The organism is Bradyrhizobium sp. LB8.2, from assembly GCF_040548035.1.
GTDB lineage: Bacteria > Pseudomonadota > Alphaproteobacteria > Rhizobiales > Xanthobacteraceae > Bradyrhizobium.
The window spans coordinates 57,544-172,886 of sequence record NZ_JBEPQV010000006.1; the positions used below are offsets into that span (position 1 = coordinate 57,544).

Annotated in this window: 98 protein-coding genes and 13 pseudogenes (1 of these 111 running past the window's edge); 45 read left to right on the forward strand and 66 right to left on the reverse strand. The window is 59.8% G+C overall.

The features are described 5' to 3' along the window. The 6 genes and pseudogenes from ABIB06_RS09910 to ABIB06_RS09935 form a co-directional block, all read right to left on the reverse strand. Positions 1–1,084, reverse strand: a pseudogene (locus ABIB06_RS09910) (IS30 family transposase) (it extends 72 nt beyond the left edge of the window). A gap of 356 nt (positions 1,085–1,440) precedes the next feature. Further along, positions 1,441–1,563: pseudogene (locus ABIB06_RS09915) on the reverse strand (IS110 family transposase); the annotation flags it as partial. Further along, positions 1,539–1,847 carry an ATP-binding cassette domain-containing protein gene (locus tag ABIB06_RS09920; RefSeq protein WP_502917762.1) on the reverse strand — a complete coding sequence of 103 codons (309 nt, stop codon included), beginning with the start codon at positions 1,845–1,847 and terminating at the stop codon, positions 1,539–1,541. The gene ABIB06_RS09920 and the pseudogene ABIB06_RS09915, both read right to left, overlap by 25 nt. Before the next feature lie 55 nt (positions 1,848–1,902). Further along, entirely contained in the window at positions 1,903–2,892 is a 990-nt protein-coding gene (locus ABIB06_RS09925; protein ID WP_354049435.1) for a glutathione S-transferase family protein, read from the reverse strand. A gap of 352 nt (positions 2,893–3,244) precedes the next feature. Then, positions 3,245–3,736, reverse strand: coding sequence for an Ohr family peroxiredoxin (locus ABIB06_RS09930; RefSeq protein WP_354049436.1), 492 nt, complete (start codon positions 3,734–3,736; stop codon positions 3,245–3,247). A 72-nt stretch (positions 3,737–3,808) separates the two neighbouring features. Beyond that, entirely contained in the window at positions 3,809–4,624 is an 816-nt protein-coding gene (locus tag ABIB06_RS09935) for a glutathione S-transferase family protein (protein ID WP_354069943.1), read from the reverse strand. A 505-nt stretch (positions 4,625–5,129) separates the two neighbouring features. Between ABIB06_RS09935 and ABIB06_RS09940 the strand changes: the two genes are divergently transcribed. Then, positions 5,130–5,744: an FMN-dependent NADH-azoreductase gene (locus ABIB06_RS09940; protein WP_354049437.1), complete on the forward strand. Its 615-nt coding sequence runs from the start codon at positions 5,130–5,132 to the stop codon at positions 5,742–5,744. Between the two features lie 232 nt (positions 5,745–5,976). Then, entirely contained in the window at positions 5,977–6,840 is an 864-nt protein-coding gene (locus ABIB06_RS09945) for a tryptophan 2,3-dioxygenase (protein WP_247309651.1), read from the forward strand. A 411-nt stretch (positions 6,841–7,251) separates the two neighbouring features. Here ABIB06_RS09945 and ABIB06_RS09950 read toward each other — a convergent pair whose 3' ends face one another. The 4 genes from ABIB06_RS09950 to ABIB06_RS09965 form a co-directional block, all read right to left on the reverse strand. Beyond that, a complete protein-coding gene (locus tag ABIB06_RS09950; RefSeq protein ID WP_354049438.1) occupies positions 7,252–8,610 on the reverse strand; it encodes an amidase in 1,359 nt (452 codons plus the stop codon). A gap of 6 nt (positions 8,611–8,616) precedes the next feature. Next, complete coding sequence (locus ABIB06_RS09955) at positions 8,617–9,774, reverse strand: iron-containing alcohol dehydrogenase (protein ID WP_354049439.1); 1,158 nt, start codon at positions 9,772–9,774, stop codon at positions 8,617–8,619. Positions 9,775–9,787: 13 nt separating this feature from the next. Beyond that, positions 9,788–10,954, reverse strand: coding sequence for a VOC family protein (locus ABIB06_RS09960; protein ID WP_247309647.1), 1,167 nt, complete (start codon positions 10,952–10,954; stop codon positions 9,788–9,790). A 132-nt stretch (positions 10,955–11,086) separates the two neighbouring features. Next, positions 11,087–12,043, reverse strand: a complete 957-nt coding sequence (locus tag ABIB06_RS09965; protein ID WP_354069059.1) for a LysR substrate-binding domain-containing protein — start codon at positions 12,041–12,043, stop codon at positions 11,087–11,089. Positions 12,044–12,223: 180 nt separating this feature from the next. On the opposite strand from ABIB06_RS09965, the gene ABIB06_RS09970 reads away from it, so the two are divergent. Continuing rightward, positions 12,224–12,841: a glutathione S-transferase family protein gene (locus ABIB06_RS09970; RefSeq protein WP_354049441.1), complete on the forward strand. Its 618-nt coding sequence runs from the start codon at positions 12,224–12,226 to the stop codon at positions 12,839–12,841. Between the two features lie 27 nt (positions 12,842–12,868). Here the strand turns inward: ABIB06_RS09970 and ABIB06_RS09975 are convergent, their stop codons facing one another. From ABIB06_RS09975 to ABIB06_RS10020, 10 genes and pseudogenes are all read right to left on the reverse strand, one after another. Continuing rightward, the gene (locus ABIB06_RS09975) at positions 12,869–13,588 is read right to left on the reverse strand and encodes a nitroreductase (RefSeq protein WP_247309641.1); all 720 of its coding nucleotides are present in this window, start codon (positions 13,586–13,588) and stop codon (positions 12,869–12,871) included. Between the two features lie 206 nt (positions 13,589–13,794). Beyond that, positions 13,795–13,986: pseudogene (locus ABIB06_RS09980) on the reverse strand (transposase); the annotation flags it as partial. 224 nt (positions 13,987–14,210) lie between these two features. Next, complete coding sequence (locus ABIB06_RS09985) at positions 14,211–14,957, reverse strand: SDR family NAD(P)-dependent oxidoreductase (protein ID WP_247309640.1); 747 nt, start codon at positions 14,955–14,957, stop codon at positions 14,211–14,213. Between the two features lie 145 nt (positions 14,958–15,102). Next, entirely contained in the window at positions 15,103–16,020 is a 918-nt protein-coding gene (locus ABIB06_RS09990; RefSeq protein WP_354049442.1) for an MBL fold metallo-hydrolase, read from the reverse strand. A gap of 109 nt (positions 16,021–16,129) precedes the next feature. After that, positions 16,130–17,335: an NAD(P)/FAD-dependent oxidoreductase gene (locus tag ABIB06_RS09995; protein ID WP_247309638.1), complete on the reverse strand. Its 1,206-nt coding sequence runs from the start codon at positions 17,333–17,335 to the stop codon at positions 16,130–16,132. A gap of 114 nt (positions 17,336–17,449) precedes the next feature. After that, the gene (locus tag ABIB06_RS10000) at positions 17,450–17,740 is read right to left on the reverse strand and encodes a hypothetical protein (protein ID WP_354049443.1); all 291 of its coding nucleotides are present in this window, start codon (positions 17,738–17,740) and stop codon (positions 17,450–17,452) included. A 113-nt stretch (positions 17,741–17,853) separates the two neighbouring features. Then, entirely contained in the window at positions 17,854–18,684 is an 831-nt protein-coding gene (locus ABIB06_RS10005) for an alpha/beta fold hydrolase (RefSeq protein WP_247309637.1), read from the reverse strand. A 261-nt stretch (positions 18,685–18,945) separates the two neighbouring features. Further along, positions 18,946–19,896, reverse strand: a complete 951-nt coding sequence (locus ABIB06_RS10010; protein ID WP_354049444.1) for a helix-turn-helix domain-containing protein — start codon at positions 19,894–19,896, stop codon at positions 18,946–18,948. 210 nt (positions 19,897–20,106) lie between these two features. Next, positions 20,107–20,361, reverse strand: a complete 255-nt coding sequence (locus tag ABIB06_RS10015; RefSeq protein WP_354049445.1) for a hypothetical protein — start codon at positions 20,359–20,361, stop codon at positions 20,107–20,109. Positions 20,362–20,464: 103 nt separating this feature from the next. After that, the gene (locus ABIB06_RS10020; protein ID WP_247309634.1) at positions 20,465–22,021 is read right to left on the reverse strand and encodes a winged helix-turn-helix domain-containing protein; all 1,557 of its coding nucleotides are present in this window, start codon (positions 22,019–22,021) and stop codon (positions 20,465–20,467) included. A 112-nt stretch (positions 22,022–22,133) separates the two neighbouring features. On the opposite strand from ABIB06_RS10020, the gene ABIB06_RS10025 reads away from it, so the two are divergent. Beyond that, entirely contained in the window at positions 22,134–22,625 is a 492-nt protein-coding gene (locus tag ABIB06_RS10025) for a GNAT family N-acetyltransferase (RefSeq protein WP_354049446.1), read from the forward strand. A gap of 138 nt (positions 22,626–22,763) precedes the next feature. On the opposite strand, the pseudogene ABIB06_RS10030 reads toward ABIB06_RS10025, so the two are convergent. From ABIB06_RS10030 to ABIB06_RS10060, 7 genes and pseudogenes are all read right to left on the reverse strand, one after another. Then, a pseudogene (locus tag ABIB06_RS10030) lies at positions 22,764–23,593 on the reverse strand (adenylate/guanylate cyclase domain-containing protein); the annotation flags it as partial. 517 nt (positions 23,594–24,110) lie between these two features. Continuing rightward, positions 24,111–24,254, reverse strand: a pseudogene (locus tag ABIB06_RS10035) (nitrilase-related carbon-nitrogen hydrolase); the annotation flags it as partial. Between the two features lie 138 nt (positions 24,255–24,392). Next, the gene (locus ABIB06_RS10040; RefSeq protein WP_354049447.1) at positions 24,393–24,536 is read right to left on the reverse strand and encodes a hypothetical protein; all 144 of its coding nucleotides are present in this window, start codon (positions 24,534–24,536) and stop codon (positions 24,393–24,395) included. A 26-nt stretch (positions 24,537–24,562) separates the two neighbouring features. Next, positions 24,563–24,769: a hypothetical protein gene (locus tag ABIB06_RS10045; protein ID WP_354049448.1), complete on the reverse strand. Its 207-nt coding sequence runs from the start codon at positions 24,767–24,769 to the stop codon at positions 24,563–24,565. Positions 24,770–24,927: 158 nt separating this feature from the next. Then, a complete protein-coding gene (locus ABIB06_RS10050; RefSeq protein WP_027533783.1) occupies positions 24,928–25,302 on the reverse strand; it encodes a hypothetical protein in 375 nt (124 codons plus the stop codon). A 43-nt stretch (positions 25,303–25,345) separates the two neighbouring features. Further along, positions 25,346–25,798 (reverse strand): hypothetical protein, encoded by a 453-nt coding sequence (locus tag ABIB06_RS10055; RefSeq protein ID WP_354049449.1) that lies wholly within the window; start codon positions 25,796–25,798, stop codon positions 25,346–25,348. Further along, positions 25,795–26,667, reverse strand: a complete 873-nt coding sequence (locus ABIB06_RS10060; protein ID WP_354049450.1) for an alpha/beta fold hydrolase — start codon at positions 26,665–26,667, stop codon at positions 25,795–25,797. Before ABIB06_RS10060 ends, ABIB06_RS10055 begins: the two co-directional genes overlap by 4 nt. Positions 26,668–26,811: 144 nt before the next feature. On the opposite strand from ABIB06_RS10060, the gene ABIB06_RS10065 reads away from it, so the two are divergent. Further along, entirely contained in the window at positions 26,812–27,768 is a 957-nt protein-coding gene (locus ABIB06_RS10065) for a GlxA family transcriptional regulator (RefSeq protein ID WP_354049451.1), read from the forward strand. A gap of 461 nt (positions 27,769–28,229) precedes the next feature. Here the strand turns inward: ABIB06_RS10065 and ABIB06_RS10070 are convergent. After that, positions 28,230–29,842, reverse strand: a pseudogene (locus tag ABIB06_RS10070) (acyl-CoA synthetase). Between the two features lie 160 nt (positions 29,843–30,002). Here ABIB06_RS10070 and ABIB06_RS10075 point away from each other — a divergent pair. Beyond that, positions 30,003–30,332 (forward strand): hypothetical protein, encoded by a 330-nt coding sequence (locus ABIB06_RS10075; RefSeq protein WP_354049452.1) that lies wholly within the window; start codon positions 30,003–30,005, stop codon positions 30,330–30,332. 1,302 nt (positions 30,333–31,634) lie between these two features. Then, complete coding sequence (locus tag ABIB06_RS10080; RefSeq protein WP_502916549.1) at positions 31,635–32,261, forward strand: LysE family translocator; 627 nt, start codon at positions 31,635–31,637, stop codon at positions 32,259–32,261. Between the two features lie 304 nt (positions 32,262–32,565). Here the strand turns inward: ABIB06_RS10080 and ABIB06_RS10085 are convergent. From ABIB06_RS10085 to ABIB06_RS10095, 3 genes and pseudogenes are all read right to left on the reverse strand, one after another. After that, positions 32,566–32,804 (reverse strand): annotated as a pseudogene (locus tag ABIB06_RS10085) (NAD(P)/FAD-dependent oxidoreductase); the annotation flags it as partial. Continuing rightward, positions 32,803–33,237, reverse strand: a pseudogene (locus tag ABIB06_RS10090) (bile acid:sodium symporter); the annotation flags it as partial. The pseudogenes ABIB06_RS10085 and ABIB06_RS10090, both read right to left, overlap by 2 nt. 149 nt (positions 33,238–33,386) lie before the next feature. Next, positions 33,387–33,728: a CidA/LrgA family protein gene (locus tag ABIB06_RS10095; protein ID WP_354049453.1), complete on the reverse strand. Its 342-nt coding sequence runs from the start codon at positions 33,726–33,728 to the stop codon at positions 33,387–33,389. A gap of 702 nt (positions 33,729–34,430) precedes the next feature. On the opposite strand from ABIB06_RS10095, the gene ABIB06_RS10100 reads away from it, so the two are divergent. After that, a complete protein-coding gene (locus tag ABIB06_RS10100) occupies positions 34,431–34,673 on the forward strand; it encodes a hypothetical protein (RefSeq protein WP_247446029.1) in 243 nt (80 codons plus the stop codon). A gap of 1,715 nt (positions 34,674–36,388) precedes the next feature. Here the strand turns inward: ABIB06_RS10100 and ABIB06_RS10105 are convergent. From ABIB06_RS10105 to ABIB06_RS10115, 3 genes are all read right to left on the reverse strand, one after another. After that, on the reverse strand, positions 36,389–36,643 hold the full coding sequence (locus ABIB06_RS10105) for a hypothetical protein (RefSeq protein ID WP_354049454.1): 255 nt from the start codon (positions 36,641–36,643) through the stop codon (positions 36,389–36,391). A 344-nt stretch (positions 36,644–36,987) separates the two neighbouring features. After that, complete coding sequence (locus ABIB06_RS10110; RefSeq protein ID WP_354049522.1) at positions 36,988–37,296, reverse strand: efflux RND transporter periplasmic adaptor subunit; 309 nt, start codon at positions 37,294–37,296, stop codon at positions 36,988–36,990. Beyond that, positions 37,194–37,589, reverse strand: a complete 396-nt coding sequence (locus ABIB06_RS10115; RefSeq protein ID WP_354049455.1) for an efflux RND transporter periplasmic adaptor subunit — start codon at positions 37,587–37,589, stop codon at positions 37,194–37,196. The genes ABIB06_RS10110 and ABIB06_RS10115 overlap by 103 nt, the downstream gene beginning before the upstream one ends. 294 nt (positions 37,590–37,883) lie before the next feature. Between ABIB06_RS10115 and ABIB06_RS10120 the strand changes: the two genes are divergently transcribed. Further along, entirely contained in the window at positions 37,884–38,072 is a 189-nt protein-coding gene (locus tag ABIB06_RS10120; protein ID WP_247446032.1) for a hypothetical protein, read from the forward strand. Between the two features lie 96 nt (positions 38,073–38,168). Next, positions 38,169–38,546, forward strand: a complete 378-nt coding sequence (locus tag ABIB06_RS10125) for a hypothetical protein (protein WP_354049456.1) — start codon at positions 38,169–38,171, stop codon at positions 38,544–38,546. A 155-nt stretch (positions 38,547–38,701) separates the two neighbouring features. Here ABIB06_RS10125 and ABIB06_RS10130 read toward each other — a convergent pair whose 3' ends face one another. The 5 genes from ABIB06_RS10130 to ABIB06_RS10150 all read right to left on the reverse strand — a co-directional run bounded on the left by ABIB06_RS10130 (position 38,702) and on the right by ABIB06_RS10150 (position 45,046). Then, entirely contained in the window at positions 38,702–39,973 is a 1,272-nt protein-coding gene (locus tag ABIB06_RS10130; RefSeq protein WP_502916548.1) for an efflux RND transporter periplasmic adaptor subunit, read from the reverse strand. A 5-nt stretch (positions 39,974–39,978) separates the two neighbouring features. Beyond that, the gene (locus tag ABIB06_RS10135; RefSeq protein WP_354049458.1) at positions 39,979–43,167 is read right to left on the reverse strand and encodes an efflux RND transporter permease subunit; all 3,189 of its coding nucleotides are present in this window, start codon (positions 43,165–43,167) and stop codon (positions 39,979–39,981) included. Positions 43,168–43,839: 672 nt separating this feature from the next. After that, on the reverse strand, positions 43,840–44,034 hold the full coding sequence (locus ABIB06_RS10140) for a hypothetical protein (protein ID WP_247446036.1): 195 nt from the start codon (positions 44,032–44,034) through the stop codon (positions 43,840–43,842). Positions 44,035–44,419: 385 nt separating this feature from the next. Continuing rightward, the gene (locus ABIB06_RS10145; RefSeq protein WP_354049459.1) at positions 44,420–44,587 is read right to left on the reverse strand and encodes a BA14K family protein; all 168 of its coding nucleotides are present in this window, start codon (positions 44,585–44,587) and stop codon (positions 44,420–44,422) included. A 213-nt stretch (positions 44,588–44,800) separates the two neighbouring features. Continuing rightward, the gene (locus ABIB06_RS10150) at positions 44,801–45,046 is read right to left on the reverse strand and encodes a hypothetical protein (protein WP_354049460.1); all 246 of its coding nucleotides are present in this window, start codon (positions 45,044–45,046) and stop codon (positions 44,801–44,803) included. 889 nt (positions 45,047–45,935) lie between these two features. Here ABIB06_RS10150 and ABIB06_RS10155 point away from each other — a divergent pair. Next, on the forward strand, positions 45,936–46,190 hold the full coding sequence (locus tag ABIB06_RS10155; RefSeq protein ID WP_247446038.1) for a DUF3551 domain-containing protein: 255 nt from the start codon (positions 45,936–45,938) through the stop codon (positions 46,188–46,190). Between the two features lie 758 nt (positions 46,191–46,948). Here the strand turns inward: ABIB06_RS10155 and ABIB06_RS10160 are convergent. The 10 genes from ABIB06_RS10160 to ABIB06_RS10205 all read right to left on the reverse strand — a co-directional run bounded on the left by ABIB06_RS10160 (position 46,949) and on the right by ABIB06_RS10205 (position 56,772). Continuing rightward, on the reverse strand, positions 46,949–47,779 hold the full coding sequence (locus ABIB06_RS10160) for an N-acyl homoserine lactonase family protein (RefSeq protein ID WP_354049461.1): 831 nt from the start codon (positions 47,777–47,779) through the stop codon (positions 46,949–46,951). Between the two features lie 73 nt (positions 47,780–47,852). Next, positions 47,853–48,779, reverse strand: coding sequence for a triphosphoribosyl-dephospho-CoA synthase CitG (citG, locus tag ABIB06_RS10165; RefSeq protein ID WP_354049462.1), 927 nt, complete (start codon positions 48,777–48,779; stop codon positions 47,853–47,855). Next, positions 48,751–49,302 carry a citrate lyase holo-[acyl-carrier protein] synthase gene (gene citX / locus ABIB06_RS10170; RefSeq protein ID WP_354049463.1) on the reverse strand — a complete coding sequence of 184 codons (552 nt, stop codon included), beginning with the start codon at positions 49,300–49,302 and terminating at the stop codon, positions 48,751–48,753. The genes citG and citX overlap by 29 nt, the downstream gene beginning before the upstream one ends. 2 nt (positions 49,303–49,304) lie before the next feature. Then, a complete protein-coding gene (gene citF / locus ABIB06_RS10175; protein WP_354125588.1) occupies positions 49,305–50,774 on the reverse strand; it encodes a citrate lyase subunit alpha in 1,470 nt (489 codons plus the stop codon). A gap of 82 nt (positions 50,775–50,856) precedes the next feature. Further along, positions 50,857–51,738: an aldolase/citrate lyase family protein gene (locus tag ABIB06_RS10180; RefSeq protein ID WP_354049465.1), complete on the reverse strand. Its 882-nt coding sequence runs from the start codon at positions 51,736–51,738 to the stop codon at positions 50,857–50,859. Next, complete coding sequence (gene citD / locus ABIB06_RS10185) at positions 51,720–52,016, reverse strand: citrate lyase acyl carrier protein (protein ID WP_247446044.1); 297 nt, start codon at positions 52,014–52,016, stop codon at positions 51,720–51,722. Before citD ends, ABIB06_RS10180 begins: the two co-directional genes overlap by 19 nt. Then, positions 52,013–53,068 (reverse strand): [citrate (pro-3S)-lyase] ligase, encoded by a 1,056-nt coding sequence (gene citC / locus ABIB06_RS10190; RefSeq protein ID WP_354049466.1) that lies wholly within the window; start codon positions 53,066–53,068, stop codon positions 52,013–52,015. Before citC ends, citD begins: the two co-directional genes overlap by 4 nt. A 14-nt stretch (positions 53,069–53,082) precedes the next feature. Beyond that, positions 53,083–54,030 (reverse strand): AEC family transporter, encoded by a 948-nt coding sequence (locus ABIB06_RS10195; protein ID WP_354069056.1) that lies wholly within the window; start codon positions 54,028–54,030, stop codon positions 53,083–53,085. A gap of 34 nt (positions 54,031–54,064) precedes the next feature. Beyond that, a complete protein-coding gene (locus tag ABIB06_RS10200) occupies positions 54,065–55,012 on the reverse strand; it encodes an HpcH/HpaI aldolase/citrate lyase family protein (RefSeq protein WP_354049468.1) in 948 nt (315 codons plus the stop codon). 1,271 nt (positions 55,013–56,283) lie between these two features. Further along, positions 56,284–56,772, reverse strand: a complete 489-nt coding sequence (locus ABIB06_RS10205; RefSeq protein ID WP_354049469.1) for a DUF305 domain-containing protein — start codon at positions 56,770–56,772, stop codon at positions 56,284–56,286. Positions 56,773–57,105: 333 nt separating this feature from the next. Between ABIB06_RS10205 and poxB the strand changes: the two genes are divergently transcribed. The 5 genes from poxB (at position 57,106) to ABIB06_RS10230 (ending at position 63,382) form a co-directional block, all read left to right on the forward strand. Further along, positions 57,106–58,839 (forward strand): ubiquinone-dependent pyruvate dehydrogenase, encoded by a 1,734-nt coding sequence (gene poxB / locus ABIB06_RS10210; RefSeq protein ID WP_354049470.1) that lies wholly within the window; start codon positions 57,106–57,108, stop codon positions 58,837–58,839. A 25-nt stretch (positions 58,840–58,864) separates the two neighbouring features. After that, complete coding sequence (locus ABIB06_RS10215; RefSeq protein ID WP_354049471.1) at positions 58,865–59,473, forward strand: FUSC family protein; 609 nt, start codon at positions 58,865–58,867, stop codon at positions 59,471–59,473. A 65-nt stretch (positions 59,474–59,538) separates the two neighbouring features. Beyond that, positions 59,539–61,167, forward strand: a complete 1,629-nt coding sequence (locus ABIB06_RS10220; RefSeq protein ID WP_354049472.1) for an NAD-dependent malic enzyme — start codon at positions 59,539–59,541, stop codon at positions 61,165–61,167. 177 nt (positions 61,168–61,344) lie between these two features. Then, the gene (locus ABIB06_RS10225) at positions 61,345–62,022 is read left to right on the forward strand and encodes a response regulator transcription factor (protein ID WP_354049473.1); all 678 of its coding nucleotides are present in this window, start codon (positions 61,345–61,347) and stop codon (positions 62,020–62,022) included. Next, complete coding sequence (locus tag ABIB06_RS10230) at positions 62,009–63,382, forward strand: sensor histidine kinase (RefSeq protein WP_247446054.1); 1,374 nt, start codon at positions 62,009–62,011, stop codon at positions 63,380–63,382. The genes ABIB06_RS10225 and ABIB06_RS10230 overlap by 14 nt, the downstream gene beginning before the upstream one ends. Before the next feature lie 370 nt (positions 63,383–63,752). Here the strand turns inward: ABIB06_RS10230 and ABIB06_RS10235 are convergent, their stop codons facing one another. Next, a complete protein-coding gene (locus ABIB06_RS10235; protein WP_247446055.1) occupies positions 63,753–64,262 on the reverse strand; it encodes a hypothetical protein in 510 nt (169 codons plus the stop codon). 45 nt (positions 64,263–64,307) lie between these two features. On the opposite strand from ABIB06_RS10235, the gene ABIB06_RS10240 reads away from it, so the two are divergent. From ABIB06_RS10240 to ABIB06_RS10265, 6 genes are all read left to right on the forward strand, one after another. Next, entirely contained in the window at positions 64,308–65,477 is a 1,170-nt protein-coding gene (locus ABIB06_RS10240; RefSeq protein WP_354049474.1) for an efflux RND transporter periplasmic adaptor subunit, read from the forward strand. Further along, positions 65,474–68,575: an efflux RND transporter permease subunit gene (locus ABIB06_RS10245; RefSeq protein WP_354049475.1), complete on the forward strand. Its 3,102-nt coding sequence runs from the start codon at positions 65,474–65,476 to the stop codon at positions 68,573–68,575. The genes ABIB06_RS10240 and ABIB06_RS10245 overlap by 4 nt, the downstream gene beginning before the upstream one ends. 213 nt (positions 68,576–68,788) lie before the next feature. Then, complete coding sequence (rpoH, locus tag ABIB06_RS10250; RefSeq protein ID WP_354049523.1) at positions 68,789–69,745, forward strand: RNA polymerase sigma factor RpoH; 957 nt, start codon at positions 68,789–68,791, stop codon at positions 69,743–69,745. Further along, positions 69,733–71,163, forward strand: coding sequence for a cytochrome ubiquinol oxidase subunit I (locus ABIB06_RS10255; RefSeq protein WP_354049524.1), 1,431 nt, complete (start codon positions 69,733–69,735; stop codon positions 71,161–71,163). The genes rpoH and ABIB06_RS10255 overlap by 13 nt, the downstream gene beginning before the upstream one ends. 10 nt (positions 71,164–71,173) lie before the next feature. Continuing rightward, complete coding sequence (cydB, locus tag ABIB06_RS10260) at positions 71,174–72,181, forward strand: cytochrome d ubiquinol oxidase subunit II (protein WP_354049476.1); 1,008 nt, start codon at positions 71,174–71,176, stop codon at positions 72,179–72,181. Further along, a complete protein-coding gene (locus tag ABIB06_RS10265; protein WP_354049477.1) occupies positions 72,181–72,321 on the forward strand; it encodes a DUF2474 domain-containing protein in 141 nt (46 codons plus the stop codon). Before cydB ends, ABIB06_RS10265 begins: the two co-directional genes overlap by 1 nt. 86 nt (positions 72,322–72,407) lie before the next feature. Here ABIB06_RS10265 and ABIB06_RS10270 read toward each other — a convergent pair whose 3' ends face one another. Then, entirely contained in the window at positions 72,408–72,815 is a 408-nt protein-coding gene (locus ABIB06_RS10270; RefSeq protein WP_354049478.1) for a ferritin-like domain-containing protein, read from the reverse strand. Between the two features lie 99 nt (positions 72,816–72,914). On the opposite strand from ABIB06_RS10270, the gene ABIB06_RS10275 reads away from it, so the two are divergent. The 5 genes from ABIB06_RS10275 to ABIB06_RS10295 all read left to right on the forward strand — a co-directional run bounded on the left by ABIB06_RS10275 (position 72,915) and on the right by ABIB06_RS10295 (position 78,914). Then, positions 72,915–73,307, forward strand: coding sequence for a hypothetical protein (locus ABIB06_RS10275; protein WP_354049479.1), 393 nt, complete (start codon positions 72,915–72,917; stop codon positions 73,305–73,307). Next, positions 73,304–73,789: a hypothetical protein gene (locus tag ABIB06_RS10280; RefSeq protein ID WP_354069052.1), complete on the forward strand. Its 486-nt coding sequence runs from the start codon at positions 73,304–73,306 to the stop codon at positions 73,787–73,789. The genes ABIB06_RS10275 and ABIB06_RS10280 overlap by 4 nt, the downstream gene beginning before the upstream one ends. A 37-nt stretch (positions 73,790–73,826) precedes the next feature. After that, positions 73,827–74,360 (forward strand): cytochrome b, encoded by a 534-nt coding sequence (locus tag ABIB06_RS10285; RefSeq protein WP_354069050.1) that lies wholly within the window; start codon positions 73,827–73,829, stop codon positions 74,358–74,360. A gap of 250 nt (positions 74,361–74,610) precedes the next feature. Beyond that, positions 74,611–77,868 (forward strand): AAA family ATPase, encoded by a 3,258-nt coding sequence (locus ABIB06_RS10290; RefSeq protein WP_354049482.1) that lies wholly within the window; start codon positions 74,611–74,613, stop codon positions 77,866–77,868. Positions 77,869–78,356: 488 nt separating this feature from the next. Further along, positions 78,357–78,914 carry a hypothetical protein gene (locus tag ABIB06_RS10295; protein WP_354125589.1) on the forward strand — a complete coding sequence of 186 codons (558 nt, stop codon included), beginning with the start codon at positions 78,357–78,359 and terminating at the stop codon, positions 78,912–78,914. Positions 78,915–79,362: 448 nt separating this feature from the next. Here the strand turns inward: ABIB06_RS10295 and ABIB06_RS10300 are convergent, their stop codons facing one another. Continuing rightward, a complete protein-coding gene (locus ABIB06_RS10300) occupies positions 79,363–80,544 on the reverse strand; it encodes an IS91 family transposase (RefSeq protein ID WP_502916545.1) in 1,182 nt (393 codons plus the stop codon). Positions 80,545–80,640: 96 nt separating this feature from the next. Between ABIB06_RS10300 and ABIB06_RS38890 the strand changes: the two genes are divergently transcribed. The 4 genes from ABIB06_RS38890 to ABIB06_RS10320 are packed head-to-tail and all read left to right on the forward strand — an operon-like array spanning position 80,641 to position 82,443. Further along, positions 80,641–81,021, forward strand: coding sequence for a PAS domain-containing protein (locus ABIB06_RS38890; RefSeq protein WP_502916544.1), 381 nt, complete (start codon positions 80,641–80,643; stop codon positions 81,019–81,021). Positions 81,022–81,042: 21 nt separating this feature from the next. Continuing rightward, positions 81,043–81,210 carry a histidine kinase gene (locus ABIB06_RS10310; RefSeq protein ID WP_354049525.1) on the forward strand — a complete coding sequence of 56 codons (168 nt, stop codon included), beginning with the start codon at positions 81,043–81,045 and terminating at the stop codon, positions 81,208–81,210. 47 nt (positions 81,211–81,257) lie between these two features. Further along, entirely contained in the window at positions 81,258–81,797 is a 540-nt protein-coding gene (locus ABIB06_RS10315) for a sensor histidine kinase (RefSeq protein WP_354069047.1), read from the forward strand. Beyond that, positions 81,769–82,443 carry a response regulator gene (locus ABIB06_RS10320; protein WP_354049486.1) on the forward strand — a complete coding sequence of 225 codons (675 nt, stop codon included), beginning with the start codon at positions 81,769–81,771 and terminating at the stop codon, positions 82,441–82,443. The genes ABIB06_RS10315 and ABIB06_RS10320 overlap by 29 nt, the downstream gene beginning before the upstream one ends. 763 nt (positions 82,444–83,206) lie before the next feature. Here the strand turns inward: ABIB06_RS10320 and ABIB06_RS10325 are convergent. Further along, positions 83,207–84,481: pseudogene (locus ABIB06_RS10325) on the reverse strand (IS256 family transposase). Between the two features lie 99 nt (positions 84,482–84,580). Here ABIB06_RS10325 and ABIB06_RS10330 point away from each other — a divergent pair. Continuing rightward, positions 84,581–84,736, forward strand: a complete 156-nt coding sequence (locus ABIB06_RS10330; protein WP_354049526.1) for a biotin/lipoyl-containing protein — start codon at positions 84,581–84,583, stop codon at positions 84,734–84,736. Between the two features lie 255 nt (positions 84,737–84,991). Here ABIB06_RS10330 and ABIB06_RS10335 read toward each other — a convergent pair whose 3' ends face one another. Continuing rightward, positions 84,992–85,918, reverse strand: a complete 927-nt coding sequence (locus tag ABIB06_RS10335) for a cytochrome c oxidase assembly protein (protein WP_354049487.1) — start codon at positions 85,916–85,918, stop codon at positions 84,992–84,994. Positions 85,919–86,218: 300 nt separating this feature from the next. On the opposite strand from ABIB06_RS10335, the gene ABIB06_RS10340 reads away from it, so the two are divergent. Next, entirely contained in the window at positions 86,219–88,141 is a 1,923-nt protein-coding gene (locus ABIB06_RS10340; protein ID WP_354069045.1) for a chloride channel protein, read from the forward strand. 297 nt (positions 88,142–88,438) lie between these two features. Next, the gene (locus ABIB06_RS10345; protein ID WP_354049489.1) at positions 88,439–89,689 is read left to right on the forward strand and encodes an FAD-binding domain; all 1,251 of its coding nucleotides are present in this window, start codon (positions 88,439–88,441) and stop codon (positions 89,687–89,689) included. A 460-nt stretch (positions 89,690–90,149) separates the two neighbouring features. Here ABIB06_RS10345 and ABIB06_RS10350 read toward each other — a convergent pair whose 3' ends face one another. Further along, a complete protein-coding gene (locus ABIB06_RS10350) occupies positions 90,150–91,484 on the reverse strand; it encodes a hypothetical protein (RefSeq protein WP_354069043.1) in 1,335 nt (444 codons plus the stop codon). A gap of 387 nt (positions 91,485–91,871) precedes the next feature. Here ABIB06_RS10350 and ABIB06_RS10355 point away from each other — a divergent pair. The 3 genes and pseudogenes from ABIB06_RS10355 to ABIB06_RS10365 all read left to right on the forward strand — a co-directional run bounded on the left by ABIB06_RS10355 (position 91,872) and on the right by ABIB06_RS10365 (position 94,555). Continuing rightward, positions 91,872–92,707: pseudogene (locus tag ABIB06_RS10355) on the forward strand (formate/nitrite transporter family protein). Between the two features lie 159 nt (positions 92,708–92,866). Beyond that, on the forward strand, positions 92,867–93,334 hold the full coding sequence (locus ABIB06_RS10360; protein ID WP_354049491.1) for a PDZ domain-containing protein: 468 nt from the start codon (positions 92,867–92,869) through the stop codon (positions 93,332–93,334). Between the two features lie 642 nt (positions 93,335–93,976). After that, entirely contained in the window at positions 93,977–94,555 is a 579-nt protein-coding gene (locus ABIB06_RS10365; RefSeq protein ID WP_354049492.1) for an MFS transporter, read from the forward strand. Positions 94,556–95,163: 608 nt separating this feature from the next. Here the strand turns inward: ABIB06_RS10365 and ABIB06_RS10370 are convergent. Then, positions 95,164–96,267, reverse strand: coding sequence for a S1C family serine protease (locus ABIB06_RS10370; protein WP_247443011.1), 1,104 nt, complete (start codon positions 96,265–96,267; stop codon positions 95,164–95,166). A 240-nt stretch (positions 96,268–96,507) separates the two neighbouring features. Between ABIB06_RS10370 and ABIB06_RS10375 the strand changes: the two genes are divergently transcribed. The 4 genes from ABIB06_RS10375 to ABIB06_RS10390 all read left to right on the forward strand — a co-directional run bounded on the left by ABIB06_RS10375 (position 96,508) and on the right by ABIB06_RS10390 (position 99,108). After that, complete coding sequence (locus tag ABIB06_RS10375; RefSeq protein WP_247443012.1) at positions 96,508–96,723, forward strand: hypothetical protein; 216 nt, start codon at positions 96,508–96,510, stop codon at positions 96,721–96,723. A 160-nt stretch (positions 96,724–96,883) separates the two neighbouring features. Next, positions 96,884–97,081 carry a DUF3311 domain-containing protein gene (locus tag ABIB06_RS10380; RefSeq protein WP_247443023.1) on the forward strand — a complete coding sequence of 66 codons (198 nt, stop codon included), beginning with the start codon at positions 96,884–96,886 and terminating at the stop codon, positions 97,079–97,081. Further along, a complete protein-coding gene (locus ABIB06_RS10385; RefSeq protein ID WP_354049493.1) occupies positions 97,078–98,544 on the forward strand; it encodes a sodium:solute symporter family protein in 1,467 nt (488 codons plus the stop codon). The genes ABIB06_RS10380 and ABIB06_RS10385 overlap by 4 nt, the downstream gene beginning before the upstream one ends. A gap of 93 nt (positions 98,545–98,637) precedes the next feature. Then, positions 98,638–99,108, forward strand: a complete 471-nt coding sequence (locus tag ABIB06_RS10390; RefSeq protein WP_247443026.1) for a low affinity iron permease family protein — start codon at positions 98,638–98,640, stop codon at positions 99,106–99,108. 34 nt (positions 99,109–99,142) lie between these two features. On the opposite strand, the gene ABIB06_RS10395 is transcribed toward ABIB06_RS10390, so the two are convergent. The 9 genes and pseudogenes from ABIB06_RS10395 to ABIB06_RS10435 all read right to left on the reverse strand — a co-directional run bounded on the left by ABIB06_RS10395 (position 99,143) and on the right by ABIB06_RS10435 (position 108,546). Beyond that, positions 99,143–100,300 carry a glycoside hydrolase family 15 protein gene (locus tag ABIB06_RS10395; RefSeq protein WP_354049494.1) on the reverse strand — a complete coding sequence of 386 codons (1,158 nt, stop codon included), beginning with the start codon at positions 100,298–100,300 and terminating at the stop codon, positions 99,143–99,145. 124 nt (positions 100,301–100,424) lie between these two features. Further along, positions 100,425–100,772: pseudogene (locus ABIB06_RS10400) on the reverse strand (trehalase-like domain-containing protein); the annotation flags it as partial. Positions 100,773–100,778: 6 nt separating this feature from the next. After that, positions 100,779–101,814 (reverse strand): annotated as a pseudogene (locus ABIB06_RS10405) (SDR family oxidoreductase). Positions 101,815–101,899: 85 nt separating this feature from the next. After that, complete coding sequence (locus tag ABIB06_RS10410; RefSeq protein ID WP_247443030.1) at positions 101,900–102,337, reverse strand: PPC domain-containing DNA-binding protein; 438 nt, start codon at positions 102,335–102,337, stop codon at positions 101,900–101,902. Continuing rightward, on the reverse strand, positions 102,334–104,046 hold the full coding sequence (locus ABIB06_RS10415; RefSeq protein ID WP_247443031.1) for a GMC family oxidoreductase: 1,713 nt from the start codon (positions 104,044–104,046) through the stop codon (positions 102,334–102,336). Before ABIB06_RS10415 ends, ABIB06_RS10410 begins: the two co-directional genes overlap by 4 nt. Beyond that, complete coding sequence (locus ABIB06_RS10420) at positions 104,036–104,647, reverse strand: gluconate 2-dehydrogenase subunit 3 family protein (RefSeq protein WP_354049495.1); 612 nt, start codon at positions 104,645–104,647, stop codon at positions 104,036–104,038. Before ABIB06_RS10420 ends, ABIB06_RS10415 begins: the two co-directional genes overlap by 11 nt. A gap of 43 nt (positions 104,648–104,690) precedes the next feature. Then, complete coding sequence (locus tag ABIB06_RS10425; protein ID WP_502916543.1) at positions 104,691–105,662, reverse strand: hypothetical protein; 972 nt, start codon at positions 105,660–105,662, stop codon at positions 104,691–104,693. Then, positions 105,659–106,768: an enolase C-terminal domain-like protein gene (locus ABIB06_RS10430; RefSeq protein ID WP_354049497.1), complete on the reverse strand. Its 1,110-nt coding sequence runs from the start codon at positions 106,766–106,768 to the stop codon at positions 105,659–105,661. Before ABIB06_RS10430 ends, ABIB06_RS10425 begins: the two co-directional genes overlap by 4 nt. Positions 106,769–106,770: 2 nt before the next feature. Then, the gene (locus ABIB06_RS10435) at positions 106,771–108,546 is read right to left on the reverse strand and encodes a thiamine pyrophosphate-requiring protein (protein ID WP_354049498.1); all 1,776 of its coding nucleotides are present in this window, start codon (positions 108,544–108,546) and stop codon (positions 106,771–106,773) included. Here ABIB06_RS10435 and ABIB06_RS10440 point away from each other — a divergent pair. The 4 genes from ABIB06_RS10440 (at position 108,520) to ABIB06_RS10455 (ending at position 113,309) form a co-directional block, all read left to right on the forward strand. Beyond that, entirely contained in the window at positions 108,520–108,798 is a 279-nt protein-coding gene (locus tag ABIB06_RS10440; protein WP_247443036.1) for a hypothetical protein, read from the forward strand. The two genes, ABIB06_RS10435 and ABIB06_RS10440, sit on opposite strands and share 27 nt — an antisense overlap. A 394-nt stretch (positions 108,799–109,192) precedes the next feature. After that, positions 109,193–111,490 carry an FdhF/YdeP family oxidoreductase gene (locus tag ABIB06_RS10445; protein WP_354049499.1) on the forward strand — a complete coding sequence of 766 codons (2,298 nt, stop codon included), beginning with the start codon at positions 109,193–109,195 and terminating at the stop codon, positions 111,488–111,490. A gap of 37 nt (positions 111,491–111,527) precedes the next feature. Further along, positions 111,528–112,181, forward strand: a complete 654-nt coding sequence (locus ABIB06_RS10450) for a cytochrome c3 family protein (protein ID WP_354049500.1) — start codon at positions 111,528–111,530, stop codon at positions 112,179–112,181. Between the two features lie 222 nt (positions 112,182–112,403). Next, positions 112,404–113,309, forward strand: coding sequence for a formate dehydrogenase accessory sulfurtransferase FdhD (locus ABIB06_RS10455; RefSeq protein WP_354049501.1), 906 nt, complete (start codon positions 112,404–112,406; stop codon positions 113,307–113,309). Between the two features lie 39 nt (positions 113,310–113,348). Here the strand turns inward: ABIB06_RS10455 and ABIB06_RS10460 are convergent. Further along, positions 113,349–113,979: pseudogene (locus tag ABIB06_RS10460) on the reverse strand (DUF4396 domain-containing protein). Positions 113,980–115,343 lie beyond the last annotated feature (1,364 nt).

Here is a 115,343-nt window from a genome sequence, read left to right on the forward strand (position 1 = left end):
TTCATTGAGCTGCCTCGCGATGGCACTGAGCTTGGCTTGGCTGTGCAAAGACAGATCGGTGCCGCGCGGAAGATACTGGCGCAGTAATCTGTTGGTGTTTTCGTTTGAGCCGCGCTGCCAGGGAGACCGAGGGTCACAAAAATAGATCTCGACCTCGGTGGCCAATGTCAGGCGCTGATGGTCGGCAAGCTCTTTGCCTCTGTCCCAGGTCAACGACCGATAAAGCTCGCCAGGCAATCGCTGCGATTGCTTGATCAGCGCCGAGACGACGCTTTCGGTGTCCTTGTTAGCAACCTTGACCAGCATCACGTAGCGAGAATGGCGTTCGACAAGCGTTGCAATATAGCTATTTCTCGACCCACCGATCAGATCGCCTTCCCAATGGCCGGGGACCGCGCGATCCTCGATCGACGGCGGTCGTTCACTGATGGATACGGCGTTCTTGATCTGGCCGAGCCCGTTCCGCTTCATGCTGGCGTGCCGGGATCGACGGACCGTGCGCCTCGCCCTCAGGTGCTCAAGAAGCTCCTTTTTCAGCACGCCGCGCGCCTGAATGAAAAGGCTGCGATAGATCGTCTCGTGTGACACCTGCTTTTGAGGCTCCACCGGATATGTGCGTTTTAGCCAGCCGGCAATCTGCTCCGGTGACCACTGCCGCCGCAGCAAGGTCGATACTGTCCGCCTCAGGAACGGACGGCAAGCCAGCTTGCAAAGCTTTGGACGCCGCGCCCGATCCCAAGCGGCCTGACCCGGCCGCGCGATAGCGATCCGCCCCGCCATTGCGCTGGACCTCACGGCTGATGGTGGACGGAGATCGCCCCAAGTGGCGCGCGATCGACCGCAACGAGCAGCGCATGCTGAGCCATCGAGAGATCTCTTCTCGTTCAGAAAGGCTGAGCGCCTGTTTGGCTCGGCACCTATCCGGAGGGCGGATGCCACCCGTTGGCGAGATCACGGAGAAGACAGAAGAGGACTCCCGGTCAAACCGGCGCCCGATCGAACTCATTGGCTCGCCGGCTTGCCAGCGATCCCAGATTTCGGACCGCTGAGCGGCCGAGTAATAAATGCGACGCCGCTGTTTCATGTCCACACTCCATCTTTGCTAGAAGATTAGAGTGTTGCGCCGACCAATTGAGCCCGCCGCCAGAAGTGGTCACTCGGTCTTGAAATGGTCCGCAAGCCTGATCTTGAAAGATTTCTCCGCTGTTGAGCGGCGGTGGGGACAGGATGTTTGCGCCGCTGTTGCCGGTGCCGGTCAGGTGCGCCTTTCTGCGTCTTAAACGTCCGCGCCGATTCCGTGGCGGGCTTGAGAGTGCCTACCCGCTGAGAACGACGGCGGTTCCGTTCGCGAGTATCGCCCGGCGGTCGTGAATCAAGTTTTCCAATCGGTGCGCCGCGACATTCAAGGTGGTGGCATCTACCGCATTCTCGCCTCCTTTAGGGGCGCACGTATTTCGCTGGCATCAGGCGGGCGTCGTGGCCAAGCATTTGGAGCCTGCGACTGAGGTGATGTGCGGCGACGCCGGCTTCCATACCGATCAAGCACGGCGGCAGGTTGGCGAGCCGCGTCCCTTGGCTGCTTTTTCACCAAGGTCAGCGCCAACGTGATATTCCGCTCCACTGTGAGATGCGGGAATAGGTTGTAGCCTTGAAAAAACCATGCCGACATCGTGGCGCAAGTGCGCCTGTGCGGCCTTGCCGGGTCGGCCGACTTCGTGTCCGCAAATTTCGATCTTGCCGGCCTGGATCGTCTCGAGTCCTGCGATGCAACGCAGCAGCGTGCTCTTGCCGGATCCGCTCCGGCCGATGATGGCCACGGTCAGGCCACGCGACAGGTCGAGTGTCACGCCGTCCAGAACGCGCGCAGGCCGCGCCAGCCACTAGCGCCACCGTCGTGCAGGGCTATTTATCGGCCGACAACCGTTCGCGCCCGTGCGCCGCGCGAAAATCACGCAGAGGGCCAGCCGGAACGATACCCGTGGGATTTATGGTGCGGTGGCTCTGATAGTAGTGACGCTTGATATGCTCACAATTCACAGTCGGTGCGATGCCTGGCCATTGATAAATATCGCGGAGGTACCCGGAGAGATTGAGATAGTCTGCTACAGACCGAATGTTGCACTTGAAATGACCAAGATAGACGGCGTCAAACCTGATCAGCGTTACGAAGAGTCGGATGTCCGCCTCGGTCAAACGAGCGCCGAAAAGGAAGCGGCTATCCGCTAAACGCTCTTCGAGCCAATCCAATGTCTCGAACAGCGGAACAACGGCTTCGTCATAGGCAGCTTGCGTGGTCGCCAATCCGGCCTTGTAGACACCATTGTTGAGGGTGTCATAAACTCTGGCGTTCACTGCATCGATCTCTTTCCGAAGCTGACTTGGATAGAAGTCGCCCGGTCTCGCACCGAGGCGATCGAACGCTGAGTTCATCATGCGAATGATTTCGGACGATTCGTTGCTGACGACAGTGCCTCGTTGCTTGTCCCAGAGCACTGGCACAGTCGCTGTACCGGTATAGTACCTGTTGGCCATCGTGTAGATCTGATGCAGAAATTTTGCCCCGTTCACATAGTCCGGTATCACTCCCGGACCCTCTACGAAGCTCCAGCCGCGCTCGGCCATCAGCCAATGCACGACAGATACGGAGATCTTGCCTTCAAGGCCTTTGAGCACTCGCATGATCAGTGTCCGATGGGCCCAAGGACAAGCAAGGCTGACGTAGAGGTGATATCGACCGGCCTCGGCCGTGAATCCGCCGACACCGCTCGGGCCGGGACTTCCGTCGGCGGTAATCCAGTTGCGGAAGGCCGCGTCTTTCCGAATAAAGAAGCCGCCGGTCGCGTCGGTGTCATACCAAGCGTCGCGCCATTCACCCTCGACCAACAACCCCATACCGTCCTCCTAGTGTGATCAGCTCGCGGGTTCATCTCTTGTAAGAACGAGAGACAGGAGCTTTATTGCTGGCGCGGCCAGAAGGACCAGTGGTGACATCGCAGCCCGCGATGCCAACCAAATCCAAAGGAAATGACCCGTCGACAGAGATGAAATGCTCGCAGCGCAGCAGCGATGAGGGACGTCATTCCCGACTGGACGACCCCAAACACATAATGGCTATGACGCTGCGAGATGGGAAACATCACGTCCTCGATCCTTCCAGATCGAAATGCCAAGGGTATCGCTAGACGGTACTCTGGCTCAAGTCACCGGTTGGACCGGGAAAGCCAAGAGCAGCCGTCCAACGACTCTACGTCAGCCAGACTGTGTTCTCGCAACCCTTCCGAAGCATCTTTGAGTAGGGACATACCCGCTCGGTCTCCTTGATCGACTCGTGAGCAATCGAGTGATCAGCGCCAGGAAGGCTAACCTCCGTATCGACCCTGAGCAGAAACAACCCATCTGCGGGATCCCTGCCGAACGTTACGCTCACTTGGATGGAAGACTCTCGTATGGAGATCTTGCTCTTTGAAGCAATCAAATTGAGCGCTCCATGAAAGCAGGCGGCAAAGCCCGCGGCAAGGAGTTGCTCGGGATTGGTTCCGCCACCGGTCCCGCCTAGTTCTTTGGGAAGGCGAAGATCAACACACAGCGCGCCATCATCGGACTTGGCTATACCCGAAGCACGTCCGTGGCGCGCGTCACCACCTGTCAAGGCAACTCTGGCCGTATACAGCGGGAAAACGCTGTCACCGGTGTATTTATCAAGAAGACTGATCGGCGGCGCTTGAATCGGGCTCATGTCACTTATTCCCATCGCTAAATACGGTTTTGGTCGCGAGAGCGGCCTCTTGGCGCAAGACAGGTCCAAATCCTACCGCTTCCTGAAGCGTTCGATGCGCACGCCGGGCGGATGACCAGGCCAATTGATTACGCCATTTTGAATCGCCGGCGACGCAAAAAGTCTTTCCGCGTATTCGGACACTCTTGAGCGTTCCTTCCACATCCAATCGTAACCAAGATAGAGAAGCCGAAACAGACTTACGCCCCAGAAAATATCAGCCAGGGAAAAGCAATCCGGAATCAACCACTCGTCCTTGCTCTCGGCCAATCGTTGGTCCAATTGCGCGATAGTGCTGCCAGTTGACTCGATGATGCCGCGCATATTCGACGGTTGCGATATAAATGCACGCCCTGCTTCCTCCTTTACGATCTTGTGCCTGTACGCCTCGCGAAGAACGGATTCAACAGGCAAGTGCTCCAAACGTTTGCGGACCAGTTCAATCTTCTTGTTATGCGCATCCAGCATTCCCGCGCGGATCTCTGCAGGTCGGTCGTCGCCGTCCGGATTTGCGCCGTAGAACAGGCCAGCATGTGGTATTGCGTCGACAATTGCTATTTCATTCCAAACCCTGTTCTGCCACTGCAGCGGGACCAGCGCCCCTCCGCTCAAGATGTCGAGATACGCGGCGATCAAGCGTGAGTCCGCAACGACCTTTCCCTTTTTATGATCAACGAGCGTGGGCACCGCCAGCGGGTCAAAGCCCTCGTTCTCGACGCTCGAACTCCCAGAATAGCCCTTCACGAATGATCGGCTACGCGCAATCGCGGACGTCATCCGAAGCTTCACATATTCCGCCGAATAGTTCTCGCTGAACGGTGGCATGATGATCAGTTTCGCTGCTGGCAAATGGGGCGCCAATCTGGAATAGGGCCCCGCGGATCTTCTGAGAGCAGATCGACATGGTGAAGTGAAACAGCTCGAGGCGTGGGCTCGGTGACTGCCAGTCTCTCGGCTTTGGATATGCGCTACCGCTCGAGACGATGGCCCTCCGCTCAGAATCCCCGATTGCAGTGTTCCTCGCTTGCTCGGCCAAGGTACTGGCCGACGTTCCGACATCAGTGGTCATCGCGCTTCCTGAATGTTCGAGCCTTGCCCATGCATTTGTGTAGCCAAATTAGCCACGGACTGCCCGACCTGAAGCCGTCTTTTTTCGAACTATGCGTTCAAAGTGTCGGACGATGCTTTCGCTGAACAAGAAGGGGATCATCGCGGTGATCGTTCCAGTTTGTGGAACGATGCGTTCGACAACGCGCAGCTTCTCGCCCTGCCCGCGCTGCATTTACGTCTGGGGGTTCATCAGCTGCGAAGTCAATTTCGGCGGCCGATTTCTTAACAACTCTGGAGCAAAGACATGACCTGTCTCTTGGTAATTGAAGCCAGCCCACGCTTTGAACATTCGACTTCCCGCGCGTTGACCGCCCAGTTTGTCGAGAAATGGACCCGCCTACATCCGGATGCTTCCATTCGCACTCGCGACCTTGCGCGATCGAATCTACAGTTCGTCGACCTTCCGTGGATTGGCGCTGCATTTACCCCACCCGACACGCATTCGCCCGACGTCGCTGCGGTCTTGACGACCTCCGACACCCTCATCGAAGAACTAAAGGCTGCTGATCACATCGTGATCGGCACACCAATGTACAATTTCTCGATTCCGGCACTCCTCAAAGCTTACATCGATCAGATCGTGCGTGTCGGCGTTACAGTCTCAACCACCTATGAAGGCATGCTGAAGGGCAAACAAGCGACCGTGATCCTTACCACCGGCGGCGACTTCTCTCCTGGAGCTCCGTTCGCTTCAGCCAACGTGGCAAGCTCCTATCTGAAGCAGATACTTGGGTTTGTCGGCATTACCGACGTCAACATTGTTCTGGCAGTCAAGACTCTCACTGTCGATCAAGGCGAAACAACGCTCGCGGATTTTGCCAAGCGGCTCGAGACCGAAATATCCGCGGCCGCAGCATAGCTGAGGGGAGTGCGGATCATTTGGAATCTCCGAACGCTCTTGGATCGCACTTTTCCGAGATGGACCCGATGTCTTGGGATGCTGACTTTCCGCCAGCATCGGTGCAAACCAGGACGCTCTCTCCGCCTTCGCACCTCGAGCTACGCGCATCAAGCGCGTCAAGCCAGTAACGCCCAGTAGCTTCAGAGTTCTAACCAGTAACGACACTTTTGCAAGATGGAGGACCAACACAATGAGCGTCCAGATCACCGAGAAAGACAGATTTGAACAAACACCGTATAGCATGTGGCTGCAGACAGAATCTCTGCATGCACTCCAACGGACGGTGAGCGATCATCCGGGAGAGTACTCATTCATCGTCAACTGTCAGGTAATGGAGCTCTACTGGGCGCTCATTGTCCGTGAACTTCAGGCTGCTCAAAACAGCCTGAGACAGAATGATCTTGCAAAGGCCCAGCAAGCATTGCGGAGGGTAGTCGACGCGCATGAACCACTAAACGCCACGTGGCGTTCCCTGTCATGGATTACTCCGTCCGACCTGCTTCCGATGCTTGGCGCGGCCGGAGCCACATTTGGCCGCGACACCGCGCTGCAAGGCTGGACTTACAGGCACATGGTCTATCTGTTTGGGATCAAGCAACGGGAGCATTTGGAACACTTTAAGCCGCAGCCGCGCAGATGGCAGCAGCTGAACGAGGCCCTTAGCGCGCCGAGCGTCTACGACGACGTGCTGGCCTTCCTGCATCGTGAACGGCTCCCCGTTCCCCAGGCTCAGTTCGAGCGTGACTTCGCTCAACCTTACAAACCTAGTCACGAGGTCGAAAGCGCTTGGAAGATCGGGTACGACGAGCGACCTGAGATTAAGAACCTGGGCGAGACGCTTGCCGATATTGCCGAGGAGTTCACAACCTGGAAATATCGCCACCTGATGCTGACCCGACGCACCCTGGGATCTCGCAATGCCTATTTCGGCACGTCTGGAATTGAGTGGTTGACGCCAACTCTCGAGGAGATCCCATTCCCAGAACTCTTTTCTGCCAGGACGTTTATGGGCGATCCTCCGACGGGCTGCCCCGTGGGCAAAGCCAAGGAGTGACCTTTCGCGATCGCATGAGTTGGGGGCGGCTACGGTGGCGCTTCCCTTCAAGCCCCCTCCCCCCGGGCGCGGCGTTCCTGCATTTGCTTTTCGCTTTCGTGCACAGGATCAATAACAGGTACGGAGTGAGAGAATGCTTAGTTGGGCGCGCCAAATCAAGGCTGGGCGTTGACCGATTGGATGGCAGCAGCTTCAGCTGGCTGTTGCAGCCGGCGTCGGCGTCCCAACCATCCGCCGGATTGAGAGAATGACAGGCGCCATCAATGCTCACGACGCGCGCTGGAGGAGGCTGGAGTTGAATTCATTGGAGAGCCCAAGCCCGGTGTGTGTTTTCGACCCAAGTAGATGAACATCGCTCCGCTGGTCGCGCCGAAACATCGATCGCCCGCCACCTTACGCGGTCAATCGATTTTAACTGGCTGTACGGCCGTATTCGAGCTGGATGGCGAGTTCCTGAAGCTGTACGGCAGCATTGACGACATCGTGATCCCTTCCGCTGCGGCCCACGATCTGCAGGCCGGCGGGTAGAGCATCAGCCCTTCTTGGCAATGGCAAAGTCGCTGCGGGATACCCAACAAGATTGAAAGGCGCCGTATAGGTCATTAGCGCCTTACGGACGTCACCGCTCCACGCCCCAATCCGAACATCGTCCGCTCCAATCAGGGGCGCAGGACATGGGCACGTAGGCAACAGGAGAAGCTCGATTTGTTCAAAAAGGGAAGCAATCCTCGATGAAAATCTGTGCCTTGCCTCTTGGGCCCTTGCGAAATCATCGATGCTGAGCCCGCGCGCGCGCTCAAGTCTGGCAGCTGTCTCCCTACCGTAGCTTTCGCCGATTAGCTTCGAGGGGCTGCGTGAAAAATGGATCATACCTCCCTCTGCCAGCACCAGGTTGGCAAAAATGGAATAGGCCTCGTCGAGGCGTGTCTTGACCTCTACAATGTTGTGATCACGCCGCAACATCTCAATGAGCGCTGAAAAGTCATTCGCAATGCACGGGTCCACCGGAACATCGCTTGGCACCTCAAGGATGCCAATCGTTCGCTTCACCTTGGCGTTGCGCCAGGAATCATCCTGCGACACGTTCATGCCTAAAGCGCGGGCCAGAATGATGAGATCTTCGGCCTTTTGGCAAATGAGACCTACATGATCAAGCGTGGGAGCGAGTGGGAACACTCCCTCGGTCGGCAGAACGCCGTACGTTGGCTTTAACCCCACCACGCCGCAAAGTGCGGCCGGAATTCGAACGGAGCCTCCGGTATCCGTGCCGATACTCGCCGGAACCACGCCGTAAGCAACCGCAACGGCCGATCCTCCGCTTGATCCCCCTGGAACTCGCGTCAGATCGGCCGGATTGAGCGTATTGCCAAACGCGTCGCTCGATGTGGTGACGCCCCAGGCAAATTCGTGTGTGGTTGTCTTGCCAAGAATGATCGCGCCGGCGTGCCGCAAACGACGGACCACCGTTGCGTCTGCTCTCGGCACGTTACCGATGTAGGCGGCCGATCCATAGCGCGTCTCGATACCAGCGGTATCGATGACGTCCTTTACGACGATCGGGACACCCTCGAGATCTCTTGCCAATCCGCTCGCGTATCGCTGGTCGCTCTCGCCTGCGAGAGACACCGCGTTTTCATCAATAGCCGCAAAGGCATTCAACTCGGCTGCGCAACGCTTTGCCTTGTCAAGCGCCACCCGAACGAGTTGGCACGATGTCGTTGCGCCCGACTTAAGTCCGTCGAGCATCTCTGCGATGGATGGCGATGTCATCCGCGGTTACCATAAGCTTCTTAGCAGGGTATCCAGCTTGCTATCAGCGTCATCTCCAAGATCGGACACCTCTCCCTCGTAGTTTGTTCGCAACAGATCCGCGATCTCGGGAAGGGTAGAGAGCCCTATCTCAAATGACCTTAGCCGATTTGGAAGTCCAAGGTGCGACACGAGGTTCTCTATTCTCGCAGCAAGCGCCGGCCCCGGATTGACCTCTCCAGGCGCATTGAACACCTTAAGCTTATGGCCATACCGCGCATCACAACTTCGGATGACCGGTGCGAGCGTTATGCAGGAGGTGACGCTGTGAGGAAATCCAAACGTTCCACCCAGGATGTGCCCGATCCGATGACTGAGCCCGTAGATGACGGATGCCGGATAGAAATAGCATTGCCACGCGGCCAGTTGAAGCTGAAGCAAATCGCCCAGATGAACCGCACCGCTTTGAACGGCTTCGTCGGTCTCCAGATCGGCTGGCCAACGTTGCAGTACGTCAAAGAACTTGTTCGCCCCGGCGGCAGCCATGATTGAGTGGGGATGGTCGAGATCGACCTGTCGCATGCCCTCGATGGCGTGGTCGAGCCCTTTGATAGCGGACGATAAAAGCAACGCGCGGGGTGTGTTGATAAGCAGACTGGGATCCATCAGTACGATCTTCGGGACAGCAGCGCGCTCAGCGTAACTTCGCTTGAACGGTCGTGGCCCCGACGTCTCCGTGACACCGAAATAGTGAGAGAACTCGGATCCGGAGAGCGTGGTCGGCAGTGCGACAATCGGCAGATGGCGGCCCTGGCGAAGCGAATGAAAATGAGAAACGGCTTTGGCGGCATCCAGAACCGAACCGCCGCCGTAGGCGACTATTGATCGGGCGCCCGCCAGGATGCACCGGTCGAGCGCACTCTCGATCGCAGTATCGGGCGCATGAGGCGGAAAATCGGAGAGGATACCGGAGACGTCGCGAAGGTGCGGAAGAATGACGCGATCGGCAGAGCGCAGCAGCGGCTCAACCGTAAAAATCATGGGCCGCTCAAGGCCCTCTTCAGCCAGCTGCCGAAGGGCCGCATCGACGACTCCCGGTCCCCACCGCAGGGTTTCCTGCGGTAAGCACTGCAGGACCCCCCCGTTGATTGCGCGCTCGGAGCGAAGCTGGGCTGACTTCAGCACGGTGCCGGCCCCTTTAATTCTGAGGAAGCGGCACAGGAGCTGGGCGCAATGCTATGTTGCGCTCTATCTCAATGCGACGATCTTCCAAATCCGGCGCCAAACAGAGCTTGGTCCCGAGTTCCTCGACGGGTTCATCGATCGTCAGTTGCGTCGGCGTAGAAAGAGCGCAAATGTGCCCATCAGGATCTCGGAAGTAGAACAGTTTGCTGTAGAGACAGTCATAAACGTCCGAGACCTTCACGTCAGCCCGTTTTAGGCGCTCGTGCTCATGAGCAATGGCTGCTTCGTTCTCCACTTCTAGAGAAAAGTGATGCGATAAGCCCGTGCCTAGATGTCCCACGGCGTATCCAGGTAGCCCAAAGAAGGTCAAGACCGAGCCAGGCGAGAGATCATCGTCGCATGCGTAGTAGTAATGCGTGCCTCCGCGCTCATCCAAATAGTCGGTCTTTTTGATCAATCGAAGTCCGACCGTTTCGACGAAGAACTTTTCGGTCCGCTCGGCGTTCGACGAGATCGACGTGATGTGGTGGAAACCACGCAGCGCAAAGTCATCAGTGACCGACGGGACCGGACGCGGCCAGGTCTCGGCTGCCGTTAGCACCTCGTCGCGACCGCCAATCAGGTTCTCCTTCGGCTGAGACCGGAACCCAGACCCAAGAATAGTTTCATCGTGCCCGAACCCGGGTTCGCTGGTCGCGATTTCGATGATGGCACCATCGGGATCACGGAGGTAGATCGCGTGAAAGTAGTTACGGTTGTAGGGCCCCGTAACGTGAATACCCAGGTCGGTAAGTCTCCGCTTCCACTTCAAGAGACCGTTTCTTGTTGGAACATGAAGCGCCAAATGATGGTTCGTACCGGCCCCCCAACGCCCCTTTGGGTCTCCGACCCGCGGCGACGTAACTCCGGCGGCTGCCGTTTTTGAATCCACGAATCCGGCTTGCGGCATCATATAGAAAATTGGATTCCACTCGATGTAACTGATGGTGTGACCACGCTTCCGCTCGCCCTTGAATGCATTGAACCCGAAGGAAACGACCGGCAATCGCGGATCCAAATGATGGACGGTCCGCTTCACGACCGGCAGACCTAGAAGCGTCGAATAGAAGTGCTCAATTCTGCCGAGATTTGCGGCGACGAACACTTGGTTGTTGACGCCGCCGATAGTCATTTTGTTCATCGTAACCCTCGCGATTATGAGCCGCTGAAGCGGCGTCTCCATCCATCGCGAAGCTTGGCAGCATTGTCGAGAATCTTGAAGATGCGTAACGGAGGACGCAGCGTTCAATTTGGTGGACGACCACGCAAACGCTTAAGTCAGCGGCTTGCTCGATGCTTTCGCGTGCACGTCTTCCGTCGAAACAGGCTCAAACGCGGTCACACGCGGTATCTCAAACGCGAGGAAATCGACCAAGGACCTTACTGCTGGAAGAAGGCCCCGCTTATACGGGATGAGGGCCGAGACGCGTGCGTCTGCCGCAATCCAACGCGGCAATATCTGCTTCAGCTTTCCTGCAGCAAGTTCGTCTCGGCAAATGTACCCTGGTAGTGCTGCAATGCCCAGGTTGGCACATGCCGACTCCTTTAGCGCAACAAGATTGTTGCTCTGTAAGCGAGGCGTCGTCTGCACAATGCACCTGCGGCCGTTCGGTCCAGTCAGTACCAGATTGGATGAACCCGTCCTCGCTATCGAGATTGTATCATGTTGGGCGATTTCCTCAGGAGTCGCTGGGGCGCCTCTGGCGTCCAAATATTCCGGTCCGGCGAACAAGTACCATGGTGCGCGCGCGATAGCCCGCTGGACGAGGGACGAATTCTGCAAGGGCGAGGTATGGCCGCGCAGAGCCAGGTCGAAGCCATCGGCGACGATATCAATCAGGGCATCTGTGGTGATCTCTACGATCTGAACCTTCGGATGTTTCTTGAGGAATATCGGTATCAGATCCTTCAACGCGAACTGGGCGATTTCGACGGCCGTCGTCATTCTGATGACACCGCTGGGCTCAGTTGCCCGCTGGCGCACCGCTTCCTCGGCTACCTCCGCTGTCTGCAGCAATGTCTGAGCGTAGTGATAGAACTGCGTTCCTACCTCGGTCATGCCAAATCGGCGCGATGTCCGGTTAAGTAACGTCACGCCCAGAGTGCCCTCGAGGTCTCTTACCCGATTGCTCAAGGTGGACTTCGGCAGTCCCAACGATCTACTCGCAGAGGTAAAGCCTCCTCTGTCAACCACCTGGACAAAATAGAAGACGTCCTTGAGATCAAGCATGATGTAAAATGATTATACCTCAGGCTGACAAATCTACGATTCACAACTTTGGACTTCCAAGTCGGCTTTCGAAATTCTAAGCGCCCGCCGTTATTACCACAACAGGCAAAGCCTTTCCGCTTGAACCACGACGCCAGCAGCCCGTATTCTGTCTTGAGCTGACGATCGTTGGAGTGAGCCATGCTTCGTCTTTACGATAGCCTCTTATCTGGAAATTGCTGGAAAGTTCGAATCCTGCTTTCCCAACTGAACCTCAAGTACGAGCGCGTTACTCTGGACTTGCTTCGAGGCGATAACCAACAACCGGATTTCGTAAAAATCAGCCGCTTCGCGAGAGTCCCGACCTTGGTATTGGCCGACGGCCATTCCATCGTTGAGTCCGGCGCCATATTGATGCACCTGGCCGAAGGAACGCGTTTTCTCCTCGACGATCAGTACGCGCGCATGGAGGTCCTCACCTGGCTGTTCTTCGAACAGGCCGATCTCCAGAAAGCCATTGCCGTGCCCCGCGTTTACAATCTTCGCGGACTGGCATCCCAAATGCGGGAAGAAATCGCTTACCGACAAAAGGATGGCTACGATGCTCTAGACAAGCTCGAGAGCTGGATCGAGAATCGAAACTGGCTGGTGGGCAATGGCTACACAATCGCCGACATTGCGGTGTTCGCCTACGTATCCCTGGCTGCCGAGGGCGGATACCTGATGGAACGATATCCCGGAATTCTCAGATGGTTGGACAACGTGCGATCGACCGAAGGCTGGGTACCGCTTATCGTGAAGGAGACTTCTCCAAGATAACACGCACCCAGTCCTCAGCGAGAAGTTCTAGGCATCGAGAAATGTCGCGAACGTCTCCGGTCCGAACTTATCAAGCGTCATGTTGTTCTCTGGCAGGCCCTCGTCTGCGTAACCAATGCACATTCCGCATACGACCATATCAGTCTCAGGAATCCCGAGCTCCTTGCGCAGCACCGGGTATTGCAGCGACCAAATTTGTTGAGCAAGCGTATCAAGTCCTCGGCCCTGAGCGGCCAACATGATGGTTTGAAGGAAACCGCCGTAACAGATGAAGCTTGCAGGGACCAGTCGCCGGTCCATCGTGAAAATGAGACCGACAGGAGCGCCGAAGAACTTGAATTGCCTTGCTACATCGCGGCGCCGGCCTTCCTTGTCGCTTCTCTCCACGCCTTGCGCGTCACCCAGCTGACCCCGAAACTTCGTGAACCACGACAAATATGGCTCGTGAAGAGGGTCAGGGAAGAATGGATACTCAGGAGCCAGTTTGTCATGGTTGTCATTGAAATTCTGCACCGCAGCCGCAACCACCCGCTCGCGAGCGTTGCCAGTCAATACGTAACACTTCCACGGTTGCGTATTACTCGAACTCGGGGCAAGCTTGGCGATCGAAAGAATGTCTCTGACGACTTCGATAGGAACTGGCTGGTTTGTAAAGCCGCGTTTCGCTCGACGACATCTAATGATTTCGTCGATGTAGAAAGAATTTTCGTCACCCGTCGGCTCTTGCCGCTGAAGTTCTAGCGTCATTGCATCCCCCGCATGTTTTGAACCATGACCGAATGGCCGTATGACCCATTTTCGGAGTTCAGCGGCCGTTTAGGGAAGTCGGCCAACTTCGGACTCATCGTTCGACAAATTCGAACGATGCGGAAAGCGGCAGATGCAGAAACCGAGTCGGCGGTGCAGTTGATCGACAGCTCGGTCGTCCGAGTGCACCAGCACGGAGCCTGCATAACGAAGCGATTGTAACAGATGGTGCGCGGACCGTAGGTCGGCGGCAGGTCGCGCCATGGCGAACCCGAGCGCAGAACCCAAAAGATGCCATTGAGCACTCGACCGTCATTTACCCGCCGAACGCCGCGCGACTTGTTGGGCAGCATCGGCTTGGTCGCGGTCCATTCATAGTCGCCAAGTTCGCAGCGCATGATTCGAGGCCCGGGTTTCGGACATTGAATCACTTCTCCAACAGCGCCATCAACTCGCCATGACCAAGGCGCAGTCACTAGTGCTCTGAATTTACCCACGGATATGGCTCGACTTGCCACTCGTTCGCCCCTGTAGCGAACGACCCCTTACAGACAACAGGCTTTGGCTCACCGCAGCTTTGGGCGCCCCGACTAACTCGCCCGAACAATTGGCGGCGCGGAAACTAGGCCAGTCCCAAGCCGCCATCGACGGCGAGGACCTGGCCCGTCAGCCATTGCGAGGCGGGGCCCGCAAGCTGGACAATCCATTCCGCGATGTCGTCGGGAACGCCGCGCCGACCGAGCGGAATCCGTGCACGCTCGTCTTCCTTGACGGCTTCTGCCTGTTCCGCAGATAGCCCCATCATCCCGGTCAAGGCGCCGGATTCCGTGGGCCCGGCCGCGACCGCATTCACCCTTATTCCGAGCGGCGCGAGTTCGAGCGCCCAGCAGCGGGTCAGGTGTTCCAGCGCCGCCTTGCTGGCGGCGTAGTGCGATAGTCCTGCCGCCGGCCGGTGACCGAAGGTCGAGGAGATGTTGATGATGGTGCCCTGCGTCGCCTTCAGGTGAGGAAGGGCGGCGCGGGCCAGCAGGCTCGGACCGAGCACATTGACGGAAAAGATGTCTGTGATCCGATCGGCTGTCGCATCCGATAACGGAAGGATGGCGCCCGCGCCGGCGTTGTTGACGAGCGCATCCACTCGGCCCCAATTGTCGACCGCCGTGGCGATGGTCCGCCTGGCGTCTTCAGCAGAGGCGGTATTCGCAACGATGCCCGCGATATTCTTATGCTCCGCCGCCGTTTGCTCGACGGGGCCGGCGCGGCGGCCGGTGATGAGCACCTTGTTGCCCTGGTTGGCAAAACGGAGCGCGGCCGCCCGACCGATGCCAGAGCTGCCGCCCGTTATGATCATGACTTTTTCGTTTTGCATGTTGGTTCGCCTCATCTGTAAGGTTCGAAGTTGGTCAAAGCGGGCATAAGCGACCGCTTCGGTTTCAGCGGCTCAGTGGTTGCGAGGTATTGAACCAGGGCGCGAATTCATACGCGCCCTGGTTCGGGCCTGACCCAACGAGCGATCAGTAGTCCCAGAAGACCGGTACGAAACGGAAGACGTCGCCGTCGGCTGCCACCCGGCCGATGGACGGGAACGGCAGGTGAGTGGCCACCAGCATCTCGCCGCTCTTGGCCAGCTCCCGCAAAAGACGGACCCGAATGCGCGCCGCCTCTTCGGGGTCGTGTTCGAAACCGTTGTGCCAGTCGGGCTGCTCGAACCCCACAGTAAACACTGCGTCGCCGGCGAACGTCAGCCCGTCGCCGCCGGACGCCACGCGGACCACGCTGTGCCCGGGGGTGTGACCGCCGGTGCGACGGGCGACCACGCCCGGCGCAATCTCGTGCTCCTCATCGAACGTCCGCAGGTCGCTCCCGTACTCGCTCACGAACCGCTTGGCGGCCGACCGAAGCGCATCCGGGAAACCCTGCGGCATGGAGGTGTGGGAGAAATCGGGCGACTCCCAGAACTTGACCTCGGCGGCCGCCACGTGGATCCGCAGGTCTTTACGCAGTCGCTCCTTCACCCCCTCGACGAGCAGCCCGCCAATGTGGTCCATGTGCATGTGGGTCAACACCAGGTCGGTCACGGACCCAAGATCGATGCCGGCGGCCTCCAGTCGCTTGATCAACTGGCCGGCCCGCGGCAAGTTCAAGTCCGGATCGGACCCTAGTCCAGCGTCAATGAGGATGGTCTTGCTGCCGCTACGCACTACGACCACGTTCAGCGCCCAGTCGAACGCGTCCTGCGGCAGGAACATGTCTTTCAGCCAGGCCGCGCGGTCGGCCGGGTCGGCGTTGTGTCCCAACATTTGCGTTGGGAGCGGCAGCACGCCATCGCTGACCACCAGCACGTCAATGTCGCCGACCTTCAGCGCGTAGCGCGACGGAACGAGCTCTTCGGGTCCCGATGTAACGGGGTATGAGGTGTTATGCAGGTTCATGTTCGTCTCCTGTTTCATGGTAAAGGCGCCTGGTTGTCTTGGTTCTGGCTGGTCTTGGTTGAGCAGGCCGCGCAGCCAGGGGAGCGCGGCCCGCCATCGCTTGGGGCGTCTAGAGGTTGGTCACGCGCTCCGGATCGGCCGACGCAAGCGCCGCGGCGCGCTCGGCCTTTGGCGGATAGATCCAGACGGTGTTGATCTCCTGCTTCGTCTTCTTGGCGACGTCGCCGACCATCTCCACCTTGCGCTCCCAGCCGCGCGTGAACAGAGCGCCGGCTTCGCCGAGATCGAGACAGGTGACGTAGGCCTTCTGGTGATAGCGCTTGGTCGGAACGCCGAGCAGTTCGGCGGCGGCGTTGTTGCCGGCGAAGGCGCCCATCCGTGTGGCGTGCTGGCACGACATCAGCGCGTAGTTGCCGACATCGTCGCTCGCCGCGCGAGCGGCATCGCCGGTGGCGAAGACGCCGGGCACCGACGGCACGCGCAAATCGCGGTCGACCAGCAGCCGGCCGAAATTGTCGCGCTCGGCGGGGATCTGCTGGGTCAACGGCGCGGCGCGAATACCGGCCGCCCAGATCACGGTCTCGGTTTCGATGTGTTGGCCGTTGGAAAGCGTGACGCCGGATTTGTCGAGCGAAGCGACACCGACGCCGAGCCGGGTCTCCACCCCGAGTTTGCGCAAGGCGTCCTCGATGACGGGGCGGGGGCCTTCGCCCATGTCGGGAGCGATCGCGCTGTTGCGGTCGACGATGATGACGCGCGTCTTGGCATCCTTGCCGAGGACTTCGCGCAGTCGTGAAGGCATCTCGGTGGCAGCCTCGATGCCGGTGAAACCGCCGCCGGCCACCACGACCGTGTCACGCCCATTCACCGCCGGCCGTTTCGCCAGGTTGTGCAGATGCTTGTCGAGGGCGATCGCATCATCGAGTGAGTCGACGCTAAAACCGTGCTCGGCGAGGCCCGGAATATTCGGGCGGAACAGCTTACTGCCGGTGGCCACGACCAGCCGATCGTAGGAGAGCGTCTTTCGCATGCCCTTGGCGGTAGCGACTTGTACCATGCCGGATTTGGTGTCGATCGTCTCGGCGCTGCCTTGCACATAGACAGCGTCAATCGCCTTGAGGACATCCAGCAGCGGCGCCGTCAGGGTTTCGGGCTTCGGCTCATAGAGCCGCGGGCGGACCACCAGCGTCGGCTCCGGTGCAACCAACGCGATCTCGAACTCCTCGGGCGAAACACCCTGGATGTCGCGCAGGCGGGCTGCGGAAAGTGCGGCGTACATGCCGGCGAAGCCGGCGCCTATGATGACCAGTCGCATGTGATGTTCTCCTTTGGTTTGAACTTCTCGAAAGTCCGCGCTTCACCGCCGCTGCTCCTCATTGGAGGCAGCGATCGACGACGACACGAAGACGTGAAACGAAAGTGCCGGCTCTTACGGAAGGGGGCAGCCGGGCGTTGCCGAACCCGACGACCAGCCGCGACGAAAGACAACCGGCTGCGCGGACTTCGGGCCCCAGTCCTGATAGGGGAGCCGGGTGTCAATCCTGGTCATGATGGAAATCATGGGATGCGCCCTTTGAGGAGATTGCGCAGGAATCTCCAACTCTTCGCCCGTTGCCGAGGTGAAGCGAACGGCCAACGAAAGCCCGTAAATGACTGCGGAAGTGACGACTCTTCGTCGCGGTGTGATTGCAAGCTTGCTGATGAAGTTTTCCCGGGCCATTGTTTGCCTCGTCGGTCGTTCACGTGGACATGTTGATGATCTAGCTCATCAGTACTGCAGCTGCCCCAGAGCGATTGCTGCGCTTGCAGAGCAATTGCTGGTAACGCGATGCACTAGGTCGCCATGAACGCGAGCAGTTCAGCGTTGACGAGGTCGGCATGGGTCGTGCACATGCCGTGCGGCAGCTTCTCGTGGATTTTGAGTTTGCAGTTCTTCAGCAATTTCGCTGAAAGGGGGGCGGAGTCGGCGACAGGTACGATCTGATCGTCATCACCGTGCAGGACGAGCGTCGGCACCGTGATGCTCTTCAGGTCTTCGCTGAAGTCGGTCTCCGAAAATGCCTTGATGCCGTCGTGGTGCGCCTTGGCGCTGCCCATCATGCCCTGGCGCCACCAGTTCCAGACGATCGCCTGCGATACCTTGCCGCCCGGGCGGTTGTATCCGTAGAAGGGGCCGCTGGCGAAATCGAGATAGAACTGCGATCTGTTGGCGGCAAGCTGGTTGCGCAAACCGTCGAACGCTTCAATAGGCAAGCCGCCGGGATTGGTATCTGTCTTCAGCATCAGCGGCGGCACGGCAGCAATCAGTACCAGCTTGGCCACGCGGTCCTTGCCATAACGCGCGACGTAGCGCGCGGCCTCGCCGCCGCCGGTGGAATGGCCGACGTGAACGGCATTGCGAAGATCGAGATGCTCGACGACAGCCGCGACATCGGCTGCGTAGTGATCCATGTCGTGCCCGTCGCTCACCTGGCTCGAACGACCATGACCGCGGCGATCATGCGCGATGACGCGATAGCCCTTGCCAACGAAGAAGAGCATCTGCGCATCCCAGTCGTCGGAACTAAGTGGCCAGCCGTGATGAAAGACGATCGGCTGGGCGGTCTTCGGGCCCCAATCCTTGTAGAAGATCTGGACGCCATCCTTGGTCGCGACGGTGGTCATGGGGTCGTTCCTTTCGGGAAAGTACTTCGTAAGTTTTGTTTCCTCGCCTGCCGCCGAAGAGGAGCGAACGGTCATTGAAGCTCCATACATGAGCGCGGTTGCCAGGACTTTGCGTCGCGATGTGTTCGCAAGCCGGCTGATTGAGTTGGTCCAGGCCATTGATTTGTCTCCGTTGGTAATTGGCGTAGCCATAGCGAAGTTCTAACGACCCGAACCCGTAACCGCGCCAGAGCGATTGCCTTACCTGCAGAGAGATTGCTGCTACCGCACGCGCCTCCGCCAATCGGTCGGCGTTTCGCCGGTCAGCTTCCTGAACGCCGCGGCGAAGGCGGTTTGCGAGGAATAGCCAAGCGCCACTGCGACCGAGACCACTGACTCGTCAGTGTCGCGCAGCATGTTCATGGCCTGCTCGATCCGGTACTGGCGCAGCCAGGCATGAGGCGAGAGCCCGGTACTATCCTTGAAGGCGCGGCAGAAGTGGAAGCGCGACAGACCGGCATCCGAGGCCAGCGCTGCGAGAGAGACGTCCGCATCGCTGTCCGAGCGCAACCGTTCGATAGCGCGGAGCATGACCTTCGGCGAAAGCCCACCCATGGTCGGCTGGATCGTGGTCGGCGAACCGGTATGCGCAGCCAGCACGCGGGTGGCCAGCAGGTCCGTCAGCTGATGCCTGAACAGCGCATCCAGGGCTCCATTGCCTTCCAGGGAAGCGGACGCGCTCAGGAGCAATCGGGATGTAATGGGATCAGGATGCCCCGTTCGCTCCAGCAGATCGATCGGTGTAGCGGTGTTGGCTTCGTCGGCAATGCGCTTGAGTGTTGTCGGAGGAAGATAGAGCTGAACCACATCAACGGGCTTCGGAATATCCCATCGGGAGCTAGATCCTTGCGGAATGACGATCACAACGCCGGGACGAAACGTTCCAATCGCAACCGATCTTCCTGACCGCCGCTCCACGCGCTGCATCGAGCCGTTGTAAGCCATGATGACGTGATCTGTCATGGGTTCGACGACGTCGTGCAACGGGTCATGTTGCCAGTGGGCGATCGTGCCGCTGGATGGGTCTGAAGCCAGCCGCAGCGGTTGGGTGTGGAGCACGCGTGCCATCTCCGCATCGGCGGAACGGCGCTGGGCATTTGGCTCACTGTCGGAGTGCGTCTCGGACGCGGCTGTCGGGTTTTCCGAGGGATCACGCAAGATTTGTTTGCTCATCGACTTGTGCTCACGTTGCAGCGCCAGACGTTAGAACCAATCAGGCGCGACACGGCTGCCTCTGTGCTCCGACAATGACGACAAGCTCCGCCTGACGGAATCGTGCCTCGGATCTGGTCTGGCAGGTTCGGCGGATAGATTGACCTGTACCTTGGGAAAGTACCGGTGGGAGCGGGCCATCGCGCAGAATCGCGTAAGCGAGTCGGAAGCCTACGAATGTTTCTCGCGAACGAATTCGCCGGCGCGAGGATCGAGGCCGACGATCGTTGGAACTTGCAGCGTGAAGCGAAAATGGGTGCCGCCGTTCGGACGGTTCGAATCCGGGATGCGGCCGCCGTGTGCGGTGATGATCGACTGGCAAATCGCCAGATCCGTTTCGAGGTCGGCCTTTGCTGGACGATGGGCAGTGGCGGCCGACCACGCGGACGAAGCGGAGAGTGCATTTGTCTGCATCGGCATAGGCATTGATCCTTGGCGCTGGACATGCCCGACGTTCTACCGGGGAAGTCCCGCCAATGTCGTTGGCGGGCTTCCTAAATCTCGCTAATCGCCGGACCTGCCTGTCACATCAGCGCTCCGCGACCCCGATGAGACGCAGGCCACGGTAGTGTCGCTCATGCCCGGCGAGGTAGGTGGGATCGTCGGAGAAAACCCGCGCGCGCAGACTGTCGATCGTGAGGCGGTAGCCCCCCATCGCCTCGCACCATGAATCGAGCGACCTTCGTCCCTCCTCGATCCGGCCCGCAAGGGCAAGCGAGGCAGCGAGAAAAGTCGCACAATAGACCAAGCTCGGAGCAAGGTCGGTGGCTCGCACGAAATACGGAATTGCGAGCTCGTCGCGCCCATGCCAAAAGTCGTATTGGCCCAGGAAATGATGCCACAGGCCGACGCCGCGGTCGCGCGGACTAAGCGCAATCGCATGCTGGATTGGTGCCCGCATTTCCTCAAGACGGCCCATCAGGAAATGGACATGGCCGGTATAGGCAAGGGCCTCGGCGTCACAGGGATCGAGCGACAAGGCCCGACCGAAGGCGATCAGCGCCGCGTCGAAGCGGCGCTGACACTCCCGCACGTAGCCACGGCAAAACCAGGCTCGAGGCCAGTCCGGTGCTCGCGCGACCGCCCGCGTCGCCAGTTCGTCGGCTTGCCGCAGTTCGTCACGATCCGCAAGATCACGACTTTGCGCGGTGGCCCTTATGTTCTCTGCGACAATCGCGTAGGCCGACCCCGCCAGAGCCGACGCGTTCGATGGATCGGCGAGGAGCGCGCGGTCGAACCATCGCCGTGCCTCGGCGAGATCCTGGGGGACCCACAGCTCGCGATTTAGGGCGCTCCAACCGCGCAAGGCGCTGTGCTGCGCGCCAGCGGTGTGCGACGCCTCTTCGGATGGGCCCTGGGCGGCTTCCCGGTCCACTAGCTCCATGCTCACCGCGCGCGCCAGCCGGCCTGAGATCTCTCCCTCCATCGGGCTGAGGCCGATGTGCTGGTGCTGGAACCGATCCGCCCAGATGGTCGCTCCGGTGGCGGCATCATCGATCATGGCAATGACCTGGACCGCGCCCTCCACTGGCCGGATGGACGTGCGCAGGACATAGCGGGCGTCGCCCCCGCCGATGACCACCGCATCGGGCACGCGCGAGAGCTGCACCATGAGATGCCGCCTGACCTCGACTCCAAGCGATTGAGAATGCTCGTCGTCGAGCAGGCTTTGGACGGGTGTGATCAGAATGGAAATGCCTCGGGATTCCAGCGGCCTGCCGACGTGAACCGTCGATCCGTTGGGCACACTGCTCCCCTCGACCTGCGCGACCGCGACGGGCATAACGAAGCGATAACCGCGACCATGCTCGGTTCGAATGTAGTTGTCGGCCTCCCCCCCGTCGCGGAGCACGCGGCGAAGGGCAGCCATGTGTACGGTGAGGTTGTTCTCCGCGACGACCCGGTCACCCCAGACTGCGTGCAGCAGATCGTCCTTGGTGACGAGTTCCCCCGCTCGCCTTAGCATGAGCAACAGCAATTCGGTTGCCCGGGAGTTGAGCGGCACCAATTCGCCTTGCTTTTCCAGCCGGCGGCTTAGAGCGTGGAACGCGAAAGACCCAAAGGCGAAATTAAAGGGTGTCTCCATGAATACCGAACTGATTAGCAAATTTTAGGAATCTATAGCAATGCATCGCGCCTGCATCAACGGAAAATCGGCGCCGGTGAGCTCGAACCCATCCCGAGACGGAGAGTGTAAGATGGTCGAAGATGATGTGTGGATCAGGTCCATGGTGCGCCAGGACATGCCCGAGCTGCTGCGGCTGATGGAGGGCATTGTCAAGTTCGAGCGCGGCACGGACTTCCGACTCACTGAGGCCGAACTGCTACACCGCGGCTTCGGCGAACGTCCTGAATTCGGCGCCTTCGTCGCCGACCGCGGCGACAGCAGGCTCGCCGGCATGGCCGTGCACTACGAGATTCCTCTCATGCACACGCTGCGGCCGCTGCTCATGATGAAGTGGCTTTTCGTGGACCCGGATGTGCGCGGCCGCGGGATCGGCCGACGACTAATGGGGCGCATGGCCCGCCATGCGATGGATACAGGGGACGAAAGGTTCTGCTGGTACGTGCTGAAGGATAACGCACCAGCCCAGGCATTCTACAAGAGCGTCGACGCGACCCCCGATCCGGACTGGGATCGCTGGCAATTAGGAGCGGAGGCAATCATCCACTTGGCCGCCGATGGCTAGGGCGTGAACTCACCAGCGCTACAAGTACACGCGGGCGCGCCACGTTGAAGGCCAAGAACCTCATATCGGGCGAAAGCGGCCGAACCATGAAAACTGAAATGGTTGCCTGATCGACCATCATCGTCGCCCAACGCTCGGTCATCCCACCTGTATGCGGACACCCTTGGCGCCGTAGAGCAGCCGCCTCAAATGATAGCTGGCGAGCCGATCATCGGCGTGCATGCCAACCAAAGCAGCGAAAGCCGGCATGGCCGCAACGTCTTCCGATTCGAGCTTGGTAAAGGCGGTCCCATACTGCGTCGTGGCCGGCGCATCGAACTCCGCCGCCGACAAGGGCTCATGGGCGCGCAATGCCTCGCTGCGTCCGCGTAGGACAAGATCGCCGATTGGCCGCCCCGAATTTCAGCGCCCTGCTTGCGACAGCGTCGCTGACGCAGATCCGCGTGCCCAGGGTCTTGTTCGCGGCTTCCAGCCTGGCGGCGATGTTGATCGTGTCGCCGTAGGCCGTGCAATCGAAGAAGCGATCACCGCCGAAATTGCCGACCAGCGCGGGGCCGGCATGTACGCCGATCCGTGTGACACCGAAATCAACGCCTTTCCGCTTCCAGCGCTCGCGAAATGCCTCCGCCCATTGATCGATCGCCTGCGCGCAGGCGATCGCACGCGTAGCGTAGTCGCTCTGATCGCCAGGCGCATTGAACATCACCTGGATCGTATCACCGATCACCTTGGCCACTGTTCCTTCATGGGCGAAGACGACATCTGTCAGACCGCCGACATATTCGTTGAGCAGTTCCGCCAGCACATCCGGATCGGCCGTCTCGACCAGCGAGGTAAAGCCAGTGATCGGTGAAGATCACGGCAATGTCTCGCCAGCGTACCTGCATGTCGTCGCTGCCATCCCCCGCGGCAATGCGCTTGGCAAGGTCCGGCGAAAAATAGTGCGACAACGAAGCATGGGCTCGCTTTTCCAGTCATACGGTTCAACGAGGGCCGCGCGCCCAGGCTCCAGGTCTTCCTCAGCGCAGCCGGCATCGATGCGGAGTCGTCAGCGACCGGCTAGGCTTTTTTGCATGCCGACAAGAGGATGAACTTGGACAACGTGGCATCCCATCAGGCCGACGCGACAACGAAACGCCCGAGGCACGTGCGATATGGCCACGTCGATTAATGCGCCCACGTTCTTGTCCAATGGCGAGCGAAGTCAAAATACTTCTATCGAATTGTCGACCAGCTAGAGACCTGCTTGCCAAACCGCGAGAGGATCGTCATTGCCGGAAGTTCGCACACCGTGCCCTCCGAAAGTCCTGACGCTCACGATCAGGCTGTCCTTAGGTTTCTGAGCAAACCTTAACGCCGGGTCATCGACGGACCTGAAGGTCTCGAAAATCCGACTTCCGTTCTGCCCCCACGAGCAGACTTGCCGTTAACGGCCGCTTTGCGCCACAGCACTAAATCGCTGCGCGATAGCCCGCTGCGCGGGGAGGGAATGACCGTTTCCGGGAAGGTCGCGAACTGAACGCCTTGGCGCCCAAGCTCGATAATTTTCTTGACCACTTTGCCAACAGTGCCTTCCCGGCTGTAGAGAACGGGACTGATCTGCACGGCTGCGGCTTTGACAATAGGCATCGTGACGGGTCCTTCTTGGCGGGTTGTTGATGTAATCTTTGGTCCGCGCGACGCGGCTTCACCATGCCCAGTCGGCTTCGATCGGTTGGCGATAGAGCTTGGAGCGCTCCAAGGTCACAACGAGGCCCGCGGGTCGCATTACGAACGCGGAGGTTCGGCGATGAGCATGGCGAGCGGCGCAAGCGGCCCGAGAGCGATCAGCTCGAACTCCATCATTCCGGCGATGCCGAGTGGAAGCTTCTCCAGGACTTCGTGCGCCTCTGCCGTGCTGGTGGCGTTCACGATAAAGACAACGCCGCGGCCCTCTGTCAGGGAGAACCACTGCTCGATTTTTCCAGCGAGATGATTGCGAACCGTAGCGCGAACCTCGTGGGGCGGACCGAGGCGATCGCCTCGGGTGTGCCCTTCGCAGTGACCGAGCCGATCGCCAGGATCTTAGTTGCCGGAGCGACAACGGCGGCGGCGAGCGCGGGCAATATCTCGGCATGAACGCGCGGGTTCTTGACTTCAGGCATTTTGCTATTTTCTCTCGCCGCATCGGCGTCGGAGCCGAGAACTACTTCGCAGCATCCCTCAAAGCACCCGAAGCGCGATCGGGCAGTCGCGAAGCTACGAAAGGCGGTCTTAGAGCCTGGAGCACGACCAAACTCACAGTCGAGGCCCGCGGGTCGCATTACGAACGCGGAGGTTCGCCGATGAGCATGGCGAGCGGCGCAAGCGGCCCGAGAGCAATCAGCTCGAATTCCATCATGCCGGCCACGCCCAGAGGAAGTTTTTCCAGGAGTTCATGCGCCTCTGCGGTGCTTTTGGCGTTGACGATAAAGACGACGCCGTAGCCCTCCGTCTGGAAGAACCACTGCTCGATCTTGCCGGCGAGATGATTGCGAACCGTTGCGCGGACTTCGTGAGGCAGGATAGGGGCGATCGCCTCGGGCGTGCCCTTCGCGGTGACCGAGCCGATCGCCAGGATCTTGGTTGTTGGACCAACGACGGCGGCAAGCGCAGGTAGTATCTCAGCGTGGACGCGTGGATTCTTGTTGTCGGGCATTTGGCTGTTTCCTTTTGTTGAACTGGTTCTTGGTAGCTGCCAGCTACTTCGCAGGCTCAGTCAAAAGCACGCGTAGCGGAGCGATCGGGCCAAGCGGGATGATCTGAAACTCCATCAGTCCGGCTCGGCCGAACGGAAATCTGCCCAGCAGTTCCAGAGCCTCCTTCGGATCGGTGACATTCATCATGAACACCACGCCGCTCTGGTCCTGCTTGAGGTACCACTGGTCGATTTTCCCAGCGAGATAGAGCCGTACGGTGTCGCGCACTTCAGCAGGCAGGAGCGGTTTCCATTGGTCCGGCGAACCCTTGGCTGTGAAAGTGCCAATCGCGAGCAATTTGGTAGTCGGGACATCGAGGCTCGATGATGGTGGCATCGACTGAGCGAACGAAGCGGCCGGGCCGAACACTGCGACTACCGCGACGATGGCGCCGAAGCAGGCGAGCCTCGTCAAGCGGGTTGCGCGCACGGCGAGCTTGTCGAGGACGCGGCTCATGACAGCATCGCCTTTGCCACTTGCGCGGGCTCGTCGGCCTGCAGCCAATGGCCTGCCGGAATGACGGTGAGGGACGCATTCTTGAGTTGAGACTGGCGCCGCTCGGCCATGGCCGCCGGGAAGTAAGGATCGTACCGTCCCCAAATCAGCTTGACTGGAATATCCAGCGTCTTGAGCGCCGTCAGATGTTTGGCGTTTCGGGCATGTTCATCGAAGAATTCCGCGGCCAACTGCACGAAGGCGGGACCGGCGCCAGGTTGGACGATGAAGTTGTCGCTGATCAGCGGACCGATGAACGCGCTGAAATGGGACTTTTGCGCCTCGGGCAAAGAATCCAAGAATTTCTTCTGTTGCCATCTCAGCAGCCAGCCAAACTGTTCGGGGCTCTGGGCGATCGCCATGGCCAGGGACTGCATGCTCCGGGTCGCAAAGAGCGTGATCATCTCGGGCCAAAGAAACGTGGAGTCCTCGCTATAGGCCGAGTTGAGCATGATCACGGAAGCGACACCGTCTGGATGAGCGAGCGCGTAGTTGAGCGTCGCCATCCCCGAGGAGTCGTGAGCGACCGGGACGATCGTCCCCAGGCCCAGACCCTCGACCACCGCCTCAAGGTCGCCAAGTTGCTGCTTGAAGCTATAGACGGTGCCGGCAGGCTTGTCCGAGGCGCCGAAGCCCAGGAAATCGAACGTCACCACGCGCCGGCCGCTGGCAACCAGGAACGGGATCAGGTCATCCCAGATATGCAGGTTGTCAGGGAAGCCGTGCATGAGCACAAAGGCCGGGCCAGAACCCGCATAATCTCGAGCGTAGACTTTTCCTTCGCCCCTGGAAATGCGATGCTCGACGAAGGCGGGGTGATCGGAAGACATGCATCATCCTTTCTTCCTCACGGAAGCGGTAAGGGTGTCGCTTGGCGGCGAGGAGCCAGTGCGAGATTTGTTGCTCAGACTCTAGCGATTGCGGTGGGGCTGACGTAGGTCGTTCTTGCCACCATTCGTGCCACAGGAGCGAAAATGCATCGGGTCGGTTTCATCGTGCCGCAGCGGTTTCAGTTGATGAGCCTTGCGGCCCTGACGGCATTCGAAATCGTCAATCTGCCTCCTGCCGACCAGCGCTATGACATCCATTTGCTTTCGGAGCATGGCGGTCCGGTTCGATCTTCCTCAGGAATGATGCTGCAAACCGAACCGTTCGGAGATCCCGCCTTCGACACAGTGATCGTGGGTTCGATCACCGAGATGGACATGCCTTCCTCTGATGCGACTATGATCGCGTTCGTGCAGGAAGCCGCCAGGGCGTCGAGGCGAGTCGCCTCAATCTGCAGCGGAGCGTTTGTGCTGGCTGAAGCGGGCCTTCTGAATGGTCGACGCGCGACGATGCACTGGGCTCATGCAGCCAGCTTCAGGGCTCGGTTCCCGGATGTCAGGGCGGAGGAGGACCGCATCTACATCAATGACGGTCCGGTCTGGACGTCAGCGGGCATGACCGCGGGGATCGACCTCGTTCTGGCGTTGATTGATAATGATCTCGGTCCCGAAGCCGCGAAAATGGTCGCCAGGCTTCTGGTCATGAACCAGCGTCGGATGGGTGGACAAAAACAGCATTCCGCGCTCCTAGATATGACGCCGAAGTCCGATCGCATCGAACTGGTGCTGGCGCACATCCGTCAAAATTTGCGGAACCCGCTCACGATCGAGGAGCTTGCGGCGGTCGCCAGCCTCAGCCCCCGTCAGTTCAGCCGCGCCTTTCTGGCTGAGACCGGTCAGTCTCCAGCAAAAGCCGTGGAGCGGCTCCGACTGGAGGCCGCCAGGTTCATGATCGAAGAGGGACGGCACACGGTCAATGTCGTGGCGCAGGAAACTGGTTTCGTAGACCGCGAACGCATGCGTCGCGCGTTCCTCAGGACCTTCGGCGTGCCACCGGAGATATTGCGGAGAAACGCTCGACGGGAGGCGGAGGCGGCTGCCTGACTTCGGGCTGTCAAGAAATGTAGGCTTTTGGTCAGGCACTCAACGTGGCGCCGAACGCCGCTCTCGATCATCCGGCTCGCACGTGACCTCCCTAGTCAGCGAGCATCGATCCAAGTCACTTCCTGACCGCAGTTTCGGCGCCATTCATCATCTCGCCAATGATGTCGGCGGCGTTCATGAAAAGTACCCGCGTCTGGCGGGGCCGTTACGGTTCCCTCACCCGCCGAGCACGTTGGCACGATTTGCTGCAAGCCATTCGCGAACCGTCGTCGTCGACGTCCGATGATCCGCTCGACAAAGTCGTTACGTGCCCATACCACTTCGTTATTCTCTTCATACTGGAAGAACTCCTATAGAAACCGCAGTCGTTCGGCTTCCATCGCCTTGTGAGATCGAACTCGCTAAGTTGCGTCGAGCGATGCTTGGTGAGCGCAATTGACTTCTGTGAGTTCACGAGAACCTCACGGGCCGAACCTAACTTGGACAGCTCCGGCAATTGTTTCGCTTCCCGCAAACCGCTGGCGCAACTCGCGCTTGAGCAATTTGCCACTTGGATTCTTCGGCAGGCTGTCGACGAAGATCACGCGCTTGGGTACCTTGAAATGCGCCATCGCGCCGGCGCAATGGTCGATCACGGTCTTCTCGTCGAGATTCTGCCCAGCCTTGGCGACCACGATCGCTGTGACAGCCTCGATCCAACGGGCATCCGGCAATCCGATAACCGCCACCTCGGATACCTCCGACAGTCGGTAGATCCTCTCCTCTACTTCGCGGCTTGCGACATTCTCGCCGCCGGTCTTGATCATGTCCTTCACGCGATCAACCACCGTAATGTAGCCGTCACTGTCGACGGTTGCGAGGTCGCCGCTGTGAAACCACCCACCCCGGAAGGCCGCTGCGGTTTTCTCCGGATCGTTATAATAGCCGGATAATAAATGCGGCGAGCGGTGCACGATCTCACCGATCTCACCCACGTTGACGTTGTCCATGGCGACATTCACCACGCGCGCTTCGACATTTATTGCTGGCTTTCCGGCCGAACCAGCCTTACGCAGTTGGTCTTCCGGCTTGAGAACGGTCGCGAGCGGAGCGATCTCCGTCTGCCCATAAAAATTCTAGAACTTCACATGTGGCAGGCGCCGCTGCAATTCAAGCAGGACCTCCACGGGCATGATCGACGCTCCGTAATAGCCCTTTTGGAGCGTCGAGAGATCGGTCTGGTCAAAGTGCGCACACCGAAGCATCGCGATCCAGATCGTCGGCGGCGCAAAAAACGAAGTGATCTTGTGGGCTTGGATCAATGAAAGAATATTTTCGGCGGTCGGCTTTGCCGTGATGAGGCTGGTGGCACCAAGGTAGATAGCGGGACCGAGAAATACGTCGAGCTGCGCACAGTGGTAGAGTGGCAACGCATGCAACACGTTGTCTTCGGCACCCATACCGCCGTCGATGATGCAGCTGACATACTGCCACATCACCGCCTGATGGGTGAGTACGGCTCCCTTTGGCAGCGACTCCGTGCCGCTGGTATAGATGATCTGGGCCGGATCATCGTTGTCGACCGGGGCTTCGAGCTGCGAGCCGTCGGGATGCAGCAGATCGTCGAACGCCAGCATACCTGCGGGCGGCATTGCTGGATCTTCTCCGGGCATCCACACCAGCTTTTCGACCGCGGAACCTTTGGCGGCGGCCGTGCGAGCGGTCTCGACGAAATCCGCGCCTGCCGCCAGGATTTTCGCACCGGAATTGACGAGGATAAAATTGATCTCGTCGGGATTCAGCATGAAGTTGATCGGAACGAGGATGGCACCGATGCGCGCAATCGCAAACCGCATCGCGGCAAAGGCGTGGGAATTACGCGACAGGACCGCGACACGATCGCCCCGGTTGATCCCGATACCATGCAGCCCGCGGCCGAGCCGGTTGCAGATCACATCCAATTCCAAAAATGTCCAGACCTCCCTCCGCAAGTTACGGCGGACTTGTTGGGCGTGCGATCGGCCGATCGGCGCAACAGATCGCCAATCGAATGCTGCCGCGCCACCCGGATGGTGGCGGCGATCTCTTGCTTCATCTTTCTTCCGCTACTTGAGCCAGGTTGGTGACGCTAGCCCGCCTCGAGGCTTTGACGCGCGCGATCTCGAAAGGTACGGCCAGCGGAGTACATTGAGCACTCCCGTCCCTTCCCCTGAGAGAGTACTTGCGTCCCCGCCGCGACCGCGGAATCATGCGGGATGGAACACAATCTCTCCATGCGCTTGACCGTGATCGGCGGCGAGACGGCTGAAGGTGATTATTCCGTCTTCCGTGAGGAGCGGATCATCGGACGCATCCGATCCACCGAGGATCATGTTGACAACGCCCAAGTCTGGTCGTGGACCATCACCGTACCCTTACCCATGGTGGCTTGGTGCCACGGATCGGCTGAGAGCCTTGAAGCCGCCAAATGGGCCTTCCGGAGCGCCTGGGAGCGGTTCTATTCCGACCTGACGTCCGACGAGATCGCCCGCTGGCACTACGTCCAGGATGAAGCGGCGCGGCTGCTGAACAAGTTCTCAGAATAGGCACCAAGAAGCAGACGCAGGAGTTCGCGCGATCGGTCTCTTGAAGGGAGTGGTGGTTTTCGGATTCCGCTCGACAATCTAACGCCGGTTGTGCTGAAATCCGTCTGCACGCCACTGAGATGGCGTTTTGATTGAGGAATTTGCAATGACCGAAACCATTACGCTCGACATGGCTACGCGCGAGGTAGTCCGCGGCATCGTCAAGGACAGCTCGGTGCTCTGCACAGTTACCAGCGCTCCCCGATGTCTATGTCAACGTCATCACCAAAGCGGACACTGCCACCCTGCACAAGGGAGACGGCACCGTCCTTCCGAAAATGACGCGCACGCGATTCCATCTATTTCGGTCCAATACCGGCAATGAACCGTTTTCTGCGACCGTTGTAGTGACCGACCTGCCCAGCAGCCCGACCGACAAATCGGACATGCTCATGACGGCATTCAGCCTTGTCAGACACAAGCCGAAGGGGATGAAAATCAAAGCGAAGAAGAGGACAGCCAAGAAACCATAGGCCCGCACTAAGAACTCGCGGATCAATCTGTTGGCGACGCGGGGACGATCCTGAAGGGAGTGGACTACGCAGCAGCGGCAATCAGCGCGTTCGCCGCCTGCACGGCGGTGACATAGTTGAACTAATCCATACTGTCGCCAGCTAGCTGTTGCAGATCGGAGGCAACCATCCAGTCCCTGTTGCCGAGATCGGTCTCGTGGGTAGAGCCGCCGCCACCGCCAGATACCCAGTTCGTGTTGTCGATATTGGCAGCGCTTCTGATCGTTTTCCGCGAGGAAGCCAGCCTTGGGGAAAGGCGCCGTCGCGCCGCTGATCACAGATCCAACTCCGATGAAGAGCGTGTTGGGGAGCGCAGCAAGAAGCTGATTGAGTACACTCGCCACAGCCGTCGTAAGGGCTGAATTTCCGGCATCGCTTTGCGATCCAAGAAAGGAGATGATGTCTGGGTTCGCCGCCATGTAGTCGGCAACGCGATTTGCGTGGGACCATGCTGGGCTGTTGCCGGAGCCCGGCACGTTCCAGCCTGGTAACGGTTGCCGGACGTGGTTGGAAGAAGCATGCGGTATCGCGCTTGAGTATCTCCCCATCGGTCAAGGCGCTTATCCGACGTCAGCGGCGCGTTGCGCAAGGACCGCAAATGAGTCAGAGGAGACCTGAGCGGCCGAGAAAGAGAGCGAACATCCGCGTCACCCGTGACCAAGGCTCATAGGATCTCTAACACAATCAGGACTTGCATTGCGAGACCGTGTCTGGCTGGCTCTTGTCATCAACAGCCAAATCGGAACTCACCGTGATTCATTACGACCTCTTGCTGACTTACATGACGGTGGTTCTCGGACTCTTCCTCATTCCGGGTCCCGCCGTCCTCTTAGTGCTCGCGCGTTCGTCCGTGGGCGGGCGTCGCGTCGGAATAGCCACAGGTCTAGGCATCGCCACCGGCGACATGCTTCACACGGCTACGGCCACGCTTGGATTGTCGGCGGTGCTGATGACGTCGGCTCTCGCCTTCAGCCTGGTGAAATATGCCGGTGCCGGCTACCTCATCTATCTCGGCATCCGCGCATGGATGGAACGAGGCGAAGATCTCAAATTGGCGCGGTCGCGCTTGGTGGACGCGCCGCTTGCCTTCCGGCGGGCCGTTCTCGCGGAGGTACTCAACCCGAAGACGGCGCTCTTCTTCCTGGCTTTCATTCCGCAGTTCGTGCATCCCGAGCAAGGCTCCGTCGTGGCGCAGTTCGCGGTTCTCGGTCTTGTCTTTGTGATCATGAGCGCCATCTACACCGCGTTGATCGCTCTCGCTGCCGGGCAGATCGGCAGGTGGCTCGCTGGTCATAGCGGCGTCGGCCGCTGGCAAGGCCGTATCCTCGGAGCAATCTACCTCGGTCTCGGCATTCGCATGGCCTTGCAGCAAAGGTAGTGGCGTCGGGCCTCTTGGCCCGTCTGCGACCTTGGAGACCATCCACTCTTCGGCTGCTGTTGGCGGTAAACCCGACTAGGGCCAGCCGTTTAATAAGTACATGCCCTATGCCGGAGGACTCCAGCGAAGTGAGGCAATCCGACTGAATGCAGAGCACCCACGACCAGCATCAAGCCGAGTCATAAGAAACGCCAGGTAGAGAATCACGTCACGTTGTCCATCACCTAACTTGTAAAACGCCCTGCGCCTTTTCGGCTCCGCTTTAGCGAAGAACATACCCGGGAAGCTACGTTCCTATGTACAAGAAGAAGCCCGCCTCCTGCTGCGTCGGCTTCCACATAGTTCGTTGCTCGCAGGCCAGGGCCCAGGGTCCTTGGTTGTATTCGAGCCGAGCCCAGACTTTGCCGACTTTGTAGCGACCTCATTCGAGATCAGGTCGGCCGCCCAGCCGTTCATGGAACCGTAACCCGTGGCGTAGACGACCAGATCCGCCGGAAGCTCTGTCCCGTCGCTCACGATGACCAAATGCTCGGTGAGCTTCGAGCGGTGTGACGGAGATGCCGATGATGCTCGAAGCCGACGCGCTGCAAATCGCCGCCGGAACGTTGCCCTTCGCGATGGCGGTGAAGGCGATCGAGGATTGGACCGTGGACGGCAGGGCACAGAGAAACAAGACGCCGGCGGAGAGCGTCGGAGTCACAAGCGGCGACAGGATCGGCCTGAACGCCAGGCCCAATAGCGGAAACAGCACGAACGTCGTCAGCAGCACCAGTGCATGCCAGTGACTTGCCTGCCGCGATCACAGCTTCGCGCGACAGCTTTGCTCCATGCAGGAAAAACAGCAGGCAATGGCAAAGTCGGTGAGACGATCAACCGCCAGCGCCGCCGCGCCGCGGCAAGGCAGGATACTCGCCGCGACAACGGTCGCGACCAGCGCCAGGGTGAAATTCTCAGGCAGAAACTTGGGTTGGGACATGCTGGCGGTCCGTTCGCCAAGTCAGCGCGCTTTTCGACGCACTGGAAACATGCCCCAGTGAGAACAACTGACCCACTCATCGCGCTCGTTCGCGTATGCAGATGCGGATGTCATAGAGGTCATGGTCGTTTCCTACATTGTATGAACGATCAAGAAGTAGGAGGCGGCCGACCTTTCACCACTAAAACTCGATTCAGGGATCGTGACGGCAGACATGCTTCCCAGGCAGCAAAGCGCCCAGACCCGCTGGCCGCCACCAATCCGGTGACAGCCAGGCTCAGCAACGTCGATCCGATGAGGCCCGCAACAATCGGCAACCATTGCGACCGCAATACTGCGATCTCCGCAATGAGACCTACACCAGCCGGCACGAACAGAAGCCCCATGTGACGGATCAAGGTTTCAGCGGTGCGCTCCAGGCCATCGGTGATCGCCCGTTTCGCAGTCGACCCTTCCCCTCTGAAGACCAGCGCGGCGGCCAGAATTGACATACCGGTCCGGGTACGGGGAGTGCAAGGATTAGGCGAAGCAAATCGCCGGCGAGTTCACACGCCAGCAAAGCAAGAAAAGAGGGTATCATCATTTGGCCCGGCGACGTGCGCGAGTTCAACATCCGCGACAGATCGACCCTTCCAGCAACGTTTCAACCCGCGCATCCTCCCTGTCGATAGCGGCGTTCGTGCCGAGCAGCGGACCTTTCATCGCGTGGCCGCCTGTACCGGATGATGGCAGCGCGGTGCCCAGGGAATTCGTTCCTGGTGCGGCAGCACTCGTTCCGAGCGCGCCACCCATCGACATGTGCGATCCCATGGATCCCATGCCGCCACGGGCAAATGCCGCGGTGGCAGAGAGGACGAAGCAAATTGCAAAGCAAAACAGTGATAACGGCCTCATGATTCATGCTCCACGCGCTGAGGTGGTCTTAACCAGAATCTAGGTGTCTGGCGCGCGCCGGCCGGGCACGATCGCGAGAGCGATCGTGACAAAGAATACAGAATCGGCCTTTGCAGAGATCCAAGCTCTCCAGGCGTTTCGCCGTCTCGCAAGAGTGATCCGCAACAACGCACGATCCAGTGCGGAAATGCCTACATCTGTCTCGTTCGAGAAAATTCCATTCGGGAAACGCTACCGACAGAGCAGCAGTGATCGCGAGGCGCGAATTCTCCGCACGAGTGAAACAACGGAGAATGATGATGACTGTATTCAAGACACTGGTTGCTGCGGCGCTGATCTCGACGGCGACAATCCCGTCTGCGTTTGCAGCGTGGTCCTTCGCGGACCAGGAGCCCGCGGCCTTCGCGTCGATGTATCCCAACCGAGACGTACTGAATGGCGGCGCCTTGACGCCGGCGGGCAGGATGGGCCTCGAGCGTGCCGGCGGCGCGGCTCCCGTGTTCGCGGGCAGCAACGTCCATAACGGGGCAAGGCATCGTTGAGCACAGGCCCTGCAAAGCGTCATACGGGGTGCTGCCGCGGCCTGCGGTGCACCCTGTTTGCCGTTTGATCGCTCACTGCAACGTCAGATCCCGCCGCAATTGCAGCAACCGAGAGTGCTTCCCTCTGGACTGAGACGGCACATATTTGCCGCCGAGGCGAACGAACGTTTGTACACAGCTGGTGCTTTCACAATGTTCGGGCGCTTTCGGACACTGGAGGAGTGAATAGTCGAGCCGAACGACGTTTGAGTTGTCGTCGTATGTTGCAAAGTAGTGGCCGGCCTCCGCACTGGCGCCACACCTCGCCAGAACGATCCTCCTGAGCTCGGACGGGGACTGAGCAATCCTTTCGGCGCTCATTGGAGGATCAGAGGGTACGACCGGTACCGCGTAGCCTGGCGACAAACAGCCGGAGATTGCCATGCACATCAGTGTGAATGTGGTTCGTCACATCTTGTACCTCTTCAGACAGCAGCTCCTCCAGGAGGCATTCCCGGCGATCACAGATTTTGATTGGATCGGCGTAGCCTGAATCCAGGCTTTGCGAGCGCTCCAGCCGCTATAGTGACAACGAATTGACAATCACTGCATCAAGAGCCTGCGATGCCACAAAATTCTAAACTCAGGATCCATCCGCGGATCACGTGCGCCATTGACGCCAGGCCGCCTGACGCAATCAAGCTCCACTCTCGAAAGCGAATTGGACTTGCCGGCCCATGGCTTACGTTTCACCTCGACGATCGAACGTCGGAGATTTGAACGCGTATACACGTCTGTGCGGCGGCCGCGCTCCTGCTGAGCAGTGGCGCCTGTCCGGCGCAAGTCTCGACCATGGGCACGACGGCCATGGCGATACCGATAGCACCCGGCGCTGTTGTGTCGTCTCCACTGGCCGGACCGGGCCGTTTACGAGCCTTTTCTCGGCCACAACCGTTCCAGGTGCGCCAGCAACCACTCTGGCTTCACCTCCGCTGGCGCAAGACCCGACACTTCCAGGAACGAGCGTGAGTTGCGCGCCGACCGAGGTGGAGCTTTCGCCTTCCGTGGAGAGCATCACCTCCACAACCACCAGTGTTTCTGCTGGTCCCACTTCGGCGTTGAGCGCCTTCGGCGCCATCCCCAGCATGTCAGGGCCGGCCGCGCCGACGAGTACAAGCCTGTCGCCGACCTTGCCGACGGCCATGCCCTTGACCATCGTGGGCACGGTCACCGGCAGCACGACAGGCACGATCGCACCGGCGCCGTGCTCGGCAGCTCGACACCGGGAAGCTCATGCACGTCGGCACCTGGAAACACGCTGGCCAATGCTGCGGCCTTGCCGGCCTCCACGCCCGATGTCCCGCAGGGCCCTCCACCCGGAACCATTCAGTCGCCGGCGGTCGACGCCGACACGCTCAACACCAGCATCACCCCCGCGCCGAGCGTGATGCCGACTCCGAACACGGCTGCATGTAGCGAAAGCATTTTCGATGGACCTCGCCAATCCGGCAGCGGCGGAGTTCAACCCGAGTGGCAGTGCTGCCGCCATGCAGGTCGCGTCGCCGCCTACGGGATGTTAAGGAGACTGTTCTCGCTCGAACGAACGTTTTGGGACAGCTCGCTCAGCCGTCTTCCTGCTGATCATCGACGCGCCCGCCGACCCGGACAGGCCTTCAGGTTCGCTAGTGCGGCCCTGAACGCATGCCGGGTCGATCGCGCATCGGGCGACAAGCTCCTCAGCATATCTGCGGATTGTCGCCATGGTCACAGATGCCGCCCGGCTGCTCCGAGGGCGTCGTGGAATAGGCGCCGACGGGGGGGCCGGACATCCAGGGATGGCGGTCGAATTCATCGGCGAAGGGCAAGATGCTCCCAGGATGGGCGTGCTCCACGGCGTGCCGTTTATGCATGGGGTTCTCATATGCACTCGCAGCCGTCGTCAACATCGTGGTGGCGATCAGTGCCGCCGACAAGATCTTCAACATTGTCATCAACCTTCTCCATTCAAACACAAGGAGCATTTACTCTGTGAATGAGGTGCGGATTGATGCGGGAGATCCGAATGCAAGACTTGCTCACAGCCCGTCAATCCGCTGTGACCCGCTTAGGATACTATCTGATCCGCAGCCGCGTGCTCGCGAGCCCAAATTGGAGACGGCTATTCACCAAGCCGCGCCGCTGATCGGCCTCTCCTCGAGCTCGGAGCACCCGGGGCCGACCGCATCGATTAGCTCGTCTGCGGCCCGCGAACAGAGACCCGGTTTCCTTCGACCAGGTTCAGCATCGGGTTGAGGATCACCTGATCGCCCGGCTTGACTCCCTGGTGCACCTCGACCTACGTGCCAAAATCACGCGCAATCGAGAGCTTGTGCATGTGAACCACACCATTCTCCACGACTGCGACATGCAGGCCATTCTCATCGAACACGGCGGCGTCCGCAGGTATCACCATTGACGGCGACTTGCGTGGAATGAATAGCCCAACAGTGCAATAGAGGCCCGGCTGAAGCGCACCATCCGGATTGGGCACGTCGATCTCGGTCAGCAGCGTGCGACTGCCGGGCTGCAACGCGGTGGCGATCCGCGTGACCTTTCCTGGAAACGCTCGCCCGGGAAGCTCCGGGACCCGGACGACTGCATCGATACCGGCTGAACACCCAACGCCTCGTCCTGGGGCACGAATACCTGTGTGCGGATGACATCCGCATGCATCAGCGTGAACATGAATGTCGAACCGGCCTGCACCAGGCTGCCGTTATCGATGTTGCGCTGGGTTGTCACGCCGTCGAATGGAGCCACCACGCGCTGATAGGCCTTGTCCTGCTCCAGAACCTTGATCTGAGCTTGCTGGACCGCGATGTTCAACTTCGCCACTGCCTCCGCCGCCTGCTGCGCGCGCAGTGTCAGGAGGTCATTGTCGCCCTGCTGGGCGGTCAACCATCCCTGCTTGACCAGCCGCTGTCGCGCGCACTGGTGACCTCTGCGAGCTTGCGGCTCGCCTGTGTCTGCTGCAGGCTTCCCCGGCTCTGCGCCAACGTGGCCTGGGCTTTGTAAGGGACAGAAAACGCCGGGATCGTGGGACATGTCGGATAGACCCAGAACGGACTGCGCATCCGATTGACAAGTCGCCGTAACCAAACATGACGTGACCTCAAGGTCCACCCCAACTTTCCTGAATTGGAGCTATCAGTTGCAAAGCCAATCTGAGTTCCAACTTGGGAAAGCCCCGTTTTGCCAGGTCAGCAACCTGGTGGCGATGCAGGCGATACGCCCGGCGTTGCCGCGGAGGCTGGTGCCATCGTTCCCGGCGTTGCCAGATTCATCGTCGTGCTCTCGGCGCAAGCCGACGTATTCGGCGTCGGCACTACGATCATCGTCGGATCGATGCTGGTGCCGGCAAGCTCCGCGACCGTGGATTGAATCGTGCCAAGCGGGGGGCTGCTCGGCACTTCGGGGGTCGAGAGCGGCAAAGCCGCACCATTGGTCGGCGGACCTCCCGGCGTCGAGCTGCATACGGTGGTCGATGAGCTGCCGAGCGGGGACACCGGCGAAATGGTCCCGGTCGTGCTGCCGGTGATTGACGTTGGAATGGTCCCCAACGGGTTCGCTGGCATTTCTGCGGTTGCGTTACCAGTTGTGGACGTGGAAGAGGTAGGCGGTACTGCCGATATGGTCGATGGCGTGGAAACTGATGGCGTCGTTCCGGTTGTGCTGCCAATTGCCAACATGGAAGTAACTGGCACCGACGGAGTTCCAGGCGCGATTTGCCCTATTGGTGTGGAGCAGATGACGACGGTTCCCGGCGTAGCAGGATCAGAAGCCAGAGGCACCGGCGCCAGCGTCGTGTCAGGAGCGCCCGGCTCGGTCGTCGCCGAAAACGGGCTCGGGCCATAGAGCGGGGACGTCACGATCGTAGCCGGTGTCGATGGAAGGCCCATGGCTGTGGTGCCCATGGTGGAGATCTGCGCCAGGCAGGCGTTGCAGCCTGCTAGCAGGATGGACGTTGTGAATAGCAAGCGTCGCATCGCAATTCCTTCCTCCGCGGCGGTTTAGCTTGTTTGCGCTTTGCGTACTGTGCGCACCGCGACCTTGCTGCCCTCCGCCAGGTTCACCATCGGATTGAGGATGACCTGATCGCCCGGCTTGACGCCGTCGTGCACTTCGACTTCCGTGCCGAAGTCACGCGCGATCGTGATTTTTTGCAGACGGGCGGTGCCGTTCTCGACCACCGCGACATGCAGGCCATTCTGATCGAATACAACCGCGTCGGCCGGTACGATCATCGAAGGCGTCCTGCGCGGAATAAATAATTCGACGGTGCAATAAATCCCGGGACTGAGCGCGCCGTCCGGATTGAGAATGTCGATCTCGGTCAGTAGCGTCCGGCTGCCGGGTTGCAACGCGGTAGCGATTCGCGTGACCTTGCCGGGAAAGGTGCGATCCGGAATCTCGGGGATACGGACCACTGCCTCGACGCCGGGCCCAAGCCCGAAAGCCTCGTCTTGGGGAACGAACACCTGGGTCCGGATCACATTGGGGTGCATTAGCGTGAACATGAAGGTCGATCCGGACTGCACCAGGCTCCCGTTGTCTATGTTGCGCTGTGTGATGACGCCGTCGAACGGCGCCACGACGCGCTGGTAGGCCTTCTCCTGCTCGAGTATTCGAATCTGGGCTTCCTGCGCGGCAATATTCGACTGAGCCACTCCCATCGCTGCTTGCTGCGCCTGCAGGGTCAGGCGATCGTTGTCGCCCTGCTGAAGCGTGAGCCATCCCTGCTTGACCAGATTGCTGTCGCGCGCATTGGTGAGCTGGGCGAGATCGCGACTTGCCTGGGTCTGCCGCAATGTCGCCTGGTCTTGGGCCAGCGTCGCCTTGGCCTGCGCAATCTGGTGGTCAAGCTCGGGGGCGGTAATGTCCGCCAACGGGGCGCCGGCCTTGACCCTATCACCGATGTCGACGTAGCGCTTTTCAATATAGCCGCTGGTGCGCGCAAAAATATTGGCCGCCTCGAATGCCGTGGTGGTCGCCGGCAAACTGACCGTAATCTTGCTGTCGCTGGCGCGGACCGCCGCGACGCGAACGTCGGGGACAAAAGTCCTGCTCTGTTGCGTGGTGGCCGCGACCTCGAGGCCGGCCTGGTAGTGGCGCAAGCCCCCTATTCCAAGGGCGCCCAGCAATAGCAGCAGCGCGCTTCCGCCGAACAGCACTCCTCCGTAACGACGTCGCCCCTCGCGACCCCCATCGGGCAGCTCGACAACCCGACAGGTTTCCGGATCAACGCGATCCTCGACATTTTCACTTTTCGGCTGCACACGAATCTCGGTCACTCCGGAATCTCCTCGAATACGCCATGGTGAGGCTTTCCATCGTTACCCTTGCGCAGCATGGCGAACAGGTAAGGCACGATCAGCAATGTTGTCGGCGTCGCGAACAGCAGGCCGCCGATCACGGCGCGCGCGAGCGCAGCGTTCTGTTCCTCGCCGGCGCCGCCGATCGCCATCGGGATCATACCGACGATCATCGCGGCCGCCGTCATCAGCACGGGGCGGATTCGGGTGTGACCGGCGCTCAGCGCGGCCTCAAAGGCGGAGTGACCTTTCAACTGCTGCTCGCGCGCGAAGGTCACGAGCAGAATCGAGTTCGCCGAAGCAACGCCGACCGCCATGATCGCCCCCATCAGCGAGGGTACGTTCAATGTGGTACCGGTGATGAACAGCATCGTGACGATGCCGCAGAGCGTCGCCGGCAGGGCCAGGATCACCACGAACGGATCGCCGAAGGTCTGATAGTTCACGACCATCAGCAGATAGACGAAGACCGCGGCGAACAGCAGGCCGATGCCCAGATTCCTGAACGCGGCGTTCATGCTCTGAATCTGGCCAATCACCTGAATTGAATTGCCTGGTTTCAGCTTCTTCTGCAGCTCCTTTGTGACCTTGTTGATGTCGGCCGCCACGCTGCCGAGATCGCGACCCTGCACACTGGCATAGATGTCAAACACCGGCTGGATATTGGTCTGGTTAGAATTGGTGGCGACCTTGTCCCGCTTGAACGTCGCGACATTGGTGAGCATGCCCGGAACCGTTTGGCTGAGTCTCGTCGCCAGAGACGCGGAAACCGGCGTGTTTCCTAGCGCATTCAGCGAGTTGACTTTGTATTCCGGTGTTTGCACGGCAAGATAATACGGAATCCCCGAGGTCGGATCGGTCCAGAAGTTGGGCGATACCTGCTCCGACGAACTGAGGCTGACATTGATATTGGTGGCCACCGTGCTTGCATTGAGGCCAAGCTGCGCCGCGCGGGTCCGGTCGATGTGGGCGAAGAACGCCGGCGCGTCGACTTCTTGCTGCAGATGGGCGTCGACGATACCGGGTATGGCCGCAAGCCGCTGCCGGAGCTCCCTTGCAACCGAAAGATTGTTCTTGTCGTAGCCCACCGTCCGAACGTCGATCTGAGCCGGCAGTCCGAAGTTCAGAATCTGCGTTACCATATCGGCCGCCTGGAAATAGAATGTGTCCTCCGGGAATGCGGCCGGCAGTACCTCACGCATTTTTTTGACGTAATCAGCGGTCGGCTTGTGGCCCTCCTTGAGCGCCACCTGGATGACACCATCATTGATTCCGATCGTCGAACCGTCGGCGAATGCCAGATTATAGGCTCGCGCCGGCAGTCCGATATTGTCGACGATAAGGGACCGATCGTTTTCCGGAACGATCTCGCGAATCTTGTCCTCAACCGCCTGGAAGATCGCCTCGGTGCTTTCGATGCGGGTGCCGGCGGGAGCGCGAACGTGAAGCTGGATCTGGCCACCGTCGATGAGCGGGAAAAAGTCCCGGCCAACGAACACCAACATCACCGCACCGAGACCGAGCATCAACACGGCGACAATCGGCACGATGAATCGCCGACGAAGCAGAGTCGCCAGGAATGTCGAATATCCGTCACGCAGGCGCTCGAAGCCGCGCTCGAATGCGGCGGAAATCCGCGAGAAAATGCCCCCGGGGGGAGTGCCTTCGTCCGTGTGATGACGTTCGCTCCTGAGCAGCAACCCGATCGTGATCGGAGTCAGGGTCCGCGACAATCCATAGGAAGCCAGCATCGCAAATACGACGGCAAGTCCGAGCGGCGTGAACAAGTACTTGGCCGGTCCGTCGAGGAAAACCACCGATGTGAACACGCAACTGATAGCAAGCGTCGAAACCAGCGTCGGGACCGCGATTTCCGCAGCACCGTGCAGGGTCGCCTCGAAAAGCGGCATACCCTCTTCGGTCCATAGACGGTGGGTGTTCTCGATGGTCACGGTCGAATCATCCACCAATATGCCGACCGCCAGCGCAAGACCGCCCAGCGTCATGGTGTTCAGCGTTTCGCCCAGAAAGTACAGCACGATGAGCGACGACAGGATCGCCAGCGGAATCGAAATCATTACCACCAGGGTCGACCGCCAGGAGCCTAAGAAAATCAGGATCATCAGCGCGGTGAGAGCTGCCGCGATGGCGCCTTCGCGCAGTACGCCATTGACAGAGTTCGTGACGAACACCGACTGGTCGAACAGCTCGCTGACCTTAAGTCCGGCCGGCGCGGCGGCGCGGATCGCCTGTAGGGCGTTCTTCACGCCGTTGACGACCGCCAGCGTCGAGGCATTGCCGTTCTTGATCACGCTAAGCAAAACCGAGCGGCGGCCATCCTCGCGCACGATGTTCTGTTGTACCAGTGATCCGTCACGGACCTGTGCCACGTCCTTCAAGAGGATGGTGGCGCCGTTGGCGAACTTGACCGGCATCATGTCGAGATCATTGATCGTCGCCGGCGTCGCATTCGTTCGCACCGTATACTGGGTGTCTCCGATCTTTGCCGTTCCCGATGGCAGCGTCAGGTTCTGCGTATTGACTGCGTTCACGATGTCGAGGGGGGTCAGCCCCCGGGACAGCAGCTTGTCCGGGTCGATATCCACCATAATCTGACGATATTTGCCGCCGGCCGGCGTCGGCAGAGTGACGCCAGGTACGGGCGCCAATTGTTGCCGAATGCGGTACATGCCGAAATCGTAAAGCTGTTGCTCGTTCAGGCTGTCCGAACTGAGACTGAGCTGCAGGACCGGGACGCTCGACGCATTGAACTGCACGACAATCGGCGGCTGGATGCCAGGGGGCATCAGAGCGCGAATCGAATTGGTGGCGGAAACGATCTGCGCGATAGCGAGGTCAACATTGACATTCGGCTGAAAGTAGATCTTTTGGATCGACAGACCATTGAGGGTCTGCGCTTCCATGTTCTTGATGCCGTTGACGCTAGAGCTGATGGAATATTGGCTGTAGGTGGTGACGCGCTGCTCCATTTCCGGCGTGGTGAGACCGGTGTATTGCCAAATGACCGTCACCACGGGGATGCGGATTTCTGGAAAGATATCCGTCGGCATTGACCTGACGGCGGCGACGCCAAGAAACAAAATCAGCGCTGCCAGCACATAGAAGGTGTGCGGAAATCGGAGAGCGAAACGAACAATGCCCATTGTCTTTCCTTGCTGCGTGCCCGGGTATTCCATTTGCCAACCGGCTGCGTCCGCTATTTTGATTGTACCTGCACAACCGGACGGGGCAGGTCGGCGTGCCGCTCTGTCGGGTAAAGGCGCATGAGGAACAAGATCATGTTTTACCTCCGAGATAGCTGGCCGTTGCGTGCGCAGACTCTTCGACGTCTGTGCCTCTCTCGTTCTCGAAATATCTCCGTACAGGGTTCACGCGACAAAGCTCTCATCAGAGCAGCGAAAGCTCCGGTTACCCGAAACATGACCGCCATGCGCAACGATCCCAATTAAACTCCAATTTATCTTTCTGAATTGATCCCAGTCATCAATGAACGCATGTTGGGGACCAAAACGAGATAGGCACCCTGTCATCCACTCACGCGGCATTGGAACAAACAGCTCGTGAGCAGCAGGCACCGCTGCAAGCGCGGTTCGGTGGGATATCCGACGGGATGGACGCAAATACCAGGCTCCGAAAGCAACAGATCCTCGCCGGCTTGCGCACCTAGGCGCCCGCTGCGTTTGGGCGATTAATCGCGCGGCCACGACCGCCCTCCAGCGCTGGAGCATTTACTCCTCCCACCGGCGCAGCACTCGAAATTCGATGGGCGGGCTTCGGTAGGCGCGCTGCGCTTACCAGTGTCCCGATAGACGTACTTATTTCTTGACGAAGATTTCGCCGATGGACGCTATCGACGTTGGATGGGTTGCCGCCCATTGTTCGATTTCCGCGATCTCCAGATAGTACTTGGCCATCCTCAGCAAGCGCTGACGCGTTCCTGGGTCGTCTTCGTGGTCAGCAAGTTCGGTCAATTCGGAAGCACGTCGGGTCAGGTCTGATGGATCTATCATGTTTAGGTACCTCGCGGCTCGTGACCGTGACTTCCGCAGGCCATCTCATGCCGCGCGCTTTATTGCCACGCTGCATCGCCAATGTTGCGCTGGGTTGGCCATCCACGAAGGGCAAAGCGGTTCACGTCAGCGGTATATTTGATCGCGCTGCGTCATGGCAATTCTGACTTGGTCTCCATCGTCGTACGGGCAGCGGCGAACCAAGCGTCGCCAGCCGCGCAGCAATCCGTGCAAAACTTAAATTCGGGAGTTACGATGTTTTGACCCGTGGCCGACGCTGAAACGTGCGATGTTATAGCGGACGTTCTCCCATGGTCAGCCTTTGACCCCGAGCGAAACGGGTCAGTCGCTCGTCCTGTGTTCTGGTTCACCTTGTGACTCTCATTCACCGACATGGATGGTGGCGACCATAATAGCCGAGGAAGGTGTCCGGTGCGGAGTCGTAAGAGTGGTAGCGCTGGGCGCGGAATGTGGGACTAGCGCGGCCCATTCCCGCATAAGCACTGTTTGCCGGATAAACACTGGCCGCGCCACCAGGTAGCTCCGAGCCCATAGCGATTCTCCATTTTCCTCTTCTGGGCGAAAATTCGCGCTAGCGACTGCTGCTCTCGCGGGCGCTCCCTCCAGATTTTTCTACACAACGACTATCTCGGCATTGCAGGTGAAAACACATGCAGCATGAAGATCACTATTCGCCGAATGCGCAAATGGTTCCCCAGAGATGCGCCTAATTTAGCCGGGCCGATCCATTCTCTGCGCAGCTTTTTCAGCATACACGCGGGTTATCGCCGACGTCGCAATTGTCCCCGTCCGGGGGCGCCGTAGAAAATGCACCGATGCGCGGTGCTGTAATGCCGACACGGCCGTCATTATAGCGGGCGGTCGGGGAGGCGTTCGCATTGGCGTCCTCTGCGAGGTGCCGCGAGGTTACATGGCTCGTGCGAGCCATGGCGGGCGTTGCGAGCATGGCGGCAGCGATCAATCCAGCCGAAAAGAGCTTGATTGTGGTCATTGAACTTCTCCTTTGGATGCAGCAAGCCAAAGTCGTTTGGCTTCTCCAAGTGACATGTGGGCAGATACGAATTTCTGAACGCAACACTAGCTCACAATCGTTCAACGCGCCGTGAGCCTCTTGCACGATGATCAGCCACTCGATTGAGAGACGGCCAGAATGACTGGCTCGAATTGTGGAGCTATGGACCGCGTTTTGGAATGCGCACGAGTTGCCGATCAGCGGAGTCGTTTTGCATCGGCCACGGATTGGCAGACAATCCTCATTCTCACGCGTTATCATCATGCGATGCGCGAACTCGCGCTATCTTGAAAAGACGTGAGAAAGTTTTGGCTGTGAGGACTCGTAACCCTTCCCACTTCGATAGCGAGGCCAAAACGTTGGTCTCTCGTATCCAATGGAGAAACTGAAATGACCAAATTTAAGCTCTTATCGGCGGGATTGATCACCGCCGCTATGCTGGCAAGTCCGGCCATGGCTCGCGAGAATCATATCACTTCGCACCGGGATAACGTCGACGTTGCTGCCACTGGGCATTACGCTGACGGACGCGTCTGTCAACTAGCTCCCCGCGTCGGCTCTTTTGCGGGCGAGCCCTGGGACAACGGCCCGCCTTGTGAACCCGAGACAGGTTTCTGATCTGTCCTGATCGCAGAGCGCCGGCGCAACAACGAAGCAGACTGATGTTGTGTGGGCCCGAGGCCGGCAGCCGCGACCGCGAAAATGTTGGGCCGGAGAACAATGCTCCGGCCCGACTTCTTGCATGAACATCACTTCTGCATTGCTCCAGGTGCGACGCCACTCCCAGCAAACATGAAGGTTTTTATAATCGATTTCATCCACGTCAGATCTCACTTCAATGCAAGGCAACTGATGATGGAGGTTCAATATGAAATCGATTCCAATACTCGTACTCGTCTCGGCAACTGCGCTGTCCGCACTTGCCTTGTCCGGCTCCGCCGCGACGGCGGGGCCCATTGTCCCGCCCGGACACTACTGCATATCCTATGACGAAGGCGGCACGGATTGCAGCTTCACGAGCTATGCACAGTGCCTGGAGACAGCGTCTGGAATTGCCGCGGAATGCTATGGCAAGACCGCTCGCGACGACGAAAATGATCGGGCTTATATCCCGCATTGGTAGCGGTCCTATTTTCCGACAACGCTTCACAAGAGAAGGAACGTCACGATGAGACGAATTATGACAATGCTGGTGACCACCATGCTCGCCGCAAGCATGCTTGCGGCTAGAGCAGAAGCGCGTGGTGGCGGTGCCCACATCGGCGGCTTCGGTGGGGGCCGCGTCAGCTTCGGTGACCACGTGGCCTACGGCTCAGGCTTCCGTCACTCCGCAACGCACCGTTTCGGGGGTATCTGGCCTGGCTATGGTGGCCTGTTTGACTATGGCCTGGACTGTTACAATCCCCACTACCAATATCCGCCATATCACCGGCCGCCCTACTGCGGTTGATCCTCTGGTGCAGCGGGCTTTGACGGCGCAGATTCGAAAGTCGGTGCTTGAGTGATCCGTCGTCCCTCCGGTACTTCGGCATGGGAAATCCACGTCAACTGCTTAAGCGCGATAACTCGCGGGTGAAAGCACAGTGGCGAACTCGTCGCGACCGATTCAGCCGCTTTCCTTGCGCTTTCCTTGGCGTGTTCGGCACGACCGAAAGCGCGCCGAAGCAATATCCCCTTCACCCCCCGGCATAGGTTACTGCTGTCACCTGCCAAAATGATGCCGGCCCGAACGATTTCGCGCTGGAGTTTTGGGCTGAAATTTGTTTGGCTTCATCCGCTGGCGTTGCGTGCAGTACAACGAACCACCGCGAGTTAATCATGCTCAGCGTGTCATCCGGCGCGGTCTCTCCCCAAGTTCAGTCGCTCCGCGCGGCCTGATGCTTACGATAGACCTACCAGCTGTCTGTTTGCGAGGCGAACAGCGGATTGAGGATCGTGCGTCGGCAGATATACCGTCGGATGGATTTGGGCGAAAACTCTAATCGAGTCCAACGTTGCGCAGGAAATGCCCTCGTGCGCACTGACGCCGTCCACCCTGCCGGCGAGCATCAAGCGCTCATTGTAGGAGGTATCGCCAGCAAGAAAATGCGTTGTGCCGTCCTCCTGGCGTACTAGTACGGAGGCATGATCCGCAGTGTGACCTGGAGTGGCCACCGCGACAATGTCCCCGGCATGTGTCAATCGTCGGCTGCGAGCGAAGGGCCCAAACGGTTCCGCGGCGAGTTCAAGCGCTGTTGGATCAAACCAGGAGGGCCAACGATGAGGAAGGTATCCGCGTATTCGCCCCGCCCATCCACTTGCCGTGCGAAGTTCGCCGGAGGCAACAAGGATTTCACTATTTTGGAAATGTGCCAGGCCGCCATCATGGTCCATGTGCAAATGAGTGAGAACGACCTTTTTTACATCACGTGGTCCAATGCCCAGCGCACGCAATTGCGGACCGATTTCTTCTTCCCTATCGATTCGAAAAACGACTTCCCATCTGGCAAAGGGATGATACGACGCTCCGGTTTCGAGCAAATGCGCTCCCTGGCCAGTATCGACTACGATAACACCTTCCTTGTGCTCGATCGCCCAAGCGTATGTCGGCAACCACTCGGTCCAGTTCCGGTCGGTGAAAATGGCAAGCCGTCGTGCCAACCCGTGTCCGTGTCCTTCGACCTGCGCACGTTTTATTTTAACGAAGCCGGTTTGGATTGCATGAATACGCATGGCTGCTTCCGTCCTCCGTGTCATCAAAAAAATTGTCCGATGTGATTTGACGTGGCTTCTGTTTCGTTCTGTATCATTGTGCTTCCAGCGCTTCTTGGATGGGAAACCGCGCCAAGAACCAGGTGATCCCTATCAAATCTGCTGTCCCTCCCGGACTTAAGTGGCGCGCGATCAGCGCATCATCAAACGCGGCCATCTTGCGCAATCCGTCCGGCGCCAGAACGCCACCCTCCTCGAGGAGCCTTCTGGCGTAGGCGCGGACATAGTCCCGGCCGGCGCCACCGCCGCGTGACAGAAGATTGGTGTCATTATTGACGGCGAGCAGATTCAATAGCGCTTGCAGGAGCATCAGCTCCTCGTTGATACCGCTCGACCGCAATTGGTCGTAGACCGGTAGCGCGGCCTCGCGCACCGTCGCATATCCCGAAGCGGCCTCGCCCCTTGCGCCGACGACCCCATAGCGCCGGAAGACGCGTTCGCCCGCCGTACGCGCCTCTCCCCTGGCCTTCAGCTCGCGATCCACTAGCCCGACGCAGATGCTGGCAACCTCATCGCACAGACGCTCGCGCGTTATGGAGATCCCACGCCCTAAAAGACGACCAGCCCCGAAACAGAGCAAGCCAAGCGAAAAGATGCCGCCCTTGTGCGTGTTAACGCCGTCGGTCGCCCGCAGCATCGCTTGTTCGCAGAGCACGCCGACCGGACGTACCAGCGAGAGCGATGCACTCGCGGCGATATAGGCACAAGAATTACCGATCTCCACAAAACGCGGCCACCAAGGTGCAATGGCGCGCGCGCTGGCCAGGAACGTGTGCATGTCCATGTCATGGTGAGCGCCGCAATTTCGTCGATCGACCAATCCGGGTTTGGGCGTGAGCATCAACTCTGTGAGCAATGCCCGATCCGCATACGCGGCGAGCGCGCTGGCAGTCCTCTCCAGAGGCTCGTACCCCGCCGATGATGTCAGCGGACTAATTGACTGAGCGCAGATCATAGTCATGAACGATCCTGGCTATCGTGCTCAGTAGTTCTTCGAGCGGATGCAAGCGCGAGCGGCCGCAGGCATGGGCAGGCTGCTCGCATAACAGGCAGCGGCGCGGCGAAAAGCTCAGCTCCCGACGGGACAGCGGGCCACTTCCAGGCGCGATAACGTCGAGATCCCAAAGACGCCCGATCGGGTGACAGTCTTCCAGAGCGGCGGTGACCGACTTGACGATCCGCGCTTCCGCATCAATGACGTAGAGCGCTTCGGGACCGGTCTCCCGCCACAAGACCTCGCGCGACAATACGTGCCACCCGCGCTTATCTGAGATGGCCTCCAACTGCTTGAGCGCCTCGCTCAGTACCCGTCGGGGCAACCAGCCATCCTTCACCGGGCCGGGCATCACCACAGTCATGGATACGAGCGGTTTGCTAAAGCACGCCAAGGCAGCGGCTTGACGCGCGGCTCGCTGCTCTCGAGCCGCCAGCATCTGTTCGAGGCTGACGGCGCGCGCGACGGCGGTCTCGGCCAGCGCACACATGATCAGTTCCTCACCTGCCGCACGACATCGATCACGCTACCGTCACGATAGCGGATGACACCGACAACGCGCTCGGTGAATTCGAGGGGCTCGGGCTCGCCCGTTAGCGCCACAGCTTTCTGGCGCAGCTCCTCGATTTTCATGACGGGCAAGCGGGCGTCACGCAGCCGCTGCTCGACTTCCGGACGCTTGGGGTTGACTGCGATGCCATGATCGGTCACCAGGACGTCGACCGATTCACCTGGTGTCAGAAGCGTGGTGACCCGGCGCACCACCGTCGGGATACGACTGCGCACGAGTGGGGCAACGACGATGGTCAAATCGGCCGCCGCCGCGACGTCGCAGTGTCCTCCGGATGCGCCGCGCATCACGCCGTCGGAGCCAGTGATCACGTTGACGTTGAAGTCGACATCGATCTCCAGCGCACTTAGAATAACCACATTGACCCGGTCGACGTAGGCTGCCTTCGACGTGGGATTGGCATATTCGTTGGCCGAGATCTCGATATGCGCGTTCGAGCTACGCAGCGATTCCGCGGCATCGGCGTCGAATGACTGGACATCGACCAGCGCCTTGATCAGCCCCTTCTTGTGCAACTCGGCAATGCTTCCGGTGATCCCGCCCAGTGCAAAGCTGGCCTTGATGTCCCTGCCTGTCATGCGCTCTTCGAGAAAGCGGGTGGCGGCGGTGGATGATGCTCCAGAGCCCGTCTGAAGGGAAAAGCCATCCGTGAAGTAACCGGAGTGCTCGATGACGTCCGCGGCGTGGCGTGCGATCAGCAGATCCCGCGGATTATTGGTGACGCGCGCCGCGCCGACACTGATCAGCGCGGGATCGCCGACTTGATCGACCTTGACGATGAGATCGACCCGATCCTGCGAAATGCTCGCCGGATGGTTCGGAAACTCGACCAATTCCTGGGTCAGCAGCACCACCTGTCGAGCATATTCGGCATCGACCTTCGCATAACCGAGCGAACCGCAGCTCAAACTGCCGTGCGAGCCGTTGGCGTTGCCGAACTCATCACAGCTGGCCACGCCCAGGAACGCGACATCGATCTTCAGCTCTCCTGTCTGCAGCAGGTGAACCCGGCCGCCATGCGAGTGGATCTGCACCGGTCGCTGCATCAACCCGTTCGAAACCGCTTCGGCAAGCCGGCCGCGCATCCCGGACGTATAGATTTCTGTGATGACGCCGTTCTTGATGTGCTCCACCAGAGGGTCGTGGCAATTCAGAAGCGAGCTCGAGGCGAGTGTGAGGTTCTTGAAGCCGAGCCGGGCCAGAGTCTCGACAACCTTGTTCACCACCTTGTCGCCTTCCCTGAAGGCGTGATGGAACGAGATTGTCATCCCGTCCTTGAGTCCAGATCGCTGGATGGATTCTTCGAGCGAGCCGCAGAGCTTGCGGTGCAACTTGGTGTCGAGGGCTGAGAGATAGGGAGTCTGGGCGTTCGCTCCTGCAAACGGCGCCAATTTCGCGAGCGAGGCGTCCTGTGTAGCCAGGTTCTTTGATGCGGTGTTCATGACATCGTCCTTCGTATTATTGTGGTTTTAGTCAGGATGCCTCGGCAAGTTGCAGCGCCATTTCAGCCTCTTCGATCACAGGCGGGTCGACCATCTTCCCATCGAGTGACACGACTCCAAGCCCCTTGCGCCGCGCCTCCGCCGCCGCTGCAATGACACGCTTCGCATGACTCACTTCCTCCTCGGTCGGCGCGTAAGCTCGATGCAGAAGCTCGATCTGCTTCGGATGGATCAGGGACTTCCCATTGAACCCGAGCCGTTTGGCGATCTTGACTTCGCGCAAGAAGCCAGCGTCATCGTTCACGTTGCCGTACACGACATCAAACGCGTCGATCCGCGCCGCGCGTGCGGCATGCAGCACCGCAGCCCGGGCGTAGAACAGCTCAGGCTGCCAACCCTTGCTGCGCTTCGTGTGCATGTCGACGAGGTAATCAAATCCGGCAAGCGCGATTGCGATCATGCGCGGCGAAGCCGTCGCAATCGATACGGCGTTGACGACGCCGGAGGCCGACTCGATGGCTGCCACGATCTTGGTATCCCCGACCGGGCGGCCACAGGTGCTCTCGATCTGCGCCACGTGAGCCTCAAGATCGTGAATCTCCTTTGCATTCTCGGTCTTGGGCAGGCGCACCACATCCGCGCCACCCCTGACCGCGGCCTCCAAATCCTTGAGGCCGAACTCGGTGCCAAGCGAATTGACGCGTACGACAGTTTCAATGTCGCGATAGGCCGGATGATGCAGCGCCTGAAACACCAACAGTCGCGCAGAGTCCTTCTCTCGCGGCGAGACGGCGTCTTCCAGATCGAACATGATCGAATCGGGCTTGTATACGAAAGAGGTGCTCAGCATCGCCGCGTTGTCGCCGGGGACGAAGAGCATGCTACGCCGTAGTTTCATGACAGCCTCCGCCAATCCAGTTCTGGCGCCTCACAGCCGCGCAATACCGCCGCCTGAACTCGTGCACGGATCACGCAATCGAGCGCGCCCTTGTCCTCGATGGATATCGCTCCGGCGCTCACCGAAAGGCTGTCGAGCGTATCGATGACGACCAGCATGATCTGCTTGCCGAACTGCTTCATCACCTCGCTCTTGAGGACAACCTCGCGAGTTTCCTTGTCGCTTGGTGCAACCTTGACCAGCACGTCGCTGGATTCCAGGGTGCCGGCGATCGCTTCCTTGATGACTTTCATCGCGCTTGGACCTCCAACTGTGTGATGTTTTCGACGGGATATTTTCGCTTCAAGAACTGCAAGGTCGTCATGGGAACGAGTTCCTCGATGAGGGAGAAGTCGCGCCGCGACAGCAATCCTCTGACCTGGGATGCAGAAATCGGCACGCCGCGGACGGACGCCCTAGGCAGCTCGGCGACCGCAATCGGCGGGGCCGCAGAGGCTGCATACTGCAGCCAGTGCTTCATCTCGGCGTTGTAGCTGCTGGTAACGGGATCGAAGGGCTCGGTTCCCACGTAACGGTGCGTGATGTTCAGCGCCGGCGCGATATATTCACGGAACATGAGCACGTCGATCGCGGCCCAGCTGCTGTCGATCAACGCCTTTTCCTTCAGAAAATAGCCGGGGAAGGTAGCGCGGGAGATGATGTAGTCGGAGCCGGGATGGAGCGTCAGGTTGTCGATGTGCCTTACGCCTGCCGCCACGAGCGCGAAGCGATCGTCATAAGACAATAGCGACGCGTCTTCTCCGACCACGAACACATGGAGCCAATCACACGCGTGCGCGGCCTGCTCGACCAAATAGCGATGGCCGAGCGTAAAGGGGTTGGCGTTCAGGACGATGGCGCCGATCCTGCGCCCCGGCCGACGCCGCTCACGTAATCCGTCGCAATATCTTTGAATCGCGACTGGACTGTTCTCCATCAGGATGACCAGCCGCGGCACCTCGACCAGCGGATAAAAGCCCCAACCGCGAAAAAACGGCAGATTGTGAGGCGGAGAGTACAGGAAGAGATGAAACTGTCCTCGCTCAGCTGCCAGTTTTACAACCGCACTGCCGAGCCGCAGGCTGAGTGACTCCCCGCGAAAATGTTGGGCGATGGCGACACACTTGATCGTATAGTGGTCCAGACCGGCACAGGCGACAACATGTCCTTCTCGTCGATACACGACGAATAGCTCGACCTGGCCATCCAGTTCGAGATTGTTTGCAGCAAGCAGCGTTTGGACCTCTTTCATCTCGTGAGGCGCATCCGTCGGGTCTACCGTGCAGAAGTCCGCTTCGATATTCATAGGTGCAGCCTCTTTCACGCGGTCATCAGATGGTGGGTCGCCACGATCATGATCGGGATGGTTGCGAAGGCGAGCACCCTCGTCACCAGGATCGTGGTGGAAGATTCGGATTGGAGAAGGCCGTATTCTTCAGCAAACATGGTCGTGATCACGGCTGAGGGAAGAGCCGCAAGCAGAATTGCTTCCTGCGCGACCACGCCAGTGACCCCGAACGCCAGGACAGTCAGGAGCATGGCGACGGGGTGCACGAGGTTCTTGATGAGAGCGTCTACTGCCACCGTCGTCGTGAGCTCAACTTTCTCCTCAGCAATGATGAGGCCTGCCACGAAGAGCGAAATTCCTGTCGTTGCACTGCCAATGAGGTGCAACGAGCTGATGACGAACTTGGGCATGTGAAAATCGAGAATGACCGCCACGATCCCAAGGAAAGGCACCCAAACACGCGGTTCACGCATTGCCTTGACGAGCGTTTTCGTGAATGCCGCCAGACCGCGGCTCTTCCCGTTGTCCGAACCAAGCTCGAGCAATACCGTTGTGAGGGGAAGGATGATCAGCGACGGAACGAGGTTTGCGATGAGGATCGGATACAGGCTCGATGGGCCAAACAACTGCCCGAGGATCGGAACGCCCATGAATACCATATCGGGGAAAGCGAGCAGGCTCGCCTTCAATGTCGACGTACGCAGGTCGTAACGCCAGACGAACCGGCAGCCGAGCAGCACTACGAGGTATGGGACCATGAGTCCCACGACGAACAGCAACGGTATTCGGTAGTCAACCAGGTCGGCTCGGGGCGTTTGCAGAATCCCAGCGAGCAGCAACGGCGGCAACAGCCAAGCGAGAACCAGCCGCGTCAGCAAGGCCCGGTCAGTACTCCCGAAGAACTTCAGTCGACCGGCGCGGTAGCCGAGATAGATGACGAAAGCGACGGGTACGAGGGTGGCGGCGATGGTGTTTAGCATGCGCTGCTCCGATAATTGGACTGAGCGCCGACCCTCACGCAATCGCGCCGTCTTCGCGTGATCGTTCTCGTTCGGATGCCTGCGCGCCGATGCCGAACCTGTTTGCGATCGCGAGCACCCGCTCGGCCTCTCGCTCCATCGCCGGCTCGACGACATGTCCGGCGATCACGGGCGTGCTCGTGCCGGCTGCGGCCCGAGCGGCGGCGACGGAGCGAGCGCGGGTCACGGCATCCGCTGAAGGCGTAAAGATGGTGTTGATGGCGGCGAGCTGTTCTGCCTGGAGAGCCGACTTTCCTGTCATGCCGAGCTTCCGGCTCGCCATCGCTTCTCGCCGCAAGCCGGCGGCATCCCCTTTGAAATAAGGTACGTCGATGGCCGCGATGCCCGCCGTAGCGGCGGCCGCGACGACCACGGATCTCGCGAACAGGAGACTCTGCCAGGAACCCTCCGCGCCAAGGTCGGCCGCCAAGTCACCCCCGCCCAGAAAAAGCCCGCAGACACGGTCGTGCGCCTGCGCTATCCGATCGGCGACGAATACAGCCTGCGCTAGCTCGATCATCGGGATGACGCCGACGCTCGACAGCGGACCATCCAGGATGTCGATCACGAGTCCGGTCTCGTCGGCGGACTGGCACTTCGGGATGATAAGCGCGTCGGGTCTGGCGTTGGCTTCCTTTAGCGCAAGCAAGTCATGAAGCCCGGTCACCGAGCGCGGGCTGTTAATACGCAGGATACGTACGAAGTCCGCTTCGGCTGGCTGACCCAGAAAGGCAAATGCGGCCTCTCGCGCCTGCCGCTTGTTGTCGGGAGCGACGGTCGACTCGAGATCCACGATGATGGAGTCGGCACCGGCGGCGCGGGCGCCGTGAAGGGAGTCGGGCCGAGAGCCGGGCGTGAGCAGGAAGCTGCGGCATGCCCGGACCTGGCTGCGAAGCGAAGCGGTGGATTTCTGCGTGGTTGGCACAACAACGTTGATTGTCATATAGGCTCCTTTTCCGACTGCTGGGGCAGGCTCGAGGGCGCGGCCCGGTTCACTCAGCGATCGATAGGATGAAGGTAAGCTGCGCACGGATTTGGACGATTAAAATGGCTGCTCAGGTGACTAAATTTGCGTTTAAGGCTGAGAACCACGCGAGTATGCATTCGGAGACGCCGGCATATTGCGCCACGGCGGTTTGCGGTCTCGCGGGATAAAGGCGAACGGGCGACCGACACGCAAGTCACCAATCCGGCGTCTTGCCGCCGACTTACAAGCCCCGCGCCCACCAGAACCGCGCGCCGCGGCAGCCTATTTCGGGCATCGCGCCATTCATCGCGAGCGCCGTTACTCAAACACAGATCTTCTTTATCTTTTTCGGTGATGCACGTTCGCCGGCGCTCACTTTTCATTGTGCCGAGACGCTCACAGCGGTGGGTGCGACGATGCTGCGCGGGGGCTTCACCGTTTCCCATCGCCGCATAGGTTTCGCAAACGGCTGGGGGCTGCGACGCCAAGGCGGCTTCCGGGGTGGGCGCGCCTCCGTTCAGGACGTCGGCGTTCGGATGGTAGAAGGCGAAAGCGCCCGGCTCTTGAATTGCCGCCCTGTGCGAAGACAGGTGTTGCTGCCCCGAACAAAAGGACGGCTGCGGTGAGAGTTTTGAATAAGGTCATGATGATGTTCTCCGATCGCGACCGAAGCGAGGGTTCGTGGAGAGCACCCGAAGCTCAGTCACGCTCCGGTCAACGCGCGCATTGTCGGGCGACACGAACTTCTTGCTTTCGGTCGCATCCGAACTCTTCGGATGCTTCGAGCCGGATGTAGGATGGCAGCGGCACGGACCCATTAAATTGCCATTCACAAAGCTCACCTCAGCTTGAGACGACCACGTCAGCCGAACTGTCCTTAAAGAGCGCCCTGAGCAACGAGATGATTTGGCGCGGCACCCGGCAAGGTCAGCAACGGAAGATATTGAGACTTCTATCGAGTTCTCTGTCCAATCCCTGTTGCTTGGATTGAAACTCGTAATACTTGTCTGCTCGGCCTCATCTGCGGACGAACCAGGTGAAAACTGCGGCGCATGAGGTTGCAAGTGGCCGATCGGGGCATTGCCAAACGCGGTGATCCCGCGATCTCCAGGAGGACTACCGAGCGCGGCTTCTCCGCTCCAGATCAACGCCGCGCTGAGACCCGCGACGATGATGAGACTGGATCGCATTCGATTTGCTCCATCAACACTATCGGAAACATCTGGAGGCGGGCGCCTCTGGCAGTGTCAGTTCAGTTTCGTTGTATTTGTCGCAGCCGACGAGCGCTTCGAATCTGACTCCGCGCTGGGTTGCGGCGCCGGCGGTTCGCCGGACTGCGTGGCCGGCGCTTCTCCGACTGCATGACGCATCACCGCAATCTCATGCTGCTGTTGCGTGATGATGTTCTCCGCAAGGCGCCTGAGCTCATCGTTGTGACCGTATTTGAGCTCGGCGCGCGCCATGTCGATCGCACCTTGATGGAGAGGTATCATAATCACCACGAAATCTCGATCGATATCCCCCGTCGGCTTGACGAGCATCTCCCTGGTAATGTTGCTCATCGCCAGATCATTCTCGAACATGAACCGTTGTTCGTTGACGTCGGAGGCTGCTGCGTCGACATGTTGAGAACTTGCTGTATCCCGTGCGAAGGCAAACGAGGTCGCCGATACCGTTAACGCCGCCGCCAACGAGATGACTCGCGTACGAACAAATGAGCGCGACAACAGAGCCATATTGACCTCCAACGGAATCGATTGCGCAGGTGGATTGCTGCCGCAGCGAAGCGGCGATTTCCTTCGAACTGGTGGGGCTAGGTGACGTTCTCAACTAAAAATAAAGTTAGGATTGAATAACCATCTTGCGAGCAGATATCTCTTTGTCCTGAACCCAGATTGCTTTCCTGAGTACGTTTTGGCCCGCGCGCTGCTTAGCCTTAGATCCAAGCATGGCGGCCTATCCAAAACATCCTGAATTCTGACAAATAATATATTGGGAAAGTACCCACTCCATTCCTAGGTCCAAGCTCAGAAACGACGACGTGATGTCGTCACTTGAAGGAGCGGACCATGCCGACTACCGTCGCTGATCAATTCGCCGAGACGCTGGCGGCGTCAGGCGTAAAACGAATTTACGGAATCGTTGGCGACAGCCTGAACGGATTGACCGACGCAATCCGCCGCCAGGGCAAGATTGAATGGGTGCACGTGCGCCACGAGGAAGTCGCCGCTTTTGCGGCCGGTGCCGAGGCGCATCTTACCGAAAGTATCGCGGTTTGTGCCGGGAGCTGCGGACCCGGCAACCTGCATCTCATCAATGGTCTCTTCGACTGCCACCGCTCGCGCGTGCCGGTGCTGGCGATCGCGGCTCATATTCCCTCGGCCGAAATCGGTTTCGGCTATTTCCAGGAGACCCATCCGGAGAACCTATTTCGCGAATGCAGCCATTACTGCGAGCTCGTCTCCAATGCGAACCAGATGCCGCGCGCTGTAGAGATCGGGATCCGTGAAGCCCTGGGCAAGCGCGGGGTTTCCGTCATCGTGATCCCCGGTGACGTCGCGCTTCAGCCTGCGGCAGAGACGACCAAAGTCCCCCAGCTCGATCTCGTGCCGCGGCAGCCCACGGTGGTGCCCAGGCCCGATGACATCCGGGCGCTGGCGGACCTTCTAAACGGTGCAAAGCGCGTCACGCTGCTTTGCGGCTCGGGCTGCGCCAAAGCCCATGACGAACTGATCGCGCTCGGCGAGAGGCTGAAATCGCCGATGGTACACACCATGCGCGGTAAGGAGCACGTCGAATGGAACAATCCCTATGACGTCGGAATGACCGGGCTGATCGGCTTCGCTTCGGGCTATTACGCGATGAATGATTGCGATGCGCTGCTGCTGCTCGGCGCCGATTTCCCCTATCGTCAGTTTTACCCGCAAGGAGGGGCGCGCATCGCCCAAATCGATATTCGCGCTGAGAATCTAGGCCGCCGCACGCCGATCGAACTCGGTCTGGTCGGCGACGTCGGCACGACTTTGCGCGCCCTGCTTCCGCTGCTTGAGGACAAGGAGGACCGCCGTCATCTCGATCGGTCGCTGACGCATTATGCCAAAAGCCGCACCTCGCTCGATGAGCTTGCGACCGGCACGCCCGGGCGCACGCCGGTGCATCCGCAGCAAATCGCGAAGGCGCTGAGCGATCTGGCCGCTGAGGATGCTATTTTCACCTGCGACGTCGGCCTGCCGACGGTTTGGGCGGCGCGCTATCTCACGATGAACGGCAAGCGGCGCCTGTTGGGATCGTTCTGGCATGGCTCGATGGCCAACGCGATGGCGCAGGCGATTGGCGCGCAGGCGGCATTTCCAAAACGCCAGGTTATTTCGCTGTCGGGCGACGGCGGTTTCACCATGCTGATGGGCGACTTTCTGACCCTGGCGCAGCTCGGCATGCCGGTAAAGGTCGTCGTCTTCAATAATGGCTCGCTCGGCTTCATTGAGCTTGAACAGAAATCGACCGGCATCCTCGACTTTGGGACGGAGCTGAAAAATCCCAACTTCGCCGCGATGGCGAAAGCGGCGGGCATAGTTGGCCTCCGGATCGAAGATCCTGCCGATGTCGAGCCCGCCCTCCGTGCTGCTCTTGCGCATAACGGCCCGGTCCTGGTGGATGCCGTGGTGAACCGCCAGGAATTGGCGATCCCACCCAAGATCACGGCCGAAATGGCGAAGGGGTTCACCCTCTACATGGTCAAGGCTGTGCTCAGCGGCCGAACGGATGAGGTCGTCGAGCTCGCGCGTACTAACCTGTGGCGATGATTGCGCCGAAAAGAGGAGACCAGCTATGGCCGTCTCGATACGGTTTCTCGCCTTGGGAACACGGGTGTTTGACCGATGGTTCAGCAGCGACGGCGCCTTCACGCAGGGTGCCATTTTTGCGGCCGACCGAAGTCGCTTCGTCATCCGCTGCGCGACGGCCGCCTCACTCGCCTACGAATTGGCGAGGCTTGTCGGGCTGCAACATCCGGTGTGGGCACCGATCTCGGCCCTGATCGTCTCCCAGGAGAGCGTGACGGCAACGCTTGACTCGATCCATGGGCGCTTCGTCGGTACGTTCATCGGCCTTGCCGTTGCGCTGCTGATCAACTCGGTCGGCCGCAGGATCGGAATTCCTCTGGTGCTACAGATCGGCATCGGCGTGGCCCTGTGCGCGAGCGCGGCAATGGGTCGGCCGCTGATCCGGGTCTGCCTGTGGACCTGCCCACTCATCCTCGTGGCAGCGGCCACCGGTCCCGCCCCGGCACTTGTTGCGGTGATGAGGGCATCGGAAGTGGTGCTGGGCGCCCTGGTCGGCGGCGTGACGCACATCGTCGAGGAGAGGATCGGAACCGCTGCCAACGCACGCGCACCCGGCAAGCCGGAAACAGAGCCTGACGAGGGATCGGATCCCTGAATTCTGCGCATTCGCCCTCGCCTCCCCGCTTCGTTTCTTCAGACAGTTCAACCAAGGTTAGCATCATGTCCTTCGAAGTCGCCAATATCGGTTACGAACTTCTTCGCAACCCGCATTTGAACAAGGGTACGGCCTTCACACTCGCCGACCGGCACGAGCATCGCCTGGAAGGACTACTGCCGCCGGTGCCGAGCACGCTTGAGCTGCAGGTCGCGCGCATCCATTCCGAACTCGCAAGCCTCGATGACGACCTGCAGAAATACCTTCTGCTGTCAGACCTGCAGTCTCGAAACGAGACATTGTTCTATGCCGTGCTGATGTCGGATCCAGCAAGCTTCATGCCGGTCGTCTATACGCCGACGGTCGGAGAGGCCTGCCAGAAGTTCGACCACATCTTCAGGGCATCAAGAGGCGTCTATCTCCCCATCACCGCCCGGGGTCGGTTGAAGCGACTGCTTGCCAACTGGCCGGAGAAGGATGTCCGCTTTATCGTTGTAACCGACGGCGAGCGCATCCTGGGTCTCGGAGATCTCGGAGTCGGCGGCATGGGCATCCCGGTTGGCAAGCTCGCGCTTTACACCGCCTGCGCCGGCGTCCCGCCGCAATATTGCCTCCCGGTGACGCTCGACGTCGGCACCAACAACCAGGATTTGCTTGATGACCCGCTTTACCTTGGGCTGCGTCAGCACCGTATACGCGGCGAAGACTACACAGCTTTCGTCGATGAATTCGTGGAGGCTGTACGGGCTCTCTATCCGAGGTGCTGCATCCAATGGGAGGATTTCGCGAACATCAACGCAGTCCCGCTACTTACTCGCTATCGCAACTCAATTTGTACCTTCAACGATGACATCCAGGGCACGGCAGCGGTTGCCCTTGCCGGCATCTACGCAGCACTGCGCATATCCGGGCGGCCCCTTCGAGAACAGCGCTTTCTATTTCTTGGCGCCGGCTCGGCGGCAACGGGGATTGCCGAACTGATCAGCCAGGCGATGGTGTGTGAGGGCATGACCATCGCCGAGGCCCGATCCCGCAATGGGCTGTTCGACGTCAACGGTCTTTTGGTCACAGCACGCAGCGATCTCGCTGATTTCCAGAAGCCGTTCGCCTTGGATCATGCGCCGATCTCGGGCTTCGCCGAGGCGGTGAAGGCGGCGCGGCCGACTGGCATCATCGGCGTCAGCACTATGCCGAAACTGTTCAATCAGCAGGTCATCGAAACCATGGCCGCCATCAATGAACGGCCGATCATCTTCCCTTATTCCAATCCGACTTCGCGCTCGGAGTGCACGGCGGAGGAAGCTTACCGCTGGAGCGAAGGTCGAGCGATTTTCGCGAGCGGAAGCCCGTTTCAGCCGGTCGACATTGACGGAAAGACCTTCGTTCCGGGCCAAGGCAATAATGTCTACATCTTCCCTGCAGTCGGCATGGCCATATTCGCAACCGAAGCGACCCGCGTGAACGATGAAATGTTCATCGTCGCAGCGAAGGCCGTCGCAGAGCAAGTGACCGATGAGAACCTTGCAACCGGGCTGATCTATCCGCCGCGCGGCCAGATCTTCGCCGCCTCTCTTCACGTCGCGACGCGTATCGCCGAGTACATTTTCGAAAACAATCTTACGCGAAAAGAGCGTCCCAAGGACGTCGGCGCGCTGGTCCGTTCGCAAGTCTATCGGCCGGTCTATGCGGCTTGAAGTTAAGAGCTGCGGCACGCTATAGCCAAATTCCCAGATTAAACGGTAATTTAATGGCGGCCTGCCATGTGGTAGAAGTACTTCGTCTTGTAGCGAATGCCTGCGAGAGGCCTCAGGCAGGATGGCTCCTGCCTCCCGACGGCAACGCAATACGCTTAGAGCGCCAGGAAACCTGCGATGCCGAAGGTGCTGCTGATTGAGGATCATAACGAGACGGCCAGCCAGATCATGGCCGAGCTGGTCAATCGCGGATTCGACGTTGACTGGGCGGCCACGGGGGTCGAGGGTCTCGACAAGGCACGCACGTGCGAGGCCGACGTGATGATCGTAGACCGGCTTTTGCCCGGCATTGATGGTCTGACCATCATTGAGGTTGCCCGCCAGGAGCAGGTTCAGACTCCCGTTCTGGTGTTGAGCGCTCTTGGCGCGGTGGATGACAGGGTGCGCGGATTGCGGGCCGGCGGCGACGATTATCTTACGAAACCGTTCGCGATCGTCGAGCTGATTGCAAGGATCGAAGCTCTGCTGCGCAGGCCCGGTGACAGCCGCGAAACCGTGTTGCACGTGGGCCCCCTAGAACTCGACCTCCTTCAGCGGACTGCCAAACGCGACAAGCGCACCCTCGAGTTGCTTCCGCGCGAGTTTCGTCTACTCGAATACATGATGCGTCGGGAGGACCAGTTGCTCACGCGAGCAATGTTGTTCGAGGAAGTCTGGAACTACAAGTTCGTGCCACAGAGCAATCTCGTCGATGTGCATATGGGACGCCTGCGTCGAAAGGTTGACGCGCCCGGTGAGCCGCCGATGCTTCTAAACATTCGTGGAGAAGGATTTATCTTGCGTGCGCCTTCCTGAGTTTGCCCGTACGAGAACGTTTCGCTGGACACTCCTTCGCGGCATCGTCGTTGCAGCGGGCGCGTTCGCAATCTGCGTGGGATTGATGATCGGCTTTATCTATTGGCCGAACTCGACCTATGTGATCGACAGCGTGGACCGCCTGATTACCGATCGCGCCGACACCTTCTCCGCTCTTCCATCGGAACAGCGGCTGCAGGCGCTTCAGTGGCATATCGACCAGGATCCCCGTCGTGTAAAGCTCGTTGCCTTGTTCGATCCGCATGGCAATCGGATCATGGGCAATATCGAGAGCCTGCCGCATGGTCTTGAGTTGGGCGCTCGTCCGCGCGAAACATCAATCGTGCGAATTGATGCCCTCGGACGGGAGAAGGAGAGCGTTCGTGCCACAGCACGCCGGCTTGCTGACGGACAAATCCTTGTCGTAGGGCGGAATGTCGATGAGGTGGCGCAGATGGGAAATTCGGTGGAACGAGTCCTGGCGTGGGGCATCATTCCGGCTCTGTGCCTCGGGCTTGCCGTCGGAGCCTATTTGAGCATCAGGACACAACGACGGATCGACGAGGTAAACCAGCTGGTTCAGCGGATCGTCGCGGGTGAACTGCGCGAACGCCTGCCGGTGCAAGGCACCAATGCCCCCTTCGACGAACTCGCAACGCTCATCAACGGAATGCTGGACGAGATAGAAGTTCTCCTCCGGAGCGTGGCTGGCGTCGGAGACGATATTGCCCACGACTTACGAACTCCGCTAACCAACGTCAGGATGACGCTCGAGCGTGGCCGGCACAATGCGACCAAATTCGACCAACTGCAGGCGTCCGTGGATCAGGCGATCATGGGCCTTGACCAATCGTTGACAATGATTACGGCGCTACTCCGTATCGCCGAGATCGAGCACAGCCGTCGGCTCGTTGGCTTCCGCGATGTCGAGCTGGCGGAGCTCGTACGCGACGTCGCCGAGCTTTATGAGCCAATCGCCAAAGACAAGGGCGTGGCTTTGACGGTGGAAGCCAAGGAGGAAATCGTCACGCGGGGAGACCGTGACCTCCTGTTCGAGGCGGTGGCGAATCTGGTCGATAACGCCGTGAAGTTCACCCCCGAGTGCGGCCAGATCGAACTTAAGCTGAGCCTGACTGAGGACGGCGGCACCGTACGCGTTAGCGATACCGGGCGCGGAATTCCGGCAAGCGAACGCGATCTCGTCACCCGGCGTTTCTATCGGTCAGACAAGAGCCGCGGAGAGCCCGGACTGGGATTGGGTCTCAGCCTGGTCACCGCAATCGTAAAGCTGCACGGCTTTCGCTTCACTCTCTCTCCGGCACCCGGCGGCCCGGGCTGCATTGCGCAAATCGCGTTCTGATCGACTGCGCGGCAATGGTACCGGCCCGGCATTCCTATTCCGGCGATGCTCGCTGCTTTCCGGCACGACATTGGCTCTCGTTGCTGAGCGACGGTGGCTTGTTGCCTAACCGTCGTCTGGTTCCCTAAATTCAAATTTAGACTCGTGCCGGGCCAATTTAGTGGCCTCGGAGCGCCGGCCTCGTATGTTTGATACGAAGATACGGTCGGCCACGTCTCCCGGAATTCAAAGAATCAGGATTTCGTACCGAAACTTCTGGTGAAGCCCTGGGAGCGGGAGGAACCGTCTGCCAGACGACAGCGGGAGATTACATGCGAAAAGGATTGGCGATAGCGGCGCTCGCAATGCTTTGGAGTTGCGCGGTTCAAGCTCAAACCTCCGTCAGCCCCTCGGCGATAGGAGCGACTTCTCCACTCGGTGTGTTGGGCACGAATGGAACGAGCGGAACGACTGTCTCCGGGAGCCCGCTTGGATCAACAGAGATCGATCCGGGCGGCCTTAGCCCAGCACCTACTCCGTCCTGCGGCGCCAGTGGCTCGACCGGTTCGCAGTCCTCTGGAACGAACAGTACGACATCAATGACAGCTGCCGGCACGACCTTCGACGGCGGTGGATTGGATATGACCTCCGGCTGCACTTCGTCGTCCGCGGGCGCGACTGGTTCGTCAACACCGGGAGCGAGTTCGAGCGGGTCGGTCATAGGAAGCTCGATCCCGCTCGGCGCCACGGAGACAGGTAGCACCGGCGTGAGCCCGTTGGTTACGGTCCCGCTGCCCAGCACCTCCACAATGACGTACGGCTCGACCATACCGGGGACGACGTCGCCATGTTTGAGCTCGACGACGAGTGACTCCTCTTCGACCGCGGGCACCAGCGCCAACGCGGTTACATCGGCATCCGGCTGCTAAAGGAATCGGAGGGGCGCATGCGCAAACTATGGATCGCACTTGTCGTCGGCTTGATTGGTGCCGGCGGCGCCGCTTTCGCCGCGCGACAATTCCGTCAACCAGCGACAACGCAGCTGAGCGCCATCCAGCAACCGGTGCCGGTCGTTGCGGCAACGGTGCTCAGCCACGACGTGCCGATCTACCTGCGTGGCGTAGGTACGGTGATCGCCCACAACAACGTAATCATACGCAGCCAGATCACCGGACAGCTCGTCAAGATTAGCTTCAAGCAGGGCCAGACCGTCAAGAAAGGCGACGTACTCGCCGAGATCGACCCACGCCCGTACCAGGCACAGCTTGATCAGGCGATCGCAAATCGCGACCGCGATCAGGCACAGGTCGTCAATGCCCAAGCCAACCTGAACCGATACGAACCGCTTGCTCAAAAAGGCTGGGCAAGTACCCAGCTGGTCGATACCACAAAGGCTCAGTTGGCCCAGCTCGAGGCGATGGTGAAGTCGGATGAGGGAGTTATTGCGCAGGCAAACACGAACCTCAGCTACACGCAATTGATTTCGCCGATCGATGGCGTGACCGGCATTCGCCAAGTCGACAACGGAAACATCATCCATCCAACTGACGCAAATGGCCTCGTCGATGTCACGCAAATCCAGCCGATCTCGCTGATCTTCTCGCTCCCGCAGACGGATTTCGTAGAAATCCAGCGCCAGATGACGAACCGGCCGCTCAAGGTGCTTGCCTACAGCCAGGACGACAGTACTGAACTCGATGAAGGCAAACTTGACCTAATCGACAACCAAATCGTCCAGACGACCGGGACGATAAGGCTGCGGGCGGAATTTCCGAACGCCAAGCGCTTGCTCTGGCCAGGCGAACTTGTCAACGCACGGCTGCTTCTCGAAACCCGCCACAACGGGCTGACAATCCCGGCCTTCGCAATCCAGCAGGGACTGCAGGGCTCCTTTGTCTGGGTCATCGGACCCGACGATTCCGTGGCAACGCGTTCCGTCAAGGTTGCCTCGATCAGCGATGGCGACGCGCTGATCGATTCGGGCCTTCAGGCCAACGAGAGGGTCGTGGTTGACGGTCAATATCGTCTTCAGGCCGGTACACATGTGACGGAGCTGGTCGGAGCGGCTGCGCAAGGAGCCAATCTGCAGAGCTCCGTCGAGCAGGAAATCCCATGAACATTTCCGCACCATTCATTCAGCGGCCAATCGCGACCGCGCTGCTCATGATAGCCCTCCTGCTCAGTGGGCTTGTCACCTACCGACTGCTTCCTGTCGCTTCTCTGCCGAACGTCAATTTTCCGACGATTCAGGTACAGGCACAGCTGTCGGGCGCCGATCCGCAAACCATGGCGTCCTCCGTCGCAACGCCGCTTGAGCAGCAATTCTCGCAGATTCCCGGAGTGATCCAGCTCACCTCCGCAAGCGTGCTCGGGGCCACCCAACTTACTGTGCAATTTGACCTTAGCCGCGACATAGACAGCGCAGCTACCGACGTTCTTGCGGCGATCAATGCCGCAAGTCCGTATCTGCCCCAAGGCATTCCCTACCCGCCGACGATCCGGAAAGTAAACCCCGCGGACACGCCGATCCTGGTGCTTGGCCTGACATCCGAAACCTTGCCGCTGACGACCGTCGATGCCTACGCCGAGAACATTCTATTGCCGAAGATTTCGCAAATCGCAGGCGTGGGCATCGTAGGCATCGGCGGCCAGCAGAAACCCGCCATCCGTGTTCAAGTGGATCCCCAGGCGCTCGCCAATCGCGGCATCGGCCTGGAAGACGTCCGTAACGTCCTTACGCAAGCAAATGTCGATCAGCCAAAAGGCACGCTGACCGGTCCGCGGCAAAGCTTTACGCTCGGCACCAACGATCAGCTACTCAAGCCCGACGCCTACAAGGATCTCATCGTCGCCTACCGGAACGGCTCGCCGGTATTTATACGTGACATCGGCAACGTCATTGAGGCAGCAGAGAACAATCTGGTTGCCGGCTGGTTCAACAAGAAGCGCGCGATCATCCTGTCTGTTCAACGTCAGCCCGGCGCCAACGTCATCGCGACGGTCGACCGCATCAAATCGCTGTTGCCGCAGCTGCAGGCATCGCTCCCGCCCGCAATCAAGGTGAACGTCATCTCTGATCGGACGCAGACGATCCGTGCGTCGGTTGCCGACGTGCAATTAACGCTGCTGCTGACGGTTGCGCTGGTCGTAATGGTGATCTTCGCATTCCTGCGCAATTTCTGGGCAACCATCATCCCGGCCGTCACCGTGCCGCTCTCGCTGATTGGCACCTTCGCGGTGCTCTATGAAATGGGCTACAGTCTCGACAACCTGTCCCTGATGGCGCTTTCGATCGCGATTGGCTTCGTGGTGGATGACGCCGTCGTCGAAATCGAGAACATCACACGCCATATCGAGGAGGGTCTCTCGCCGTACGACGCGGCGATGAAAGGGTCCGGCGAGATCGGCTTCACTGTGATGGCGATCACGTTCTCGCTCATCGCCGTGTTCATTCCGCTGTTCCTGATGGGCGGCTATGTCGGATTGCTGTTCCGCGAGTTCGCGATGACGGTAAGCGTTTCTCTCGTTATCTCGCTGGTGATCTCGCGGACGCTCACGCCGATGATGTGCGCATACCTCCTCAAGCCGGCGAGCCATGAGCACGGCTGGCTTTACAGATTATCCGAACGCGGCTTCGATGGCCTGCTCTCAGTGTATGAGCGCGGACTAAAGGTAGCGCTGCGGCATCGCCTCATCACGCTGATGACGCTGTTTTTCGCCATTGGCCTCACCGGCTATCTCTATACGGTGATTCCAAAGGGCTTTTTTCCGCAGCAGGATACCGGCATGATCGCGGGGATTGCGGAAGCTGCACAGGACATCTCTTATCCGGCAATGGTTGAGCGCATGCAAGCTGTGATCGACACCGTTCTGAAGGATCCCGCCATCGCCTCTGTCGGCGCCCAGATCGGAGGCACCACCACTCTCAACCAGGGACGGATGTTTATTGCACTCAAGCCTCAGGACCAGCGCAAGGCAAACGCGAACCAGGTGATCGCCCGACTCCGCACCAAGCTTGCGGCCGTGCAGGGCATCACCCTGTACATGCAGGCCGCACAGGACATCACCGTGGGCGCGCGACTGTCCAAGACGCAGTATCAGTATACTTTGACCGATGCCGATTCCAACGAGCTCAATCACTGGTCAGCCATTTTCCTGGAAAAACTCAGGAACATTCCCGGAATTATAGACGTAACCACCGACCAGCAGAACGCTGGACCACGCTTGAACGCGACCGTCAACCGTCGGGTAGCGTCGAGCTTCGGCATCTTGCCCGCGAGCGTGGATAGCACGCTGGATGACGCCTTCGGTCAACGCATCGTCTCCACGATGTTCACCGCGCTTAACCAGTACCATGTTGTGTTGGAGGTACTCCCGCGCTTCCGAGCCAGCCCCACTGCGCTTCAGCAGATCTATCTCAACTCTTCTAGCGGGCAGCAGGTCCCGCTGAGCACGCTTACCAACAGCACGATCACCGCAGCGCCGATCGTGATCAATCATCAGGGGATGTTTCCATCGACCACCATCTCGTTCAACCTGAAGCCTGGCGTGGCGCTCGGAGACGCGGTGGCTGCCATTCAGAAGTTCGAGCAGCAGAGTGGCAAGCCAGCTTCGCTAACCACCACATTCCAAGGCAACGCGAACGCATTCCAGGCGGCCCTGGGTGGAGAGCTGGTTCTGGTGCTGGCGGCGTTGGTGGTGATCTACATCATCCTGGGTGTGCTATATGAAAGCCTTGTTCATCCGATCACAATCCTCTCCACGCTGCCATCGGCCGGCATCGGAGCACTACTTTTGCTAATGGCCGTCCATATGGACCTGAGCGTGATCGCCATCATCGGCATCATTTTGCTGATCGGCATCGTCAAGAAGAATGGCATCATGCTGGTTGACTTCGCGCTCGAGGTCGAGCGCAACGAAGGCGCGAGTTCAGAAGAATCCATCTTCCGGGCCTGCGTGCTCCGCTTCAGGCCGATCCTGATGACGACGATGGCAGCAATCCTGGGCGGCGTACCATTGATGCTCGGCACCGGCGCCGGATCCGAGATACGACAGCCGCTCGGCTATACGATCGTTGGCGGCCTCATTCTTTCTCAAGTCCTGACGCTGTTCACGACGCCAGTCGTGTACCTCTACCTTGATCGGTTGCAGCAGTTCATCGCCAGCAGGCGCAGCCGCGAGCCGCAGGCTGCTCCGACCGTTCACACGACGTGATTGGCAGAGTGCTATGAGCCCCTGCTGCGCCTTGCAATGAGCCGAGGCGGAGAACGTCGATGATTGTGATGGCGCAAGAGTATCTGGCCAACATTAAAGGCAAATTTAATCTGCCAAATTCCTATTTAGTGGCACCTCCCCTGCGCTCGTTCCTACAGTCCATTTGCCGGGCTGAAACTATCGGAGCAAAGTATGCAGGAGAGCAGCATAGCTATGGCGCCCAATGAGTTTGAAATCAACGGAATAGCGCGCAGCAATTCGAACGGATACACCGCGGCGATCAGGCGATACGACCTGCTTGAGGAAGAGCAAGAGCAACAGCTTGCACGTCGCTGGCAGGATCTGGGCGATCGCGCGGCAGCGGACGCTCTCGTCACCAGTCACCTGCGGCTCGCGGCAAGCGTGGCACGGCGCTACAGGCGATATGGTCTTCCCCTCGCGGATATCATCTCTGAAGCAAACCTCGGTTTGGTTCTTGCCGCGCAGCGTTTCAAGCCTGAGCGCGGCTCGCGGTTTTCGACCTATGCACTCTGGTGGATAAAAGCCAGCATACACGACTACATTCTGCGCTCCTGGTCGCTGGTCAAGATTGGAACAACAGCTGCACAGAAGAAGCTGTTCTTCCGTCTCCGAACGGAAATGAACAAGCTTGCGAGCGGGACAACCGAACTGTCTACGCAGGCAGCTGAAGTCATTGCTCGGCGGTTGACAGTCGACGCCACTGAGGTAATCGAGATGGACCGTCGCCTGCGCGGCGACCTGTCGTTGAACTCGCCTGTCAATGACGGCGAGGGTAGCGCCGAATGGCAGGATCTTCTGGTTGATCATTCGTCGAACGCGGAGTTGATCCTGGCGCAGCATGACGAAGGCGCCCGGCAAGCTGGCGCGCTTCAGGCAGCGCTCGATCTCCTGACCAAGCGCGAACGACGGATATTGGAGGCGCGGCGCCTGACGGAGACTCCTCCGACCCTCGAGGAGCTTGCGCGGGAGCTGTCGATTTCCAGCGAGCGTGTGCGCCAAATCGAGACCAGTGCCTTTACCAAGGTCAGGAGCGCAGCCAGGAAATGCTTGAAAGGGGAGAACCCGTTGAAAGGGGAGAACCCGGCACCGCGCTATCGCCCGCGGCCCGCCCTGCGAGTTGCGGAGGGAGTGCTCGCATGTTCGCGATAACTCCACTGCAGCTTGCGCGCATCCAGTTCGGATTCACGGTGTCTTTCCACATCATCTTCCCGGCGATCACCATCGGGCTTGCGAGCTATCTCGTTGTTCTCGAGGCGCTATGGTTATGGCGGAAGGACGAGGTGTACCGCACGCTCTATCATTTCTGGTCTAGAATCTTCGCGGTGAACTTCGCGATGGGCGTGGTTTCCGGCCTCGTCATGGCCTACGAGTTTGGTACGAACTGGAGCCATTTTTCGGCTGCAGCCGGCAGCATTACCGGTCCGCTGCTCGCCTATGAAGTGCTCACCGCCTTCTTTCTGGAAGCCGGATTTCTCGGCGTCATGTTGTTTGGCTGGAACAAGGTGGGACCCGGCCTGCATTTCTTCGCAAGTCTCATGGTGGCGATCGGCACGCTCATCTCGGCGACCTGGATTCTTGCATCGAACAGCTGGATGCAGACGCCTCAGGGCTTTGAGATCGTCAACGGCCGGTTCGTGCCTGTCGATTGGCTGAAAATCATTTTCAATCCGTCGTTTCCCTTCCGGCTCGCCCACATGACGACGGCCGCTTATCTCGCCACCGCCCTCTTCGTCGGCGCGGCCGGCGCATGGCACGTGTTGCATGGCCGCACGAGCCGGGCTACCCGCACCATGCTGTCGATGGCGATGTGGATGGTGCTGATCGTGGCGCCCCTTCAGATCGTGCTTGGCGATGCGCACGGGCTCAACACGCTGAAATACCAGCCTGCCAAGATCGCAGCGTTGGAAGGTCATTGGGAGAATACCCCCGGCCAGAGCGTTCCACTTACCCTGTTCGGGTTGCCGGACATGAAGGCCGAGACGACCCGCTACGCCGTACAGGTACCCTTTCTCGGAAGTCTCATTCTTACCCATAGCCTGCATGGGCAGGTCCCGGGCTTGAAACAGTTCGCACCGGATGATCGTCCCAATTCGACGATCGTGTTCTGGACCTTCCGCGTTATGGTCGGACTCGGTCTGCTGATGGTCCTGCTCGGCGTCTGGAGCCTGGGGCTGCGCTGGCGCGGGCGCCTGTTCAAGTCGCGCCTGTTTCTGCAATTTGCCTTGCTCATGGGACCGACAGGGTTGATTGCGATTCTTGCCGGCTGGATGACGACGGAAATCGGGCGCCAGCCCTGGGTCGTCTACGGACTGCTGCGCACGAAAGATGCCGTTTCGAATCATTCCTTCCTGGCCCTTTCGATAACTTTGATCGTCTTTGTCGTCATGTATTTCGCCGTATTCGGCGCTGGCATCAGCTACATGCTGAAGCTGGTCGCTAAGGGGCCTGACGAAACGGAAGCCGGAGGTGCACGGCACCGGAGCGGACAGTCGCTGCGTCCGGCACGGCCCCTCTCGGCGGCTCCCGACGATGTCGATCTTGCGATCGAACCCCCACAACAGAAATAGGTCTAGCGAGATGGGCATCGATCTTCCCCTTCTTTGGGCACTGATTATCGGCTTTGGCCTGATGATGTATGTCGTGATGGACGGATTCGATCTGGGTATCGGCATTCTCTTTCCGTTCATTCCTGATCACGAGCATCGCGACGTGATGGTCAATACGGTGGCGCCAGTCTGGGACGGCAACGAGACGTGGCTGGTTCTGGGCGGCGCGGCGATGATGGCGGCCTTCCCGCTCGCCTATTCGGTTATCCTGAGTGCCCTCTACCTGCCGCTGATGTTCATGCTCGCCGGTCTGATCTGGCGTGGAGTCGGATTCGAATTTCGTTTCAAGGCAGACGCATCCCATCGGCCGTTCTGGGACAGGGCTTTCGCCTTTGGCTCGTACGTCGCCACCTTCTGTCAAGGCGTTGCGCTGGGCGCCTTCATCAACGGCATTGCCGTCACGGACGGCTCCTATGCCGGCGGCACGTTCGATTGGGTTACACCATTCAGCCTTTTCACCGGGTTTGGCCTCTTGGTGGCCTACGCGCTGCTTGGCTCGACCTGGCTGATTATGAAAACCGAAGGCGCGTTGCAGCGTCGCATGAAGGTTTTCGCCAGAACCGCAACGCTCGGCCTGTTGCTCACGATAGCCATCGTCAGCCTCTGGACGCCGCTCTCGCATCCTGATGTGGCTGCGCGATGGTTCAAGCTGCCGAATTTCCTGTTCTTCTCACCCGTTCCGCTCCTTGTGTTGCTTGCAGCGTGGGCGATCTTCCATACGCTGAAACGCGACACTCATGCTACGCCCTTCCTGCTGGCACTGCTGCTGCTCTTTCTCGGCTACAGCGGGCTCGCGATCAGTCTGTGGCCGCATATCATCCCGCCGGCGATTTCCATCTGGGACGCTGCATCGCCGCCCCAAAGCATGGGTTTCGCCCTGCTGGGTGCGCTGTTCGTTATCCCCTTCATCCTCGGATACACTGCTTGGGCCTATTACGTGTTCCGCGGCAAGGTGAGGATCGGCGAGGGCTATCACTGATGGAGCGGCGAACTTCCTTGCCAACCTGGCCGTGGCGGATCGGCTGGCTAGTCCTGATCTGGACAGCGAGTGTCGTGAGCTTGGCGATCTTCGCTCTTGCGTTTCGGATGTTGATGAACCTTGCCGGGCTCACGGTATGAGCGCTTTCGCTGGAAGGTCCGGTCCAGATGCAAAAAGAACCGACGAACGACACCCCGGCCGCCTTCGTCGGAACAGGTGGCCGCCTTCAATCGGAATGCATGGTCGCGTTCAATCGGAATCCCTGGCCGCAATCCCCGGAATCCGCAAGCTGGTAGAATCGCCCGGCATCTTGTTCCATTTGCCGTGCTTGTTGCCTTACGGCTTCAATTCCCTGCAAACGAACCTGCCAAAGCTTCTTTCGCTGCACGAAGCCTCGAACATCCTGCCGTCTCACGAGCGGTATGTGATTTCCGAATTTCGATGAATACAAATCGATGAGTGAGCGGCGATGTTCGTCCTCTTCGGTAGCCATATCCGAGAAAACGCGGGCTGTGTCGGGGTGTTCTTCGCGCAGCCCTTCCGCGAAATCGGCATAAGTCCGGCCGTCCTCTTCCTCGCTGCTGATCGCGAGCGCCAGAATCTCTTGTTCCGTCAATTCTTCGAACGATTTCATGCTTTGACCCTGTTTAGAACTGTTCTAAATAGGGTCGTGAGCCAAGGAAACTAAAGTGAAAACCCCTTCTTTAGAAGAGCGTCCAAAACGATGAATTGCATGGCAGCGAAGACCAACAAACAGCGGATGAGCTGGTTCAGCCTTATTGCCTGTGGGTTTGCCGCGTTGGCATTCACTAGACCGGCTACCGCAGTCGATGAGATCCAGGTCTACAACGCCGGCATCGCAGCACCTGGCCAACTCACTATCCAGCAACATTTGAATTACGTTGCTCTGGGCTTGAAGCAGCCTCCCTTTCCCGGAGGACTGGTCTCCAATGGCAGCATCAACGGCACGCCGGAGTTCGCCTACGGCCTCACGGATTGGTGGGAAGTTGGTCTCTATCTGCCATTCGCTATCCAGGAAACCGCCAGTTCCTATCGGATTCAGTCAAACTGCGAACCTTGTTCGTTTCCCCGCATGCAGATCAGCGAGATTTCTTTTATGGTGTGAACTTCGAACTCAGCAACACCACACCGAAGTTCGCTCAAACGAGGTTCGGTCTGGAAATCAGGCCGATCGTTGGCGTACGTAACGCCGATTGGGAATTCATCGTCAATCCAATCGTCGATATCGGCTTTGGCAAATACGGCCAAGCAGATTTCGCGCCCGCGGTGCGGCTCGCTCGAAAGCTCGACAAGGATTTGTTTGTCGGTCTGGAATATTACGCCGATTTTGGCGAGATCGGGCGTTTTGGCAAGATATCCGATCAGCAACATGCGGTATTCGCGGTAACCGATTTCAAGCTCGGCGTGTTCGATATCAATTTAGGCGTTGGATATGGATTGACGCCATCTTCTGACCGCTTCGTCGTGAAAACCATTTTCGGATATGCGTTCCCGGCGCCGGGCGGAAGTCCTGACGCCAGCGAGCGGGCGCCGACCGGACCTGTCAACCCGATGTCTCGATCTGCCGGCCGGCTCGCGTCTTACTAATTATTGAATTGGCTCCTACACTTCGAGCAAGAGGCTTATGGACGATCGGTTGCACTACGGCTCACCCGCGAAAGTTTTTCACTGGCTTGTCGTGGCGCTTCTGGCAATTCAATTTCCGATCGGCTGGTTCATGCCGGACGTTCACTCAGGTCCACCCGGCAGAGCAATGACGCTCCATATTTCGTTCGGCTTGACCATCCTCGCGTTGATTTTGTTGCGGCTTGTCTGGCGTATAACCCATCCTGTGGCGCCGGAGAGTTCTCTACCGCCGTGGCAGCGTGTTTCCTCCGAAGCCGTCCATTGGCTTCTGTATGGATTGGTTCTGGCTACAACGTTCACAGGCTGGCTGTTCGCATCGTTCCGGGGCTGGTCGATCTCTTATTTCAATCTCGTTCCATTGCCGATGCTGGCGACAAAAAACACGGACGCGATCCATCGGATCGACGGCTGGCATCAAATTGCGGAGTGGGCACTGCTGATCGCCATCGGTATTCATGTGGCCGCAGCCTTGGTCCATATTTTCATTTACCGTGACCGCATCATGCAGCGAATGCTGCCAGGTCGTCGGTGACTTGCGAATGTCTCTTGATGGCCCATCGCTTCCGTTCATGCGGTGCAACTTCACGTCGGTTGATAGGAGCAGACCGGAAATTTGCGGCTAAGCGCCAAACGACGCTTTTGACTCGCTGCAGGAGTTCATTTACAGGCCGCTTAAGAGTCGATCGCGCGGTCGTCGGACCCCAGATCGGTGCTATTTCCGGACGATTCCCGCTTGATCCTGCGATATCCTCACGCCAGATTCCGCTCCGGCCGAGGATTGAATGCAGCAAATCGAAGAGTGGCTCGAGAATCTGGGCATGTCTGCTTATGCCCAGCGCTTTCTCGAAAATCGTGTCGATATCTCCGTCCTAGGAGATCTCAGCGACCAGGACCTCCGGGAACTGGGAATTGTCCTCGGCGATCGCAAGAAGATCTTGCGTGCGATCCGCGAGATGCACGGCTCCGATACCATTGCATTCTCCGCCCCGTCGGCGGAAGCGGCCCCCGGTGTTGCCGAACGGCGCCAATTGACGGTCATGTTCTGCGATCTCGTCGGCTCGACTGCCGTATCGACGCAGCTCGATCCGGAAGACTTGCGGAAGATCATCGGAGCGTACCACCGGACCTGCGCAGCCGTCGTCGAACAGAACGGGGGTTTCGTCGCGAAATATATGGGCGACGGCGTGCTGGTATATTTCGGCTATCCGCGGGCCCATGAGCACGATGCCGAGCACGCCGTGCAGGCAGCGCTTGGGCTCGTTGCCGCGGTCGGAAAGCTCGATACAGCGGCCCCTTGCCGGTTGGAGGTGCGTGTCGGGATCGCAACGGGACTGGTCGTTGTCGGAGACATCGTCGGCTCTGGAGAGGCGCAGGAACGCGGTGTTGTCGGCGAAACGCCGAATCTGGCGGCCCGTCTGCAGGCCGTTGCTGGGCCCGGAATGGTCGTGATTGCGGACACAACGCGACGGCTGGTCGGCGATCTATTCCTGCTGACGAGTCTTGGGGCACAACAGCTCAAGGGTCTCGCAGGACCAGTTGAGGCTTGGGCAGTCCAAGGCATCAACGCCATCGATGGCCGTTTCGAAGCCCTGCATCGTCGCGGATTGGGGGCCCTCGTCGGACGCGAGCGCGAATGCGCCGTGCTGGCGCAGAGCTGGTCCAAGGTTCGAACGAACGACGGGCAAGTCGTCCTCATTGCCGGCGAGGCGGGCATCGGCAAATCCCGTCTCGTGGCTGCCATTCTTGAGCAGGTCGCCGCGGATGCGCCGACGCAGCTGCGCTACTACTGCTCTCCGCAGCATACCAATTCGGCGCTTTATCCGATCGTCAAGCAGATCGAGCGGCGCGCGAATTTTACGCGCGACGACGACCAGAAGGCACGCCTAGACAAACTTGACACGGTGCTCGGCCGTTCATCGGCGCCTGCCTCACACAGGGCAGCGCTTGCCGACCTGCTCCAACTCGCCAATGACGGCCGCTATCCCACCGACGGCCTGACGCCGGCGCAGCGCCGCCAACGAATGCTCGAAGCGATCGTGATGGATATCCAGAGCCAGGCGCGCTCCAATCCGGTTCTCATGATATTCGAGGACCTGCATTGGATCGATCCGACCAGTCTCGAACTGCTTGGCCAGCTCATTGAGGCGATTGCCGCCCTTCCCGTGCTACTGGTTGCGACGTTCCGGACCGAGTTTGCATCGACCTGGGCCGCTCGGCCTCATATCAGTGCGATGACGATCGCGCGGCTTGGTGCGCGGGAGACCGAAGCTCTTCTCGATGAAGTGATCGGAAAGCAACCCCTTCCGGCCGACATCCGCAAGGAGATCATCGATCGCGCCGATGGAATACCCTTGTTTGTCCAGGAGATGACCAAGGCCGTGCTGGAAGCAGGCACCGGAACGCGGATCGTTGGAGCGATCCCTGCGGCTGCGAGCTCGGTGCCGGCCACCCTTCACGCATCCCTGATGGCGCGGTTGGACCGGCTTGGTCCTGCCAAGGATGTTGCGCAGATAGCGGCCACGATCGGTCGCGAATTCAGCCATGCGCTGCTCGCCGCCATCGTGCCACTGACGGAATCCGAGCTGAGCCATGCGCTCGAACGGCTCGTCGGTGCGGGGTTGCTGTTTCGCCAGGGCGACCCACAGGATGCGAACTATGTCTTCAATCACGCGCTGGTCCAGGAGGCTGCCTATGGCACGCTCCTGCGTGAGAAGCGTCGCGCGCTCCACGCTGCGCTCGCCGAGACCATTGAAATCGATTTCGTCGACATCGCCGAAGGCCAGCCGGAAGTGCTGGCCCGGCACTACACCGAGGCCGGCCTGCTCGAGAAGGCGGCAGGCCTGTGGAGCAAGGCTGGAAGACGCTCGTTGTCCCGATCGGCGCTGGTCGAAGCGGCCGAACAGCTCGCGCGGGCCCTCAACCTGATCGCCACGTCACCCGAGACCGCCTTGTTGCGGCGTGAGCGCATCACGTTGCAGATCGAGCTCGCCAACGCCCTCATCCACACCAAAGGCCATGCTGCCCCCGAGACAAGGGCGGCCTTCGATCAGGCACGCGCGTTCATCCAGCATGCGGAGAAGCTCGGGGATACGACGGACGATCCTCTTCTGCTCTTTTCGGTGCTCTATGGCTTCTGGGTAGCAAGCCGTATGTCGTTCCAAGCCGATGTGACGCGGGAGCTGGCCGCCCAATTCCAGGCCCTCGCCGCGCAACGGCAGGCAAGAGCACCAATAATGATCGGGCACCTCTTGATGGGAATTTCCCTTGTGCTCGCCGGGGATTTGACCGCCGGCTCAGCTGAGCTCGACCGCGCCGTGGCGCTATACCATCACCCCGAGCACCGCCCGCTGGCGATACGGTTTGGTCATGATGTTCTCGTCTCTGCATTGGCGTGGCGCGCTTTTTCGCAGTGGGCGCTGGGTCGCACCGACGCCGCGACGGCCGATGTGGAGCGTGCTGTCCGCGAAGCGCGCGAGTTCGGACACGCCGCTACGCTGATGTATGCGCTCGCCCATGTGTCGCTCACGCTGATCTACATGGCCAAGCTCGACGCCGCTGCCGAATTCGCCCGCGAGCTCATGCAGCTCGCGGGCGAAAAGGGATCACGCTTCTGGAACGCCTATGGAACGCTGTTGCGTGGCCGGGTGCTCGCGCGCGAGGGGCAGAGCCGCGCTGCCGCCGACATGATCGAGGCTGGGATCTCGGCGATGCGATCCACCGGTGCGACGGCCTATGCGCCGTGGTATCTCGGCACGTTGGGTGCGACCTACGCTCGGATCGGACGGCTTGACGATGCGCAGCGCTGGTGTGAACAGTCGTTGCTGAGTATCCGCGAAAGTGGCGAATGCTGGCAGGAAGCGGAAGCATGCCGCATCGCCGGAGAGGTGGCGCTGGCGTTCGACCCGCCAAACGTCCAGCAAGCGCGAGTTCATTTCGAGCGGTCACTTGTCGTTGCGAAACAGCAAAGGGCGAAATCCTTCGAATTGAGGGCGACCGAAAGCTTGGCCATACTTTCCAGACGAGAAGGAAGCACGCGCTGAGCACCCTTGCGCCGACGTCAGCAGTTGGCCCATCGCTTCTGTTGACGCGGTGTAGCCACATGCCGGTTTATAGGGGCAAACCGGAAGTTTGCAGCCGAGCGCCAAAGCGACGCGTTTGACCCTGAGCGGACGTGAGACCCCATGGTGCATACGACGCAACCATTTGGCGCGGACGCCAGAGTTGATGTTGCTCTGGGTCGATTCATGACTCGAACCGGACCCGCTATCGCACGCGGCATTTGATCTTCATCAAGGGTGGTCGATGGCGCGATGTCATCTTGTTTTGGTTGACGAGCCGCATTCGCTGGCGTCCAAAATAGGGGCGTCGAGTTGAGGTGAAGGAAAATGCTCAAGCACACACCGCGGCAGCCGCAGCCATCGTAGCTTTCACGCTCTCGCCCGCCCTGGTGCGCTTGCCCGCGCCGGACTTCTGGGCCGGGCCGCTCTTTGCGCAGGAGGCGTTCGCCAAGCACCTCGGTCGCAACGCCATGCATCCCGATGCCGCTTCGATTAACGAGGATCTGATCGATGCCGCCCTGGGCGGCAAGGCGGACAAGGTGGCGGCGATGCGCAAGGCGTTCCCGATGTTACGTCCGTTGCTCGACGGCCCGACTTTCGACGCGCTCGCCCGCGAACTGACCGCCATGGAGCAGGCGATGGCCGGAAAAGACTTGCCGGCGATCGCGCTTGCGTCTGTCGAAGCCTATCGCATCATCGAAGCTGCGACCGATCCTGCGCAGCGTCCTGCACCCATCGAGGTCGCGATGCTGGACTATTCGGGGTTCAAGCTGAGTATCCTGGCGGCGCGGCCGACCGCAGAATGGGCGGCCATCGGAGCCACAGCGAAGGACTCGGACAGCAATTGGTCGGCGCTGGCAAAAAACGTCCGTGACTCCGGCATTCGCGATCTGGCTGCAGCGATCCAGGACGGGCTGAAAAGCGCCGTGGCGCGCAAGGACATCGAAGGCGTGAAGTTCGCCGCGAAGCTTCAACTCGGCATAGTCGATGTCCTTGAGGGATACTTCAAGCGCGCCAAGAGTCGATAAGCAGAAACGGTGGAGTCTCTCCGCTGCTCGGATTGCTCCGCTTTCGTCCGATTTCCGGTATTGTAAAGGTTTTCGGATGCCGGCCCCATGACGGTGGCGCGGCGTACGGCGGGGCCGGCGTCCGCAAACCTCCAAGGGAGGAAACCGCGGGAGTGGGCACGTAGGTGGGGCGGCGTGGGCTATGGGGATTTGAGAGCGGCGGATGAGGTGTGTGATTGGAGTCGAGGCGATCCAACGAGTTGGCCGACGGTGAAGCTGCTCATAGATGAGCGGTGGATCGGGTTGAACGCGGCGGAGTGCCGGACGATTTGAGACGACGGCTGGATATTTGAGCGCGCTTTGCCGTGGCCGGCCGAGAGGCAGCGAATGCGACGAGCATTTTTGCGGTATTCTGACGCGGTCATGAGGTGTCGATCCTGATGACGGTTGTCGGACCTGTCGGCCGATGTCATGGCGCTGCACCGCGCTCGAAGACCTCAATGATGACCATGCGACCGCCGCAGCACGGACAGTTCGGCTTGGTTTGATCGGCGGGGGCGGCGGTGGGCTGGCGTTCAGGTTTTGTAACGCCGAGCAGCTCGCGCGCGCGTGCGACGTTATCGGCGCGCGTGCCGCTGGCGAGCAGGCCGTAGTGACGGATGCGGTGGAAGCCTTGCGGCAGGACGTGGATCAGGAATCTGCGGATGAACTCGGCGGTGGCGAGCGTCATGACCTTTTGGCGATCCCGCCCCTCGGCGCGATAGTCCTTCCACCGGAAGGTGACGCGGGTGTGGTCGCAGGCGATCAGCCGGCTGTTGGCGATGGCGACGCGGTGGGTATAGCGGGACAGATAGGCCAGCACCGCTTCTGGTCCGCCGAAGGGCCGCTTGGCATAGACGACCCATTCGGTCTTGCGCAGTGGTGCCAGATAGGCCGCGAAGGCTTGCGCATCGGCGAGCGGCGCGTGATTGCCGAAGAAGTGCAGGCGGCCGGCCGCGTGCGACGCCATCAGCTTCTCCAGGAACAGCCGTCGAAAGAGCCGCGAGAGCACGCGCACCGGCAGAAGGAAGCCGGGACGGCATGATACCCAGCGCTGGCCGTCCAACGAGATGCCGCCGCCCGGCACGATCATGTGGACGTGCGGATGATGCGTGAGCGCCGAGCCCCAGGTGTGCAGCACGGAGGTGATGCCAACGCGGGCGCCGAGGTGCTTGGGGTCGGCCGCAATGGTGGTCACGGTCTCGGCCGAGGCCTTGAACAGCAGGTCGTAGACGACCGCCTTGTTGTGATAGGCGATGTCGGCGACGGCCGCCGGCAGCGTGAACACCACATGATAGTACGGCACCGGCAACAGGTCGGCCTCGCGCTCGGCGAGCCATTGCTTCGCGGCGGTGCCCTGGCACTTCGGGCAATGCCGGTTACGGCAGGAATTATAGGCGATCTCGGTGTGCGGTTTGTGGTCGATGCCAAGGGTAACATCGTCGCCCGCACCTTCGGTGAGCAATCCGAGCTCGGACAATCTGCCAGCGCCACAGTCCGCGAAGCGGTTGCCTCTGCGCCAGAAGGAAGCTACGTCAAAACCACGCCTGTCGGCGACCAAGTCGACTCGATCTATAAACTCATTCCCGGAACCAGCGGATGGTCGGTCCATTTCGGAATACCGACGCAGGAACTCAACGGGCCCGTCCAGCGCTCAGCCATTTTTCTTGCCGGGGGTGGAGTCCTGAGCTTCGTCCTGGCTTTGACTTTGGCCTGGTACACGATACGCGACATTTCGCTGCGTCGGCGCGAGCAAGAGGCGCAGGCGGCATTGGCACTCAACGCAAGTGAAGAGCGACGCAGGCTGACGATCGATGCCGCAGATCTCGGCGTATTCAGCTGTGACTTTGCCGCCAGAGAAGCGATTGTATCGCCCCGCGCACGGGAGATGCTCCAGATAGAAGGTTCGCGCTCCGAAGGAGATACGAGCCTTCCGATAGATCAGATGCTGAGCAGTATTGATCCCGCCGACCAGCAGAAATTTGAGGCTTCCTTGCTGAGTTGCCGTTCGGGAATCGTCGCGATAGCCGATTTCCGGTCCGCTCCCCCTCACAGCCGGTGGCTGCGGGCCAGCGGAAGGCTATCTTGACTCGATGACAAAAACTTGGACGTGGTATATGGGGTCATTCAGGATATCGATGAGACCAAGCGAGCCGAGCTGGAACGACAGCAACTGCTTCGACGTCTTTCGGAGGCAGAAGAAAACGAACGCCGTCGAATCGCAAGGGAGCTTCACGATCAAATCGGCCAGACGGTTACAGGTCCCTTCTCGGTCTAAAGAACCTGGAGCCGCTTCTCGGCACGAGCCCCAAACGCAAGCTCGGATTGGAGAGGCTCAATTGGCTGCAAGGACTCGCAAGAGGGATTGGGCGCGATATCCATCAAATCGCCTCTGATCTGCGCCCGACTGCCCTTGATGACCTGGGCCTTTACAAGGCGCTGGAGGCGTTCTGCGCGGAGATCCAGCGGCGGTTCGGGATCAGCGTTGATTTTCAACCTCTGGGCAGAAGAGATCGTCTCGGCCAGGATGTCGAAATCGCGGCCTACCGCGCCGTTCAGGAGGCCGTGAGTAACGTCGTCAAACACGCGCAAGCGCGAAACGTCAGCGTGGTAATCGACCGACGTACAGCAGAGCTGAGGATAGTCGTCGAAGACGACGGGAACGGCTTCGACTTTCAGGAATTCTCGCAGGGCGAGAGCCGCCACGCAAAATTGGGCCTGTCCGTAATCGAGGAACGCCTCACGCTGCTGGGCGGATCTTTGGCGATTGAATCTGAACCCGCCCACGGCACTTCTCTCTTCATGAGGATACCGGTGCCAATAGAGGAGATGGGCTATGTGCCCGATCCGGATCACGTTGACTGACGATCATCCGCTTGTTCTGGCCGGAATGAAGTCTTTGCTCCAGGACGTGCAGGACATCGAGATCGTCGGGGAAGCAACGGATGGACAGACCGCCCTTGATATCATTCGCCAGGCCACGCCAGACATTGCCATCCTGGACATTTCACTTCCCGGTATCAGTGGCCTTGAAGTCGCTCGCACCCTAGCGACGCAGCTGCCTCAGGTTCGTCTGCTGGCGCTGACCGTGCACGAGGACCACGCCTACGTTCAGCCCATGCTGCAGGCGGGAGCTCGCGGCTATCTGCTGAAGCGCTCTGCGGCCGACGAGCTCGAGCGCGCAGTTCGCGCGATTGCTGGAGGTGGATTGTATCTGGATCCCGCAATAGCGGAGAAAGCACTTCCGTCCACGCATGGCGCACATTCGTCTTCTGGCGCTTCCACAGCCAGCGAGCTGACACCGCGCGAGAGTGAGGTTCTCAGACTCATCGCACAAGGCTTCAGCAACAAGGAAATTGCCAATCAACTAAACATCAGCATCAAGACCGTCGAAACTTACAGGGCCAGGGCGGTGGAAAAGCTCGGACTGTTTACGCGTGCTGACATAGTGCGCTACGGCGTGACCCTTGGCTGGTTGGACCATCTGGCAAAGAGTCCCGATCAAGTTTGACCTGGAGTTAGAATTTAGTGGGCGAAGCGGCCCTGGCCGCACGGCACTCAGACGTCAGGATTGTCCCGACAAGCCGCGCTCATCTCCCGACTGCCCAATGGGACGCCGTAAACTATCTTCCGTGAAGCGGATGCGAGAACGAAAGCGAATCACCGGCCGGGACGTGCTTCTTCCAGGCTTCTGCACTCCGCACCTCCCAGGAACGGATCAGCTTGTTTGGAGACATATATGAGAAATGTACTTTTCCGAGGACGTGCCGGTTGCCAACTCTTTGCACAGTATGAAAAACTGGCTGGGCTCGCGGCTGGGACAAGCTCGCGGCGAGATGACCGCACGGCGAGAACCGCGGGCATTTGTCTCGCGTGCGTATACCTGACTTGCCTTCTGTTCACGGCGTATGCGATTGTTTGAATGGCGGTCGGCGTGCTGACCACCGGACATGGAGAGAGATTTCGAAGTTCGGGCTCGTATGTCCCGATTTTTGGCGGGAACTCGTCCGATCATGGATACAGCCGTGGAGCTCCTTTTCCTCGGCACGTTGGTCACGACTCTTGTCGTCGCGGCGCTGTAAATCGCGGCTCGTCGCTTTTCCCAAGCTCTTAATTGTCAGCTTCCGATGTAACGCGCTGCGTATCATGCTGGACGCATAGACTAATGCGCGTCGGAGACCCAGTCAGCATCGACGAACCGCTAGTTGAGATTGAAACCGGGGATGTCCCGATCGGTGTTGAACTACGTCGGGCCGACGTTGCCGGAATGAATGTTACGCGGCCCTCGTGACGTGGGCAACGGGCTTGATCGTCATGCGATCGTGGTGAGCTTGGAGGCCCGCACGCAGAACCGACAATTGCTTATGCGCCTTCAATCGTCGGAAGCCCTTGTTGGCCTCGATCATGCCGGCCGCGACCCATCGCAAGGCCATACCGGCATCCCGCCAGCGTTTGACGTTGCGCGTGACGCGGCGAATGGTGCCCATCATGTTCTCGGCGATGTTGGTACAGGCGAGCGATCGACGAAGCTCCTTCGGCAACTTCAACCGGACGACAGTCAGGATTTCGTCGAGGCCTTCGAGGATGCTCGTCGCTACGCCGGGCCATTGCTGGTCGAGTCGGCGCGCGAGATTGCGGATCAATTTTTCAGCCTTGTCGGCGTCATCGAGCTCCCAGGCCTGGCGCAGCACCCGACGGGTGGCCGCATGATGCTCTTTCGGCAGGCGTTCCATGATGTTGCGCGCCTTGTGGATCTGGCAGCGCTGGATCGCAGCGGCCGAACCGAAGGTGCGGCGGATCGCCTTCGACAATGCTTTCGCGCCGTCGGCGATGAACAGTCTTGGCACCCCCGGGTCGAGCCCGCGCGAGACCAGGTTGTCGAGCAGGGCCTGAACCGTTGCGGCATTCTCGGTCGCCCCTTCCACCAGCGCCAGCGGATGCTTGTTGCCTTCGCCGTCAACCCCGATCGCGGCGACCAGCACGAGATCGTCGCCGAGATGCAGCCCATCGATTTGCACCACCAGAAGGTCGAGCGCGGACAGGTCGGCAGCCATGAAGTCGGCCAGCCGAGCCGCCGACAGCGCCACGAACCTCCGCGAGGCCGCCGACTTCGACACCCCAGATCCGGGCGGTGCCGGCACGTCCCCCTCGGGCAGCCGGACGGCGCGGCCGAACCGGCGCGTCGACACGTTGATCAGCATCAGGTTCATCGCCCAGCGACCGAGCCAGTCCTCCTGCGCTGCCGTTTCCCAGCTCGGGATCGTGACCTCGCGGCCGTCCACGCCCCGGACCCGCGGGCGCTCGACCTCGATCTTGCCGCCGTGGAAACCGATCCGTCCCCGCGTTCGGCCTCAACGGTGCGCCCGCCGCGCCGCATCGCGACCGTGGCGCGGCCCGCAGGCCGCCGTGACATCCGACTCCATCATCGTGCCGAGCGCCTCGATCCCCGCCGCAAGGCAGAACCGATCGAAGCTCGCCCGCACTTCCGCAAACGCTTCGTCCACAGCCCCAGTCGCCGGCGAACCAGCCGGTGTGATATCTCTCGTCATGGCGTTGCTCTCCTTTGTGGAATCAGCACCCCGAGCCTACCGGCTCAAGGTGGGCAACGCCGACCTCTTCAGAAATTCAACAGAACCCGGGACATCCCCATTGAAACCGACGGCACGACTGTAGAGGTGACAGCGCCAGCTACCGGAGTGCTGTCCGAGATTCTTTTGATGGACGGGAAAACAGTTACGGCAGGCACACTGCTCGGAGCGATTACAAAGTACGGGAGTGGCAGCAAGAGCCCTGGCGCAAGCTGAACGTGCGAAGGCGGAGCGGGGGTGAGACAGCCGATCGCCCTAATCAGCTGTTTGCTGATGAGTGTGCGTGCTAACCTATCGAGGTTTATTGAGTGCGATTCTAGTATCCGGAATCAGAGCTAAGTGATGCGGCGCCTTTGAATCTGCGTTTTCTTGGCACGGACGAAGGGTTCAGCTCTGTCGTTATCGATGTGCTCCTGAAGCTGTTTATTATCCCGACTTGAGTTACAACGCACGCTCTAAGAAACGTGGCTACTAATATTCTCCACCTGATATGTGCGGGATCGAATCGGTCCGGTCGTTGTGCTCCTGGCCTGCCTTCTGCAAGTACGCGATGAGGTCGCGGCGAGACGGGGCGTCGAGCACGCGAACCGGCATGCGTGCGCCGGGAATGAATTTCCGGGGGTCGGCCAGCCACTGATCGAGATTATCCGTGGACCAGATGAGACCGGCGCTCTTTAGCGCGGGCGAATAGTCGTACCCGGGAGCCGAGCCGGCTCTGCGGCCGACCACCCCGCCAAGCACGGGGCCAGTCTTGTTTCTGTCTATCGCGTGACACGCAGTGCAGCGTTCCATGAAGAGTTGTTGGCCGTGGACGGGATCCGGCGCGGCATTGGCCAGGAAACGTGAAAGATTCTCGCTGTGTGACGGATTCGCCGAGCGAAGAAATGTATAGCTTAATGTGATCGTATCGACATGGAGATTGTCCGAATCCTTTGCAAAGGCAGGATCGACGAAAAAGACAACGGGCATCTCGACCTTCTGATGCGGGTCAAGGCGCTCTTCATTGAAGCAGAAGCACTGAATTTTATTGAAATAGATGCCGCTCGTCTCCGGCGTGACGTTGAAGGTCGCGTGCCCGACGATCGACTCGTTGCTGAGATTCTCGGCGGTGAAGAATACGAGCTTTTGTTCGCCCAAGTGAACGGTCACGGAGCGCTGCTCAGGTTCGAACCGCCACGGCAAGTCCGGCGCGACGTTGCTGTCGAACGCAACGGTCACAGTCTGATCGGAGGCGGCAGTTGAGTCGGAATACGCCCGTTGTGTCGTCCCTCCGTATCCGGTTGCGCCACAGAAAGCGCGGTACAGCTCCGGCGAATAAGCCACCAGGCCGAACATGATGCCGAGCACCACGAAGCACGGTAGGAGAACATTCAGGTGTTTCCGGTAGCGCGGCTCCATCTCGACTCCTTGCACTGGCCGCCCCCGGCATCTGGCATGATCTAGACCGACGCGGCGTAACCGTCCACCGGTCGATGAGAGCCAGTTTCGCCGTGGTGTTTGACGAGTTTGTGATCGTAGTTGCATCCGTAGGACACGTTCGACCCTCACCACGTCCCAATTTTGGTTCGCATCTCCATCAATCCCATATCAATCTCATGGCGCTCGCTGCACCGGGATTCGTCTTAAACCCTCGCAGGCTCGCTCTGAATATGCGTCGACAGCCGGTTTAAGCAGCAGCGGCTGCCCGATAGGCAGGCCGTGTGGCAGTTTCCAAAGCAGCAAAACTTCCCATTGATTTTGCGGGGACTTCATGTCGATTGGTTTGGACATTTCCCCGATTCAACTGTGCCCGACATGTCATCAGCGCCCCTCTCCTCGTCTAAATTTCCAATTCGGCCTGTCGTCGGCAGCCCCGCACCGGTTCCGGACCGTGAAAGGAGGGTCAATCTACTGGTCCTTTGCGGCCTCGCGCTGATTGTCGGGGTCATGACGGGCTGCGGCGCCGTCGCACTGCGAACGCTCATCGGTCTTTTTCACAACGCGTTTTACATCGGCACTTTCAGCATCTGGTACGATGCCAATGTGAGCGAAGGGCCGAGTCGGTTTGGCGACTGGGTATTTCTTTCGCCCGTCATCGGCGGTCTCGTTGTCGTCTTTCTGGTGCAGCGTTTCGCCCCGGAGGCAAAGGGCCATGGTGTTCCGGAGGTTATGGATGCTGTTTTTTACAAACGCGGCAACATCCGCGGTCAGGTTGCGATCATAAAATCTCTGGCTTCAGCCCTTTCGATTGGCAGTGGAGCTGCAGTCGGTCGCGAGGGTCCGATCATTCAGATCGGGGCAGCACTGGGTTCTGCTTTCTCCCAGGCGATCAAACTGTCGACGTGGCAGAAGATCACATTGCTCTCCGCTGGAGCCGGTGCCGGGATCGCGGCGACCTTCAACACACCGCTTGGCGGCGTGCTGTTCGCGCTGGAAATCCTGTTGCCCGAGGTCTCGAACCGCACTTTTCTTCCAGTCGTCATTGCGACGGGTGCCGCAACGACCATAGGCAGAATCTTGATCGGACCGAATCCTGCCTTCGTCGTCCCTGATATTCAAATGTCGCTAGCCCAGGCTCTGGGTCTGCAGGAGGCAATCGCTTTTGTCGTGCTGGGAGCCCTGTGTGGCGTCGCCTCCTGGGCCTTTATACGCCTGCTGGTAGTTATGGAGGACGGCTTTCCCAAGCTGCCCGGAAATGCCTACACGCAAAACATTATCGGGATGGCCGCCGTTGGCCTGATGATGGTCGCTTTAACTCACGCCTTCGGCCATCCCTATGTTGATGGCGTTGGCTATGGCGTCATCCAGTCGACCCTCGACAACAAGATGACATATGCAGGCCTGCTTGCGTCGCTGTTTGTGCTAAAGATGCTGGCCACGACGATCAGTCTCGGATGCGGAGCCTCCGGCGGTATCTTTTCCCCATCGCTGTACCTCGGAGCCACGTTGGGGGGAGCCTTCGCCCTCGTGGTCAGCATGGTCTTTCCACACGCTGGCCTGACCGTTCCTTCGGCTGCGATCGTCGGCATGGCCGCCATGGTTGGCGCCGGCACCGGCGGGGTCATGACCGCCATCGTCATGGTGTTCGAAATGACACGGGACTACGCCATCATCGTGCCCGTGATCGTCGGTGTCGCGGTCGCGGCCGGCATTCGCCGTACGCTGATTGGTGAGACAATCTACACGATCAAGCTGCGCCACCGCGGCCACCGCATCCCGAAAGAACGGCACATCAACCTTTATCTGGTCAAGCAGGCCCAGGACATCATGGAACGGCGTTTCATCCTTGCCAAGGTCGGGACAACGTTGAAGGAAGCCATAGGCGCGGAAGACACCGACGACCTACGCGCCATCATCGTCGAGCGCGAGGGGCGGATTGTCGGCCTGATACCGCCACGCTCGGGCCTGTGGCTTGAATCTCAGCGTAATCCGAACCTGCTCGTCGAGCGCTTCGTCGAAAGCCGCGCTGTCATTTGCAGGGATATCGATCTCCTGAGTCTCGTGCTCGCAAGATTGAAACGGCATCGCTCCGGAGCGGCGATTGTCTTTCACGGGGTCGATCGGCCGAGAGTCCGAGATATTGTTGGCGTCATCACAAAACGCGCAATAGCTGACACGGTCATCGATAGCTACGACGATTAATCAGCGAGCGACCGAAGCGAAACCAGAAGGAAATGATCAATGTCCGCCTGGTGCGGCCTAGAAGCGTAGACGGGAGATAACTATGCGCGCTATCCTGCTCGCAAGCGCGGCGGCGAAGCCTTGCATCGATATTTTGCATTGAGTGGACGACCGCGTCACTACGCTTAGAGTCGTGGTTGTAAATTCCCCGCCGGACCTATCGGGAACCGCGAGCGGTCGGCACATTCCTCTGATCATCAAGCTCTTTTGATTTCCTGTCGGGGTGACCCGAACGCGCGCACCGTCTAGTTTTTCTGTATGAACAACAGCGTTTTAATCTCCGGTGCGGGAATCGCTGGACCGACATTAGCCTTCTGGCTGAAGGCGGCGGGGTTCCAACCGACTCTGATCGAGCGGGCGCGCGCGTTGCGCGTCGGCGGTTATGTCGTCGATTTCTGGGGTCTTGGATACGACATCGCTGAACAAATGCACCTGACCGACGACATCAATCGCATCGGCTATCACGCGCGTGAGATGCGGGTCGTTGACGATCGCGGGAAACGCATCGCGGGATTTGGCACCAGGGTGTTCGATGAACTTTCGAACGGACGCTATGTAACGATCGGACGGAGCGACCTCTCTCGGTTGCTTTTCGAAAGGCTCAGAGGTGACACCGATGTCATTTTTCAAAGCGAGGTTCTTGCCCTTCAGGAACGCGACGACTGCGTGGAGGTTCAACTGAAGAATGCGGGCACTCGCCGATTTGGTTTAGTTATCGGCGCCGATGGCTTGCATTCCACCGTTCGCAGGTTAACGTTCGGGCCGCAGTCACGGTTTGAAAAGTATCTTGGCTATGCGGTCGCAGCGTTCGAGGTCCGCGGTTACCGACCGCGCGACGAAGATATCTATTTGATGTATGGACAGCCCGGCCGCATGCTTGGCCGCTTCACGTTGCATGATGACCTGACGCTGTTCTTGTTCGTGTTTGCCGCCGATAGCGATACGTTACCAGAAGGGCTTGAACGGCAGAAGGCTATGCTGCGCGAAAGATACCGCGAAGGGAAGTGGGAGTGCCCCCTCATCCTCGCCGAATTGGATCGTGCACAACAACTCTATTTTGACCGGGTTAGTCAGATAAGGATGGAAAGCTGGACGCGCGGCCGCGTTGCCCTTATCGGAGATGCAGCATTCTGTGTATCCTTGACGGCCGGGCAAGGCTCGGCTCTTGCGATGATTTCCGCATTCGTACTCGCAGGTGAACTCGCCAATGCCGGAGGCCGCCATGAAGATGCCTTTGGCAGATACGAAGCATTTTTGCGGGCCTTTATCGGGGAGAAACAGCGCGCCGCCGAGCGCTTTGCTCGGGTCTTTGCGCCAAAAACCCGGTGGGGCCTGAACGTTCGCAACCAGGTGATAAAGGCGTTCGCCATTCCCGGCCTTGCAAGGCTAGCAATCGGCAGGGATATTACCGACACCCTACAACTCCCCGATTACCACTGGCTAACGCCTTCGTGGTCAGGCCATCGGGTGACACCCTCTGGCTCGGAACCGAGCCCAACGAGGGCATGAAGCCGCGTAGATCATTTGCTTATGGCTCCTCTCCGCCGAACGACATTCTTTATGGCGCTCTGAAGCGGCGGTCCCGCTCGCATAGACAACGGGAAAGTCCGGGTCGATTTCCCGAGCAAGTTGAGCGACCTGCCAACCATCCATCTTGCCTCGTAGATTTATGTCGTCTAGGAGCGCTCGGTACTTTCCCCTGTGTCCCTTGAGCAGGGTAACCGCCTCTTCCCCCGATGCCGTGATGGCGGGTTCGAAGCCGCCACACCGAGCGCTTCTTCAATGAGAGTTTGGAGCAACTGGTCGTCTTCAACGACCAAGATAATCGGCAAGTCCTGCAATACCCCGGCTCCCCACTACTGCATCAAGCGATTCGAGTTACAAAGTGAACATAAGTTCCCGGCCCGCACTGTCAGCCGCACGCAAGAGAGGGGTACCGTGGCGCACTGATTCTGTCGGCGTCTGTCGTTCAACGGCCTTGTCTTGACGTGGGCAGGTCGTCGGACTCGTCCTGTACGACAAAGTGTCTTGCGGCAGAGATCAGCACTACGAAAGTCGCAACCCATGCCATGCGCGCGCCATAGCGATCATGCGGACCCGAGATCACACCGCAAATGAACGCGTTGCCGAGCAGTGCGAATGTTACAGTCCCTGCAAGCAAAGTAAGATCATCCAACGAGCGCCGCCAAAGCCCGCGACCGAACAGAAACACGGTCAGCAACATCGACGCCAGTGCGACCGGCACGTGAAGACAGTTGATCGCGGTGAAGTCGAGCTCGGAATGCTGCTGGCGCGCGGCGCGCATAGGCGTTACTTGCGCCGGGATGTAACGCTCGATGATCCCATAGGTGTGGGGAATCCAGACATCGGAGCCCTCGCCGGTTGCGACGAGAGTAAGTTGCTGCGCGGTCGCAGCCAGTGCGGCCTCGGCTTGCAAGGTCGGATATTCCGCGAGCGAGTGCAACACGATGAAGCCCATCTCGTCGTTCAGGCCCTTGAAGCGGCCTAGCGTGTTGAACATGCTGTTGCCCCAAAGGAACTGATCGGCGGTCGCGGGCAGCTGATCGCGATAGGGACAGAGTTTCAACTGCTCGCGTGGACAATGGTCCCTGAGGTAGCGCGCGACGATACCGTCCTGCATGATGCGGCCGAACGCAACACCGAAGCCACCGGGAGTCCAAGCCAATTGTCCCGACAAGGCGAAGTTTGCTGCGAGCAGCATCGCCGCGCCGGCAACGAGGGTCAGGCTGCCCTGAATCAAACTGATGATTGGGATTTGACCGCGTAGCAGCAGACGTACACTCCACCCGACCACGCATAGCCCTAGTAGCACCCCGAGCGTTGCGCTGTGAGTTGCTGCGGCGAAGGCCGTGAATACAAATAGGCAGCACTTTTCGACGGTAGAAATCCTGTCATTGTGTAACACTAGGACGAACAGCCCGAGCACCGACAGACCGGCAAAAATGTCAGTCAGAAGCATGCTGGCGATCCAAGGCAGCGCGGTCGTCAGGATCAGCACGAGGCCGATCGCCATCAGCCGTAGCGGCTGGCTCATGCCGAGAACTCGCAGCGTCAGTTGCAGGATCCACAGTGACGCCAGGGCCTGGGTTCCGAGGTTGATCCAGAAGCTCGAATGCTCACCAAAATGCAGGTACAGGCCGAACACCGTTGAGCGGCTCGGCACGAGGTAACCTTCGTACCACCTTGCCAGATAGCCACCGGTATCCCACTGAAGCAGCGGATAGCCATTCCAAAGAGCCGGCGCGAGCAACATCAAGGGAATGGCTACCGCGGCGATCCACATCGACCGTGAGGCGGCGATGCGCCCACGTAAAACCTGCGTATTGATGGCCTACCCCTGCCCTGTTTTGGGGAACATGCCCGGAACTATTCTTGGAATCAAGACGCTGACAGACGGCTACTGAACGTTCTGAATCCAATTTGCTCGAAAATCCGACGAGGGCCAATGCATCGTGGTGCGATGCAATAGGTCATAGTGCGATATATCTGGGCGATATTGCTAATCTTCTAGGCGCTGCGCACCTTCCGTTTCGAGGGCGAGACGCGAAACTGTCCCGCTTTGGGGTCGATTGTTCGCTGTTTCATACGCTGGCATGTGCGTTGCATCAGCTCTCTTCAAGACGAGTAGGCTGTTGGCGCCGTCGCGACTTTGAGAACAGAGAGGGTATTGATGTCGTATCTAACGCCATCGGAATTCGTCACCAAGATGGTGGACGCGGGTGAATCTAAAATCTTCATGTCCACCCGTGACACGCTGATCCGCGCCTACATGGCGGGCGCGATCCTCGCCTTGGCGGCATGGCTCGCCGTCACGATCAACGTGAACACGGGCCAGCCGTTGGCCGGAGCGCTACTGTTTCCTGTCGGATTTTCCATGCTGTATCTGCTGGGCTTTGACCTACTGACCGGCGTATTCGTGCTTGCTCCGCTCGCGTTGATCGACAAACGGCCGGGTGTGACGCCGGGTGGCGTTTTGAGAAACTGGGGTCTAGTCTTTGTCGGAAACTTTGCCGGGGCGCTCACGGTAGCCTTCATGATGGCATTTGTGACAACGTTCGGCTTCACGCAGGATCCCGATAAGGCATGACGATCGGAAATGTTGGCGAGGCTCGAACGCTCGGCTACGCGGCACACGGCGCGGCCGGCATGGCAACATTGTTCATCCGCGGGATGCTGTGCAACTGGATGGTCTCCACCGGCGTCGTCGGGGCCATGATTTCAACGTCGGTCCCGGGCAAGGTCATTGCGATGTGGATGCCGATCTTCTTGTTCTTTTACATGGTGTTTGAGCATTCCGTCGTGAACATGTTCCTGTTTCCGTCGGGGCTGATGCTCCACGCGAAATGTTCCATCATGGACTACTTCGTCTGGAACGAAATTCCGACGGTTCTTGGCAACTTGGTGGGCGGCCTCGCGTTCACGGGGCTTACCCTGTACGCCACGCACGTCAGGACGGCACCGAAGCGCAGCGAGACCGAACTGGCAATGCGGCGTGCCGCAGCTTGATCGCGATCGCGGAGATATCGCAGCGGGGCATGGTCGTCCGGTAACAATCCGAATGTCTGGATCGGTTGACTGGCGGTGACGTAGGTTTCGGATAGCAAGATGCACTATTGGATGCCGCTGATGTGAATCGGCGCCGTAATCCACAGCGGATCAGGTCGCATGAAGCGAACTCGGCGAGCGGTGCTACTGTTACCCATAGTTCTCGGCGCGGTTTTTTGGTTGACAACATCGCGTGCGCAGACCGTTGCTCGAGTGGGGGTCGTCGTATCCGATATGACTGAAGCTGAAGGCCATGTTCTCGGTCTGCCGGATCGTGGGGTCTTTGTCGTCGATGTCAGGAGCGATAGCTCGGCGGCCCGGGCAGGTATTCTTGCCAGGGATGTGATTTTCGAACTCGATGGTGGTCCTATCAATGGGGTCGACGATGTTATGTGCCGAGTAGCCCGAAAGCAGCCTGGCGACTCCATTCGGTTCCAAATCCTTCGAAGCCTGAAACCTCTGGCGATCACGGTCAACCTTGGCACATGGCCCAACGAGCTTTCGTCATTTCGAAGTATGTCTATTGGATGCGGGGTTGTGGATGCGCAGCCAGGCGCGATGGTCGTCCCGAACAGTGCGGCTACTTGACTTTGATGACTCGGAAGGCAAGCTGAGCATAACTCAGTCTAGGATTTGGCGCGGTTGCGTTTTCTGGTCTCGGTAAGGCGCTCGTAGGACAAGGGCCGTTGTCAGATTGGCTCGGTCACGCGGCAAGCCGACGAGTCGTCAGCCTTTTCCAATTGAAGCCAGCGCCCCTCGGCGAGAAGGAAAGAATTCGGCAAGCAGCCTGATCCAGGCTGCGATCTGATCGAGGCGCCCACTGCGTCCCGAACGCAGTGAACATCTTCTAAGTTATTGATCTTTCTCCATGCGGCGACTGCATTGGTCGCGTTCTGTTCACGGTCGTTTCACTTAATTCGTTGCGATTTCGTTGCGGCGTCCCTAGACGAGAACGAGACCTGATCGTTGGACACGCAGGCTGAGACCAGCCCTGGTCGCAGGCTACGTGGCGTTTTTCCAAATGCCTACTTTCCGAATGCAGCCGAAGTGGAGCGCAACGTCTGGGAGTTCCGCACGACCGTATGCCTTGAGCGAACCCCAGAATGGCGGAATCAAAGCCTGCTTGATTATCCAGTGTACCGTCCAACCTGTTGCTCGAACGTCTCGGTGCGCGCACATGGATTGCCCGGACATCATGCTCAGCTGGGGCATCCTCTCCGGATTGATGGCATGTCTGCCCTGGCTCAGCTCAGCAATGAGAACACTTTCTATGTCCTGCGCGTGCTGCTCGGTGCCGCGGAGGCCGGCTTCTTCCCGGGCTTCATCTTTTATCTCACGCTTCGGTTCCCAGCAGAGTATCGGGCCAGGATCGTCGGATATTTCATGGCCGCGATTCCACTCTCGACCGTTATCGGCGCGCCGATCTCAGGACCGTTGCTCTATCTGCATGGAGGCTTCGGCCTGGCGGGGTGGCAGTGGCTTTTCCTCATCGAAGCGATACCGGCAGTTGTCCTGGCCGTCGTCTTGTTCTTTTATCTGACGGACCGCCCCGAAGAGGCAGATTGGTTGGCGCGCGACGAGCGGGAATGGCTCAGCCACAGGCTGTCGATCGAGCGCCGCAACCGCGAAGCTGTACACGGTCTCCGAGGTTCTGTTCGATCGGCGCGTGATCAGCCTAAGTCTGGTCTATTTCGAGCGGTCGCGATCAATTACGGCCTCAGCTTCTTTCTTCCTCAGATCGCAAAGGCATTCGGACTCAACACCTTCCTGACCACCCTCGTGTCTGCGGCGCCCTACTTGTCGGCGTGATAGGTATGGTCTGGTGGGGCCGGCGTTCGGATTGGGCCGCGGAGCGACGCTATCATGCAGCATTGCCGCTGCTGGTGGCATCCGCAGCTCTCGTTTCGGCTGCACTCGTAGATGATCCGAGCCTGAAGATGCTTGCGTTCTGTATCGCAGGATTCGGCATCTTCGCTTGCCTGCCGGTTTTCTGGACATTGCCAACCGCTTTTTTTGTCGGGCGCCGCGGCCGCCGCTGGCATCGCGGTGATCAATTCAATCGGCAATCTCCCGGGATTCGCCGGCCCCTTCGCAATGGGTTGGCTCAGAGATCATACCGGCAGCTATAGAGACGGTCTGCTGCTCCTCGCGGGGCTTGGCATCATTGCGATGGGACTCGCACTCGGAATTGGTCATAACGACGCGCTTGAGCGCTCTGCATCGGCTTCGGAATGAATGCGGAATCGGCCAGCCATCTTTGCGCAGGCAGGAAGGATGATGGCGCTGGCGCTCGCCAGCACAATGGCTGCCGCCGCGCTCTTTCAGCCGGTGCTGACGGGGCAACCACGCCAAATCAAGCCCCATGCGGAGGCGCCTCAAGTGCGTGAGGCTGCCGAGTAGAACAGACACCGGCGGGTTCATTGCTGGGCCGGCTGGGAGATGTCCGTGATGGTCAGCTTGGCCATGCGGGTTCGTCCAGCACGTTCAACGGTCAGCTCAACTTGTTTGCCGATCCCCTCCTCATCGAGGATCGAAGTCAATTCCTCCATGCTGTGGACTGGCTTGCCGTTCACTTCGGTGATGATATCCCCGATCACTCCGTCCTCACTCGCGCCTTCAATTCCGGCTTGCGCGGCAGGAGAGCCGGGTAACGTTCGCAGGATGATCACTCCGTCAATTCCGAGGCTCGTTGCCTGGTCCTGCTTGGCAGCCACGATACCGACGCCCGGCAGCGGGACGTGACCATTGCGGATCAACTCGGCCGCAACGCGGTTGACGATGTCGACGGGAATGGCGAAGCCGATTCCAGCCGAAGCGCCCGAGCCGGAGAGGATGGCACTGTTCACGCCGATCAGCCGTCCGGCGCTGTCGAGCAGCGGGCCGCCGGAGTTGCCGGGATTGATGGGTGCGTCGGTCTGAATCATCCCCTTGACCTCGCGCGCGGTGACTGATGGCAGTTTTCGGCCAAGCGCACTCACGATCCCGGAGGTTAACGTCTGGTCAAGGCCATACGGATTGCCGATCGCAAACGTGCTCTGGCCTACTTGCAGATCAGCCGAACGCCCCACGGCAATGGGATGCAGCGCTGATCTTGGCCGCTCCAACTGAAGCACGGCGAGATCGTAGTTTGGAGCGGCGCCCACCACACGGGCGGCGACGAATTCGCCGGACGTCAGCCGAACTCCGATTTCGGCCGTGCCATTGATGACATGATGATTGGTGATCACATGTCCGGCGACGTCCCATACAATGCCCGAGCCCGACTGCACCGTGCTTTCCTGCTCGTCGGAAAACACGGACCTGCTGGGCGTGCCTCGAGCGAACACGTGCACCACAGATGGCGATACCTCCTTGAAGAGACGGACGGTCGCCTGCTCGGTTGCAGCGAGATCGGCGCGGGGTGTGACCGTGCGGGGAGCAGAGGCAGAAAACCAGAGCGCAGTTACGAACGGCTGCACCACCCATAGGGTTACCAGAAGCAACAACCAGACGATCGCCAAGCGGAGGAAACGAACGGGCACCCTGATGCCTCCTTGCCGGCATCTTAAATTCGGGGAACTCCAATCGTTCCTTGTAACTGTTCAGAGAAACGCGCCGGGCGAGCCTTGTGCGTCCGGGCTCGCTCGGCGGGCAGAGACGATGAGGCGGTGCAAGGCCCCTTGGCTCCGGGACACCAGGATCACCGTCTTCGCTGCGTCAGATCGGTGATTGATAGGAACACCTTCTTTGTCAGCGGCTTGTGGCTTCAAGGAGAACTGGACATGACCTATCCAAACGACAATCGACCTCTCGCCAACCAGAATCGACGCAACAATTGGGGAGGCTGGGCGGCTTTAGCGATCTGCGCCCTGGTGATCATTGTGGCCGGGTTCTACTATTCAGGCCGGCACAATACGACGGCATCGAACCAAAACACGTCGCCTGCAACGACGACGACCGGATCGACCACGGGCAATCCAGCAACGCCCCGAAAATAGAGCATCGTCGGTCATCCAAGGAGGCGGCTCCAGCTATCCGAGGCCGGACGAGTTCATCGCCGCCTCCTCCATGCTACCGCTCTGGAAGGTAAGGCGTCTCCGCCGGCGCCGGGAACCTTTCGGCAGTGAGACGGGTACCATCAATCCGAGAGTTCCGGCCATGCGCAGCATTCGTTGGCTCGCCGTCATTCCGTTTTTTGCCCTTATTTTCGGCCCGTTCTTTGTCAACCGGGCGACGCCGGTGATCCTTGGCCTGCCATTTCTGCTCGCCTGGATCGTGGCGTGGATCCTAATTACCTCCGTCCTCATGGCGGTGATCTACATCGCCGATCCCGCCAATGGCGAGGGCGAGACGTGAACGGCGCGCTGCCGTTCATCGCCGCTGCCGCCCTGCTGGCGCTGGCGCTCGGCCTGCTCGCCCGCCGGGGCAAGGACATGAGCCTCGAGCAGTGGACGGTCGGTGGGCGCGGTTTCGGCGCGATCTTCGTGTTCCTGCTGCTCGCGGGAGAGATCTACACCACATTTACCTTTCTCGGCGGCAGCGGTTTCGCTTACGGCAAGGGAGCCCCCGCCTATTACATTCTCTGCTACGGCACGCTCGCCTACGTACTGTCCTATTTCATGCTGCCGCCGATCTGGCGCTATGGGAAGGAGAACCGGCTGTACTCGCAGTCGGATTTCTTCGTACGCAAATACGACAGTCCGGCGCTCGGCGTCATCGTCGCACTCGTGGACATCGCGGCACTCATTCCTTACCTCGTCCTCCAGTTCAAGGGACTAGGCATCATCGTCGAGGTTGCCGGCTACGGTGCGATCTCGTCGACGCTCGCCATCTGGATCGGCGCCATTGTCGTCGCCGCCTACGTGATGATGTCCGGCGTCCACGGCTCGGCGTGGACCGCGGTCGCCAAGGACGCACTGATTCTCGGCGTCGTGATCTTTCTCGGCATCTACCTGCCTTTCCACTATTATGGCGGATTGGGGTCGATGTTCGCAGCAATCGAGCAGGCAAAGCCTGGATTCACGGTGCTGCCGCCCCACGGTGAGAGCCTGTGGTGGTTTTCCTCGACCGTGCTGCTCACAGCGCTGGGCTTTTACATGTGGCCCCATACGTTCGCATCGATCTACACCGCAAAGAGCGCCACTGTGATCCGCAAGAATGCGATCGTGCTGCCGCTCTATCAGCTCATTCTGCTGTTTGTGTTTTTCGTCGGCTTCGCGGCGACGCTGCAAATTCGCGGACTCTCTGGTTCAGACATCGACCTTGCCCTGTTCAAGCTTTCGGTAAAGACCTTCGACCCCTGGTTCGTCGGCGTGATAGGCGCCACCGGCGTGCTCACCGCATTGGTGCCGGGCTCGATGATCCTGATCACGGCCGCCACCCTGATCGCAAACAACCTTTACCGCGCCCTCAACCCCGCGGCCGATGACCGGCAGGTCTCGCGGTTGGCGAAGCTCCTGGTGCCGGTGGTCGCTTTGGTCGCGGTATTCTTTACTCTGAAGGGTGGAGAGACCATCGTGGCCCTGCTGCTGATGGGCTACAGCCTGGTTACGCAGCTTTTTCCCTCACTGGTGCTCAGTCTCGCCCGCCGCAACATCGCGACGCGAGAAGGCGCCGCGGCAGGTCTCATCGCTGGTGCTGCAACAGTGGCCGTTACGAGCCTGACCGGCGTCAATTTCCATGCAGTGTCATGGCTGCCGCCGCAAATCCAGGACCTCAATGTTGGCATTGTGGCCCTGGCGCTGAACTTCATCGTGCTGATCGCGGTCAGCTCGGCGACGCGGGTCACCGCAGCCCCGGCAAGGGCGGCCGCAGAATAGATGATCTGAAGGGAACCTTGGCAGGACGCTAACGCCTGGGGAGCGGGAACCAGAACCGGCCCGCGCGGGTTAGTTCCGCGGAGGAACACCAGAATGACCACGCGGAAGGGCCGAACACGGCCAGAGGAACCATCAAAGGCAGCGAAGTTGTTTGGCGACATGGCCAACCGGACCTCGTTGGCCGCGGGTCGAGCCTCGACATTCGCTCTTGCCGTTGCCGTGGTTGTCATCTGGGCGATCACCGGGCCGCTCTTCGGTTTCTCCGACACGTGGCAGCTTGTCATCAACACCGGAACCACCATCGTCACCTTCCTGATGGTGTTCTTGATCCAGAATTCGCAGAATCGAGACAGCGCGGCAATTCAGGTGAAGCTTGACGAATTGATCCGCACCGGCGCCGCTGGAAATTCCTTCGTCGGCATCGAGCATCTCACGGATGAGGAATTGGCCGAGCTGCGCGAGAAATGCGAAGCCAGGGCGCGCGCTGAAAAGGCGGGGGAAATATCCGTCCAAAAAGCCGGAAGCAAGGCGAGACGAGCCGCGGAGAGAGCTGTCTCTGAGTGACTGTTGTGGCTTGGTCGGCCAAGCTAGAGCGGCTTTACTCGCTGCGCGAAGAGCGCTGGTAGGCTGCGCCGTGCGCGCCACTCAGATTGTGCGCAGTGTTAATCACCGATAGATGCGAAAAGGCTTGCGGGAAATTGCCCAGCTGCCGTTTGGCAGATGGATCGTATTCCTCGGCCAGAAGGCCGATATCGTTGCGCAGCGAGAGCACGCGCTCGAACAGGCTGCGGGCCTCTTCCCACCTGCCCTGCAGGACGTAATTGTCCGCCAGCCAGCAAGTACAGGCAACAAACACACCCTCCCCGGCTGGCAAGCCGTCGGCTCCGTCACGCGTGTGATAGCGTTGCACCAACCCGTCGCGAACCAATCCGCGTTCGATGGCCGTTAGGGTACCTTGAACGCGGTCATCGGAAGACGGCAAGAAGCCCATAATCGGCATCAACAGCAAACTTGCATCGAGCGAAGTCGCGCCATACGACTGAACGAAACTGTTCTGCTGGCGATCAAACCCCTGGTCGCAAACCTGGTCGTGGATGGTCTGGCGAATCTCACGCCAATGGGAGACAGGACCCTCCAGTCCGAACTCGGCCGCGGAGCGCACGGCCCGATCAAAAGCGACCCACGCCATCACTTTCGAATGCGTGAATTGCCTGCGGCCAGCGCGTACTTCCCAGATCCCGTCGTCCGGCTGCTCCCAAACCGTTTCAAGATGCGCAATCAGCGCGCATTCGAGCGACCAACTGTCTTTGCTGTAGGGCAACCCCGCTATTCGCGCGACATAAAGCGCGTCGAGAACCTCACCGTAGACATCCAGCTGCAGCTGCCCGGCCGCCGCGTTGCCGATTCGGACCGGACCGGAGCCCTCGTATCCGGGAAGCCAGCCAACCTCGTATTCGTCCAACCGCCGTTCGCCGGCGACGCCGTACATGATCTGAAGATCCTTCGGGCTGCCGGCAACGGCGCGCAAAAGCCATTGTCGCCAAGCCGTGGCCTCTTCGACATATCCCGATATCCGACCATTCTCCGCCCGATTTGAAGCGCTGCGACCAGCCGTTCCAGAATGCGAGCGCCTGCGCCAACGCCTCATTCGCTGGCCGCGGCTCTGGGGCAGGGCGATATGACAGAGACCAGCCGAGCACAAAGCTGACCTCTTCGCCTGCGGCGATCTCGAAGTGGCCGATGGTACGAAAATCATGTCCACGCAAATCAACGTCGCTGGCCAAAGTCAGCCGGTCCGGCCCGGCGACGAATTCGCGGCGACCATCCTTCAAGCGTCGGACCCACGGCACAACCGAGCCATAGCCGAAGCGCACGACGAGTTCGGTGTGCATCGCGACGCGACCTCGCAAGCCGTGAACGATTCTGACCAGTTCGGACCCCCCTTCCCGCCACGCCATGCAGTCAACGACGCTGACGGCACCGCCATCGACTTCGAAGGTGGTTTCAAGCACCATTGTGTGGCCGCGATAGGCTCGGGTGACCCGGCCAGGCTCGGACGCGGGCGCAATGAGCCAACGGCCCTGTTCTGGATCGCCCAGCAAGGCTGCGAAGCAGGCTGCGCTATCGAAACGAGGAACCCCAAGCCAATCGCTCGAGCCGTCGCGGCCAACCAGGGCCGTCGTCTCGCAATTGCCGATAACACCATAGTCCTCGATGCGACCGGCCATCCGTGATCACCGATGCCGCCCTGCTCTCGGGCCGCGCCCGGAGGCGGCCGAGACTGTGCTTGCGATAAGCAGAGCGATCCCGCCGACCACAAATGGCGCCACCCGCGCCCACGTCCCGGGCGCCACAATCGCCCGGTCGCCAGCCTCATTGCCGAAGCGACCGCGCGTTCGATGTAGCGAATGGACTGGAGCCATCAGATTGTCCGGTCGATCCGGCTCGACGCTCTGACTAGTCTCCTGGCCGGCGAACGCCACCTTCGCCAGATACTGGTCGAGAAATGCGGGAAGCAGCATATTTCCGAGGATCACCTTGATGGTGCTCCATCCAATCCAGTATTCGCGCCTGGGACGTTGCACCGCCTGAAACACCGCCTGCGCAATCACGCCCGGCTCAACAACAGGCGCGACCGGCCGCGGCTGTCGCGGCATGTGCGTGCGTGCCCAGTCGAATTGCGGGGTGTTCACCGCGGGCAACTCCATCATGGTGAGACGAACGCTGTTGCGCTCGTGGATCAGTTCGGCGCGCAACGAATCCGTGAATCCACGTATTGCGTGCTTCGCGCCGCAATAAGCCGATTGCAGCGGAATGCCGCGGTAAGCCAGCGCAGATCCAATTTGCACGATATGCCCGCGGCCGGCCGGGCGCATGTGCCGGAGCGCTGCCATCGTGCCGTGCACGAAACCCAGATACGTCACCTCGGTCACGCGTCGAAATTCCTCCGGGGTGATTTACCAAACCGGCGAGAACACCGTCACCATCGCGTCATTGATCCAGACGTCGATCGCGCCAGATACTCTCGCCACCTCATCGGCCGCCCTGAATACCGCCTCGGCGTCCGATACATCGGCCGCCACCACCAGCGCACGGCCGCCGAGCCCGCTCGACCTCTTGCTTGACCTCCGCGAGAGCATCCGCGTCGCGTGCGATCAAGCCTATTCTCCAGTGCGCCCGGGCGAAGCGATGAACGATCGCGCGCCCAACCCCGGCGCTCGCGCCGGTGACGACGACAACAGGGGCGAACGGTTCATCGAGTTCGGTCATCAGATGTGCACCTTGCGCGAGGTTCGAACGCTGCCTCCCAACCTTGAGTCAACTCTCCACCAGGGTTCGTAGTTCAACATTATTATTACAGCCGTATCAGCGCGAGACCCGACTCCGGTTCCAACCGTTTCTGCAAATGCGCCGGCGACTCCGTCACCACGATCTCGAGCGTAGGGCGCACCAGCGCTTTTCCCAGATGCCCGGCCATCGCAGCGCCGTCGCGCTTACCCACCACGACATGGATATGGATAGCCGGATCGCCCGATGGCCCCACCGCAACGTCGCCGATGAGGCTGGCGACCTCGACCTGCTCGTCCACCCTATTCTCGACGTATGCTTTGCGCGTCCAGTCGAAGTATTTGAGCGTGACCTCGCTGAAAGCGCCTATGGCCGTGATTTGCGCTGCGGTGATGCGCTCTTTCGCGACGAACAACTTCAGGCAGTCAAGCACCTCGTCGCCACCATCCATCACCACGGCGAAGGTTCGTTGCCCATTGTTGTCATTCAACAGCTTCTGTTTCATGAGGCGGCATTCTCCTTCATTGCGGCCGATATACGCGCGGGTCGAACTGACCGGCGCTCCGTATGCAGTTCACCGCGCCGGCCAAGCGCGCGGATGCGATCCGCCGTCCGACAGGCGATCGCCTGGATGGTGAGTGATGGATTGGCGCCGCCCACGGTCGGAAAAACGGATCCATCGCAGATCCAGAGATTTGGGATATCCCAGCTTCGGCAATCTGCGTCGACAACGCTCGTCCGAGGATCATCACCCATGCGAGCTGTGCCGTTGAGGTGGCACGTGTCGTCCTCCTGGATCCAGAGATCCCTGGCGTCCACCGCCTGCAGGGCCCGGCCCATGAACTTGAGGGCATGGTCGATCAGCCGCTTGTCGTTGTCGCACCATGAATAGGTAATTCGTGGGATACGGAGGCCATACTGGTCGACGTCGTCGGCGAGCGTGACGCGATTTGCTTCCTGCGGCAGCATTTCGCCGACGATTTTCAGACCAACCACGTGGTTGTAGTCCTTCATCGCCTCGATCAGGCGCGAACCCCACAGGCCGTGTGCACTCATCTGGGTATTGGCCCAGAGCTGGGGCAGCGGGCCCTGGCTCATGTAACTGTAGCCGCCGAAGAAATCCTTGCCGCGATCCTCGTAGTTCCAGTGCTCGGTGATCGCGAGCGATGGCGGACCCTTGTAGGAGCGGACCTCATCATCCATGAGACCCCAGACCGCCTGATTGGATTGTGCCATCAAATTCTTGCCGACCAGCCCCGAGCTGTTGGCAAGCCCGTCGCGAAACTGGTCAGTGGCGGAGTTCAAAAGCAGACGCGGCGTTTCGATTGCATAGCCCGCCACGACGACATGCCGAGCGCGTTGAAAATGCCAGGCGTCTTCGCGGTGATAGTGCACGCCCGCGGCCAGTCCGCCGGGGTTCAGTTCAATCCTGCCGACCATCGCAAGGTCGCGAATTTCAGCACCGGCGGCAATCGCACGTGGAATCCATGTAACGAGCGCGCTCTGCTTGGCGTTGGTCGAGCAGCCGGTCACGCAGAACCCCCTGTAGACACATGGGTGGGCGCGCCCGCGCGGCGCGGAGAGAGTGGCGAGCGGCGTTTCGGTCCATTGAATACCGAGCGCCTCGCAGCCTCTGGCCAGCGCGCGCGCAGCGGCATTCAGCGGGTGGGCACGATAGGGATAACGCGGACGCGGCGGCCCCCAGGGATAAGTAACCGGGCCGGATATCTTCAGGGCGTCTTCGACCTCGCCGTAGTAGTGCCACATCTCCCGCCAATCCAGCGGCCAGTCGGCGCCGTAGCCAAGCAGCGATCGGGACTTGAACCATTCGGGCCGAAACCGCAGCGACACCATGGCGAAGTGTACGGTCGAGCCGCCGACCGCCTTGCCGCTGTTGTTGCTGCCCATCTGTAGCGGATTGTCGCCATCTACGATGCGGTCGTCGGTCCAGTAAAGTTTCGTCTGCTCGGATTCGTCGGAGGCGAAATCCTCGAGCGGCCGAAAGTACGGGCCAGCATCGAGGGCGACGACCGAGAAGCCGTATTCGGCGAGCTTGCAGGCCAGCGTGCCTCCCCCCGCTCCCGTGCCGACGATGACGAAATCGACCTCGTCGTCGTTGTCGTACTCGCGCATCGGGACCCAGCCGCCGGGACGGAACACGTCAGGGGCGCGTCCCTTGGTGGCGCGTGGCACTTGCAGCGGATCATCCGACATGACGGTTCATCCGGCGCGCCGAGACATCATCCTCGACTTTTGCTTCCGCGGCCTCCCAGGGATCGCGGTCGTTGAAGTCCAGACGGACGTAGCCGCGCGGGCTCGCGGGACCACCCCAACCGATCTCGCTCCACGCCGCAGGATGGGAGTAGTAGGCAAGCACCAGGTCTCTCGCCATGCGCTTCTTGAAGAAGTCGCTCGGGCTCATCGTGCCCCATTCGGCGGCGCCGGCGCTTCCACCCTGAACTCGCGCCAATACCCTGTCCTGCTGATCCGGTGAGAGGGCGGCGAAACGCGCGCCATGCGCCGTCCCGGATTCCGCATCGATCGCTGCGAGTCCGATTCGCCAGGCCTCTCCTTCCCGCGGCATGCTGGCGAGCCGATAGCCGTCGGAGACTCCCTGATGCAGCTTGTGATCGACCAAGGCCGCTACCGGTATGACTTCAGGGTTATGTTGCTGCGGAACGATGCGCGCGGCGATGGCGCACACCGTCTCGAATTCCGATGGCGTGAAGAATCGCGGTTCATCGCGAACGGCCAACCGCCGCTCGATCACGCGTCGCGTCTGCTCATTCCAGGAAGGAGTGAAGCGCTTCTTCATCACGTCATAGCCTGGATAGCGGTCGCCGGCCTGGCTCCGTTGGTCACGCATCGGGATGATCCCCCATCAATTCCAGAGCGGCGAGAGCCGCAAGGGCAAGACCCGCAAAACTAGGCGGCGCCGGCAGCGGCGGCCCGTTCAGGATATTCTGGCTCCAGTTGCGCCAGCCGCCCATGTTGCGCGACACGCCATAGGCGTGAAAGCCGACGCCGGCGAAGCCCGTCGCCGCGAGCACTCTCATGAATCGGTGGGTCGAGCGGTGACGACGGCCGGGACCCCGCGCGGCGGCGGAAAACAACATCGCGGCGCCGAGCGGCGGCAGCGTCACCGGCAACATCATGAACGGGTTGTGAAAGGCGCCGCGGAAGTGCAGTAACCCAGCCTCGCCTGTCGTTCCGAGCAAACCGGCGCCGGCAACAGCCGCAATCGTCCGGCCCGCAGGCAGCGCGAAAATCTCCGGCCGCGTGCCCGGCGTGCTCTCGCGCACGCGTTCGGAGCAGAAGCCGAGCAGTCCCGCCAGAAGAATGGCCATCGGCGCACCGAGCGGCGCCCCGTAGAACACGTTCTGCCAGCTGAAGCCACCGTCCTTTTTGCCGACATTGTAGACGTGAAAGGCCGTACCGACCACGCCCGTCGCGGCGGCCAGTACATAGGTGATATCGCGCAGCAGATGTGAGAACGGCCGCTTGTCGGATGTCCCATGAATGCTGGTGGCGAGCGTCATCGAGGCTACGACGAGCGGCGTGAACATCGCCTTGTTCTTGAATGAGCCGCGATAGTGCTCGATTCCGCTGTCGGCGAGAACCGAAGCTGCAAGTGTACCGGCGGCGCGGTTAAGCCGTCGTGCTGCGAGGACTGTCGCTCCTTTCCGAATCGAAGCCTGCGATCGGAGACGCGTTTCACGATAAGGTCGCGTCAGCGGAGCCATCGTCGAATGCCGTAGAGCGGCGCTCGCGACTCCGGCAGCCAGAACGCCCGCGCCCAAGAGCAGATTGCGTCCGTTTCCCGCCATCATGCGCTTCCCTGCACCGCATATTGGGCAGCGTCCTGATGCTTGAACGACAGACCGTTACCTGGGCTGGACGCATCCGGACGAATCATTCCCTTGCGCGGAGCGGGCGCGCCTTCAAAAAGCATGCTCTCGATTCGGACGTGATCATAAAACCACTCCAGGTGCCGCAGGTGCGGCGAGGCGCAAGCGACGTGCAGATGCAGCGCGGGCGCACAATGGCCGGACAAGTCGATGTGAAAGGCCTCACAAAGCGCTGCTATCTGCAGAAATGCGGTGATCCCGCCGCAACGGGTCACATCGGCCTGCTGGACGTCGATGGCCCTCGACTGGAGCATGGTCCGGACATAGTCGAGTGTGTAGGCGTATTCCCCGGCCGCGATCTCCATCGTCGCTGGCGCCCGCGCACGAACAGTCCTCAGCCCCTCCAGATCATCCGACGACACGGGCTCCTCGAACCAGCCGACGTCCTGCTCGGCGAACCGGTCCGCGAGTGCCAGCGCCTGCTTGGCGCCATACGCCCCGTTGGCATCGACGAAAAGCCTGGCGCGATCGCCGATCGCGCGCTTCGCGATCTTCACACGGTGGGGATCGCGCTCGGGTTCGGAGCCGATCTTCATCTTGACGAACGCGCAGCCTTGCTCGGCCACCCAACCACCCAATTGCTCTTCCAATTGCCGGTCGGTGTAGGTCGTAAAACCGCCGCTACCGTAAATCGCGACCGCATCGCGATAACTGCCCAATAACCGAAAGAGCGGCAATCCGAACAAACGAGCCTTTAGGTCGTACAAGGCAGTGTCCACCGCCGAGATCGCCGTCGCGGCCATTCCCTCCCGACCCAGATTGCGTACCGCCTGTTGCATTCGGAGCCAGGCGGCCTGAGGGTCCATGACGTCGGCGCCTTCGATGGCGGGACCAAGCTTTCCGACGATCAGGTGGACGATGGCGGCGCTGGAATAGGTGTAGCCGATCCCGGTCTGGGTGCCGCCCGAGATCTCCACCAGGACCAGCGTTGTCGAGTCCCAACTGATCGTTCCATCTGCCTCGGGTCCGTCAGTCGGAATCCTGAACGCCCGCGCACGCACGCTATGAATCGATACCTCGGGCTTCATGATCAGTCTTTTCCAGGAAGCACGCTGGTCAATAGCTCCTTCGCGCTGTTCTTGAGCACGCTGCCGAGTTCCGGCTCCGATGGAATCATGCTGACGAAGTTCTTTGCGTCTTTGAGTGTGATATGCGGCGGCAACGGCGGCACATTTGGATCGGTATAGGCCTCGAGGATAACTGGACGGTCCGCCGACAGCGCCTCGTCCCAAGCTGCGCCGACCCTGTCGGGATTGTCGACGAAGATGCCCTTCAGCCCGAGCAGCTCGGCGTATTTGTGATAGGTGAAATCGGGAATGCTCTGCGTCGACTCGGTTTTACCGGCGCCCAGCATGATCCGCTCTTCCCAGGTGACCTGATTGAGATCGCGGTTGTTCAGCACAAGCACGATCAATCTCGGATTCGACCACTGCTTCCAATATTTGGAGATGGTAATCATCACGTTCAGCCCGTTCATCTGCATCGCGCCGTCGCCCATGCAGGCGATGACGGTGCGGTCGGGATAAGCCATCTTGCCGGCAACGGCATAAGGCGTGCCCGCTCCCAGCGAGGCAAGCCCGCCCGACAACGAGGCCTTCATCCCGCGCCGCATCTTCAGATCCCGCGCATACCAATTCGCCACGGATCCGGAATCGGCGGTGATGATGGCGTTATCCGGCAGCCGTGGCGACAGTTCCCAGAAAACTCGCTGGGGGTTGAGAGGCTCGGCCGAATTCATCGCGCGCGCTTTGAGCGTCGCCCACCACTCTTTCATGCCTTTTTCGATTTCACCTCGCCACGACGGCTCCTTCTTCTGCTTCAACAGCGGTAACAGTGCTGCCAGAGCGGTCGCACTGTCGCCGACGATATTGACTTCCATGGGATAGCGAAGGCTCAAGCGGCTGCCATCGATGTCGATCTGTACCCCACGGGCGTCTCCCGGCTTCGGCAGGAATTCGCTATATGGAAACGCGGATCCGACCATCAGGAACGTGTCGCAGCTCTTCATAAGATCCCAGCTCGGCTTGGTGCCCAGCAACCCGATCGAGCCGGTGACGAACGGCAGATCGTCGGGAACTGCCGCCTTTCCAAGCAGCGCCTTCGCGACGCCGGCCTGCAGTCGCTCCGCGACGGAGATGACTTCGTCCGTGGCTTCGAGCGCACCGGCGCCCACCAGCATGGCGACTTTCTTGCCGCTGTTCAGAACGTCGGCGGCAGCGCGCAGCAGGCTGTCCTCAGGACGTTTCGCGTGGCCGGCATAACCAACGCCAGTGTGCGTGGCACCATGCGCGAGCGGCGGATCCTTATAGTCGAGCTCCTGCAAATCGTTCGGCAGGATGATGCAGCTAACCCCCCGTTTAGTGTGAGCAATGCGCACTGCGCGATCGACCAGATGCCGCACCTGCTCTGGAACGCTGGCCAGCGCCACATACTCGGTGACGTCCTGGAACAGCGCCTGAAGATCGACTTCCTGTTGATAGCTGGCACCGATAGCCGACCTCGCCTGCTGTCCGACCAGGGCAACGACCGGGACGTGGTCCATCTTGGCATCATAGAGCCCGTTCAGCAGATGGATGGCGCCCGGGCCCGACGTTGCGTAACACAGACCAACCTGCCCGGTGAATTTAGCGTGCGCCGAGGCCATGAAGGCAGCCATTTCCTCATGGCGGACCTGGACGTAGTCCATCTTGTCCTTGGCTTTTTCAAGCGCAACATCCAAACCGCCTACACCATCGCCCGGATATCCGTAAACCCTGCTCAATCCCCATTCTGAAAGCCGATGCCAGACATATTCGCTTACGTTCATGTTGTTCTTCTCTCTGAAGGGAAACGGACCTGTTGCAGTGGTTGTGACGCAGCCGGCTCGGATGAGATCGACCGCAGTATCGCCAGCTACTTCTTCTTTGTGCTGGACGAGGCGCCGGATCCCGTGGTCGAGTTCGAGATTGTTTCAGTTGTGTTCGTATTCGAGTTCGCGCCTGTCGAGTTCACGGCTTCGAACACGGACATTCCTTGCGGTCCGATCGTGATGAGCACCGGATTGCCATCCTTCGGCTGAGAGCTGCATTGTGCGAGCTTTCCCCGAAACAATGATGGGAGAGGCGTCCCTGTTCCAATCAGTCTTAGGGCAAATCGCACAAACCCCGGCTTCGAGTGATGGTCTGCCGAGCAGATGAACAGTCCGCTCCAAACGGCTTTCGTAACAAGGTCTTGGCGAGTCGTTAGGCGCCTAGGGCGGATCAGGTCGGAATCATTTGTACGGGTAGCGCTCCGACTATTTGTGCGCAGGCCAGGGACGGCCCAGAGGGTGGTTGCCGGCTTTGGAGCCAATGAGGCCCTGGACTGGCCAACTTCGAGTGATCGGCCAAAAGGCGTGCAGATGGCACAGGAACGCGGGCCTGGAACATACGTTAGCGGCGTGGTGGGTGGCGGCGGTTGGCGAGAGTTGGCGAATGTCCCAGACGAACAGCACGGTCGACAGCGAAGACAAGCATACGGTCGAATACGATGGCCCGTCCGGGGGCTGGGGTTCTCTCAAGGGCATTGCCAGAATCTTCGGCAAGGAATGGGACTCCCCGACCGCGCTCGATACGCTGAGGCGGCAGAACAAGCCGAAGGGCTTCATGTGCGTCTCCTGCTCCTGGGCAAAGCCGGCCGACTACCACACATTCGAATTCTGCGAGAACGGCGCCAAGGCGACGCTGTGGGAACTCACGACGCGCCGGTGCACTCCGGAATTCTTCGCCAAGCATACGGTCACGGAATTGCGCTCCTGGCCCGACTATGATCTCGAACAGCAAGGGCGGCTGACCCATCCGATGCGTTACGATCGCGACAGCGACCGCTACGTGGTCTGTGACTGGGACGAAGCCTTGGACGCCATCGGATCGCAACTCAGGACGTTGGACCCGAAGTCGGTGATCTTCTATTCCTCCGGGCGAGCCAGCCTCGAGACCTCGTACCTTTACGCCCTGTTCGCGCGCGTTTACGGCAATAACAATCTGCCTGACAGCTCCAACATGTGCCACGAGACCACCTCGGTCGCGCTGAAGAAGGTCATTGGCGCTGGCGTCGGTACCGTCGTGTTTGATGATCTCAGCAACTGCGACGCGATGTTTTTCTTCGGCCAGAACACCGGCTCCAACAGCCCGCGGTTTCTGCACCCCCTCCAGGATGCAGCGCGGCGCGGCGTTCAGATCATCACCTTCAACCCGGTGCGGGAAAAAGGCCTGGAGACATTCGTCAATCCGCAGAACCCCACCGAAATGCTGACCGGTAAAGAGACCAGGATCAGCAGCCAGTATCATCAAGTGAAGGTCGGGGGAGACATCGCCGTGATGCTCGGCATCTGCAAGCATGTCTTGGCGGCCGACGACAAAGCAAAGGAGAATGGAAAGCGGGTGCTCGATGTCCCCTTCATCGAGCAACACACCTCTGGTTTTGAGCAGTTCGAGGCCAAGGTTCGCGCCACCACGTGGCAAGAGATCGAGGCGGCTTCCGGCCTGGGCCGCGAGGTGATCGAGGGCGCCGCGCAAGTTTATGTCGAGGCGGATCGCGTGATCGGTATCTATGGCATGGGCCTCACTCAACATGTCCACGGCTTCGATAACGTCACGATGTTCGCCAACATGTTGCTGCTGAAAGGCAATATCGGCCGCGACGGCACCGGCATCTCACCCGTGCGCGGGCATTCAAACGTGCAAGGTCAACGCACGGTCGGCATCTCGGAAAAGCCAGAACTCGTGCCGCTCGACAAGCTGGCGAAACAATTCGACTTCGATCCGCCGCGCGACAAAGGCATGAACACGCTGGATGCCTGCAAGGGCGTTCTGTCCGGGAGCGTGAAGGCGTTCTTCGGCCTTGGCGGCAATTTCGTCCGCGCCATCCCCGAGCGCGACGCGATGGAGAAGGCCTGGACCAATATGGAGCTCACAGTCCAGATCGCGACCAAGCTCAATCATAGTCACCTGGTGAACGGCAAGGTGGCCTATCTGCTGCCCTGCCGGGGCCGCACCGAGCAGGATGTGCAGGCAAGCGGGCCGCAGGCGGTGACCATGGAAGATACATTCAGCTGTATCCAGGGATCGATCGGCCTCCGCAAGCCGGCAAGCGAGCACCTGAAGTCGGAGGTCGAGATCGTCGCGGGACTCGCCAAAGCGACACTGCCGGGTAACCCGAAACTGAAATGGGATGAATGGGTCGGGAATTACGGCCTCATCCGCGACCTGATAGCGGAGACCTACCCGGACGAATTTCACGACTTCAACGCCCGAATGTTCACGCCGGGCGGGTTCTACCGTGGCAATTCCGCGCGTGAGCGGATCTGGAAGACCAAGAGCGGCAAAGCTGAGTTCACCGTACCGGAGACGCTGAGCTCGACCGGATTTGACGATGCGCCTGGCCGATATCGGCTGCTCACGATGCGCAGCAACGATCAATTCAATACGACGATCTACGGTTTCAGCGACCGGCTGCGCGGCATCGAAGGCACCCGCGACGTGCTATTGATCAACCCGGACGAGATCGAGCGCGCCGGCCTCAAGGAGGGACAGATGGTCGCCCTGGTCAGCGATGCCGACGACGGTGTCCACCGCGAGGTCGGACCGCTGAAAGTTACGCCGTTCAAGCTGCCGGATGGCTGCCTCGGCGCCTACTATCCGGAGATGAATCCACTGGTGCCATTGTCGCACCACGATCAGCAATCGAAGACGCCAGCAGCCAAATCGGTCCCGGTGCGGATTCGAGCATAGTGGTTTGGCCGCGGAAGCAGGTGGAAGAGACTGATGCATGCAGATCTTCCGTCCGGGCGCGAACACCATTGCGATGCTGCTCCTGGCTGCGCTCGGCGCGTTGCCGATCGTAGGTCTCGGCTTCGCTTATCAGCTTGCCCGTTCTCCTTACACGACCAGCCAAAACGTCACGCGCAACCAGCCGGTACCCTTCAGCCATGAACACCATGTCGGCGGCCTTGGACTCGATTGCCGCTATTGCCACACCTCCGTTGAGAAGGCTCGTTTCGCGGGAATGCCGCCGACGGAAACCTGCATGACATGCCACTCGCAGATATGGACCAACGCCCGCATGCTGGCACCGGTCCGGACCAGCTTGACGGAAAACAAGCCGATCGCCTGGCAGCGCGTGCACCGGCTGCCTGACTACGTCTACTTCGATCATTCGATCCACATCGCCAAAGGCGTCGGCTGCGTCACCTGCCACGGGGCGGTTGATCAGATGCGACTGATGCGACAGGCCGCGCCACTGACGATGCAATGGTGCCTCGATTGCCACCGCAATCCTGCCAAGGCCGTTCAACCGCGCGATACCGTGTTCGACCCCAAGTGGACGCCGCCGCCAAATCAGGAGCAGGCCGGGCGCAAGCTCGTCGCGGCCTATCACATCCGCACCGATCACCTCACGGACTGCTCGATATGCCACAGGTGAAGGAGCTGCCCGTGAAAGGCTCGCAATCGTTGCGGCGCGGCAGCACTGCGCTGAACCGCCGCCGGGCGCTCAGCCTGCTAGCGACGGGCATTGCCGGCAGCCTGGCCGCCTGCAGCAAGCCCGACGAACAGATCATTCCCTACGTCAAGATGCCCGAACGTGTGGTCCCCGGCGAAGCGCTCAAATTCGCGACCACGCTCACTGTCGGGATTCGGCCGCGGCGTGATCGTCACCTCCGTAGACGGGCGACCGATCAAAGTGGAAGGCAATCCGCGGCATCCCGCCAGCCTCGGCGCAACGGATGTGTTTGCCGAAGCGGCCGTGCTGTCGCTGTACGATCCCGACCGTTCACGCACCGTCCTGCATGATGGCGCGATCGCCTCCTACGAACAGTTGCGGCAGGCGCAACTGACGCAAGTGCAGCAGATGAGAGCAAGCGGCGGCGATGGCTTTCGGCTGCTGACGGGACGAATCATGTCACCGACGCTGCTGAGGCAGATCGACGATTTACTGCAGGCCTTTCCGAAGGCAGCGTGGCACGCCTACGATCCCATCTCCGGATCCGATGGTATCGAGACCCGCATGTGGTTGCAGCGCGAAAAGGGCTCGGAGCTCAAGTCCAGACAGCGGAAGATGATCGGATCCACCGGCTGCGGTCTTTGTGGCATCGAGAGCTTGAGCGAGGCACTCAAGCCTTGCCCTGGAGTGGTCAGGCAGTTCTCCCTTACGCCGAGGCAAATCGAGGCCGCGATTCGGGATTTGTGCGAAGCGCAACCTCTGAACCGACAGACCCGGGCCACGCATGCCGCCGGGTTCTTCTCGCGTGAGGGCCAGCTGTTGATGGCCCGCGAAGATGTCGGACGGCACAACGCTCTCGACAAGCTGGTCGGAGGACTCGCTCGTCAGAATGTGGCCGGGCACCTGGGTGCAGTCGTTCTGACCAGTCGCGTTTCGCTCGAGATGAAGACGGCGGCGGCGCATTCTCCCTTTGTGATCGCGATCTCGGCTCCCACGGCGTTGGCCGTGAAAACTGCGGACGAATGCGGCATTACACTTGTCGGCGTGGCCCGTGGAAGCGAATTTGAGATATTCACGCATCCCGATGGAGTGGCGTCCTACGACATTTGATCCGCGTTGAACCAACGTGAAGAAGGAGAACGTTCTTGCCTACATCTTCTCCTTGATGCCAGCTTTGAGCAACCACCAATTGGCCGGATATGAGGTCACAAACCCGCACAGCATCGCAATCTGCATCATGAACCAGAACTCAAAGCTATCGACATTGAGGCTGATCCCAAGCAACCGGCCAAAAAGCTAAAACTTCGCGAACGCCATAAACCCGTACATGCCGATCTGCCAGGCAGTAATGGAAATTGTATCAGCCTTTACGGCTGCCCATAGGCCTTGCCATATGGAAAGACCGCGCATCGGTGCAATCGTGAAATACTGAAATAGTATGCCGAACCCATAGGCGAACAGGAAGTCGAGCACCCAGACCGCGAACATTTTCTCCTGAAATATGCTGCGCCAGCCGAAAGCCAGGGCGATCGTGGGAATCGCGAAGGCGAGCCATTCGGCGCAGAGGTCACCCAACGCGCAGCCACCTCCGCAATGCAGCGTGCCGTTCGCCACCATCACCGGAAATGGCGTGAGCCGCTGGTTGGGCGGCTCTTGTCCACGTTGTTTTGCTTTGCATGTGCTGCGGATTGCGACCTTCATCCAATGCGACAACAACCGCGCAGACCAAGCCGAGCGCAACGCAGGAGACTGATAGATATTGGAGCCAGCCAGGAAGCAAGAAACCGTCCACGCGATGCACACCTTGAACATGACAAGCTGTGTGAACCACGGTCGTTCCAATATCATCGCCCGACGAATTAGGAACAGCCAAACAGGGTGGGTGCCTTTCCGACCGCGAAAGCACACCTGGGGAGTTCGACGACAAGCGCAACTGCCAGCGGATTTAGTGCTATGAAACTCTCTCAGCTACTGCCTCTACAGCAGCGCGCAACAGGCGGCCGAACATATGTGTTTCGGCGTGGAGTCTCAGCCATAATCGGCGTGGGGCTCCCATCATTTGAATTCAATGAAATCAAGGGCCTTAAGGGGTCCCGACGACGCCGATGGGAGTCAGTTTTCGATCAGCATTCACACCGAACACGCTGGCACCCACGATGAGCAGGGACGCGACCCGCTCCCAAAGCACCTCGTTGCTGGTGACATCATTCGAATTTGGCATCTGTGTGCACCCGCATTTTTCGTGCGACGAAGACGTCATAGACCGAGTCGCGGGATCACCGAGCGAGGAAATTTGTCAGAAAATTAGCTCATGATTCACCGACTCGGGCGCCCTGCCCGATTGGTGATCGGTGTCAGTTTTTGGACCGGGAGCGGTTCGCTCCTCATCGGCATCCTATGTGGACGCTATCGAGCGACATCCCAGGTAGAGAGGATCAGACCGGATCCCTGGTCCGACGTCGGCATCTAGCTGAACCGCTTCAACTCACGGCCGAACGTGGATATCAATCTCAGGCTCATCGTATTGAAGGAAGCGGTGGCTCAACCTACGTTTGGCGTCCCAGCTCTGTTGCGGGGACATGCCACCGATACGAACATTGGCTTCAAGTCGCGATTTGAAACGTCCGGAGACTTTCATCGCGCCATCCCTCCTCCAACCCCACTCTCAGAAGCTACGGTTTGCGCGGTGACTGGGGGTAACATCGCGGAACTACCCACGACAGCCTTTGTTGCGCTACTCATTGTGTTGTTGTCGGTTCGATCGGATACAGAGGAGAACGGTGCGCTGGCGGAGAGAGTGTCAGTCAACCCCTATTGAAAGATAAGGTATTTTCGAGCTTCCCAAACCAAAACCCGCCGTTTGAGCTACCGGAAAAAGGGGATTTCGCCTTCGACAAAAGCCTGTCCGCCCAATGGTCCGTCATCGACAACAGTGCCATCAAGCGACTAGCGAAAGGCAAATTGCCGTCGCACCGCTCAGCCTGATCGCCGTCAGCCGCGGAATCCTGATAGTGGCTCATTCAGGTTCTGGCCCCGCCCCTCAATTTCCGTCGGCGGTCGACGTCATGAAAGAGCTATAGCGCGGTTTCGCAAGGCAACGTAGCGCGGAGTCAATTAGGCACGCGGCGGCCCAAGCCTTCGGAC

Excerpts from the sequence above, each read along its gene's own strand:
- ABIB06_RS09925 (WP_354049435.1), bottom strand. The coding sequence starts at position 2,892 with ATGGGGTTGTTGGTCGAGGGTGAATGGCGCGACGCTTGGTATGACACC.
- ABIB06_RS09930 (WP_354049436.1), bottom strand. The coding sequence starts at position 3,736 with ATGAGCCCGATTCAAGCGCCGCCGATCAGTCTTCTTGATAAATACACC.
- ABIB06_RS09940 (WP_354049437.1), top strand. The coding sequence starts at position 5,130 with ATGACCTGTCTCTTGGTAATTGAAGCCAGCCCACGCTTTGAACATTCG.
- ABIB06_RS09945 (WP_247309651.1), top strand. The coding sequence starts at position 5,977 with ATGAGCGTCCAGATCACCGAGAAAGACAGATTTGAACAAACACCGTAT.
- ABIB06_RS09950 (WP_354049438.1), bottom strand. The coding sequence starts at position 8,610 with ATGACATCGCCATCCATCGCAGAGATGCTCGACGGACTTAAGTCGGGC.
- ABIB06_RS09960 (WP_247309647.1), bottom strand. The coding sequence starts at position 10,954 with ATGAACAAAATGACTATCGGCGGCGTCAACAACCAAGTGTTCGTCGCC.
- ABIB06_RS09965 (WP_354069059.1), bottom strand. The coding sequence starts at position 12,043 with ATGCTTGATCTCAAGGACGTCTTCTATTTTGTCCAGGTGGTTGACAGA.
- ABIB06_RS09970 (WP_354049441.1), top strand. The coding sequence starts at position 12,224 with ATGCTTCGTCTTTACGATAGCCTCTTATCTGGAAATTGCTGGAAAGTT.
- ABIB06_RS09975 (WP_247309641.1), bottom strand. The coding sequence starts at position 13,588 with ATGACGCTAGAACTTCAGCGGCAAGAGCCGACGGGTGACGAAAATTCT.
- ABIB06_RS09985 (WP_247309640.1), bottom strand. The coding sequence starts at position 14,957 with ATGCAAAACGAAAAAGTCATGATCATAACGGGCGGCAGCTCTGGCATC.
- ABIB06_RS09990 (WP_354049442.1), bottom strand. The coding sequence starts at position 16,020 with ATGAACCTGCATAACACCTCATACCCCGTTACATCGGGACCCGAAGAG.
- ABIB06_RS09995 (WP_247309638.1), bottom strand. The coding sequence starts at position 17,335 with ATGCGACTGGTCATCATAGGCGCCGGCTTCGCCGGCATGTACGCCGCA.
- ABIB06_RS10000 (WP_354049443.1), bottom strand. The coding sequence starts at position 17,740 with ATGGCCCGGGAAAACTTCATCAGCAAGCTTGCAATCACACCGCGACGA.
- ABIB06_RS10005 (WP_247309637.1), bottom strand. The coding sequence starts at position 18,684 with ATGACCACCGTCGCGACCAAGGATGGCGTCCAGATCTTCTACAAGGAT.
- ABIB06_RS10010 (WP_354049444.1), bottom strand. The coding sequence starts at position 19,896 with ATGAGCAAACAAATCTTGCGTGATCCCTCGGAAAACCCGACAGCCGCG.
- ABIB06_RS10015 (WP_354049445.1), bottom strand. The coding sequence starts at position 20,361 with ATGCCTATGCCGATGCAGACAAATGCACTCTCCGCTTCGTCCGCGTGG.
- ABIB06_RS10020 (WP_247309634.1), bottom strand. The coding sequence starts at position 22,021 with ATGGAGACACCCTTTAATTTCGCCTTTGGGTCTTTCGCGTTCCACGCT.
- ABIB06_RS10025 (WP_354049446.1), top strand. The coding sequence starts at position 22,134 with ATGGTCGAAGATGATGTGTGGATCAGGTCCATGGTGCGCCAGGACATG.
- ABIB06_RS10045 (WP_354049448.1), bottom strand. The coding sequence starts at position 24,769 with ATGCCTGAAGTCAAGAACCCGCGCGTTCATGCCGAGATATTGCCCGCG.
- ABIB06_RS10050 (WP_027533783.1), bottom strand. The coding sequence starts at position 25,302 with ATGCCCGACAACAAGAATCCACGCGTCCACGCTGAGATACTACCTGCG.
- ABIB06_RS10055 (WP_354049449.1), bottom strand. The coding sequence starts at position 25,798 with ATGAGCCGCGTCCTCGACAAGCTCGCCGTGCGCGCAACCCGCTTGACG.
- ABIB06_RS10060 (WP_354049450.1), bottom strand. The coding sequence starts at position 26,667 with ATGTCTTCCGATCACCCCGCCTTCGTCGAGCATCGCATTTCCAGGGGC.
- ABIB06_RS10065 (WP_354049451.1), top strand. The coding sequence starts at position 26,812 with ATGCATCGGGTCGGTTTCATCGTGCCGCAGCGGTTTCAGTTGATGAGC.
- ABIB06_RS10075 (WP_354049452.1), top strand. The coding sequence starts at position 30,003 with ATGGAACACAATCTCTCCATGCGCTTGACCGTGATCGGCGGCGAGACG.
- ABIB06_RS10095 (WP_354049453.1), bottom strand. The coding sequence starts at position 33,728 with ATGTCAATTCTGGCCGCCGCGCTGGTCTTCAGAGGGGAAGGGTCGACT.
- ABIB06_RS10100 (WP_247446029.1), top strand. The coding sequence starts at position 34,431 with ATGACTGTATTCAAGACACTGGTTGCTGCGGCGCTGATCTCGACGGCG.
- ABIB06_RS10105 (WP_354049454.1), bottom strand. The coding sequence starts at position 36,643 with ATGACAATGTTGAAGATCTTGTCGGCGGCACTGATCGCCACCACGATG.
- ABIB06_RS10135 (WP_354049458.1), bottom strand. The coding sequence starts at position 43,167 with ATGGGCATTGTTCGTTTCGCTCTCCGATTTCCGCACACCTTCTATGTG.
- ABIB06_RS10140 (WP_247446036.1), bottom strand. The coding sequence starts at position 44,034 with ATGATAGATCCATCAGACCTGACCCGACGTGCTTCCGAATTGACCGAA.
- ABIB06_RS10145 (WP_354049459.1), bottom strand. The coding sequence starts at position 44,587 with ATGGGCTCGGAGCTACCTGGTGGCGCGGCCAGTGTTTATCCGGCAAAC.
- ABIB06_RS10150 (WP_354049460.1), bottom strand. The coding sequence starts at position 45,046 with ATGACCACAATCAAGCTCTTTTCGGCTGGATTGATCGCTGCCGCCATG.
- ABIB06_RS10155 (WP_247446038.1), top strand. The coding sequence starts at position 45,936 with ATGAAATCGATTCCAATACTCGTACTCGTCTCGGCAACTGCGCTGTCC.
- ABIB06_RS10160 (WP_354049461.1), bottom strand. The coding sequence starts at position 47,779 with ATGCGTATTCATGCAATCCAAACCGGCTTCGTTAAAATAAAACGTGCG.
- citG (WP_354049462.1), bottom strand. The coding sequence starts at position 48,779 with ATGACTATGATCTGCGCTCAGTCAATTAGTCCGCTGACATCATCGGCG.
- citX (WP_354049463.1), bottom strand. The coding sequence starts at position 49,302 with ATGTGTGCGCTGGCCGAGACCGCCGTCGCGCGCGCCGTCAGCCTCGAA.
- citD (WP_247446044.1), bottom strand. The coding sequence starts at position 52,016 with ATGAAAGTCATCAAGGAAGCGATCGCCGGCACCCTGGAATCCAGCGAC.
- citC (WP_354049466.1), bottom strand. The coding sequence starts at position 53,068 with ATGAATATCGAAGCGGACTTCTGCACGGTAGACCCGACGGATGCGCCT.
- ABIB06_RS10195 (WP_354069056.1), bottom strand. The coding sequence starts at position 54,030 with ATGCTAAACACCATCGCCGCCACCCTCGTACCCGTCGCTTTCGTCATC.
- ABIB06_RS10200 (WP_354049468.1), bottom strand. The coding sequence starts at position 55,012 with ATGACAATCAACGTTGTTGTGCCAACCACGCAGAAATCCACCGCTTCG.
- ABIB06_RS10205 (WP_354049469.1), bottom strand. The coding sequence starts at position 56,772 with ATGGCTCTGTTGTCGCGCTCATTTGTTCGTACGCGAGTCATCTCGTTG.
- poxB (WP_354049470.1), top strand. The coding sequence starts at position 57,106 with ATGCCGACTACCGTCGCTGATCAATTCGCCGAGACGCTGGCGGCGTCA.
- ABIB06_RS10215 (WP_354049471.1), top strand. The coding sequence starts at position 58,865 with ATGGCCGTCTCGATACGGTTTCTCGCCTTGGGAACACGGGTGTTTGAC.
- ABIB06_RS10220 (WP_354049472.1), top strand. The coding sequence starts at position 59,539 with ATGTCCTTCGAAGTCGCCAATATCGGTTACGAACTTCTTCGCAACCCG.
- ABIB06_RS10225 (WP_354049473.1), top strand. The coding sequence starts at position 61,345 with ATGCCGAAGGTGCTGCTGATTGAGGATCATAACGAGACGGCCAGCCAG.
- ABIB06_RS10240 (WP_354049474.1), top strand. The coding sequence starts at position 64,308 with ATGCGCAAACTATGGATCGCACTTGTCGTCGGCTTGATTGGTGCCGGC.
- ABIB06_RS10245 (WP_354049475.1), top strand. The coding sequence starts at position 65,474 with ATGAACATTTCCGCACCATTCATTCAGCGGCCAATCGCGACCGCGCTG.
- rpoH (WP_354049523.1), top strand. The coding sequence starts at position 68,789 with ATGGCGCCCAATGAGTTTGAAATCAACGGAATAGCGCGCAGCAATTCG.
- ABIB06_RS10255 (WP_354049524.1), top strand. The coding sequence starts at position 69,733 with ATGTTCGCGATAACTCCACTGCAGCTTGCGCGCATCCAGTTCGGATTC.
- cydB (WP_354049476.1), top strand. The coding sequence starts at position 71,174 with ATGGGCATCGATCTTCCCCTTCTTTGGGCACTGATTATCGGCTTTGGC.
- ABIB06_RS10265 (WP_354049477.1), top strand. The coding sequence starts at position 72,181 with ATGGAGCGGCGAACTTCCTTGCCAACCTGGCCGTGGCGGATCGGCTGG.
- ABIB06_RS10270 (WP_354049478.1), bottom strand. The coding sequence starts at position 72,815 with ATGAAATCGTTCGAAGAATTGACGGAACAAGAGATTCTGGCGCTCGCG.
- ABIB06_RS10275 (WP_354049479.1), top strand. The coding sequence starts at position 72,915 with ATGGCAGCGAAGACCAACAAACAGCGGATGAGCTGGTTCAGCCTTATT.
- ABIB06_RS10285 (WP_354069050.1), top strand. The coding sequence starts at position 73,827 with ATGGACGATCGGTTGCACTACGGCTCACCCGCGAAAGTTTTTCACTGG.
- ABIB06_RS10290 (WP_354049482.1), top strand. The coding sequence starts at position 74,611 with ATGCAGCAAATCGAAGAGTGGCTCGAGAATCTGGGCATGTCTGCTTAT.
- ABIB06_RS10295 (WP_354125589.1), top strand. The coding sequence starts at position 78,357 with ATGCATCCCGATGCCGCTTCGATTAACGAGGATCTGATCGATGCCGCC.
- ABIB06_RS10300 (WP_502916545.1), bottom strand. The coding sequence starts at position 80,544 with ATGGACCGACCATCCGCTGGTTCCGGGAATGAGTTTATAGATCGAGTC.
- ABIB06_RS10320 (WP_354049486.1), top strand. The coding sequence starts at position 81,769 with ATGTGCCCGATCCGGATCACGTTGACTGACGATCATCCGCTTGTTCTG.
- ABIB06_RS10335 (WP_354049487.1), bottom strand. The coding sequence starts at position 85,918 with ATGGAGCCGCGCTACCGGAAACACCTGAATGTTCTCCTACCGTGCTTC.
- ABIB06_RS10345 (WP_354049489.1), top strand. The coding sequence starts at position 88,439 with ATGAACAACAGCGTTTTAATCTCCGGTGCGGGAATCGCTGGACCGACA.
- ABIB06_RS10350 (WP_354069043.1), bottom strand. The coding sequence starts at position 91,484 with ATGTGGATCGCCGCGGTAGCCATTCCCTTGATGTTGCTCGCGCCGGCT.
- ABIB06_RS10360 (WP_354049491.1), top strand. The coding sequence starts at position 92,867 with ATGAAGCGAACTCGGCGAGCGGTGCTACTGTTACCCATAGTTCTCGGC.
- ABIB06_RS10365 (WP_354049492.1), top strand. The coding sequence starts at position 93,977 with ATGTCTGCCCTGGCTCAGCTCAGCAATGAGAACACTTTCTATGTCCTG.
- ABIB06_RS10375 (WP_247443012.1), top strand. The coding sequence starts at position 96,508 with ATGACCTATCCAAACGACAATCGACCTCTCGCCAACCAGAATCGACGC.
- ABIB06_RS10380 (WP_247443023.1), top strand. The coding sequence starts at position 96,884 with ATGCGCAGCATTCGTTGGCTCGCCGTCATTCCGTTTTTTGCCCTTATT.
- ABIB06_RS10390 (WP_247443026.1), top strand. The coding sequence starts at position 98,638 with ATGACCACGCGGAAGGGCCGAACACGGCCAGAGGAACCATCAAAGGCA.
- ABIB06_RS10395 (WP_354049494.1), bottom strand. The coding sequence starts at position 100,300 with ATGATTTTCGTACCATCGGCCACTTCGAGATCGCCGCAGGCGAAGAGG.
- ABIB06_RS10410 (WP_247443030.1), bottom strand. The coding sequence starts at position 102,337 with ATGAAACAGAAGCTGTTGAATGACAACAATGGGCAACGAACCTTCGCC.
- ABIB06_RS10415 (WP_247443031.1), bottom strand. The coding sequence starts at position 104,046 with ATGTCGGATGATCCGCTGCAAGTGCCACGCGCCACCAAGGGACGCGCC.
- ABIB06_RS10420 (WP_354049495.1), bottom strand. The coding sequence starts at position 104,647 with ATGAAGAAGCGCTTCACTCCTTCCTGGAATGAGCAGACGCGACGCGTG.
- ABIB06_RS10425 (WP_502916543.1), bottom strand. The coding sequence starts at position 105,662 with ATGATGGCGGGAAACGGACGCAATCTGCTCTTGGGCGCGGGCGTTCTG.
- ABIB06_RS10430 (WP_354049497.1), bottom strand. The coding sequence starts at position 106,768 with ATGAAGCCCGAGGTATCGATTCATAGCGTGCGTGCGCGGGCGTTCAGG.
- ABIB06_RS10440 (WP_247443036.1), top strand. The coding sequence starts at position 108,520 with ATGCCAGACATATTCGCTTACGTTCATGTTGTTCTTCTCTCTGAAGGG.
- ABIB06_RS10435 (WP_354049498.1), bottom strand. The coding sequence starts at position 108,546 with ATGAACGTAAGCGAATATGTCTGGCATCGGCTTTCAGAATGGGGATTG.
- ABIB06_RS10445 (WP_354049499.1), top strand. The coding sequence starts at position 109,193 with ATGTCCCAGACGAACAGCACGGTCGACAGCGAAGACAAGCATACGGTC.
- ABIB06_RS10450 (WP_354049500.1), top strand. The coding sequence starts at position 111,528 with ATGCAGATCTTCCGTCCGGGCGCGAACACCATTGCGATGCTGCTCCTG.